The following is a 112,093-nucleotide window of genomic DNA, read 5'->3' on the forward strand; positions in this document are numbered from 1 at the left end:
GATCGTCCGCAATACCGCGCTGGCGATCCTCGCGCTGGTGGCGCTGCGGCTCGTCGCGGCCGCCTTCACGCCGATCACCTTCGACGAAGCCTATTACTGGATGTGGTCGAAGAACCTCGCCGGGGGCTATTACGACCACCCGCCAATGGTCGCCTATGTGATCCGCGCCGGCACCTTGATCGCCGGGGACACCGAGCTCGGCGTCCGCCTCGTCTCGATCCTGCTCGCACTGCCGATGAGCTATGCGGTCTATCGCTCAGCCGCAATCCTGTTCGGGGGCGCGCGCGTGGCTGCGACCAGCGCCATCCTGCTCAACGTGACACTGCTGGCCTCCGTCGGCACGCTGATCGTCACGCCCGATGCGCCGCTGCTGGTCGCCTCCAGCTTCGTGCTGTTCTTCCTCGCCAAGGTGCTGGAGACCGGCCGCGGCGCCTGGTGGCTTGCGGTCGGGGTGGCGGTCGGCGCGGCGCTGCTGTCGAAATACACCGCGATGTTCTTCGGGCCGGCGATCCTGATCTGGCTTGCGTCCGTACCGAAACTCAGGCGCTGGTTTCTCTCGCCCTGGCCCTATCTCGGCGGCCTCGTTGCCCTGGCGCTGTTCTCGCCGGTGATCCTTTGGAATGCGGACCATCAATGGGTCTCGTTCGCAAAGCAGCTCGGCCGCGCCAAGATCGAGGACTTCCGCCCCGTCTTCATCGCCGAGCTGATCCCGACCCAGATCGCGTTCGCAACGCCGCTGGTCTTCATCCTCGGCGCGATGGGCCTGCACGCGCTGACCTGGCAGCGCGCCGGCGCCCTGGCCTCGCGCGTGCTGATCGAGACGATGTTCTGGACCATCGTCGCCTATTTCGTCTGGCATTCGCTGCATGCCCGCGTCGAAGCCAACTGGTTCGCGCCGGTCTATCCGCCCTTCGTCGTCGCCGCGGCCGCCGCTGCCAACCTAGCGCAGTGGAAGCCGCGCCAGCGGCGCCTCGTCGACTTCTGCCTGCGCTGGGCCGCGCCCGTCGGCATCGTGATGTTTGCAGCGTTGATCGTTCAGGCCAATACCGGCTGGCTGTCGGGCTATCGTCGCGATGCCACCGTGCGCAGCGTCGGTGTCGGCTGGCGCGAGCTCGCCGTGGGAATCGAAGCGGTGCGCGTGCGCAGTGGTGCGGCTTGTGTGCTCGCACAGGACTACGGCACCACGAGCTGGCTCGCATTCTATCTGCCGCGCGGCACCTGCGTCGCCCAGCAAACCCAGCGCATCCGCTGGGTCAACATGCCCGAGCCAGATTCCAAGCTGCTCGCCGGCAAGCTGCTCTATGTCGACGAGTTGCGCGCAGACGGCCATCCCGCCCTCGATGCTCTGTTTGCGCAGGTGACGCAGATTGCGCAATTGCAGCGCAAGCGCGGCCCGCTCGTGGTCGAGACCTACGGCATCGATCTGCTGGAAGGCGCCAAGGGCGAGGTGCTGGACCGCTCGCCGCCGCCGGAAGCGCGGTAGCCGGCCTCACACTCCGCCGTCGTCCCCGCGAAAGGCGGGGACGACGGCGGAGTGTTGGGCCGATAGCAATGGCTACTCAGTCCATCATCTCGGCCTTGGCAGCATCTTGGTCCGGCCCATCATGGTCGCGCCAGAACCAGACGGTCACGACACCGGAGCGCCCGCGGACCTTTGCGGGCAACGGACCCGTCAGAACGCCGTCGGGCGCGCCCTGGAAGTCGGCCGCATCCAGCAGCGTATCGCTCAACGCGAGCCGCGCATCGTTCTGGGTCGCAATCTCCATCAGCCGGCTTGCGACGTTGACGGTGTCGCCCGTCGCCGTGATGTGCTGATGGCTTTCGCCGAGCCGGGAGGCGACGATTGGGCCGCAATGCGCGCCGATCTTGAAGCCGAGCTGACCCGCGATCGCCGGCGGCAGCGAGGCGATCCAGCGTGCGAGGCCGCGATGCAGATCGATCGCGCATTTCAGCGCGCGCGCCGCGTCGTCGGGCATCGCGCGCGGCAACCCGAACAGGATCATGGCGCCGTCGCCGAGAAAGCCGGTGATCATGCCGCCGCAATCGATCGCGGCTTTGTCGATCAGTGCATGAAACGCCTTCAGAAGATCCCTGAGTTCGTCCGGATCAATCCGCTCGCTCAGACCGGTGAAGCCGGAGAGATCGACAAAGACCACGGCTGCATCCTGCCGGACGGGCTTTGACAGGAAGTTCGGATCCCGCGCCAGCCATTCCTGCACCGCCGGAGCCTGGAATTGCGCAAGCGACCTGCTCTTGGCGGCGAAATATTGCGTGCGGCGGCCTCCCGCCCACAGCTGCACGCCGGCAAAGACCGCAACCGGCGGCACTGCGGCGGCGAGGGTGGTCGCGGCGTTGAGCCAGACGCCATGCGTGAACGCGAACAAATTGAGCCCGGCCCAGGCGATCATCACCGCGGCCGCCGCCATGATGCCGAGCGCGCTACGCCGCCAGGCGAGCAGGCCGACCAGCAGCATCGGCAGCAGGATCGCAGTGAGTGCGTCGGCAATACGGACCCTGCGGTCGCGCACGATGGCGTCGCCGGCGACGAGATGCGTGATCGCGGTCGAGACCACCTCGACGCCGGGCATCAGCGAATCGAACGGCGTCGGATAGAAGTCGCCGCCGCCGGCGACCGAGGCGCCGATCACGACGATCCGGTTCTCGATCGCCGCGCGATCGAGCGTGCCGTCGAAGATGCTCTGTGCGCTGACGGTGCGGATCGTGCGGCGCGGGCCGTAATAGGTGATCGGCAATGCCAAATCGCCGTCGGTCGGCACCGCGCGATCGCCGAGCATGAGACGGTCCGGCGCGACCGTCAGCGGCTTATCGAGCGCGCGGGCCGCGACGCGCAAGGGGAACGACAGCTCGACCTTGTCGTGCGTCCGGAACAGCATCGGCACCGAGAGCGGTGAGCCCGATTGTCCTGTCGCGACGTTGACGACGCCGACCTCGGCGTGTTCGGCGAATGCGGGCAACGGCTGCAGGAAGCGTTCGGCCTGCGGCAGAACGGCGAGGGGACCTTCGCTGCTGGGTGCCACGGTTTCGCTGGCGGAGGGGAAAATCGCCGCGGCGGCGAGCACCATGGGACCGGTGGCGAGGGTGTTGGCCAGCGTGGCATCGCCGATCGCAGCGCTGCGGTCGACGAGCAGGAGATCGATCGCGACGACCTTCGGCTTGAACTGCACGATCATGTCGACGACGCGGGCGAGATCGGCGCGCGGCAGCGGATAGCTGCCGCCGCGCTTCACCACGGTGTCGTCGATCGCGACGATGGTGACGAGATCCGGCGGACGCTGCACGCCGCGGACCTGCGTCCGCCAGTCCGTCAGCGTGGCTTCGAGGCGGTCGAGAAAGCGCAGATGACCGTTGGCGTGCGCGGCGTAGATGCCCGCGCCCCACAGCGCGGTGAGGACGAGTGCCACCAGGATCTGAACGCGTCTGGTCATTACGTACTGCAATCTTCTTTGTCGCCCGGGCCTTGCTGCGCGGGTCTCAATTGTCGGAGCCTTATTGACCCAGTCTTGCCATGAGCGCGTCGACGCGCGGCTGGCCCCATGTCTTGACGGTCAACGGGCCGGTTGGCTCGACGTCGACGCCTTCGCCGGGTCCAAGCACGACACCGCGTCCCGGAGCCCTGCGGGTCACGCCGACCCGGCCGTCGGCGACGAACACGGAGGTCTTGGCGTCAGCGACATCGACCGCCCATTTCGTGCCGCGCACGGCGGCAATCGCTTGCGGCGTCAGCACCTTGAAGGGATTGCCCCGCGGCTTCCTGGGCACCTCGACCAGCAGGGCTTTGCTGCTCAACTCCACGGAGTCTATATGTCCGTCGCGGTTGGCGTCCTTAAGTTCAAATTTGGCGCCATTTTCCGCAACGATGGTGATGCCGTTGCCGCAGCGCCAGGTCTGCGTCCCGGCAGCCGACGGTGACGCCGTGCAGCCCGCATTGGCCGCAGGCTGTGCAGTCGCAGATCCAATCAACAGAAACGACCCTGCCAGGGCGAAAAACCCTGCGCGCGCGATCCCTCTCATGCCAGCCTCCGTTTGCGTGCTCGGCACAGTTCAAGGCGGGATGATACGGTACCGTATCATGCGCAGAGGCTGCTGAAAAGTGCCGAGCTGGCAGCTATTTTCTCGTGGCGGCGATGTCCAGAACAGACGCGATCAACTTTCAGTCACGGCGCCGTGCCGCGTGAGGCCGCGCGGCGTGTGATGCGCATGCGCTGTTGCCGCGCGGCCGGAGGACGAGCAGTCCACCAGCCTCGCGCAACGCTTGCGCGTTACGTTCGGGGCAGTTGAGGACCACGAAAATGACGTTGTTGAGTGCGTCATGGATGTGGCCGGAGACGTCCGCAGAGCGTGCCGAACCGGCCGAGAATTATAGTTAACAAACGCGACTAAGTCCGTAGTTCTGCGGACTTTTTTCTCAAAACGGGACAGCGTTAACGAGTTGCCCCACATACGCCCGAACTTAATCCGCATTTAACTAAAAGTCGCCTTAATGACGCTCCGACCCTCTGCGAGATGCTGTTCCCGGATCGTGACCAGCGGCGCTTCGAAGGGGGACTGAGTGACACCGTCCTGGACGCAAGGCGAATGAGTACGAGTATCGCTGCGCAGAGTAACGCGGCACGGAAGTCCAAGAATTTCTCAAAGAAATCTTCGCGGAAATCTTCCCGGAAAATGACCACGACCAATTGGCTCGGCGCCGCGGCGATCGGCTGCGCCGTGATGGGCGCCGGCTGGACCATCCACTGCAACATCTTCGGCGCGAGCGTCTATCCGACCGTCGGCAGCATTGGCTACGACGAGCCCGTGATCAAGCGTGCGCCCAGGGTGGTGCTGCGCGAGGCCAGCGAGGCCATCAACGAGACCTTTGCGCTGCTGCCCGACCGGCTCCAGGTCGCAGCTCCGATCTCCCGCGAGATGTTCAACGAGCGCTTTGCCGCTGCTGCCACGCAGGGCGTGCCATCGAATGCGGCGAGCGCCGCGCCCGCAACCCAGGTTGCCGCCGCAAAGGAGACCTCGAAGGACGCCCCGAAGCAGAGCGTGATCGCGAAGGTCGCGGACGCGCTGAAGCCGGCGGCCAAAACCGCTGACAAGGCTGCGGACAAGGCCAAGCGTGCGCCCGAGGGTCAGATGCAGCTCGCCTCGGCCGACCCGGCCGAGATCGTACCGGCGCCCGAGGCAAAGCCGAAGTCTTTCGCCGATCGCGCCAAGGCCGCGGTGATGTCGATCACCGCTCCGCGCCAGTCGATGGTCGAAAAGCTCTGGGGCAAACGCGAGCCGTCCGGCGCGCTGCTCGCCTACGCCTCGGCCGATGCCAGCGTGACCGCGTCCATCGCGCCGAAGGAGCAGAACCCGATGCTCGGCGGCGCGCCGCCCTATGAGCGCGACACCGCGGTCTACGACATCACCGCCAAGGCGGTGTATCTGCCCGACGGCACCAGGCTCGAGGCGCATTCGGGCCTCGGCTCCAATCTCGACGATCCGCGCTCCTCGAAAATCCGCATGCGCGGCGTGACGCCGCCGCACATCTACACGCTGAAGCCGCGCGAGGCGCTGTTCCACGGCGTGCCGGCGCTGCGCCTGACCCCGATCGGCGGCGAGAGCGCGATCCACGGCCGCGACGGCCTGCTTGCGCACACCTTCATGCTCGGGCCGAACGGCGATTCCAACGGCTGCGTGTCGTTTAGGGATTATTACGCATTCCTGGACGCCTACCGCAACAAGGGCATTCGCAAGCTCGCGGTGCTGGCGCGGGTGGAGTGAGGCGCAGCGCGCGTCGCATCGGGCTCCCCCTTTCTGCTTCCGGCATGGCCCGGGTAGACCGCCGTCGATCCGAAATGGATTGAGACGGTCGCTGCGCGGTCCTCGGGCGTCGGTCCGGGGTCAAGAGCCATGTCGATTCACGGCGGGTTTCAGGCGCTTGTGGAAGAATGCGAGAATCTCGTCCCGGGCAGCAAGCGTTGGCTGCCCTATCTCATCGACGAGATGGACCGTGACGACACTGTGGGGTGTCTTGACGAACTGCTCGAAGAACGGCGGTTTGGGTCCGGTATTCGCGGCCGTGTCGGGCAGAACGCGGCCGATGAAGCGGTCGCCGAGCGCAGCCTGGTAGGCGGCAAACCGTTCGGCCCGGCAGAACGAATCCCCCGCGAACCGGTAGGCAAGGACCGTCAGATCTTCTCGCTCCAGCCTTGAACGGATTTGCGCCAGTTCGTCAACGGAACTCTCGATGCCGCCGGGATTGTCCAGCGGGAGCGACGGTTGGGACACGACGGGAGCCAGCAGCACCGGATCCAGCATCATGTTGAGCGCGAAATTGCCCGTAAAGCACATACCGATCGCGCCGACGCCCGGCCCTCCGCTTTCGTCATGTGCGAGCCTGGCGAGCGCGCGCAACCAGTTCGACACGGGGCTCGACGATCCGCCGCCAAGCGCGCGGAATTCGGCGCTGACGCACGCGCGCCGGAAAACGCCGGCCGCGGTCTCCGCGTCGGGAACATCGCCATCCCTGCCAAACAGCGAAGGCATGTAGACCCGGAAGCCCGCATCGCGAACCCAGCGCGCGAAACGCGCGACGTGGGGGCTGATGCCCGGCATCTCGGTCATGACGACGACGGCCGGTCCGTCTCCTGCAACGTAGACCGGCTTTGTCGTCCCTTCCAAAGTGAGGACCCGCTGGTTGAAATCGGACAGGTCGTCAGGCTTCAGCAGCACATCGCTCATGTTGTCCTCCGGAAAAGATTGGACAAACGGTATGTCCCGGGCTTTTACTCCGACAAGTGTCAAAAATGACATTAATCGGGTCTATTTTGCCATGCCGCTCGTCGACGTTCTCGTCCTGGAAGGTGCCTCGGCGGCCAGCGTCGCCGTCACGTTCGAATTGATCGGGGTAGCCAACGGCATTCGTGCAAAGGCCGGACGACCACCTTGCTTCGACGTCAGAATTTCCGGCTCCGGGGCAAGATGGGCTGCGAGGCTCGCAAGGTTTTCCGCGAAGCGTGTCGCCGGCAGACCTGCGGACGTGGTGATCGTCCCCGGACTGGCCTGGATCGATGAGCAACGCGTTCGTGACGGATTGCAGCGGCGGGACGCCGAAGCGGCCAGGAAGGCTCTGCGAGTGGCCTATCGATCCGGCGCCGAAATCGCCAGCTCCTGTTCAGCCGTATTTCTGGTCGCCAGCGCCGGGCTGCTCGATGCCCGCCGCGCGACCACGACCTGGTGGCTCGCACCGCTGTTCCGGAATCTGTTTCCAAAGGTGGTGCTCGACGCGGAATCAATGGTGCTGACCGACGGGCGCGTAACAACCGCCGGCGCGGCGATGGCCCAGCTGGACCTCATGCTCTCGATCATTGCGCGCCATGCCGGACCCGACCTCGCGGACAGCTGCGCACGGTTTCTGTTGCTGGACCAGCGGCAGTCGCAGTCCCGCTACATGGCGCTATCCTTTCTTGCTGCTGCAGACGAACGGGTTTCTCGCGCCGAGCGCTGGGCCCGCGCGCGACTGCATCGGAGCTTTTCGATCTCCGAGCTCGCGAAGGCCGTGGGACTGGGGGCGCGCACATTTGCGCGCCGGTGCGAGCGCGCCACCGGGCTCTCGCCGGTGAGGTTTGTCCAGAAGTTGCGCGTGGACAAGGCGATGGAGCTGCTGGAGACGACACGGCTTGGCTTCGAAGAGATCGCGGAGAGGGTCGGGTATGCCGATCCCTCTACGCTTCGCAAGCTCCTGCATCGTGAGAATACGGCTGGTGCGCGGGCTGCGCGCGCCAGCCGCAGGCAAGAGAGTGGCGCGGTGGCCTCGAGGCCCACAGGGGCAAGGTCACCTGCACGGCGCCGGCGGCGTGCGGCCGACGCCGGCGGGAAGGGCGCGAGGACAGCTTGAGGTGCACGGCCTCCCTCGTCCGATGAGGGGGCGCAGCATCGCGCCTCTCCGTCATTTCAGTGCATCGCCGCGCGCGATGATGGCGAAGCGGTCGGACAGCTCGGCGAGCGCAACCTCGTGGATGGTCCGGGCGTCCAGCGTGCCGCCGCGGCCGTCCGGCAGGTCGCGCGTGGCGCAGGCGTCGGCGTCGATCGTCGTGCGAAAACCGAGGTCGAGCGCGGCTCGCGCTGTGGAGCTGACGCACATGTGCGTCATGAAGCCGGCCAGTACGATGTTCTTTCTGTCGGTTGCGGCGAGGCGCGCCCGCAAGTCAGTGCCGGCGAACGCATTCGGCAACTCCTTCTCGATCACCAGCTCGCCGGCACGGGGGCTCAGCTCGGCGACGATGGCGCCGCGCTCAGTGCCGCGATCGAACAGGCTGCCGGCCTTGCCGCGATGGGCGATATGGAAGATCGCGGCTCCGCTCTCGCGAGCCCGCGCCAGGAGCGCCGCCGCCCGCGCGATCGCAGGTCCTGCTTCGGGCAAGGCGAGCGGACCTTCGAGATATTCGTTCTGGATATCGATCAGCACCAGCGCGGCGTCGGCAAGACGCGGCGGGTTGAGATCGGCGCCGGCGAGTTGCAGCAGGGTCTTTGCGGTCGTCATGGTCTTGGGAATCTCCGGGGCAAGAGGCCGAGCAAGCATAGCTCCGGGCAGGGCTGCCGATATGCAGGGATATTGCAGTGGGTGGCTGCGATATTGCAGGCTGCTCCGCGCCGGTATAGCCTCGCGCAATGAACTGGGACGATCTGCGCATCATCGCTGCCGTCAGGGACGAGGGCACCTACGCGGGCGCGAGCGCACGGCTGCGCATCGACGAGACGACGGTCGGGCGCAGGCTGTCGCGCATCGAGCGTGCGCTCGGTTTGCGTTTGTTCGAGGCCGCTGACGGCGTCCGTAGGCCGACGAGGAGTTGCGAGGCGGTGCTGGCGCATGTCGAGGCGATGGCCGCACATGCCGCCGAGATCGGTCGGCTCAGTGAGAGCCTGGAAGGTCCGGTGGGGCGCCTGCGCATCGCCTCCACCAACACGGTCGCCGAGGAGGTGCTGTCGCCGCGCGCGAGCAACTTCCTGCGTACCAATCCCGGCCTGACGCTGCAATTCCTCACCTCGAGCGAGAACGTCAAATTCTCGCGCTGGGAGGCCGATCTCGCCATCCGCCTGCGCAAACCCGACAAGGGCGACTTCGCGATCTCGAGGCTCGGCGATATCCGGATCTACTATTTCGAGCCGGTTGCGACCGAGGGCGAGCCGATGCTGTGCGCCTATCCGGACGAGCTCGGGACCATTCCCGAGATGCAATTCCTGCGCACGAAGAAGGCCCGCGCGCGCTGCGTCACCGACAACGTTCGTGTCATTCGTAATCTGATCCGCGGGCATCAGGCCGCCGGTGTGTTGCCGGAGTATGTTTGCGCGGACCTGCTCGGCGATCGCCGCCTGCGCCCCACGCTGCTGCCGAAACGGCGCGACGTATGGCTGCTCGTGCAAAACCATCTCAAGCGCGACGCCGCAACGCGTGTGACCATCGACTGGGTGAGGGCGTGTTTCCAGGAGATGTCGCGCAGTTGAGGCGATGTCTCGGTGTGACGATCGCGCCACGGCGCGCAAGGTGCGACGAAAAATCTTGAACCTGCCTCTTGCAACCCGAACGTGCCTGGTCTATTAGCGCCGTCCTTCGCTAGGCCATGGGTTCGGGCTCTCTGAGATCCCGACTGGCGCGGGCCGGTCTCCGGTTTCGTGTTCCGCCGAATGAAGAGAAACGCAGGATGTAGCTCATGGAGAGCGTCGGGTTGAACACCCGAAGGCATCGGTTCGATTCCGGTCTCTTGCTCCACGAAGGATAGCTCAGTTGGGTAGAGCAGGTGACGTTAATCATCGGGTCGCGGGTTCGAATCCCGCTCCAGCGCTCCGTTTCAGCCTGAAAAGCTGATACCTCTGAAGGGGACCGGACGCGCGCTTCAGTCGCAGTCCGGCCGTTTTGCCGCAAGGCTTTCCGTCCGAACCTAGACACTGTGAGACCGGCTTTGCGCCGCGGGTAGATACCGCTTGCGCTGATGCCGGGTGGCTCCGCACGGCCGCGCGACAGGCGTCGCGCGATCGCGCGCGTGCGCCCGTCGTCACGCAAGCTCAAGCCCCGGCCCGCCGATGTCATGGGAAGCGTCGTCCGCGTCCTCACGTCCTTTGCAAGTGCAACCCGCTATCCGGCCGTGCTCGGCCGGAGGCAACATGATGGAGGCGTGCCATGACTTTGAACAAGGGCTGGCATTTGCTGATGCTGAACGTGACGGTGAAGGATGGCGAGCGTGCGTTGCTGACGCGCAACGGGCAGCTCGTGCGCGTGCTCGCGCCCGGCAAGCACCGGCTGTTCGATCCCCTGCACGAGCTGAAGGCCGAGGTGCTCGATGTGGTCCGCAGCGAATTTTCTGCGGAGCGCTACGCGGTGCTGAAGGCCGCGCGGCCCGATCTTGCCGCCGAGCTGTTCGAGGCGGTCGAGACCAGGGCGGACGAGATCGCCATCGTCAGCCTCGACGGCCGGCCCGTGCATCTGATGACGCCCTGGCAGGTGCGCGTCTACTGGAAGGTCGCGACCCGCATCGATGTCGAGCGCATCGATGTGTCCGCTGATCCCAAGGTCAGCGCGCGACATCTGGCCATGATCGAGCGCAACCGTTCGGCCGTGACGTCGGAGACGGTGGTCGAGAACCACGAGGCGGGCCTGCTCTATGTCGAGGGCCGGCTCGTGGAGCGGCTCGCGCCCGGCCGGCACGCCTTCTGGACCGTCGGCCGCAAGATCGAGGTGAAGCGCCTCGACCTGCGGCCCCAGGCGGTCGAGATCACCGCGCAGGAGATGCTGACCAAGGATCGCATCGCGCTGCGGGTGACGCTGACGGCGTTCCGCAGGATCGTCGATCCCGAGCGCACGGTTGCGACGGTGCCCGACGTGGATGCGTGGCTGTACCGCCTGGTGCAGTTCGCGATCCGCGAGGCGGTCGCGGGCCGGACGCTGGACGAGGTGCTGTCTGCGAAGGCGGCGCTGGATGCGGAGCTGCGCGACTATGTGCGCGCACGCGTTGCGGAGTCCGGCGTCGAAGTGACCGAGCTCGGCGTCAAGGACGTGATCCTGCCCGGCGAGATCCGGGAGCTGGTGAACAAGGTGGTGGAGGCGGAGCGGGTCGCGAAGGCGAACCTGATCCGCCGGCAGGAGGAGACCGCGGCGACGCGTTCGCTCCTGAACACCGCCCGCCTGATGGAGGAGAACCCCCTGCTGCTGCGGCTCAAGGAGCTGGAGTCGCTGGAGCGGCTGGTCGAGAAGGTCGGCCGCATCGACCTCCATGCCGGCGACGGCCAGGGCCTCGACGCCCTCCTGACCCGGCTCGTGCGCCTGAAGGCGCCCGAGAGCGCATGAACAGAAGGGCCGCCCACGGGCGGCCCTTCACATCTGCATCGCCGTTGCCCTGCGGTGAACGCGATCCGCGCGGCGCGCGACCAATTCGCAAGTTCGCTGGGGATTGCACGCGCTCACAGGTTGCGTAATCTCGGCACGACTACGGGTCCTATCAGGGAAGGCGCATGACTGTTCTTCAGCAAACCATCCGACCCTCGGCGCGACCCAGCGACTGGAAGGCGATCGTCGTCCTCATCCTCCTGATCCCGGTACTGTGGTCGCCGCCGTTCCTGGTTCGCTTCTTCCTGTACCAGCCGTTCAACATCCCGTCCGGGTCGATGACGCCGGCGCTGGTGGTCGGCGACTACGTCCTCGCCGCCAAATATGCCTATGGCTATGGCCGCTATTCCTTCCCCTACGCGCCGTCCTTGATCTCGAGCCGCTTCCTTGCCGCCGCCCCCGAATACGGCGACATCGTCGTGTTTCGCACGCCGAAGGACACTTCGGTCGATTACGTCAAGCGCGTGGTCGGCCTGCCCGGCGACCGCGTCCAGATGCGGGGAGGGCAGCTCTTCCTCAACGACCGCCCGGTGACGCGCGTGGCGTTGAAGGAGGTGTTTTCCGACTCCGCCTGCGGGGCTGACGACACCAGGGTCAAGCGCTGGCGCGAGACGCTGCCGAGCGGCGCGTCCTATGTGACCTACGACTGCGTCGACAACGGCTACCTCGACAACACCAACGTCTTCACGGTGCCGCCGGGCCACTTCTTCGTGCTCGGCGACAACCGCGACAACTCCACCGACAGCCGCATGCTGTCGACGTTCGGCTTCGTGCCGATGGACAATCTGGTCGGCAAGGTGACGCGGATCTTCTGGTCGCTCGACGAAGAGGGCGAGCCGCGTTTCGAGCGATTGGGGAAGGTGGAGTAGGGCGCCCGTCTTCCTCCCCCTGTCATTCCGGGGCGCGCAAAGCGCGAGCCCGGAATCCATTGATCCGCATGTTCAGCTTACAATTTGCGGGTACAGGTCGATCCACTGAGGATTCTTCTCCTCAATGAGCCGCACTTTCCACTCTCGCCGCCACTTCTTCAATTCCTTCTCGCGGGTGATCGCGGTGATAGGATCGTCATAGATCTCGAACCAGACAAGCCTGTCGACGGAATACCGTTTGCTGAACCCGGCAACGACCTTGGCTTTATGCTCGTGGATGCGCCGCACGATGTCGTTCGTTACGCCGAGATAGAGCGTGCCGTATTTTTTGCTGGCGAGGAGATAGACGTAATAGGCCATGAGCGCGCTGTGAAATGGATTCCGGGCTCGCGACTTCGTCGCGCCCCGGAATGACCAAATACAACGTTTACGTGTGTCATTCAAAAACAAAAACCCCGGCATCACTGCCGGGGTTTCGTAGTTCTCGAGGTGGTTGGACCTCAGAAGTCCATGCCGCCCATGCCGCCGCCGGGGGGCATCGCCGGGCCGGCGCCGCCCTTCTTGGGCAGCTCGGCGACCATGGCTTCCGTGGTGATCAGGAGCGCGGCCACCGAGGCTGCGTTCTGGATCGCGGTGCGGACCACCTTGGTCGGGTCGATGATGCCCTTCTTGACGAGGTCGGCATATTCGCCGGTCTGGGAGTCGAAGCCGTAATTGTAGGCCTTGTTCTCCAGGATCTTGCCAACGATCACCGAGCCGTCTTCACCGGCGTTGATCGCGATCTGGCGAGCGGGAGCCGACAGCGCCTTGCGCACGATCTCGACGCCGGTCTTCTGGTCGTCGTTCTTGGTGCGCAGGCCCTTGAGCTGCTCGGAGGCACGGAGCAGGGCGACGCCGCCGCCCGGGACGATGCCTTCTTCCACGGCCGCGCGGGTCGCATGCATCGCGTCATCAACGCGATCCTTGCGCTCCTTCACCTCGACCTCGGTCGCGCCGCCGACGCGGATCACCGCGACGCCGCCCGCGAGCTTGGCGAGACGCTCCTGGAGCTTCTCACGGTCGTAGTCCGAGGTGGTCTCCTCGATCTGCGCCTTGATCTGGGCCACGCGCGCCTCGATGTCGGCCTTCTTGCCGGCGCCGTTGACGATCGTGGTGTTCTCCTTGTCGATCATCACCTTCTTGGCGCGACCGAGCATGTTGAGCGTGACGTTCTCGAGCTTGATGCCGAGATCTTCCGAAATCGCCTGGCCGCCGGTCAGGATCGCGATGTCCTGCAGCATGGCCTTGCGGCGATCGCCGAAGCCCGGAGCCTTGACGGCCGCGACCTTCAGGCCGCCGCGCAGGCGGTTCACGACGAGGGTCGCGAGGGCTTCGCCTTCGACGTCCTCGGCGACGATGACCAGCGGCTTGCCGGTCTGCACCACGGCCTCGAGCAGCGGCAGCAGCTCGTTCAGCGAGGAGAGCTTCTTCTCGTTGATGAGGATGTAGGCGTCGTCCATCTCAACGCGCATCTTGTCGGCGTTGGTGACGAAGTAGGGCGAGATGTAGCCGCGGTCGAACTGCATGCCTTCGACGACGTCGAGCTCGGTCTCGAGCGACTTGGCTTCCTCGACGGTGATGACACCCTCGTTGCCGACCTTCTTCATGGCGTCGGAGAGGAATTTGCCGATCTCCTGGTCGCCGTTGGCCGAGATGGTGCCGACCTGGGCGATCTCCTCGTTCGAGGTGACCTTCTTGGAGTTCTTCTGCAGGTCTGCAACGACGGCCTCGACCGCGAGGTCGATACCGCGCTTGAGGTCCATCGGGTTCATGCCGGCGGCAACGGACTTCGCGCCTTCCTTCACGATCGCCTGGGCGAGCACGGTGGCGGTGGTGGTGCCGTCGCCGGCCGCGTCAGCGGACTTGGAGGCGACTTCGCGCACCATCTGGGCGCCCATGTTCTCGAACTTGTCCTCGAGCTCGATCTCCTTGGCGACGGTGACGCCGTCCTTGGTGATGCGGGGAGCGCCGAACGACTTGTCGAGCACGACGTTGCGGCCCTTCGGACCGAGCGTGACCTTCACCGCGTTGGCGAGAACGTCGACGCCGCGCAGCATCTTGTCGCGCGCTTCAACCGAGAATTTGACTTCTTTGGCTGCCATCTGGAATTTTCCTTGAGGTGTTTGACGGGAGGGAGAGAGGGGCTCTTAGGCCGCCTTCTTCTTGGAAGCGGGGACGTCGAGGACGCCCATGATGTCGCTTTCCTTCATGATCAAGAGATCGACGCCGTCGATCTTGACCTCGGTGCCGGACCACTTGCCGAACAGCACGCGGTCGCCGACCTTGAGGTCGATCGGGATCAGCTTGCCGGCCTCGTCGCGGCCACCCGGGCCGACGGCGACGACTTCGCCCTGGGAGGGCTTTTCCTTGGCAGTGTCGGGAATGATGATGCCGCCAGCGGTCTTCTCTTCTGCGTCGATGCGCTTGACCACGACGCGGTCGTGAAGCGGACGGAATTTCATGCAGTCCTCCTAAGCATTTGCACGAGTTGATGATTTTGGATTGTTAGCAATCGATGCCCGCGAGTGCTAGCACGGGCGAGGTTGAAATAGGACAGGAATTTTGCGGGGGCAAGGGCTTCTAGCAGAAAAATCGGTACCCGAAAGCGGGGACTGCCGGAATCTCTTTTCCATCGTTAACCAGCCTTGGAGGCCTCTTCGAGGCCCGTGGGAGGCCGTATTAGCACGGAGCCGTGTCTGCTGCTAACGCATTGAATTTCAACAGCTTGTTAAACTTTTGGGCTTGAGATGGGTTGTCAGTTTGCGTCACATTTCTCTCATGTGAGCGCATCTCCACCGGGTGGCTCGTAAGCAGCGTACCGGAAAGCCGCCCCCTGAAGGCGCTCCTGCAAAGGAGGTTGGCATGGGACTGCGCGTTGGGGGCGTTTCCGAGGACTTCCGGAAACAGATGCTGGGCTACGGGCTGACGACGGCACAAATTCTGTACCGGATGCCGGATCATCCCTCGCTGCTTCAGACCTACGTCTGGCAGAACTACGACATGTTTCCGAAATTTCCGGCGCTCACGGATTTCCTGGCGTTCTGGCAGGAGAAGCTCGATGGCCCCCTCCATTCGGTCACCGTGGCGCATTCCAAGCTGATCAAGCCGGCCGAGCTGCGCGCCGTCGATGGCGTGTTTCGGCTGCATTGAGCAGAGATCAGACGCCGCCGCTGCAATAGCGTGTCCACATCGCGCGATAAGCGTCGTCCACCGCTCGCGCATATGAGACAGGGTTGCCGGCGGCCGCAGCGCCGATCTGTCCGGGCAATTCGCGGCGCAATTGATCGAGGTCGCTGATCCGCGCCGCGCGGGCAGCTGCGATCTCGACATATGCCTCCTCGCTATCGGCGACCCAGTCCGGCAGGCCAAGCGCGGTGAGGATGGCGCCGGCGGCACGGCTGGGCAGGCTGTTCCCGAGCTTCGCCACCACGGGCACGCCCATCTGCAGGGCCTCCCATGTGCTGACGCCGCCGTTCTGTGGGAACGGGTCGAGTGCAATATCGATACGATTGAACGATGCCAGATGCTCGTCCCGCAAGGTGGCTCCGAGCAGATCGACGCGTTCGGCCGGCAATCGGCAAGCCGCAAATCGCGCCAGCAGCTTGTCGCGGACCAGTTGATCGTCCAGCGCAACATCCTTGATCAGCAGTCGCGAGCCCGGCACCCGTTCGAGGATCCTGGACCAGACTGCCGCGGCCTGGTCCGAGATCTTGCTGATGCGGTTGAAGACACCGAACGTGACGAAGCCATTCGAGAGAGCCGGCGCCTCCGCCCGCGCAATTCCGGCCGGTAGAGGCGTCAGCGTCACGAAGCACGGCAGGTCGACGACGGCCTCCGCAAACAGCTGCCGAACCGCGACAGGAATCGCGACCGGGTCCGAGAACAGATAATCGATCGTCGGCAGCCCGGTGCCGGTGCCGTGACCCCAGCCATGGGCCTGGATCGGGGCCGGCTTGCGCGCAAATACGCCGAGGCGGTTTCCTTTGGTGTGGCCGGACAGATCAATCAGGATATCGACGCCATCGGCGCGGATCTCGGCGGCGAGGCGATCGTCGGTCCATTGCGAGGCGTCACGCCAGCGATCGGCGATCCCTTGGAATTCGTTTGTCGTCCCGTCCACTTTCGACGAACACGAGTAGCACACGATTTCGAACTGGGTCCGGTCATGGTGTTGCAGGACCGGCTTGAAAATGAAAGCGGCCGAATGCGCGTTGAAGTCCGACGAGACATAGCCAATCACCAGACGGCGATCCGGATCGCGGCTGTTGTCATGCGGTGCCGCCACTTCGGAAGCGATTTTCGTCCCGATCCGCTCCCACCACACGCGACGCGCCTGCTGATGCCGTTCAACGCTGGCGTCAGCTACAAAATCGAGCGTGAATATCTTGCTGGAGATCGCGCTCTGGAGGTCAGGCCGGATGTCGAGGGCTCTATCGAAACTGGCGAGGGCTTCGTCGACCCGGCCAAGTCCGGCGAGACAAAGGCCCAGCACCAAGTGTGCTTGATCGGAATCGGGCGCGATCGCGAGGGCCCTCTCGCAATCGGGCAATGCTTGGGCAATCTGCTGGGTCTGGAGCAGGACATTGGCGCGCCAGAGCCACCCATTCACGTCGTCGGGTGCCAGCGCGATTGCCCGATTGCAATCCGCCATGGCTTCGTCAAATCGCTGCAGCTCCCGTAGTGCAACGGCGCGGTTCGCCAGCGCCGCGGCATGGTCAGGCTTGATCGAGAGCGCGCGGTTCAGGCTTGCGAGAGCCTCGTCATAGTTGCGCAGACGGCAGAGCGCAGACCCCCGGCCGTTGTGGGCTTCGGCCAGGTTTCCGTCGATTGCGAGCGCCCGATCGTAGCTCTCGAGCGCTTCCAGGTGCAGATCAAGGGCCGCGCTCGCGTTACCGAGATTGGACAGGGCCAGGGCGTAGTTGGGTCGCAAGGCAAGGGCTTTTCGATAGCTCTCGCGGGCCTCATCGTGACGTTTTAGCCCGTTCAGCGCGACGCCCAGGCTCATGTGAGCTTCGGCAGATCGCGGATCCACGGCAGCCGCTCGACTCAGCAGGATTTCGGCCTGCTGATAGTTCCTGGCATCAGACTCCAGAACGCCGAGCATATGCAGCGCGATGAATTGGTTGGGCGCGATCTGCAGGAGTTGGCGATAGCCAGCCTTGGCCTCGGAGAGGCGCCCCTTCTTGTGCAACTCGAGCGCTTGCCCGAGCAATGGCAGCACGTCGGCCTTTTGCCGTTTCTGAAGCCGGGCATTCTGAAATGCACGCTGGCCGACGCTGTTGCTCATGAATCAATTCCCCCAGATCTCCTGGCGAGATTAATTCAGTGAGAGAGCGAAGACGAGACGATGGCCGCTCGCCACGACAGCTTGGGACAAGCTACGACCGATCGGGTGATCGCGTGACTGGCCCAAGCTCCGCAATTGCTGCCTCGCCCAGGACTGGATAAGCTGCCCTTCGGGTCATACCCGTGCGACGGGTGCGGCTCAAATCAGGGAGGCAGACAATGGCCAAGCAAAAGGCATTAAGACCCGCAATGAAGACCGCAGTGAAGAAGCGGAGCGGGGCCAAGGCAGCGGCGCGATCCTCGGCACGAAAGGCAGTGAAGGCGAAGGCGCGCACCGTCGCTCCGAAGAAGCCCGTGCGGCCGAAGCAGCGCATCGCCATCAGCCATCACCGCGAGGAAGACTTCAAGGCCGACGGCCTGCGCGCCTACGCCAAGTACCGCGACCTCGGCATCGCCGATGCGACCCATGGCCTGGCGCAGGCGCATGTGATCCGCCTGCAAGGCCCCTGCAATCCGGCCGAGGTTTCCAAGCTCCATTATCACGACGTCGAATTCCAGATGGTCTACGTGCTCAAGGGCTGGGTGAAGACCTATATGGACGGGCAGGGCGAGACCTTGATGAAGCAAGGCAGCGCCTGGACCCAGCCGCCGAAGATCAAGCACATGATCCTGGACTATTCGGACGACGTCGAACTGCTCGAGGTGATCCTGCCGGCCGAGTTCAAGACGGTGGAGTTGAAGGCGTAAGCGCTCGCCTCTTGATCGCTAAAATGCGCTCGATCCGCGAAACCGGGCGGTCAGCAATCGGGATGATTTCAGCCGCCCCGCAAGCTTGGTGCTAACCAGTCGAACATACCTCTCGCGTCAACTCAAGGCTGTGAAAACGCGAGAATGCTTTCATGGCGACCAACACTTTTGGCCGGCGCGGCACCGTAGCGCCAGCTCCAAGAGCATCGTTTCAACCCGTCGCCGCGCCGATCGCCCCAGCGGTCATGCGCGACCGGGATCAGCCCTTGTCCGGTGAGGGGACGCTTTTTGCCGACAACAAGCTTCTGGCCGATATTCCTTTCCTCACCATTGGCCTGATTTTCGGCCTGCTCCTGATCTTCGCTCTGCAACGCAGTCTGGCCATCGACATTGCGCGGGACGGTGCCCTCGATGTCCGCTCGCTGATCGCTCAGGGCGCGTCCGGCTACGATCTCGTGGTTGGAAGGGGAGAGTGGTGGCGGATCGGCCTTGCGCCGCTTCTGCATGGCAGCGGGTGGCACCTCGTAAGCAACTGCGTCGCGCTGTTCATCGTCGGCGTCAGGCTGGAGTCTCTGATCGGCCGTGGCTGGTTTGCGCTGATCTTCGTTGCCAGTGCACTGGCCGGGGAGGTCGGCTCGCTGCTCGGCAACGGCCCCGGTACGGTGGGCGTCGGTGCGTCCGGCGCGATTACCGGGCTCATCGCCGCGCTGTTCGTCGCGAGCTTCGATCCTGAAGCGGACGCCGAGCAAACCATATCGAGACTGAAGACGTCGCTCTTCTTCGGTGTTCCCGCACTGCTGCCGCTTGCCTTTGGAGCTTCGGGCAATGTCAACTATTATGCCCATGCAGGCGGTGCGGTGGCCGGCGCCGCGCTTGCGATCACGCCGTGGCTCGCCTTCTGGTCCTATGACAGCCTGCCGCGGAGCGCGAGCATGACGTTGCTTGCAGGATCCCTCGGATCTCTGATCTGCGCCGGCTTCGCCGCCGCTCACTATTCGTCTTACATGGCGGATGCCGTGCACTATATCCGCGCGTCGGAAGTGCCGGCGAAGGCTGACGAGATGGTCAGCCGGTCGTTCGATCTCGTCACCCGCTACCCGAAAGACGCGCGGGCTCATGTGTACCGTGCGGTCTTCTTCCTGGAACGAGCGAACCTCGGTGCTGCCGAAACGGAAGCGCGAACCGCCATGTCGCTCGCAGCTTCGGATGTGGCGGGCGGGCCGGCGCGCTCCGGGGCGCAGGGCTTGATGGCGGTGTTGCTGTGGGCGCAGGGACGAACCAGCGAGGCGAAGGCCATGGCAGCCGAGCCGTGCCGTGCCAAGATGCCTGAGGTGCGTCGTATCTTGCAGAAGCAGAAATTGTGCAGTTGAGGCGGAGATTCTCTCCGCCGTCATTGCGAGGAGCCCTTGCGACGACTTGTCGCCTTCGCCCGGATGACGCAGACCAACTATCGCCCAAGATAGCCCAGTTCCTCACTCATGATCTTGCGAGCATATTCGCTGAAGGCATCGATCAGGCGGCTGCGCGCGGCATAAGGCGGGTAGAGCAGTGCGATCGTCACGGGGACGGCGGGGCTGAAGGGGCGTGTGATCAGTGCCGCGCCCGCGCTTTCGTCGTACGCGGCAACCGGGTTGATGATGCTGATGCCGAGACCGGCCGCGACCAGAGCACAGACCGATGCGCCGAGATCCGTCTCCGCAACAATGCGGCGCGTGACGCCCGCCTGCGCGAAGATCGTATCGATGCGATCGTGGAGCGGACTCCCCGTGGCGAAGGAGATGAACGCCTCATCGGAAAAATCGGCGGGACGCAGCGTTTTCTTTTGCGCAAGACGATGCCCCTTCGGCATGATTGCGACGCATTTCGTCTTGAGCACAGGCTCGACATTCACTCCCGCAACCTCGCCGTAGAGCATGGCGAGCCCCGTATCGCAAAGCCCGGAGCTGACCCAATCGTGCACGGCGCTCGCCGTGCCGGATCGGATCGAGATCATCACGTGCGGATAGTCGATCTTGAAGCGCGCCGCGATGTGCGTCAGCAGACCGCCGGCCAGGCGCGGCATCGCCGCAACGCTGAGCCGCCCCATGCCGAATGAACGGATGCTGGCTGCGCTGGCCTCGAGGCCAGCCAGGCCGATGAAAGTCTTCTCGACCTCCTGGAAGAAGCGCGATCCGTCCACGGTCGGGCGGAGGCGGCCGCCACTGCGGTCGAACAGCGGGAGTTGCGTGATCGCTTCCAACTGTCCGATCAGGCGGCTGATCTGGGGCTGCGAGGTGTGCATACGCTGGGCAGCCTGCGTCATCGATCCCGTCTGGAACACGGCGCGAAAGGCCTCCACGTGCTTCAGGCCCATGCGTCTGGCGGCCATATCAAATCCGTATAGGAGAGTGTGAAACTGGAATTTCCATCAGATCGAGCTTTTGGACGATAGTCCAGAGCATGAAGCCGTTCGCGGGGAGCTCTCCCGTGGCTCACGCCGCGGGCGGGCAATTGCGACGAGAGGGGGACGACATGAAAGCGACGATCATCAAGGCACTGGCCACGGCGACAGCCGCTGTATGTCTTCTTTCGAACCCGGCCATGGCGCAGGGTGCGAGCAGGCTGGACAAGATCCGCGAGAGCGGTTCGATTTCATTGGGGTATCCCGAGACCTCGGTGCCCTTCGCCTATCTCGACGACAACCAGAAGCCGATCGGCTACACCGTGGAAATCTGCGAACATGTGGTGCAGGCGATCAAGACGGCCCTCAAGCTCCCCAAGCTCGAGACACGCTACACGCCCATAACCTCGGCGACGCGTCTTCAGCTGCTCGCCAATGGGACGATCGATCTCGAATGCGGCAACACCACCAATAATCTCGAGCGGCACAAACTCGTCGCCTTTTCTCCCACCATCTTCGTTGCGCAGGTCGTCCTCGTCGCGCGCAAGGATGGCGGGGTCGACGTCAACGACCCGGCTTCGTTTCGCGGCAAGGCCATCGCCGCCCAGGCCGGTGGCCAGACTTTCAAGGTGATTACGCTGATCAACGCCAAGAACAATCTCGGCATCACCGTCGTGCCGGCCAAGGACACGGCCGAGACCTTCCTGATGCTGTCGTCGGGCCGGGCGGCCGGCACCGCCAACGATGACGGTCTTGCCTATGCCACGGTCGCCTCGTCCAGGACTCCGGATGACTTCCTGATCGGCAGCAAGAGTCTCGAGCTGGCGCCTTACGGCATCGTCGAACCCAAGGATGATCCTGCTTTCAAGAAGGTCGTCGACGAGGCCGTGATCGATCTGATGAAGAACGGACGGATTGCGGCGCTCTACGACAAATATTTCAATTCACCGATCCCGCCGCATGGCCTCAACCTGAAATTTCCGATGAGCGCGGCCCTCAAGCGGGCGCTGGCGAACCCCACCGATTCCGGCGACCCAGCGGTCTACGAATAATGCGAAAGCGCTCTAGGAAGTCCGTCATGGCACATCAAAACGAAACGAACTCGGCGGCCGTTGAGTTGCCGCCCATCGACCTGCGCAGCGATACGGTCACCAAGCCGACCGAGGCGATGTACGCCCGCATGGCCTCGGCGCCGCTGGGCGATGACGGGCTGGACGGCGACCCCACGGCGCGGGAGTTGGAGGCCGTTGCGGCTGCGGCCTTGGGCAAGGAGGCCGGCCTGTTCGTGCCGAGCTGCACCATGGCCAATCTCCTGGCGACGCTCGCGCAGTCGGAGCGCAGCGAACAGGTCGTGCTGGAATCGGCTGCTCATATGTACGTGTCTGAACGAGGCGCGGCGACGTTTACGGGGCTGTTCCACCTTCCTGTCGCCGGGACCGCCGGCGCGATGGACCTGAATTTGCTTGAGGACGCCCTGCAGGGCGAGGGGCTCAAGCTCAAGACCGCCCTTGTCGCGATGGAAACCTCGCACAACAATGCGAGCGGCGCCGTGCTGCCGCTGGAGCACATGCAGGCCGTACACGCCATGGCCTCATCCCGCGGCGTCCCGGTGCATCTCGACGGAGCGAGGATCTTCAACGCCGCAACGGCACTTGGCATGGCGCCGGATCAGGTCGCGAGGCATTGCGACACGGTCGCCCTGTGTCTGTCGAAGGGCCTCAGTGCGCCGGCCGGCGCCGTGCTCGCCGGGCCGCGCGCCGTGATCGACAGGAGCCGCAGGTTTCGCCGCATGTTGGGAGGCTCGCAGCGCCAGATCGGCGTCCTGGCTGCAGCCGGCCTGGAGGCCGTTCAGGTCATGGGTCAGCGTCTGGCGGAGGATCACCGGCGAGCGCGAGCCCTGAGTGATGCGTTGAACAAGATGCATCCGGAGGTCAGTGCGACGATCCCGCAGACGAATATCGTGCAGGTCGATGTCTCTCTCTCCGGGCGTGACGGCGCCGTTTGGTCTGCGGCTCTGGAGAAGGCGGGCGTGAAGGCGAGACCTTGGGGCAAGCAGCGATTGCGCTGTGTGACCCACCGTCATATCGACGATGCGGATATTGATCGCGCCGTCATGGCATTTCGCGTCGTGGCGGAAACTCTCGCTTAGAAAAGGCCTATGTCAGCACCCCCACCACCGCCCCCATCAGACACGTGGTCAGCGTCCCCGACACGATCGACTTCAGCCCCAGCGCGTTGATCTCCTCGCGCCGCTCCGGTGCCATCACGCCCAGGCCGCCGATCATGATGCCGAGGCTGGCGAAATTGGCGAAGCCGCACATCGCGTAGAGCATGATCAGGCGCGAGCGCGGATCGAGCGCGTCGGGTGGCAGCTTCGAGAAGTCGACATAGGCGATCAGTTCATTGAGCACGGTCTTGGTGCCCATCAGGCTGCCGGCGGTGATTGCCTGATCCCATGGCAGCCCCATCAACCAGCATATTGGTGCCATGACGAGGCCAAGCAGGCGCTGCAGCGAGATCGCGGCGCCGCCGATGTTTGGCAAGAGGCCGAGGATGGCATTGACGAGATAGACTAGCGCCACCAGCACCAGGAGCATGGCGACGATATTGAGCAACAGTTCGAGGCCGGCGGTGGTGCCCTTGACGATGGCGTCCATCGTGCCGGACACGTTCATCTCCGGGTCCTCCAGCGCGCCGCCGGTGCGCTTGTCGGAGATCTCCGGCACCATGATCAGGCTGACGAGGATCGCGGCCGGCGCGCCCAGCACGGAGGCGATCACGAAATGCGCGGCCGCGTCGGGGATGAGCGGGGCCAGCAACGTCGCGTAGAGCACCAGCACCGTGCCGGCGATGCCGGCCATGCCGCCGGTCATCACCAGGAACAATTCGCTGCGTGTCATCTGAGCCAGATACGGCCGCACGAACAGCGGCGCCTCGACCATGCCGAGGAAAATGTTGGCGGCCGTCGAGAGCCCGACGGCGCCGCCGACGCCGAGCGTGCGCTCCAGCAGCCAGGCCATGCCGCGCACGATCGGTGGCAGCACGTGCCAATAGAACAGCAGCGTCGTCAGCACGCTCATGACCAGCACGATCGGCAATGCCTGGAACGCCAGGATGAAGTCCGCACCGGGCACCTTCAGGTCGAAGGGCAGGGGGCCGCCGCCGATATAGCCGAACACGAAGGCGGAGCCGGCGCGGGAGGCCGCCGAGATCGCGCCGACCGCGTCGTTGATGGTTCCGAAGGCATGGGCGACGACCGGCAGCTTCAGCAGCACGACCGCGGTGACGAAGGTCGCGGCGAGGCCGATCGCCGCCTGGCGCAGCGACACCGCGCGGCGATTCTCCGCCAGCGCGAAGGCGATCAGCAGCAATGCGAAAATGCCGAGTGCCGATTGCAGCCGAAGCATGATGTCCCCAAACCTTCAATGATTATGGCCGCGTATGCATTGCAAAGGCAATGCCGACCGGCCACGGAAGCGGCTCGTTGTTGACAAGCGGGTAAGCCTCAGCCACCCGGAGGCCCATCAAGATCAGGGCCGGACAGTCCGAGGTGACCGAAGAGGCGATGCCAGAGCAGCCAATATCCGAAAATCCGCCGGTCAGCGCCGGCGCGCTGCTCGGCCACCGCGCCTTCCTGTTCTTCCTGCTCTCGCGCAGCCTGTCGCGCTTTTCCAGCCAGATCGCGGCGGTCGCGATCGGCTGGCAGATCTACGATCTCACCGGCTCGGCGTTCGACCTCGGCATGGTCGGCCTCGTCCAGTTCCTGCCCACCGCGCTTCTGGTGTTCGTCGCCGGCCACGCCGCCGACCGCTTCGAGCGCAAGCGCGTGGTCCAGCTCTGCCAGCTCGTGGAGGCCGCGACCGCGCTCTATCTGGCAACCATCACTTATGTCGGCGCAGTCAGCGAAGTGCAGATCTTCATCGCGACCTTCCTGCTCGGCATTGCCGGCGCGTTCGAGAGCCCGACCACGGCGGCGCTGCTGCCGCTGATCGCGCCCCAGGGCTCGCTCCAGCGCGCCACCGCCGTCTCCAGCGGCGCGGCGCAGGTCGCAACCATCACGGGGCCGGCGCTCGGCGGCTTCGCCTATGCGGTCGCCCCGCATCTCGCCTATGCCGTCATGGTGCTGTTCTGGATCTTCGGGATGATCCTGACCGGCTTCATCCGGCCGCGCCCGCAGGCGATCGCGAAGGAGGGGACGGGCTCGGACAACGTCTTCGCCGGCGTCCGCTTCATTCGCAGAAATCCGGCAATCCTCGGCACCATCTCGCTCGATCTGTTCGCGGTGCTGTTCGGCGGCGTCACTGCGCTGTTGCCGATCTATGCCCGCGACATCCTCCAGACCGGTCCGGTCGGGCTCGGCGTGCTCCGTGCCGCGCCGGCGGTCGGTGCGCTCCTGATGACCATGGTGCTGGCGCGCCACGCCATCTCCCGGCATGTGGGCCTGCGCATGTTCCAGGCCGTGATCGTGTTCGGCCTCGCCACCATCGTGTTCGCGCTGTCGCCGTGGATGTGGCTGTCGGTGCTGTCGCTCGCCGTGCTCGGTGCGGCCGATACGATCAGCGTCGTGATCCGCTTCTCGCTGGTGCAGCTGTCCACTCCCGACGAGATGCGCGGCCGGGTCGGCGCAGTCAACTTCCTCTTCATCAACGCCTCGAACCAGCTCGGCCAGTTCGAGAGCGGGGTGGCGGCGGCGCTGCTCGGCGCCATGCCGGCCGCCGTGCTCGGCGGCGTCGCCACCGTCGCAGTGGCGCTGCTCTGGATGAAGCTGTTCCCGAGCCTGCGGAAGGTGGAGAGCCTGGAGTAGGGGAAGCCTCTTGTCCCGGACAAGCCGCAACGCATCAGCGTTGCGGCGCAGAGCCCGGACCCAGAAGGCCAAGCACGAGATCGCAGAGGCATGGGCCCCGGCTCAGCAGCGCGTCATTGCATGCCGCGCTGCGTCCGGGGCACGAGAGCGGTGACTATCCCCGCCCCACGAACGGCATCTTGGTCGCCATCACCGTCATGGTCAGCACGTTGGCGTCGAGCGGCAGGCTGGCCATGTAGGCCACGGCATCGCCGACCGCTTTCGCATCCATGCGCGGCTCGTGCTTGGTGGTGCCGTCGGGCTGCAGCACGCCGGGGCCGTTGACCATGCGGTCGGTCATCGGGGTCGCCGCATTGCCGATGTCGACCTGGCCGACTGCGATGTCGTACATGCGGCCGTCGAGATTGCTGGCCTTGGTCAGGCCCGTGATGGCGTGCTTGGTCGAGGTATAGGCGGCCGAGAACGGCCGCGGCGCATGTGCCGAGATCGAGCCGTTGTTGATGATGCGGCCGCCGCGCGGGGTCTGCTCCTTCATGATGCGGAAGGCGTGCTGAGTGCACAGGAACGGGCCGGTGAGATTGGTGTTCACCACCGCCTGCCACTGCTCGAGGCTGAGGTCCTCGAAGTTCACGGCCGGCGCGCCCATGCCGGCATTGTTGAAGAGCACGTCGAGGCGGCCATAGGTCTCCTTCACCTTGGCAAACAGCGCGGCGATGGACTCCGGTTTGGTCATGTCGGCGGTGACGCAGAGGCTTTTTCCCGCGGGACCGAGCTTCGCCGTCTCCTCGAGCATGTCGAGCCGGCGGCCGGTGAGCACCACGGTGAAGCCGGCGTTCATCAGCGCCAGCGACGCCGCGCGCCCGACACCGGTGCCGGCGCCCGTCACCACTGCGATCTTTTTCGCTTCACTCATCGTTTCCTGCCTTTTCTCTTGAGCTGTCAGGTTTTGGGTTCTTTTTCGTTCTTGTAGGGCGGGCGCGGAATGTTCTGGTGGGCGGCGCGCAAGGCCGCCGACCAGCGCGAGCGCAAATCGTGGAAATAGGGCTCGCCCGCCTCGATGCGGTGGTTGAGATCGGCTTCGCAGGCCTCGTTGCGCACCACCAGCACGTCGATCGGCAGGCCGACGCCGAGATTGGATCGCATCGTCGAGTCCATCGAGATCAGGCCGGTCTTCAGCGCCTCGTAGAGTTCGACGTCGTAATGCATGGCGCGGTCGAGCACCGGCTTGCCGTATTTGTGCTCGCCGATCTGCAGGTAGGGCGTGTCGGTGGTGCACTCGATGAAATTGCCGGCGGTGTAGACCATGAACAGACGCATGCGCGCGCCCTTGATCTGGCCGCCGAACAGGAAGGAGACGTCGAAGGACACGTCCTCCGATTTCAGCGCCGGCCCTTCGGTGGCATGCACCGCCCGGATCGCCCGGCCGATGCGCTGGGCGGCCTGGAACATGGTCGGCGCGTTCATCAGCGTCTCGATCTCGCCCGTATTGGGGTCTTCGAGGCCTTCGGTCAGGGTGGAGAGCACCGACTGGCTGATCGCGAGGTTGCCGGCGCTGGCGATTGCCATGATGCGGTCGCCGGGCTTGGAGAAGATGTGCAGCTTGCGGAAGGTCGAGACGTTGTCGAGGCCGGCATTGGTGCGAGTGTCCGCGATCATCACCAGACCGTCCCGAACCAGGATTCCGCAGCAATAGGTCATTTCCAGTCCCCGAACGCATTTGCGCGGAATTACTAGCCAATTTCAGGAGCCGCTCCAACCCCCTGATTCCGGCCGTCATTCCGGGGCGCGCGCCAGCGCGAACCCGGAATCCATGCATCCACTAACCTTGCCGCCTGATCGATTCCGGGCTCGCGCTGCGCGCGCCCCGGAATGACAGTCAGACTTGCCGCTCAGTCCGCCGCATCGACCAGAAACGCCTCATCGACCGGCACGCCGAGCGCCGTGACCAGCCGGTTCGTCTCGGCGGCCATGCCGACGATGGCGAGCAGCTCGCCATATTCGGTCTCGGTCATGCCCTTGGCCCGTGCCGCGGCCGTGTGCGAATGGATGCAATAGCTGCAGCCATGCGCGATCGAAACCGCGACATAGAGCATTTCCTTGGTCTTGGGATCGAGCGCACCCGGAGCCATCACCTCCTTGATGCTCTCCCAGGTCCGCCGCAGCGTCTTCGGATCATGCGCCAGGGCGCGCCAGAAATTGTTGACGAAATCCGATTTCCGCACCTTGCGGATATCGTCGAAAACGGCGCGCGCCTCGCTGGAGAGCTCATCATCCGAAAGCAGTTTCACAGTCGCCATGGGCTACCTCGCGGGTCCGATCTGATCCCGCAATTGTAGCACGGCGTTCGGCCGGCAGCGCCTAGCTCTGCCGCTGGGATTGCGATTGCGACTGCCCGCCGCGGCCGGCCTGCTCGACCTTCACGGCCACCGCCAGCGTTTCCGTGCCGCCGCCATAGCGCGTGCCACGCACCGGGGCCGCGCCGAGATAATCGAGCCCGATCGCAACGCGGACATGGGCGTCGGTGGCGCAGATGCTGTTGGCGGGATCGAAGCCGACCCAGCCGAGATCGGGCACGTAAGCCTCCGCCCAGGCGTGGCCGGCGTCCTGATGCACCGTGTCGTCTGCACGCAGGAAATGTCCGGAGACGAAGCGCGCCGGCACGCCGCCGGCGCGGGCGCAGGCGATGAAGATGTGCGCGTAGTCCTGGCAGACCCCGCGCTTGAGCGCGAATGCCTCCGCCGCGGACGTGCCACTGTTGGTGGGGTCCTCGTCGAACGTCATGTGATCGGCAATCTGCGTCATCAGCGTGTGCAGGAAGCCCAACGTGTCGCTCTCGGCCTCGCTCCGCAACTGGCGCGCAACCGCCGTCATCGCCGGATTGACGGAGGTGAGGTCGGTGGAGCGCAGGAACATGCCGGCCGGGAAGCGCTCGTCGGTGCCGCGCAGCACGCCGCCGGTATCGTGGGTCTCGATCAGCCCCTCGGCGATGATCTGGATGTCGCCGACGGGTCCGCAGGACAGCACGTGGGTGACGTTGCCGAACGCGTCCTCATGCATGTCGAGCTTGGTATCGGTGGAGACGTCGATCTGCCATTCCGCGACGTACTGCCCGTCATGGCTGCCCGGCGTCATGCGCAGGATCTGGATCACGCTGGTGGCCGGCGGCTCGTAGCGATAGGTCGTGGTGTGCAGGATTCGCAGGCGCATGGTGGACCGTTGTTCTGGCGTCGTCATTCCGGGGCGGTCCGTAGGACCGAGCCCGGAATCTCGATGTTCCGGGTCTGGTCCTTCGGACCATCCCGGAACGACGGCGCGGGTCAGATCAAATACTGCTTCGTGATGATTTCGCCCAGCCTGGAATTGTCCGTGATGAATTCCTGAATGAATTCATGCACGCCATGCTGGAAAATGTCGTTCATGTTGCTGTGTTCCAGCCGGTTGCGGATGCCGCGGGCGTGGCGCTGGGCCGGGCCCTGGCGGCCATAGGCGACGCCGATCTGGTCGAGGTTGCGCACGAGGTTGCCGTAGCAGCTGGCGAGCGAGCGCGGCAGCGTGTCGTTGAGGATCAGGAGATCCGCGATCAGCCACGGTTTCAGCGTCTCGCGATAGACCCAGTGATAGGCGGTCAGCGCCGAGACCGAGCGTAGGATCGAGCTCCACTGATAGAAATCGAGCGGACCGCCGACATGCTCCTCCTCGGGCAACAGCACATGATATTTCACGTCGAGAATGCGCGCGGTGTTGTCGGCGCGTTCCAGGTGCACACCCATCCGCGAGAACCAATAGGCGTCGTTGCGCAGCATGGTCCGGTAGGCCGAGCCGTCGAAGCGGAGCGAGGTCTCCTGCACGAAGCGGAGGAATTTGGCGAGGTCCTCGCGCGTCGAGGTGCCTTTGCTCCAGACCGCCTGAAGCTCGATCCAGGCCGAGTTGATGGTGTCCCACATTTCGCTGGTCAATGCGGTGCGCACCGAGCGCGAGTTCAGCCGCGCCGCCTCGATGCAATTCCGGATCGAGGAGGGATTGTTCGGCGAGAACGAGAGATACTCGACGACGTTGTGCTCGTTGGCTTCCTCATAGGCCTGATAGAAGCTGGCGGCGACGCCGGCGGTGAGCAGCGCCGAATCCCATTCGTTGGTCTTGCCGATATAGGCGGCGGGAAGCGCGGTGACGCGCAGCGTCGCATCGATGGTGCGCGCGAGATATTCGGCCCGTTCGACATAGCGGGCGAGCCAGTAGAGGTTTTCGGCGGTACGCGACAGCATCTCTCTACTCGTCCAAAATCCAGGTGTCTTTGGTGCCGCCGCCCTGGCTCGAGTTCACCACCAGGGAGCCTTCCTTGAGCGCGACGCGGGTGAGCCCGCCGGGCACGATGGTGGTGCTCTTGCTGCCCGTGAGCACGAAGGGGCGAAGATCGACATGGCGCGGGGCGAGACCGGATGCGGTGCAGGTCGGGCAGGTCGAGAGCGCCAGCGTCGGCTGCGCGATGAAGCCTTCCGGCTCGCGCTTGAGCTTGTCGCGGAATGCTTCGATCGTCGCTTTGGTCGCAGCGGGTCCGATCAGCATCCCGTAGCCGCCGGAGCCATGCACTTCCTTGACGACGAGCTCGCTCAGATTGTCCAGCACATAGGCGAGGTCCTTGGGCTCGCGGCAGCGCCAGGTCGGCACGTTCTTCAGGATCGGCTCCTCGCCGAGATAGAATTTCACGATATCAGGCATGTAGGAGTAGATCGCCTTGTCGTCGGCGATGCCGGTGCCGACGGCGTTGGCGAGCGTGATGTTGCCGGCGGCGTAGGCCGACATCAGGCCCGGCACGCCAAGCACGGAGTCGGGGCGGAAGGTGAGCGGATCGAGGAAATCGTCGTCGACACGGCGATAGATCACGTCGACCCGCTTCAGCCCTTCCGTCGTCCGCATGAACACTTCGTTGTTCTTGACGACGAGGTCGCGGCCTTCGACCAGCTCGATACCGAGCTTGTCGGCCAGGAACGAGTGCTCGTAATAGGCGGAGTTGTAGACGCCGGGCGTGAGCAGGGCGACGGTCGGCTCGCCGGATGCGCTTTGCGGCGCGACCGAGCGCAGCGCCGCGAGCAGCTCGTCCGGATAGCGTTCGACCGGCGTCACCTTGTGGCGGGCGAACAGATCCGGAAACAGCCGCATCATGATCTCGCGGTTTTCCAGCATGTAGGACACGCCCGACGGCGTGCGGGCATTGTCCTCCAGCACGATGAAGTCCTCGGCGTCGACCCGGACGATGTCGATGCCGGCAATGTGCACGTAGACGTCGTGCGGCACCTGCTGGCCGTTCATCTCGGGCCGGAACACCGGGTTCTGGAAGATCAGGTCGTCGGGCACGATTTCGGCGCGGAGGATGTCGCGGCCGTGATAGATGTCGCGCAGGAACATGTTGAGCGCGCGCACGCGCTGCTTCAGGCCCTTCTCAAGCCGCGCCCATTCCTTGCCGGACATGATCCGCGGGATCACGTCGAAGGGGATCAGGCGTTCGGTGGATTCGGCCTCGCCGTAGACCGCGAAGGTGATGCCGATGCGGCGGAACAGCAGCTCGGCCTCCTGGCGCCGATATTCGAGCGCCTCGGGCGGCGTCTCCTTGAGCCAGCGCGCCAGCTCCTGATAGGCGGGGCGAAGGTCCCCGCCGGGAATATTCATTTCGTCAAACGCGACTGCCATAGATCCCGACTGTTCTACCCCAGGCGTTGCACCATTGGTCAGGTCGCTTAGGCCTTGCTGAAGACCGCAACGTCCTGTGGCCACGCCGTGAGAGTGCATGACTTCCGTAGGTGGTAGCAAGGGGCGGGCCAGCGCGATAAGCATGGAGAAGGGGCATTTGCCGGGGACGGTCGGCGACCTGCCTGAAAAAATGGCTGAGGACTGCTTATTTCAGAAGCAAAACCGCGTGACTTCAACGCGTTACCTCGGCAAAGTCGGCGGCACAGGTGAGGGACTTAAGGCATGAGCGACATCGTCACGGCGGGCATTCTGGTCATTGGGGACGAAATCCTGTCCGGCCGGACCAAGGACAAGAATATCGGCTTCATCGCCGAATACCTGACCAATATCGGCATCGACCTGAAGGAGGTCCGGGTCGTCTCCGACGACGAGGCCGACATCATCGCCGCCCTGGACGCGCTGCGCCATCGCTACGCCTACGTCTTCACAACGGGCGGCATCGGCCCGACCCATGACGACATCACCGCCGACGCCGTCGCCAAGGCGTTCGGCGTCGGCATCGATCATCACCCGGAGGTCGTCGCCCGCTTCCGCGAGCGCTGGAGCGAGCAGGACCTTAACGAGGCCCGCCTGCGCATGGCCCGCATCCCCGATGGCGCCGAGCTGATCCAGAGCGCAACCATCCTCGCTCCCGGCTTCAAGATCGGCAATGTCATCGTGATGGCCGGCGTGCCTTCGATCATGCAGGCGATGATGGACATCGTCGCGCCCAAGCTGAAGTCGGGCGTGCGCATGCTGTCCGACTCGGTCCGCGCCAATGCGAGGGAAGGCGACATCGGCAGCCCCTTGCGGGCGATCGCCGCCGCCCATCCGGACACCATCATCGGCAGCTATCCCTTCATGGACGAGGACCAGAAGCCCAACACCAATCTGGTGGTGCGCTCGCGCGATCCGGAGAAGCTGGCGGCGGCGATGGCCGCAGTGAAGGAAATGCTGGCGGGATTGAACATCAACCGCTAGCAGTGACTTTGCCGGCGGACGAAGCAGGAGACGACGATGGCTGGTGAAGCACCGGAACCGAGTGCGCAGGAGCGGGCCGGCAGGCCCTTTCCGGTCTCGTGGGACCAGTTCCACCGGGATTGCCGGGCGCTGACCTGGCGGCTCAACGAGGTCGGCCCGTTCCATGCGGTGATCGCGATCACCCGCGGCGGCCTGGTGCCTGCCGCGATCGTCGCGCGCGAGCTCGGCCTGCGCATCGTCGACACGGTCTGCATCGCCAGCTACGACCACGACAAGCAGGGCGAGCTCCAGGTCCTCAAAGGCATTTCCGAAGCGGCGATGAAGATGGGCGGCGGCACCGGCAAGGGACTGCTGATCGTCGACGACCTCGTCGACACCGGCAAGACCGGCAAGCTGGTGCGTGAGATGCTGCCGGACGCGCATTTCGCCACCGTCTATGCCAAGCCGCAGGGACGCCCGCTGGTCGACACCTTCATCACGGAAGTCTCGCAGGACACCTGGATCTTCTTCCCCTGGGACACCGCGCTGTCCTACCACCCGCCGCTCCGTGACGGGGCGGCGTGACCATCCCCGTCATTGCGAGCGAAGCGAAGCAATCCAGAAATGCATCCGCGGAAGCAGTCTGGATTGCTTCGTCGCCAGCGCAAAATTGCTTCGCAATTTTGTCGCGGGCTCCTCGCAATGACGAGTGGAGGCAGCCTTGCCCTTCCAAAACCGCGTCACCCCGCTAGGCGAGATCATCGCCACGCCACATCGCGGCCTCTTCACCGGCAATCGCGGCATCATCCATGATCCCGCGACCAAGACACTGCTGAAGAAGCGCTGGTCGACGCCGGCCTGGATCACGTGCCTGTGCGAATTTCGCGGCTGGCGGCGGCCGGTAATGGCACGGCGGAGCTGGACCGAGTTGTTCTTCCTCGACGAGGCCACCGCCTTCGCCGCAGGCCATCGGCCCTGCTTCTTCTGCCGCCGCGACGACGCCAAGCGATTTCGCGCGGCATGGGAAGCGGGCAATGGCGCGAGCGACATCAGCGCCAAGACGATGGATGCCGTTCTGCATCGGGAGCGTCTCGACCGCGGCCGCAAGCGGTTGCACCCGCTGCCGATGCCGCTGGCAGAGCTGCCCGACGGCGCGATGGTGCAGCAGGGCGAGGAGAGCTTTCTGGTGATGCAGGGAAAGGCGCTGCTGTGGTCGCCGGCAGGCTATAGCGCCGTCGAGCGTCGGCTTGGCGAGGTGGCGCTGCTGACGCCACCCTCGACATTGCGAGCATTAGGCGCCGGCTATTCGCCTGTGCTGCATCCGACGGCGTTGGGCTAGAGCATGATCCGGAAAAGTGTGAAGCGATTTTCCGACAAGATCATGCTCAAACAAAGACCTAAAGCGCGATGACGATTCATCCAAATCTCATCGCGCTTTAGAGCGAGGCCGACGACGACGTCGCGATCACCCCAGCTTCTCGCGCGCCAGCGCAGCGCCGGCGCCGAGCGCCGCCAGCTTCGCTTCAGCGATCTCCCGCCGCATCGGCGCCATGCCGCAATTGGTGGTGGCGATGATGTTGCTCTTGGGCACGAATTTCGACACGGCGTCGATCACCTTCACGACGTCCTCGGCCGTCTCCACCGTGTCGCTGGCGACGTCGATCACGCCGGCTTGCACGATCTTGGTCTTGAGCAGCGCCAGCAACTCGAGCGGTACCTTCGAATTGCGGCACTCGATCGCGACCTGCTGGATCGGGCTCGCGTCGATCGCCGGGAAGATCTGCTCGTACTGTCGCCATTGCGTGCCGAGCGTTTCCTTCCAGTCGGTGTTGGCCTTGATGCCGTAGCCGTAGCAGATATGCACGGCGGTGGCGCAGGTCAGCCCCTGCGCCGCGCGCTCCAGCGCCTTGATGCCCCAGTCGTTGACCTCGTCCATGTAGACGTTGAAGGCCGGCTCGTCGAACTGCACGAGATCGACGCCGTCGGCCTGCAACGCCTTGGCCTCCTCGTTGAGCAGCTCGGCGAAGGCAAAGGCCATCTTCACGCGGTCGCCATAGTAGCGATCGGCGATCGTGTCGATGATGGTCATCGGGCCGGGCAGGGTGAACTTCAGTTGCTTCCTGGTATGCGTGCGCGCCACGCGCGCCTCGAAGGCATGGACGCGGCCCTTGAGGCGGAGCGGGGCGACCACCTGCGGCACCATCGCCTTGTAGCGGTCCTTGCGGATGCCCATCTCGACCTTGTGGGCGAAATCGATGCCCTCGATCTTCTCCAGGAAGCCGTGGACGAAATGCTGCCGGGCCTGCTCGCCCTCGGTGACGATGTCGATGCCGGCGTCCTCCTGGATCTTCAGCCAGATCAAGGTCGCATCGCGCTTGGCCCGGAGAAGCTCGTCACCCTCTGATTTCCAGGGCGCCCAGAGCACGTTGGGCTCGGCCAGCCATTCCGGTTTCGGCAGAGAGCCGGCGATCGTGGTTGGAAACAGCATGGTGAGCCCTCCCGGCAGGTTGAGTTGCGCCCCTTCCTGCCATGTCCTAACGTCGAGGTACAGAACAACAAAAGTCGTCTTGAAACCCGCGACGCCGGACCGGAAACGCCATGATCGAATTCTTTTTCGACTGTTCCAGCCCCTGGACCTATCTCGCCTTCCACAACATCCAGCCGCTCGCGAAGGAGCTCGGCGCGGAGATCATCTGGCGGCCGATTCTGGTCGGCGGCATCTTCAACACGGTCAATCCGAGCGTCTATGCGCAGCGGGAGAAACCGGTGCCGCTGAAGGCGCGCTACATGAAGAAGGACCTGGAGGACTGGGCGCGCTCGGCCGGCCTTGCGATCAAGATGCCGCCGACGGTGTTTCCGGTGAACAGCGTCAAGGCGATGCGCGGCTGCATCTGGCTCGGTCAGGACATGGTGCCGTTCGCCACTGCCGTGTTCGAGACCTATTGGGGCGCGGACAAGGATATCTCGCAGGACGCGGTGCTCGCCGAGATCTGCAAGAAGATAGGTATCGACGAGCAGAGATTCTTCGCCGGCATCTCGGAACAGAGCATCAAGGATCAGCTCAAGGCCAATACCGAGGAAGTCGTGGCGCGCGGCGGCTTCGGCTCGCCGACGATCTTCGTCGGCAAGACCGACATGTATTTCGGCAACGACCGCCTGCCGCTGATCCGCGAGGCGCTTGAGCGCCGCAAGGCGAGCGCAGCCTGATGGTGCGCGCCGTCGTCTGCCGCGAACTCGGCGCGCCCGAGCGTTTGCTGCTGGAAGAGTTTCCGTCGCGCGCGCTGAAGCCGGGCGAGGTACGCGTCGCCATCCGCGCCGCCGGGCTGAACTTTCCCGACGTGCTGATGGCCGCCGGCGAATACCAGCTCAAGCCGGAGCTGCCGTTCACGCCCGGCATGGAAGCCGCCGGCGATGTCACCGAGGTGGGCGCGGAGGCAGGTGGTGTTGCCGTCGGCGACAAGGTCATCGTGAAGATGCGTCACGGGGCCTTTACGGATGAAGCGGTGGTGACGCCGTCGCAGCTCACCCCCAAGCCGTCCACCTTCGACTATGCGGAGGCTGCGACCTATCTCGCCGGCCACGGCACGGCTTATCATGCGTTGATCGATCGCGGCCGGATCGCGCCGGGCGAGGTGCTGCTGGTGCATGGCGCGGGCGGCGGCGTCGGCCTTGCGGCCGTCGAGATCGGCAAGATGCTGGGTGCGACGGTGATCGCCACCGCCTCCAGTGACGAGAAGCTGGCCATCGCCAGGGCACGGGGCGCCGATCATCTCGTCCGCTACGACCGCGAGCCGTTTCGCGATGCCGTCAAGCGCATCACCGACGGCCGCGGCGCAGACGTCGTGTTCGATCCCGTCGGTGGCGAGGTCTTCGAGGACTCGATGCGCTGCATCGCCTGGGGCGCGCGGCTGCTGGTGATCGGCTTCACCGGCGGCATCGGCTCGGCCAAGACCAATCTGCTGCTGATCAAGGGCGCGAGCGTGATCGGCGTGCGCGCCGGCGAAGCGGTGCGGAAGAACCCCGCGCTCGGCGAAGAGCGCCTGAAGGCGCTCTTGCAATGGGCGGAGGAGGGCAAGCTGCGCCCCAACGTCTCGCACCGCCTGCCGCTGGCGGATTATGCGAAGGCGATGCGGTTGTTGATCGACCGCAAGGCGATCGGGCGGGTCGCGCTGGTGATGGAGTGACGGTGCCGTAGGGTGGGTTAGCCATACAGATGCGCGAAGCGTATCTGTATGGCGTAACCCACCACTTCTGTTACGGCGGAAATAGAAGGAAATAGAAGAGGTGGGTTACGCCGTGCGAACTGCGCTTCGCGCAGTCGCGAGGCTAACCCACCCTACGAAGCTACTTATACTCCCGCTCCGTCCACCACGGGAAGTAGTCCGGCATATCGCTGGACACCTTGTTCTTGAACTGCGCCGGACGCTTCTCCAGGAACGACACCACGCCTTCCTTCACATCGTCCGAGCGGCCGCGGGCGTAGATGCCGCGGCTGTCGACCTTGTGGGCTTCCATGGGATCATCGGCGCCCATCATGCGCCACATCATCTGGCGGATCAGCGCCACCGACACCGGCGCGGTCTTGGCCGCGAACTCCTTGGCGAGCGCGCGGGCGGTCGGCAGCAGATCGTCGGGGGCGACGACCTTGCTGACGAGGCGTCCCGCAAGCGCCTCCTGCGCCGGGAAGACGCGGCCCGAATAGCACCATTCCAGCGCCTGCGAGATGCCGACGATGCGCGGCAGGAACCAGCTTGAGGCCGCCTCGGGCACGATGCCGCGCTGGGAGAACACGAAGCCGAACCGCGCAGCCTCCGAGGCGATGCGGATATCCATCGCAAGCTGCATGGTGACGCCGATGCCGACGGCCGGGCCGTTCACCGCGGCGATCACGGGCTTGAGGCACTTGAAGATGCGCAAGGTCACCTGGCCGCCGCCGTCGCGCACCTGCGGATCGCTGTAGTCGACCTTGCCGTCGGCGAAGCGCTTCACCGGCCCGCGCCGTGCGTCGCGATCGAACGTGTCGGCGCCGGAGGAGAGGTCGGCGCCTGCGCAAAAACCGCGCCCGGCGCCGGTGACGATGATGGCGCGGACATTGTCGTCCTTATCGGCGGCGTCGAACGCATCGATCAGCTCTGCCTGCATCTGCGCGTTGAAGGCGTTGAGCTTGTCGGGCCGGTTCAGCGTGATGGTGAGGATCTGATCGGCGACCTCGTACTTGATCGTCTCATACGCCATGGGTGTTTCCTTCCTTGTTTCTTTGCCGCTCTCTCTAGCACGTCATTCCGGGGCGCGCGACTTGTCCGCCGAAGCTCGAAGAGCGAAGGCGGAAGCGCGAACTCCGGTGCGCAATTGCGCACCTGAGAATCCATTTCTCCACACTACTTGTGCGGATGAATGGATTCCGGGCTTGCGCCAAGAAGGCGCAACCCGGAATGACGATGGTGGGATTAGTTGGCCGGCGGCTTCGGCCAGGGCCGCTGCGCGCCGCGTAGGCCTTCAAAGGCCTTGGCCATGCCGAGTACGCCGATATCGTCGAAGCGGCGGCCGACGATCTGGACGCCGATGGGAAATCCCTTGGCGTCGAAGCCGCCGTTGACGGAGACGGCCGGGTTCTCCGCCATATTCCACGGCACGGTATAGGCGATGTGCTCGAACGGCTTCATCGGTTCGTTGGTGGGGGAGGCCCACTCCGCCGGATAGTTCACGTTCGGCGCGGTCGGCGAGATCACATAGTCGAGCTCGCAGAACAGTTTTGACGCTGCCGCGCGGATCGCCATGGTCTGGTTGAAGCCGCGGATGACATCGACGCCCGACAGCCTGGCGCCCGACTCGCCCCACTTGAAAATGTAGGGCAGCACCTTTGCCTGCTCGGCCGGCGTCAGCTTCGACAGATCGTCCCACATCCGCGCGCGCCAGAAATTGTCGAGGCCGTCGAGCATCTCGCGGGTGAGGATGCCGTCGACCTCAGTGACGACGCTGCCTGCGGACTCGAACGCCTTGGCCGCCTTCACAGCGACCTCGCGCACCGGCTTCTCCAGCGCCAGGCCGCAGCCGGGATCGAGCATCAAGCCGATGCGCAGCTTTCGCGGAGACTTCTCCAGTCCCTTCCAGTTCAGCGGCTCGGCCGGCAGGCTCATGCCGTCGCGCCGGTCGGGCTTGGCGATCGCGCTCATCATCAGCGCGCAATCATCGACGGTGCGGGTCATGGGGCCTGCGACGCGGCCGACATAGGTGGGATCGATCGGCACGCGGCCGAAGCTCGGCTTCAGGCCGACGAGCCCGCACCAGCCTGCGGGCAGGCGCACTGAGCCACCGATATCGGTGCCGAGATGCAGGGGACCATAGCCGGCCGCGGCAGCGGCGCCTGCGCCGGCGCTGGAGCCGCCGGGATTCTTGCTGAGGTCCCACGGGTTGCGTGCGAGCGCATGGAAGCTGGAGAGCCCCGAGGACAGCATGCCGTAGTCGGGCATGGTGGTCTTGGCGAAGATGATCGCGCCGGCCTCGCGCAACCGCGCGGCGGGTGGCGCATCCTTCTCGGCCGGCACCAGCTTGACGCTGGCCGCGCCCAGCGGCACCGGCACGCCCTTGGTCGCGATGTTGTCCTTCACCGTGACGGGCACGCCGTCGAGCGAGCCGGAGGGCTCGCCGCCGCTCCAGCGCGCGGTCGAGGCCTTTGCGGCCTCGCGCGCGCCGTCGGGGTCGTACGCATAGAGCGCCTTCAGATGCGGTTCCCACGCGGCGACATGCGCGAGCACGTCCTCCAGCACCTCGCTCGGCGAGAACTGCTTGGCCCGATAGCCCGCGATCAGATCGACCGCGGACAGATCGTGCAGCGAGGTGACCGCTTCCTCAGGGCTCTTCTTATGCATTGCTAACCTACCGGCATACGGGTCTCGATGATCCGGGCGAACATGCTGGCGCCGATCGGCAGGATCTTGTCGTCGAGCACGAAGCCGGGATTGTGCACGGGCACCGAGCCGTCATGCCCGACCCAGAAATAGGCGCCGGGAACGGTCTGCAGCATGTCGGCGAAATCCTCGCTGCCCATCTTCGGTTGGGCGCGGGTGATCACGTTGGCGGGATCGACGATCGTGCGCGCGACCTCCTCGACCACCTTGGACTGCTCGACCTGGTTGATCAGGACGCCAAAAGTGTCGCGGATGTCGGCTTCGATCGTGCACTGATACGCGGCCGCGATGCCGGCGCAGATCGTGCGAATGCGTTCGGCGATCAGGGCGCGGACTTCATTGGAGAAGGTGCGGATAGTGCCGCACAGATGCGCATCGCCCGGAATGACGTTATAGGCCGAACCGGCATGGATCTGGGTGATCGAAATGACCGCGGCCTGCAGCGGGTCGACGTTGCGGCTGACGATGGTCTGGATCGCCTGCGCCAGCGTGGTCGCGATGACGACAGCGTCCTTGGAGCGCTCGGGCATCGCGCCATGCGCGCCGTAGCCGGTGATGCGGAGATCGAAGAAGTCGGCGCTGGCCATGGCCGGGCCGGGCAGGATCGCGATCTCACCGTGGTTCAGATCGGGCGCGTTGTGCAGGCCGTAAAGTTCGTCGCAGGGGAACTTCTCGAACAGGCCGTCCTTGATCATCGCGCGGGCGCCGCCGAGGCCCTCCTCGGCCGGCTGGAAGATCAGGTGCACGGTGCCGTCGAAATTCCGGGTCTCGGCGAGATAGCGCGCGGTGCCGAGCAGCATGGTGGTGTGGCCGTCATGGCCGCAGCCGTGGAAGCGGCCCGGGATTTTCGAGCTCCACTTCAGATTGGTGTTCTCTTCCATCGGCAGCGCGTCCATGTCGGCGCGTAGCCCGATGCGCTTGGCGCCCGAGCCCTTGCCCTTGATGACGCCGATCACCCCGGTGCCGCCGAGACCGCGATGCACCTCGATGCCCCAGCTCTTCAGCTTGTCGGCGACGATGCCGGAGGTGCGCACTTCCTCGAATCCGATCTCGGGATGGGCGTGGAGGTCGCGCCTGATAGCGGTGAGTTCGTCGGCATAGCCGTCGATGCGGTCGATCGTGGGCATGAGTCCTGTCCGGTTAGCGTGAAGAAGGATCGAAAACGGGGCCGTTCGGCTTGATGCGGATGCCGGGCCGCAGGCGCGTCCAGGGCAGGGAAGCGGTGTCGGCCGGCATTGCGCCGGGTGCGGCGCAGATCAGCAACTTTTCCGCGATCGGCTCGAAATCGGCGCGGAAGTGCACCGAGCTCTTGTTGACCAGAATCCTTTGCGCGGTCGGCTCGATGCCGACATAACGATACATCGCCTGGTCGGCGAGCTGGGCCTTGTGTGAAGAGACGACGACGCGAACATCGCCGATACGCAGGCAGGCGGAGGGGCCCATCTCCATCTCGCGGCCGCCATAGTAGGGACCGGGCGCGATGAAGCGGCCGTCGGACAGCTTTTCCACCACGAAAGTCTCGCGATAGGGCTCGTCGCCGGGAATGCCGGACTTGCCGCCGAGCGAGAGCGTCACGGTGGCGCCGACGCCGGCGGCATGTGCGGCCCTGGCCGATTCCGGATCGTAGATGGCGCCGGTCGCGGCACTGGCCTTGTTGCGCACCAGAGCGCGCAGCATGCCCGTCGTGTCGGAATCGCCGCCGGCGCCTGGATTGTCCTGGGTGTCGGCGATGATGATCGGCTTGTTCGCGCTCTTCGAAAGTTCCATGGCGTGGCGCACGCCATCGTCGGGCGTCCAGATCTTGCCGTCGAAATCGTCCTCGTGGCTTTCGATCAGCTTCACGATCGCATCGGCCGCGCGATCGGCGTCTCCTTGCGTCTTGCCATAGGCGAACACGCTCGGGCCGCAATCGCGGAAATCGGCGGCCGGGAAGCCGGGCGCGAAAGAGAGCGTCGGAACCGCATCGCCCTCAAACGCGGCGAGCTTTTCGTAAATGCCCTTGGTGGGAAAGTCGTTGGTGCATTGCCAGCTGATCGCGATCAGGAAGGGCAATTGGCGGAACGACTTGGCCAAGCGCTGCTTGGTCTGCAGCAGCAGCGCGAGGTGCTTTGCGCAGGCCCGGCCGGTGTCGGCCATGTCGACATGCGGATAGGTGCGGTAGGCGATCAGCGCGTCCGCATGCTCCATCATCTCGGGGGTGACATTGGCGTGGAGGTCGAGGCTTGCGACCAGCGGAACATCCTTGCCGATGACGCGGCGCACACGCGCCAGGATCTCGCCTTCACCGTCGTCGAGATGCTCGGTCACCATGGCGCCGTGCAGGTCGAGATAGACCGCGTCGATCGGGCCCGCGGCTGCGATGCCGTCGACCATCACCTTTACGATGCGCTCGAATGCATCCTTGGTGACATGCGCCGACGGGCTCGCGCCGCAGGCGATGGTCGGAATGAGTTCCCAGCCGTTCGCCTCCGCGCTGTCGACGAAACCGGCGAGGCCGACATTGATGCGGCGCATCACCTTTAGCACGTCGGCACCTTCAGTCATCGCCGGCCAGCCGCCGCCATGCTGGAAATCGGCGAAGGTCGCCTTGGTCGGAGCGAAGGTATTGGTCTCGTGCAGGAAGCCGCCGACGGCGATACGTGTCATTCAGTTCAGGTCCCAATTGAAAGTGCGCGACGTTAGCCCCGGCCTTGCGAGGAGAGCAAGGCGGGAAGCAATCGCGTTGTGCATAGGGTCAAGACGTTTTGGGAATGCTGTTTCACTGTCATTCCGGGGCGCGCCACTGGGCGCGAGCCCGGAATCCATTGCGCTGCAGAGTCTGCCGTTAGATGGATTCTCAGGTGCGCAATTGCGCACCGTAGCTCATCGCTTCGCGATGCCCCGGAATGACAGCGGAGAGACTACGCGCTGGCCCCCACGCCTTCCGCCACCGGCCGGAAATTCGCAAAGTCCCAGTTGCGTCCCGGCGCCGCATCCAGCAGGGCCTTGGTGTAGGCCTCCTTCGGATGCGTCAGCACTTCGGCGGCCGGTCCCTGCTCGACGACGCGGCCGTGCTGCATCACCACGACCTCGTCGCAGATTTGGGCTGCGACGCGCAGATCGTGGGTGATGAACAGGATGGCGATACCGAGCCGCTTCTGGATCTCGTCGAGCAGCTCCAGCACCTGAGCCTGTACCGAGACGTCGAGCGCGGAGACTGCTTCGTCCGCGACCAGCACGTCGGGATCGAGCGCGAGCGCTCGCGCGATCGCGATGCGCTGGCGCTGGCCGCCGGAGAACTGGTGCGGATAGCGCGACACCGCATCGGCCGGCAGGCCGACGAGCTCGAGCAGCTCGCGGGCCCGCTTCATCGCGTCGGCGTGCGCGACGCCGTAGTTGATCGGGCCCTCCGCGATGCTCTCGCCAACCGTCACGCGCGGGTTCAGCGAGCGGTAGGGATCCTGGAACACGATCTGGATCTTCTGGCGGTGCGGCTGCAGCAGGCGGCGCGAGATGTCGGCGATCTCACGGCCGGCGAGGCGCACGCCGCCGGAGGTCGGATCGATCAGGCGGACGATGCAGCGCGCCACCGTCGACTTGCCCGAACCGCTTTCGCCGACGATGCCGAGAGTACGGCCCTTGCGCAGCGTCAGCGTGACCTTGTCGGCGGCGACGACCTCGCGGCCTTTGCCGAAGAAAGCGCGCTCCTTGTAGACCTTGCTGAGCTCGTTGGCCTCCAGCACCACCGGCTCGCGGGTCTCCTCGCGCGGCTGCCGCGGCACCAGGCTCGGCACCGAGGCGAGCAGGTTGCGGGTATACTCCATGGTCGGGTTGCGCAGCACGGTCTCGAGCGGACCGGTCTCGACCAGGCGGCCCTGCCGCATCACCGCGACGCGATCGGCGATCTCGGCGACCACGCCCATGTCATGGGTGATGAACAGCACGGCGGTGCCGTGATCGCGCTGGAGGTCGCGGATCAGGGTCAGGATCTGCTTCTGCGTGGTGACGTCGAGCGCGGTGGTCGGCTCGTCGGCAATGAGGAGCTTCGGCTCCAGCACCAGCGCCATCGCGATCATGATGCGCTGGCGCTGGCCGCCGGAGAGGCGGTGGGGGTAGGAGGCGAAGATGCGCTCGACCTGGGGCAGGCGGACCTGCTCCATCATGTCGAGAATGCGCTTCTTCCTCGCCTTCGCGTCGAGATTGGTATGGGCGCGCAGCACCTCGTCGATCTGGCGGCCGACCGGCACCACCGGATTGAGCGCGGTCATCGGCTCCTGGAAGATCATCGCCATCTGCGTGGCGCGGAGCTGGCGCAGGCGGCGGTCGGTCGCGGTGAGCAGCTCCTCGCCGACCAGCTTGATGCTGCCGCCGGTGGGAACCAGCGTGCCTTTCGGCAGCAGGCCCATCGTGGTGAGCGAGGTCACCGACTTGCCAGAGCCGCTTTCGCCGACGAGGCACAGCGTCTCCCGCTCGCGCACCTGGATCGAGATGCCGTCGATGATGTTCGCGCCCTTCGGTTTCTTGCCGACGGACACGACGAGGTTGTTGATGTCGAGGATGGTGTTGGTCATGCCGCAGAACTCTCGCTCGTCATTCCGGGGCGCGCGTTAGCGCGAACCCGGAATCCATTGAGCCGCAATCCAAGTGGTGAAATGGATTCCGGGTTCGCGCCAAGGGGCGCGCCCCGGAATGACGGTGCTACTCGCCTCACTTGCCCTCCCGCTGCTTCATGCGCGGATCGAGGGCGTCACGGGCGGCGTCGCCGATCAGGTTGATGCTGAGGATGGCGATCGAGAGCAAAAGGCCCGGCCAGAAGATCAGCGAGGGCTTGATCTGGAAGTACTGGCGGCCCTCGGCCATGATGTTGCCCCAGGTCGGCGTCTCCGGCGAGATGCCGGCGCCGAGGAAGGAGAGGATGGCCTCGGTGAGGATCGCGGAGGCGCAGACATATGTGCCCTGGACGATCAGCGGCGCGATCGTGTTCGGCATCAGATGGCGCCACATGATCTTCGGCAGACTGGAGCCGACCGAGATCGCGGCCTCGACGTAAGGCTCCTCGCGCGCCGACAGCACGACGGAGCGAACCAGTCGCGCCACGCGCGGGATCTCCGGAATGGTGATCGCGATCAGCACGGTCCAGAGGCTGGCGCCGGACAGCGACACCACGGCGATCGCGAGCAGGATGCTCGGCATCGCCATCAGGCCGTCCATGACGCGCATCAGGACGGAATCGACCAGCTTGAAGAAGCCGGAGACGAGGCCGATCGCGAGCCCGATGGCGATCGACAGGATCGCCGAGCCGATGCCGATCAGAAGCGAGATGCGGCCGCCATAGATCACGCGCGACAACAGGTCGCGTCCGTAGGCGTCGGTACCAAGCAGGAATTGTGCGGAAGAGGGCTTGAGCCGCTGCGACGGCGCAAGCTGGATCGGATCATGCGGCGCGATCAGCGGCGCGAGGATCGAGATCACCACGACCAACGTGAGCAGGACCGTCGCGGTCGCGATGATCGGCGTCGAGGTGAGGAAGCCGAATCGCGGCCGCAGCGGCGACGTGATCGGGATGGACGACTGGGGAAGGGTATCGACCGACATGTGTGTTCTTATCCTTGCCTCAGTACCGGATCCGGGGATCGAGCAGGGTGTAGGCGACGTCGATGAGGAGATTGACGACGACATAGATCAGCGACGTCAGCAGGATCATCGCCTGGATCACCGGGTAGTCGCGCGCCAGCACCGCATCCACGGTGAGGCGGCCGATGCCGGGGATGTTGAACACGCTCTCGGTGACGACGACGCCGGAGATCAGCAGCGCAAAGCCGGTGCCGATCACCGTGATCACCGGCACGGCGGCGTTGCGCAGCGCATGCCGCATCATCACGGCAACCTCGTTGATGCCTTTCGCGCGCGCCGTTCGCACGTAATCTTCGCCGAGCACGTCGAGCATCGCCGCGCGCGTCATGCGCGCGATCAGCGCGATGTAGATGAAGGACAGGGCACAGGTCGGCAGGATCATGCGCTCGAAGAACGGCCCGAAGCCGTTGAAGATGCTGCGGAAGCCCTGCACCGGCACCCAGCGCAGGTCGATGGCGAAGACCTGGATCAGGACATAGCCGACCACGAACACCGGCACCGAGAAGCCGAGCACGGACAGGCCCATCACGAAGCGGTCGATCCAGGTGCCGTGCTTCCAGGCCGCGATCACCCCCAGGGGAACGGCGACGATCACGGCGAGGATGATGGTCGACAGCGCGATCGAGATCGACGGCTCGACGCGCTGGCCGATCATCTTCATCACCGGCAGGTTGGAGATCAGCGAGGTCCCGAGGTCGCCGTGCAGCAGCTTGTTCACCCAGGTGATGAACTGCACGATCAGCGGCTCGTTCAAGCCGAGCGAGGTGCGGATGCGCTCGAGCCGTTCCGGCGTCGCATTGTCGCCGGCGAGAATCGCGGCGGGATCGCCGGGCGTCAGCCGCAGCAGCAGGAACACGAACAGCGCGACGACGCCCATCACGGGCACCGCGGCCAGAACGCGGCGAATAAGATAACCCAGCATGCACTATCTCCGGCTGCGGAACTTGTGGGGGCTCGAGGCGCCCGTGAATTCTGTCGTGTCTATCATGCCTATCACTTGGGCTGAAAAGCCCGCCCGGAGATGCCGTCCTCTCGGGGCAAATTGTGTGCCAAGGGCTGCGCTGTAGCAAGAGGCCGGCATGTCCCCGGCGCCGACCAACTCAGGATGCATGTCGCAGTTCACGCTCAACCCCTAGTGAAGGCACGGTCGGCGGCGCATTGAGCCCGCGCCAGCCGTCGATCGTCTGGGCAATCATCTGCGCCGTCGCCGCCGACAGAGTCCAGCCGAGATGGCCGTGGCCGGTGTTGAAGAACACGCCCGGTATCCGCCCGGCGCGCACCACCGGCATCATGTTCGGCATCATCGGCCGCAACCCGGCCCAGGGCACGACGCGCGACGTTTCGACGGCGGGGAAGTTGCTGCGCACCCAGTCGATCAGCGGCTGCACGCGGTCGGCGCGGATGTCGCGATTGAAATCGTTGAACTCGGCGGTGCCGGCGACGCGAAACCGATCCGCCCCGAGCCGGCTGGTGACGATCTTGGCGGCCTCGTCGAGCAGGCTCACGGTCGGGGTGGCGTTGCGGCTCTCGGCGGTGTCGAGCTGCACGGTGATCGAGTAGCCCTTCACCGGATAGACGTTGACGCGCTCGTCGAGCAGCGCAGCGAAATGACGGCTCGCAACGCCCGCACAGACCACGATGCCGTCCGCCTTCAGCATGCCGCGCGGGGACGCGACAGCATCGCTCGCGGCAAGATCGGCCCAGCCGATGGCGAAGCCGCTGCCGGCACGTGCGATCGAGTCGATATTGGCTTCGTGGATGAAGGTCGCGCCGCGCCGCTTGCAGGCTTCGGCCAGCCCGCGGGTGAACTTGTGGATATCGCCGGTCGCATCCGACGGCGTGTAGAAGCCGCCATAATAGTCCTTGCGCAGTGTCGGCTCGATGCTGCGGATTTCCTCCGGCGTCACCGGGCGGCGATCGAGACCGCCTTCCTGCAGCAGCGCGTTGACGCGCAGACCGGATTCGAAACCATTCTTGTCGTGGTAGATGTGAAGGATACCGCGGCGTTCGAGATCGAAGTCGATGCCTTCGCGCGCCGCGATGTCGAACAGATGCCTGCGCGCTTCGATCGCGAGCCGCGTGGTCTCGATGGTGTTGGCGCGGTAGTTGCCGATGTTGGCGACGAACTCGCTCATCCACGAATATTTGTGCCAGTTCGGCCGCGGGTTCATCAGCAGCGGCGCGTCGCGCCGGAACATCCAGCGCAGGCCCTTCAGGATCGTCGCAGCGCTGTTCCAGACTTCGGCATTCGATGCGGAGAGCTGTCCGCCGTTGGCGAAGGACGTCTCCATCGCGGCGTAGCGGTGCTTGTCGAGCACCGTCACCTCAAAGCCGCGTTCGAGCAGGGCATAGGCAGTCGTCACGCCGGTGATGCCGGCGCCGATGATGGCGATATGGGTCATGGCAGGTTTCGGGGCTCCCGTGAGTTAGGATAGGCCGACCGCCGGCCAAAGGCCGTTGGCGGCGCCCCATCTGTCACGGTTACCTGAGAGCTTGATCCGCTGCGGATCTCGCAACGGACTATCCCCTTCGGTGGACGTCACGATTGCCTGAAATCGCGCCGCCTCTCTCCAGATCGTCCTGACGATACAGTCCTTTTGCCTGAGAGTTTCCGGGGCGGTTGCTCCGTCGGCGTCGCAACGAAGGCCGAAAGCCTTCGTCGCGATCTCTCCCGCATCGTCGCGTGGACAAGCCGAGCAGTACGATACGCCTCATTTTTGGACAAGGCTAAATTTAGACCGCGGCTGCCAACGTATTGTGCAGTGCGAAGTTGATTCAATTTATTCCAGCGTCGCCAGCAATCCCGCCATCAAGCGCGCACGCTCGACCAGGCTATCGACCTCGATGAACTCCTCCAGCGTGTGGCCATTGCCGCCGCGCACGCCCAAGCCGTCGAGCGTCGGGATTCCCATCGCGCCGGTGAAGTTGCCGTCGGAGCCGCCGCCGGAGCTTGCATGCGGTAATTCCGCGCCGAGAGATTTGGCGATGCCGCGCGCCTTTTCATACAGCGCCATGGTGCCGGCATCCGGCTCCCAGACCGGCCGCGTCACGCCGCGCGTGACCTTGAAGGCGACGTCGTTGTTGGTGCCCGACAGCGCCAGCATCTTCTCGACGCCGCGGTCGAGATCGGCCTGACGCTTGGCCATGGAGAGCGCTTCGCCTGTCGCGGTCGTGGCGACGCAATTGACCCATTGGCCGCCATGGACGACGCCGACCGAGAAGGTGCAATCCTCCGTCGTCATCGCGTCGATCGCGAGGATCTGCCGCGCCATTTCGCGGATCGCCGAACGTCCTGCCGACAGCGTCGCGCCGGCGTGGCTCGGTCGGCCCGTCGCTTCGAGATTGAATCGTGCGATGGCGTAACGTCCGGTGGTGACGCCGTTGTCGGCGCGGCCGGGCTCCGGCACCAGCACGTATTTGTTGCGCGCGGCTTCCGCCTCGATGAGGTCGCGCGTGGAGGGGGTGCCGACTTCCTCATCCGGCGTGAACAGCACGGTGATCGGCAGCGGCGTCGTGAACGACGCCCGCGCCAGCTGCCGGATCGCCTCCAGCGAGAGATAATTGCCGCCCTTCATGTCGTAGATGCCGGGGCCGTAGCATTTGTTGCCCTCGCGCCGCCATTTCAGCTTCTCGATGGTGCCGACCGGGTGGACGGTATCCATGTGTCCGGCGATCAGGATTCCCGGCTCGCCCTGCTTCGGATGGGGAAAGCGCGCGCGGATGACGCCGCCAAAGCCTTGGCGGCCGGCGATGCGCTCGATCGTCGCACCCATGATCGCCATATCCCGCCCTGCGATATCGAGCATGCGGTCCACGGCGCTTGCGTCCCAGGTCGGGCTCTCGCATTCGACCCAGCCGCGCAGGCCCTCGAGCATCGCCTCGGAATCAAAGGGAAGATTGGCAGGATTCATCTGAATGTCTCTCAAGCTTGGAAAGATGGAACGCGCATTGCATTGGCGCGGGCAGGACAAGCGGAGGGTGTTGTAGAGCCAAATCGATCCTTGTGGAGCCCGTGCGCGCGCCGCAAGGGCTTGCGACGAAACCGGATTGACGCGCTCGGCACTGTCTGCAAGTCTCGAAAAGATAAAGGCATTGCATGAGGTTAGTTCGCCCAACGAACGAACCGCATGCTCAATCAATAACCTGCCTTTGAACAGTTTCACGTCAGGAGAACTTTCTATGTTCCACTTCATGCGCCGGGGGCCTCGCGCGTTCGCCTCCAAACTTGCGCTGTCGGTCGTCGCGCTTTCGACCGCGCTGGCCTCGCCAGTGCTTGCGGCCGGCAAGACCCTCACGGCGGTGATGCACTCGGATTTGCGCATCATCGACCCGATCTTCACCACGGCCTACATCACGCGTGACCATGGCTACATGGTTTACGACACGCTGGTCGCCCCGGATTCGAAATTCAAGATCCAGCCGCAGATGGCGGACTGGAAGATCTCCGACGACAAGCTCACCTACACCTTCACCCTGCGCGACGGCCTGAAGTGGCATGATGGTACGCCGGTGACGGCGGAGGACTGCGTCGCTTCGCTGAAGCGCTGGGCCGCGGTCGACGGCATGGGCCAGAAGCTCATGGACTTCACCGCGAGCATCGAGGCGACCGACGCCAAGACCATCACGCTGAAGCTGAAGGAGCCCTACGGCCTGGTGCTCGACTCGATCGGCAAGCCGTCCTCGCGCGTCGCCTTCATGATGCCGAAGCGTCTCGCCGAGACGCCGGCCGATAAGCAGATCCCGGAGCAGATCGGCTCGGGTCCCTTCAAGTTCGTGCAGGGCGAATTCCAGCCGGGCGTGAAGGCGGTCTATGTCAAGAACACCGACTACGTGCCGCGCAAGGAGCCGGCGAGCTGGACCTCCGGCGGCAAGGTGGTGAAGGTGGACCGCGTCGAGTGGATCACCATGCCGGACTCGCAGACCGCGGTGAACGCGCTGCAGTCGGGCGACATCGATTTCATGGAAAACCTGCCGTATGACATGCTGCCGGTGCTGGAAGCGAACAAGGAGCTCACGATCGAGGTCCTGAACAAGTTCGGCTATCAGACGCTCGGCCGGATGAACTTCCTTCATCCGCCGTTCGACAACGTGAAGGTGCGACGTGCTGCCTTGCTGGCCATGAACCAGAAGGACGTGCTCGACGCGCTGGTCGGCAATGCCAAGTATCAGAAGATCTGCGGCGCGTTCTTCATTTGCGATACGCCGTTCGCGACCGAGGTTGGCGCCGACACGCTGGTGAAGGGCAACGGCATGGCGGAAGCCAAGAAGGCGCTGGCCGAGTCCGGTTATGACGGCACGCCGATCGTGATCATGGCCCCCGGCGATGTCACGACGCTGAAGGCGCAGCCGATCGTTGCGGCCCAGCTGCTGCGCGAGGCTGGCTTCAAGGTCGACCTGCAGGCGACCGACTGGCAGACCGTGGTGAGCCGCCGCGCCAGCCAGAAGCCGCCGAAGGAGGGCGGCTGGAACATGTTCTTCACCAACTGGGTCGCGCCCGACGTGTCCAACCCGATCGCCAACCTTTCGATCGGCGGCCAGGGCAAGAAGGGCGGCTGGTTCGGCTGGGCCGATGCTCCCAAGATCGAGCAGCTCAAGGACGCGTTCGTCCGCGCGTCCTCGGTCGACGAGCAGAAGAAGATCGCAGCCGACATCCAGAAGGAAGCCTACGAGCAGGTGATCTACATCCCGCTCGGGCAGTACCTCCTGCCGAGCGGCTGGCGCAAATCGCTCTCCGGCGTGCTCGACGGCCCCGCCACGCCGCTGTTCTGGAACGTCGACAAGTCGGAGTAAGCGGGGGCATCCTTCGCGACCTTCGTCCGGACAACAATGCGGCGCCGCTGATATCAGCGGCGCCGCTGCCTTTTCTTGGCCTGGTGTCTTGGCTTGGCGTCGGCAGAGGAGGCGCGGGCGCTTTTAACCCTTCCAATGTCCAATCATTGCTATTTGTTTCCATCTTGAAATAGATGTCTCGTCCTCACGCATCTTTTTTCCTTCCTCAATCTGATTCCCGTGCCGATCGATTTTGCATTCCAGGCGATGGCCGAACGGTCCGATCGCGCACCGGCGCGTTGGCGACGGCCTTTCCTGCGGTGGCTCGATGGTGTCGAGGCGGGCTGGGCCGTGCCGCTTCTGATCGCCTGCTTCGTTGCGATCTGGACGCTCTATCTGGCGATTGCCTATGCCGGCGGTGGCCTGCACCCTGATACGCTCGAGGCCTGGACGCTCGGGCGGGATTTTGCCTGGGGCTATGCCAAGCATCCACCGCTGATGGGGTGGGTTGCGGCGGCGTGGACCTCGGTCTTTCCGCCCAGCGACTGGTCGCTGCAATTGATGGCGATGGCCAATGCCGGGCTTGCGCTGTTCTTCGTCGATCTGATCTCGCGGCAGTTCGTCACCGGGCACAAGCGTATCCTGGTGCTGCTGCTCCTGATGCTGACGCCCGCGTATCAATTCCACGCCCAGCGCTTCAACGCCAATGCCGTGCTGCTCGCGACCTGGCCGCTTGCGACCTGGTGCTTCCTGCGCGCATTCGAGACCCGCGGTTCGCTGTGGGCGATTGCGGTGGGATGCACGACGGCGCTGGCGATGGTCGGCAAATATTACTCGATCTTCCTCGTCGCGAGCTTCGCCTTTGCTGCGCTGGCGCATCCGGCGCGGCGCGCCTATTTCACCTCCGCCTCGCCCTGGATCTCCGTCGGGACCGGGCTGGTGGCGCTGTCGCCGCACGTCCACTGGCTGGCGACGACAGGCGCGTCGTCCTTCAGCTATGCGCTGGCCCACGCCAATGGCAGTGCTGCGAGCTCGCTCGGTGAGGCCAGGAATTTTCTGTTGGGGCTGGTGGCGGCCATGGGTGTGTCGGCCGTGCTGTGGGTGTTGATCGCCGGCACGCGGCTGAAGCAGCTTCCGGCCGACTTCGCGGCCATGAGCCCGGGCCTGCGGCTCCTGTTCTACGTTGCGATAGGCACGATCGTGCTGCCGGTGCTGACGTCGCTCGCGATGGGAACGGACCTGCCGTCCTTGTGGGCGTTGCAGGGGCTGTTCCTGTTCGTCATTCTCGTGGTCTGTGGCGCGCGCTACCCGATCGAGCGCTTCCACACCGTCAACGTCACGGCGATCGTGGCCGGCGCTGCGCTCGCAGCCGTCCTGGTCGCGGCGCCGATCCATGCCCTGTATCGCAACGATCGTGGTTACGAGGAGGGACGGAATCTCTACGCGCAGGCGGCCCGCGAATTGACGCGCCAGTGGCGGGAGCTGACCGGCGAGCCCCTGAGTGCCGTGAGTGGTGATGGTTCGCTGGCTTTCGCCACCGCGTTTTACAGCCCGGACCATCCGAACAATGCGAGGCCCTTCGAGTACGAAGCTACGTGGGGCTTGCCGCGCAAGACGTTGCCCGACCGCGACTGGGCGGCACTCTGTTTCCGCGACCAGGAGTCTTGCATCCGATGGATGGGGTGGGTGTCTCCCCGCGTCGGACATCTCGTCAGGCGCGAGTTTACCGTGCGGGCGTCGCTGTGGGGCCGGCCGGGTCTTGCGCGGGAGGTGGTCGTGCTGATGGCGCTGCCGCAGGGAAGTCCAGTGCCGGCCAGCGCTGCGGATGATTTCAGCGCCAGCCGGCGAGGAAGCGAATAGGCGTCGTGTTCAGCAGTGGCTGTCGCGCACCTGCTCGAGCCCCTCGCTCGCAAGAGGCGTGGTGAGCGTGACCTGCTCCGCGCGCGGTTCGGGACGTTCGGTCTTCTGCCGTTCTACCTTGGCTTTGTCTTCGCGATGTTCCAGTTCCATTGCAGCACCTCGGAATTGCTGCAGGACAACATCGAGGCCGCCGGGTGGTTCCTCAGATGGGACGATGATGCGGCCTGAACAGCCGCCCCTTTTCCACCACCAGCACGATCGCGAGCGCGGCGAGGGTCGACAGGAAGAAGCCGATCGAGAAGGGCAGCAGCGTGCCGTCGAAGCTCTGTCCGATCGCCATGCCGACCACGATCCCGATCAGTGTCGTGATCGAGCCGTAAAGCGACGAGGCGGTGCCGGCGATGTGTCCCTGCGGCTCCATGGCGAGCGCGGTGAAATTGGCGACCATCATGCCGAAGGAGAACATCATCAGGGCGGAGAGCAGCATGAAGAGCGAGAGCGGCAACATGCCGAGGCTTTCCGTCAGCAGCATGACGCCGGCCACCACGGTGTAGAGCATCAGCGCCCCGTGCGAGATCACGCGCATGCCGAGCCGGCCGACCAGCCTCGCATTGAGGAAGCCGGCAATGGCAACGCCGGCCGCGACCGCCGCGAAAGCGAGCGGAAAGTAATGGCCGAGGCGATAGATGCCGGTGAAGATCTGCTGGGCGCAGAAGACGTAGGCGAACAGTGCGCCCATTACGCCACCGGCGGCCGTGGCATAGCCGATGGTCTGGCGATGGGTCACGGTCTGCCGGAACGCCGACAGCACGTCGGCGGGCGCCAGCGACCTGCGTTCCGACTCGGGAAGCGTCTCGGGCAGCCGCAGCACGCACCATGCGAGCGCGAGCAGGCCGTAGAGCGTCAGCACCACGAAGATGCCGCGCCACGCCGTCACCAGCAGCACCGCCTGTCCGAATGAGGGGGCGACCACCGGCACCGCGATGAACACCATCATGGCCAGCGACATCACGCTCGCCATGCGGCGGCCGACATAGCAGTCGCGCACGATCGAGGTCGCGATCACGCGCGTCGCCGAGGTGCCGAGCCCCTGGAGCGCACGCGCCAGCAGCAGCGTCTCGAACGAGGGCGCCGCGACCGCCAGCACGCTCGCCACCGCATAGACCGCCATGCCGCCGAGCAGCACCGGCCGGCGGCCGAAGCGGTCCGACAGCGGGCCCATGACGAACTGGCCGGCGCCGAAGCCGATCAGGAAGGTCGACAGCACCAGTTGAAGATGGTTCTCGACGGGAATCTTGAAGGCGGCGCCGATATTGGGCAGCGCCGGCAGCATCATGTCCATCGCGAGCGGATTGAGCGCCATGATGGACGCAATCACGATGACGAATTCCGGAAAACCCATCGGGCGGTGTCCCGAGGACACCCAATCGTCGGCATTGACGTCAGACAAGAAGCTTACCCCTGCAATCGAGCGACTTATCTAGCCTTGATGTTGCGTTGCACAACCCATGTTTCGGGATGGCTGGCAGGCTGAGCAGGGGCGGACAAGAATTGGTGAGGGGACCGCCCCCCGCGCGAGCCGACCGCGGGTCCTGCTATGGCCCGGAAACCAGTGATTCACCATCCTTCCCCAAAAGATCGGCGGCCGGCGGGGCAGGTCGTTCCGGCGGGATGAAATGGAAACGCCTCCTGTCCACTGTGGCGGCCGACCGATGAGGCGCCGCGTTGGGGCCGAGAGAACCAAGCCAAACAAGGTATCCGATTGTGTCTGATGTCACCGGTACGGCACGATGGCTGGAGCCCCCGGCCGACATGGCTTCGAGGCGAAACATCTGGCTTGCCTGCCTGATCGCACTGACCGGGCTCTTGGTGTTCGGCAATCTCGCCAGCGACGCCGTGCTCGATGTGAGATATGGCTGGGACACCCGCGTCAATTGCGCGGCGGTGGATGCCTATGCCGGCGGACTCGATCCCTACTTCGTCAAGAACCTGAAGGGCACCGAGCTCTCTTACCCCTATCTGCCGGTGACGCTGGAGGCCTTCCGTCCCTTCTGCGCGGGCGGCAAACTGGTCGCTCATTACAAAGCCATCTTTCCCGTCCTCGCCGTGCTCTGTGGCCTCCTCTTGCCCGGTCTTGGCCGAACGCGCACGAGCGCTCGCGACGTTGCGCTCAGGGTGCTCTGCGCGCTCGGCGCCTTCGTCGGTTTCGAATGGGTGCAGGCGTCGGGCAACTTCGCGATCCTGAGCGGCGTGCTGACCGCGATCGCGCTGAGGCTCCTGCTTGCTCCGCCCGCATCCGGTCCGTCGGAGGACCGCAGCTTTCCGTCGCGCCTCGCCGGCGCCACGCTGCTCGGCCTCGTGATGTCGTTCAAGCTGGTGTTCTTTCCCGTGCTGGCCGCGCTCTATTTCCTGCCGCTGCCGCGCGGCCGCAAGCTAACGCTGATCGCGGTGGCGGCGTTCAGCTTCGCCTTGCCGATCCTGATGTCGCGGCTGGCGTACCCCGATCTGTTCGCGAGCTGGCAGCTTGCGATGGCCGGAAAGATTCCCGACCAGCACCTCGTCGAGCTCTTCGAGAGCAATCCGTCACTGCTGCTGCTGGCGCGGGATCTGATGGGCCATGTGGGCCTGATCGATAGCAAGCCGGCGATCTTCGCAACCTATGCATTCGCCGCGACCGCACTGGTGCTGGTGCCGTTCGCCCTGTCCGTCCTGCGCTTGATCGGGAGCCGGCCGGCGCACGAAGGAGGTTCGCTTCTTGCGCGACTGGATCGCTGGCTGATGGATCACCCCCGTGCAGCGATGCGCATCACGGTGCTGGCCATGTTTGCGCTCTATCTCAGCTCGCCGCGCCTCAAGGAATATGCCTTCTTCGAGCTCGCGCTCTATGCCGCGATCCTGCTGGTCGATCTTCCGGCTACGGCACTCGCCGCCGCGCTCACCGTCGGTCTCCTGATGCCCTCATTGCTCTCCGTTGTGGGGACTTCCCTCGGGGACAGTTTTATCCTGCTCTTCAGCGCGCTGATGTTCTTCTGGGTCCTGCTGCTCGATTTTCGCGCGGAGCCCAAGCGCCTCGAGCGTGGATGATTCATGCGGTAGCCAGCTCCTCGGCTTGGCTGCGCGACGCTCATGTTGGCATTCCGCGCGAATGCGTTCGAGCGTGCCGGGAAAAGGAAATGGTGCGGGCAGCCGGGGTCGAACCGGCACAGCGCTTGCGCACCGAGGGATTTTAAGTCCCTTGCGTCTACCAATTCCGCCATGCCCGCTTGATCCAACGAGATCAAACACTTAAGTCCATCGCGGCCGTCTGGAATTGGCGCGTTGCGTAGCCGGAGGGACCGTTCTTCCTTAAGCGAGCCGGGCGCACAAGGCAAAGCCTCAATCCGGACATCTGTTGTTGCTTTAGGCATTCTCAATCCACGGGGGCTATTCATCCGGCATGGCTGCTTCGTCTTTCTCTCCGCTGCGCGGCTTTGGCGCGCTCCTTGCGCTGCTTGCGGCTGGCGTCGCGCTGTCCGGCTGCGCCGGCATGAGCGAGACGGTCGCGCCGGCCTTTGCCGATCCCGCCAAATACGAATTGTACGACTGCAAGCAGCTGGAGGCTGAGCGCAAGGCGCTCGCCAAGCGCACCGACGATTTGCGGATGCTGATGGAGAAGGCCGAGACCGGGGCGGGTGGCGCGGTCGTGTCCGAGCTCGCTTATCGCAACGACTATGTCGCGGTGCGCGGACAGGCGCAATTGGCCGAGGAGGCCTGGCGCCGCAACAAGTGCCGGGAAACGCCGCCCGAGGCGACAGCTCCCACGGCCGCGACTAAACCCGCATCGAAATCCGGGAGAGCGGCCCACTGAGCCTACGCGCCGGCGGCGCTTCGCATCACGGCCGCCAGCCGTAGATCCAGTCCTGGCGCGCCAGCATGCGCTCCGGGCCGAGCGCACGGATCGCAAGATCGCGTGCGAATGCGAGCGCCCCGCCGAGATGATAGATGCGGCCCTGCTGCCGCGCGGTCCGCTGCACCCGCAATACCCGCCCCTGGCGTGCGCGGCCGTATTGCGTCAGCGCGGCGGCGATGCCGCTGGTGCTCTCGGCGGCCTCGAGGCTCAAATGCCGGGCGAGCACGGCGGCATCCTCGATCGCCATGCCGGCGCCTTGAGCTGCAAAAGGCAGCATCGCATGCACGGCATCGCCGAGCAGCGCCACCGGACCTTTGCTCCAGGGGCAACCGTCGGGCACGCCGAACAGCGCCCATTTCCGCCAGCTGTCGACCGGGGCGAGCATCATCCGCGCCGGCGGCGGCCAGCGCGGGGCGGCAAAGGCGTCCATCACCTCGCGCGGATCGCCGGGCGTGCTCCAGCCCGGCCGGTTCCAGGTGCCGGGCAGCACCGCGACCACGTTGATCTGGCGTCCGCCCGCAATGGGATAGGCGACCAGGTGGGCGTTCGGCCCCATCCAGAGCTGCACCCGGCGCGCGGCGTAGTCCTTCGGCAGTTGCGTGGCATCGAGCGTGCCGCGCCAGGCGATCAGCCCGGAGAAGCGCGGCTGCACCTCGGGAAACAGATGCTGGCGTACCGTCGACCAGATGCCGTCGGCGCCGATCAGGGCGCTGGCGAGATCGCTGCGGCGGATCGTGCCGCTGCGATGGACCACCGTCAGTCCCTTGGCGTGGGGCGCGACGTCCTCGAAGGTTGCACCCAGCTTCAGGTCGATATCGGGATGATCGGCAACAGCGCCGGCGAGTGCCGATTGCAGGTCGGCGCGATGCACCACCCAATAGGGGGCGCCGGCCCGCGCGGAAGCCGCTTCACCGAGCGGCATGCGCAGCAGCTCGCCGCCGGCGCGCGCGCTCATGATCGAGACCGCCTCCGGGGTCACCGCGCGCAACTTGAGGCGCTCGGTCAGGCCGAGCTCGACCAGCACGCGGCTCGCATTGGGGGAGAGCTGCAGGCCGGCGCCGACTTCCTCGAGACGCTCGGCCTTTTCCAGCACGACGATGCGGAAGCCGCGGGCCGCGAGCGCAAGCGCGGCCGTCAGGCCACCTATGCCGGCACCAGCGATGACAATCGTTCGGGAGAGCGCCACCCCTGACCGAAGGAAGCGGTCAGGCCACCTTGTCCTTCAGCACGCATTCCGGCGGGCGGGCTTCGCCCGGCTTCAGGTCGGCCGCGAAGCGGTACAGCGTCGAGCAGTAGGGGCAGATGATCTCGTTGTCGTTGCCGAGGTCGAGGAAGACGTGCGGATGATCGAACGGAGGGTTGGCGCCCACGCACATGAACTCTTGCGAGCCGATCTCGATGACGGGAACACCGGCATCGTTATGGAAGTGCGGGACGACATGGTCGGACATCGTAACTCATCCTGGAGTGGCAATGGCGGCAGACACAATCAACGACTGACGCGGCATCTTTGAGGCGCCGCGGACCATAAAGGCGGGTGCAGATGATTGCTAGTCCAGCGGAACCGAAAGCTCCGCAATCGCCCCATGCTCATTTGCTCATGCAAATTCGACACAATCTTGAGGCCTGAGAGAAGCCCTTCTTTCGTCGGGGACGTTGTGTCGCAATTTTGGCACACTATCTCTGGGGACGCATGCAATTTGCGACAAAAGACGAATCGTCAGGCTCGATCGATCCGAGGAACTGTCCAGGCTTTTCCACATGAAGTGGCTGCGAATCACCACAGCGCTGACCGGTATCGCGGCCTGCGGCTTCATGCTGGCGCAGGTCGCGCCGCACGCCCGAGAGGCCGGCGCGATCCTCGCTGCCCAGGATGATCCGGCTGCGCTCTCCGAGCTGAGGCTCGATGCGGTGCTGCGGCAGAACGACCGCCTGGTTCAGGACAACATCGAGGCTGCGCTTGCATCGGGCGATGCCGATCTCGCCGACAGTTTCGTTGCGCTGGCGCGTGATCGTAACATCGCGCTCCCCGACGACCTCCTGAGCCGCGTCAGCGATGCGGTGAAATTGGAGAGTTCCACATCGCATTTCGCCAAACGGTTCGCCACCGGTCTCGTCACCGGCAACGCGGACGATGTCGCGAGCCTGTCGGGAACGGTGGCGGGTGATCTGTTCGTGTTCGGCGACATCAGGGACGTGGTGCGCGAGGGCAAGCATCTTGCCATGGGCGAGGACACCGACCGCCTCGTGCTCTCCCTTGCGGCAGCCGGCCTTGCGGTGACGGCGGCAACCTACGTGTCCGTCGGCGGTGCGGCGCCGGTGCGCGCCGGACTGACGCTGGTGAAGGATGCGCGGAAGGTCGGACGGCTCGGCGAGGGGCTTGCCGCATGGGCCAGCCGGTCCGCCCGCGAGGTCGTGGATACGCCGGTGCTCCGGAACGCGGTCGCCAAGGGGTCCGTGTTCCGCCCGGGCGAGACCGTCAGCGCGATCAAGGCCGCCTTCCGGGCCGAGAAGGCCGGTGCGCTGGTCCGGCTCGGCAAGGACGTCACGCGCGTCGCCGAGAAGACCGGCACGCGCGGCGCGATGGATACACTGCGGATCGCCGAGGGCCCGAAGGACGTCGCGCGCGCGGCGCGGCTTGCTGAAGCGCAGGGCGGCAAGACCCGCGCGATCATGAAGCTGCTCGGCCGGGGCGCACTGCTGCTCGTCGGCGGCGCGTTCGATCTGGCGCTCTGGCTGCTCAGTGCGGCACTGACGCTGTTCGGCCTTCTCTCCTCCATCAAGGCGACGACCGAGCGCCTGACGCAGGCCTGGTGCGATCGTAAGAGAGCGCGGCGGCTCCACCGCGCGCAGATCGCAGCCGAAGCCGCTCTGGCAAGTGCGACTCTCAAGGCCTAAAGCGCGACGGAATTGGGGTAAATCGTCGGCGTACTCCGGGTTATTGTTTGAGCATGATCTCCGCGCAGGCGCGGTCCGCGTTTGTCGCGAGGAAAAACCGCTGCACACTTTTCCGGATCATGCTCTAAGATCAGGCTCTCCCAAAAGCATGATCCGGAAAAGTGCGCGGCGGTTTTCCGGAAAGATCATGCTTAAACAACAACCTAAAGGGCGATGACGATTCATCCCAATCGCATCGCGCTTTGGAGACCTCTGGAACTGATGATGCCGAGCTTTCACAACGGCGCCGTTGAAATTGCCTATCTCGACGAAGGCGAGGGCGATCCGATCATCTTGGTGCACGGCTTTGCCTCCAGCAAGAACGTGAACTGGGTCTATCCGACCTGGGTTTCGGAACTGCGCAAGAACGGCCGCCGCGTGATTGCGCTCGACAATCGCGGCCACGGCGAAAGCGCAAAGCTCTACGAGCCCGCACAGTACTCGATCCCGACCATGGCCGGCGACGTGCTCGCGCTGATGGATCACCTCGCCATCCCGCGGGCCGACATCATGGGCTATTCGATGGGGGGACGGATGGCGGCATGGCTCTCCCTCAACGAGCCGCAGCGTTTGCGCTCGGCGATCCTCGGCGGCATCGGCATCGGCGGCCTGATCGAGGGCACCGGGCCCGGCGAGAACGTCGCCAAGGCGCTGGAGGCGCCCTCGCTGGATGACGTCACCGATCCCGTGGGGCGCACCTTCCGTGCGTTCGCCGACCAGACCCGCTCCGATCACCGCGCGCTTGCCGCCTGCCTCCGCGGCACGCGCGACCTCATGACCAGGCAGGAAGCCGCGCGCATCGAGGTGCCGGTGCTGATCGCAGTCGGCTCCACCGACGACGTCGCAGGAAGTGCCAGCGCGCTCGGCGCGATCATCCCCGGCTCGGAAGTGCTGGACATTCCGGGCCGCGACCACATGCGCGCGGTTGGGGACAAGGTCTACAAGACCGGCGTGCTCGACTTCCTCTCCCGCCGCGGCTGAGGCGATCTTGGCTGAGACGATCGGGTCGTTGCCCAATTTATCCTGAAATGTCCCATCACAAGGCAGAGCTATCCACTTCCTTCGGGCGACCGTCAACGCCTTCATGCGCAGATATCTGGAGTCCGCTAGGGGCGCTGATGAGACGAGACGTCGGCTCGAAGCTGGTAGGATAGGAACGTCGGCAAAGGGCCACATTCGGACATGTGCGTCGTTAGGCTGACGAAGGTCCTTCAACAATCTTCCAATACGAGTCCTTGCGGATCACCTCGTCCGCGCGAAAAGTGTAAAAGTCACATCCTCGGACCTCGATCTTTTTTCCTTCGCCTGTAGTGCCCGTTAGCGTCCATTTTGAAATTCCCGTGTTTGCCATCGTATCCACAAAATGCTCGGCGTCGCCGTAGTGAACATCCGGTAAGCCTTCAAAGCGCGTCGCGAGCCCGTCTCGTACGTTGCGTTTGCCCTCGAAGCGGGAGCCCCAAGGCTTGCTTCCCCTCGGCATCTCCAAGACACAATCGTCAGCAAAGAACTCCATGATGGAATCCAAGTCGTGCGCGTTGAACGCTTCACACAGCGCCGTCAATTTCGATCGAATGTCCATCCTTCCCTCCATCGAGTTCTCGGAAGGGATACAATAACACAAGGGCACACAGGTGAGTTGAAGGGCCGATTAGACGTCTGGTCGATGTCGCCTTCGGGTCAAAACGTGAAGAACTCAGGTTGAGCAAATCTGGTCCGCTCTGGCTCAACGAGCGGACTTCCGACCGGCAAGGCGCAACTTCGCAGATGGGCCACAAGCGGACTACGTGAGAACGTAGAGCCGAGCTGTCAGGTCTACCTTATCTGCTCACGTGACGGACAAGCAGAACCACAACGCACATCGCCGCTATTGAAATAGCGAAAGATAGAGGCACTACGGGAAATGTACGCGACGAACTTTCGCTCACAAACAGGTGCTGCAACGTAATCGCTGTCAACTTCCAAACAAAGAACCAAAGTATCCCAAGGCCAGCGGCAGCGATCGATGTAGAACCAACACCACCCTCTCTGTGAGCGGACGAAGCAAGCTCGACCGAGGCCGATGCTTGCTCGCTGGTTGAGCTGTTGGCTGATATGGGCGCTCGCAGCAGCAAGAACGCCAATACGGTGAAGAGGGCGATGATACTAACTGCGAGGGTTAGAAGCGCCAAACCCAATTTGTGATCCTCCCTCGCTCGTCCGACTTAGCTTGACTCACCTTCGGTTGCGCGAAGCCAGCACGTCAATCGATCCTGCCTCAGATGATCAATTTTCGATGAACAGTTCGTCCGCTTGGGGTCACAAGCGGACAAATCGGCGGACATCGCGGAAGGCCGGCAAAAGGCCAAGAGGGGGCTTCGCCTACCAATCCCTAGGACCTTTTGCTCAGTTTCTTGGCGGCTAGATTTCGGTGACGACCGCTACTTCACACCGCCTTGTCGCTGAACGCGGCGGGAAGCGTGGTGAGGAATGATATGACGCGCTGTGTGCGCAGGGGCGGGCGGCGGCCCGAGGTGCGCAGCATCCATAGGGGTTCCCCAGGCGCGCGCCAGGGCGCCAGCACTTCGACCAACCGGCCGGTGCGAAGGTCTTCGTTGACGAGCCACGCTGGCCCCCAGCCGACCCCGAACCCATTCGCGATCAAACCGAGCGAAGCATGCGCGTCGTCGCAAATGTGCTTGGGCTTGGGCGTGACGCGAATGGGTCCTTTGCCGCGCGGGTCGGCGAAGCGCCAGGTCAGGATCTGACCGCTCGCGGGATTCCGGAAGCCGACGTGGTCGTGCGCGGAGAGCTCGTAGGGAGTCGCCGGCGCGCCGCGCGCGTTCAGATAGGCAGGCGAGGCGCAAGCGATCCAGGAGAACGTGCAAAGCCGCCGCGCCTGATGGCCGGGCGCGCGGTCGAGGGGCCCCGAGCGGATCGCGACGTCGACGCCTTCCGCCGCGAGATCGAGAATCTCGTTGCGGAATTTGACCTCGATCTCGATTTCCGGCCGTTCCCGCAGGAACGCGGGCAGTCGCGGCAGGATGCAGGCGCGCGCGAACGAGGCGGGGGCGGTCACGCGCACCCGTCCGCCATCGTCGCGCGCGACTTCGCCGAGCGCGGATTGGACACGGGCGAGACTTTCGACCAACGCGCGTCCCGCCGTCATCAGCCTGTCGCCCTCTTCGGTCAGCGCCAACGAATGGGTGGAGCGATGCAAAAGCCGCAACCCGTGAGCCTTTTCGAAGCGGGCGACCGCCTTGGACATCGCCGAGGTGGTCGTCCCCGCCCGCCGCGCGGCTTCGGCGAAGGAGCCCGCCTCGACGACGCGGACGAAGGCGAGGAGACGCGAGAGGTCCGGAGGTAAAGTCGTTGTGGACATACAGTCCACATAGTTATGGCTGGACGGTCACTACAAGAGCCATTCCCGAACGGCTAATCAGGGAGCGTCGGCGCGCATTCTGCGGCGCTGGAAATGCGGGAAGTCCCATGAACCTCATCGAAATCACCCTGCAAGCCCTTGACGCCGCCGAGCGCGCGATTCCATCCGGCCAGCCGATTTATATGCTCAATCTGCTGCGCTACCGCGCGCATGCGCGTTACGAGGACGGATTCGACGCCGCGCCCTGCTCGGGCCGCGAAGCCTTTCATGAACGCTACAGGCCGGCATTCCGGCGTCTCGCGGCCGGTAAGCCGCTCGTGCGGATGTTTTCCGTGCCGGTCCTTGCGAGCCTCGTCGGCTCGCCAGGCGAACGCTGGGACGAAGCGGCGATCAATGAATACGGCGATTTCGCCACCTTCCGCTCGATCGTCGACACCGAGACCTACCGTCGCGAAGCCGCCCCGCATCGGCACGCGGCGCTCGAGGATTTCCGGCTGTTCGCGCTCGCCAAGGCGATGTGAAATTACGAAATTGCGGTCATCTCGAAAGACGAGGCGCTTGCTCAGGCCGTCCGAAAAGTCATACGCGATAGCCCTGCGCAAGCGGGAGAGGGGGCGTATCTCGTTGTCGCGATCAAAGTTCATCCAGCTTTGGCATCATCGCCCCACCGCCGCGCCAGCGCCATCAGTACCACGAACGTCGCAACCCACACCATCCGCGCGCCGTAGCGGTCGTGAGGCCCTGAGATCACGCCGCAGATGAAGGCGTTGCCGAGCAAGGCCAGCGTCACTGTCGCCGCCAGCAGCGTCAGATCGTCGAGCCGGCGCTTCGCCAGCGCATGCGCGAGCAACCAAACCAGCGCCAGCATCGAGGCCAGCGCGACGGGGACGTGCAGCCAATTGACGTAAACGAAATCGATGTCCCAGTGCTGCTGCCGCGCCGCCCGCATCGGCGCGACCTGCGCGGGGATGTAGCGCTCGATGATGCCGTAGGTGTGCGGGATCCAGCCATTGGTGCCTTCGCCGGTCGCCACATGCAGCAATTGCTGTCCCATCGCCCGCAGCGCCGCGCCGGCCTGCCAGGCCGGATAGTCCTTGAGCGAATGCACGACGATGTAGCCCATCTCCTCATTGAGCCCATCGAAGCGGCCGAGCGTGTTGAACATGCTCTTGCCCCACAGGAATTCGTCGGCGCTCGCCGGCAGCTCGTTGCGATAGGGACAGAGCTTGTAGCGTTCGCGCGGGCAATGGTCGTTGAGATAGCGCGCAACGATGCCGTCCTGCATCATGCGGCCAAAGGCGACGCCGTAACCGCCGGGCGTCCAGGCCAGCTTGCCGGACAGAGCATAATTCGCCGACACCAGCATCAGGCCGCCGGCGACGATGGTGAGGCTGGCCTGCGCCAATCCGGCGAGCGGAAGGCGCTCCTTGAGAAACGGCCGCACCATCCAGCCGGCGACGCACAGCCCCAGCAGCACGCCGAGCGTGGCGCTGTGGGTCGCGGCGGCAAAGGCGGTGAACACGAACAGCGAGATCTTCTCGATCGTCGAGGTGCGGCTTGCGCCGACCACCAGCAGGAACAGCGACAGCACCGAGAGCCCGGCAAAGATGTCGGTGAGCAGCATGCTCGCAAGCCAGGGCAGGGCGGTCGACAGGATCAGGCCGAGGCCGATCGCGACGAAGCGGAAGGTCTGCATCATCGAGAGCACGCGAAGGGTGAGCTGCAGCAGCCACAGCGTCGCCAGCGACTGGGCGGCGAGATTGATCCAGAAGCCGAAACTCTCGCCATAATGCAGATAGAGGCCGAACACCGTGGAGCGGCTGGGGACGAGGTAGCCCTCGTACCAGCGCGCCAGATACCCGCCGGTATCCCATTGCAGCAGCGGATAGCCGTTCCAGAACGCCGGCGCGATCATCAGGAGGGGCAGGGCCACCGCCGCAAGCCGCAGCCAAAACGTATCAGCGGCGCGCGCGCGCAATTGATCGGTGGTGATGCTCAAATCGGCTCCCGTCTCGCTCGGACATGACCGCAATAACGGCTCGGAGAGAATTCACCAATAGTTTGACGCCGCCCGGCTTGAATTTGGTAAAACTCTGACCACTTTGAGCCGACCTTGCCGCTTGGGGCGTCAGAAGAAACTGTTGTGTTTCAAGGCCTTGGCATGCTCCGTGGGGCAGGGTGCTGTTCACTCTCAGGCAAGCCCGTCAGGACTTTGTCGCCTAGACTGTGCTATACAGCCAGCAAAAGACGTCCATTCGAGAGAGCAATCCCAAGAGAAAATCCATGGCAGTGCATCAGGTCAATCCGGGAGGAAAGCTCGCATCGCTCGATCCGATCTGGGACCGGATCCGCGGCGAAGCCGAGGACATCGTCCGTCGCGAGCCGGAGCTTGCGACCTTCATCTATTCGGCGGTGCTGCATCACGGCCGACTGGAAGATTCGGTGGTTCACCGCGTCGCCGACCGGCTCGATCACTCCGCGCTTTCGGGCGATCTCGTGCGCCAGGCTTATATTGAGGCGCTGCGCGACGACCCTGATATCGGCAACGCCTTCCGCGCCGATCTCGTTGCCGTCTACGACCGCGATCCCGCGACCTCGCGCTTCATCGATCCCTTGCTCTACTTCAAGGGGTTTCACGCCATCCAGACCCATCGCCTCGCGCACTGGCTCTATCTGAAGGGCCGCAAGGATTTCGCGTATTACCTTCAGAGCCGGTCGTCGGCGGTGTTCCAGACCGACATCAATCCCGCCGCGCGCATCGGCCGCGGCATCTTCCTCGACCACGCCACCGGCTTCGTCTGCGGCGAGACGGCGGTGATCGAAGACGACGTCTCGATCCTGCACGGCGTCACGCTCGGCGGCACCGGCAAGGAGAACGAGGATCGCCATCCGAAGATCCGCCATGGCGTGCTGATCGGCGCCGGGGCGAAGATCCTCGGCAATATCGAGATCGGCCATTGCGCACGCATCGCCGCCGGCTCGGTCGTGGTCAAGCCGGTGCCGCACAACGTCACCGTCGCGGGCGTGCCCGCCAAGATCGTCGGCGAAGCCGGCTGCGCCGAGCCGTCGCGCACCATGGACCAGATGATCAACGCCATGGGGCTTTGAAACCTGGATCGATGCTAAAGAGGGCCGGATTTTCCGGCTCTTCCGTCCCCAAATTCTTTGGCAATTCATGCTGGCGGTTCGTCGCATCTCGTCCTAAAACCCGCCGACCATTTTCGATCGGAGACTTGCCGTGGACGTCAAAGAAGTCAGAAAGTTAGATGCGTATCTGAAGCGCGTATTCGGCAATCCCAAGATCCGCGTCGTGCCGCGGCCGAAGAAGGACGATTCCGCCGAAGTCTATATCGGCGAGGAGTTCATCGGCGTGCTGTTCGTCGACGACGAGGACGACGATCGCTCGTTCCAGTTCCAGATGGCGATCCTCGAGGACGACCTCGTCGATCAGGAGTAGTTGTTGTTACGCCGTCATCGCGAGCGAAGACGAGCCTTCGCCATGCGCGGCGTTCGTGTCCCGGACGCACTGCAACGCCCCATAGCGCGTCGAAGACGCGCGCAAACGCGCTTACGGCGTTGCAGTGCAGAGCCGGGACCCAAAGCCGCACGGCATATTTCTGCAATATGGGCCCCGGCTCAGCAGCGCGCCGTCGAAGAGCGCTTCGTAAACATCGATTTCTCCACTAACTGTCGTTAGCTGCAGTGTGTCCATCGAGCGACAGCGACGCTGCACGTCAGGAGCGCCGCCACGGACAAACTAATTCGGTGAATCGCTAGCTAGACTGGTTTTCGTGCTCCCGCGGCCCTGCCCACGGACGACCCAGGCTATTAGAGATACGCCGTATAAGAGCTGATCCAGACCAGGATCGACATGAGCAGGCCAATGACGCCGGCATTCTCCGCAAATACGGTGGCGGTGCCGGGCATCCCGAGCCTGAGCTGGCTGCGGTCGAAGTCCTTCGGAATGGAAATAACCGCCGGATAGGTCTTGGCGCCGCGGATCGAGCTTACCCGTGCCAGCATTCCTGAGACGGCGATCTGGCCTTCACCCACACCCTGCGGGATAGTCGCAATCGTCGCGTCATGGATACGGCCGGGGTCATCGTCGAACACGAGCTTGACCCGTGCGCCGGGCTTGATGGTTTGGAATCCGTTCGGCGAAAACATGCCGACGATGACGATTTCGTCGGCGACGATGAACGACATTACCGAACGGGCCTGCACGGCGCGGTCGCCAACTGTCAAGGCCATCACCGTAACGGCGCCGTCAGCGACCGCGCGGATGGTCGTCTGCTCCAGCTCCCACCTGGCATTGTCGAGCTGGGCCTGAATCTGCGCAACGGTGGTGTTGACGCCACCGATCTGCGAATCCATGGCGAGCTTGGCGTTGAGTTGCGCCGCCTTGGCGGCCTGCAGCTGAAATTGCACCGTCTCTTGCTGGACCTGCGTGTCCTGCAACCGGAATTCGCTTTGCGCTCCTTCGCCGGTCATCTGCTCATAATCGGCGAGCCGCTTGTTGTGATAGGCCAGCTGCTTGGCCAGTCCGTCGGCATTGGCGCTCGCCTGCTCGTAGGTGGCCTTGAGCTGCAGCACCTGCTGCTTGGCGCCGGCCAGCGACGCCTCGAGCTGGTCTACCTTATACTGAAACGGTGCGGGATCGATGCGGAACAGGACCGCGCCGGCTTTCACCGGTTGGTTTGGCTTGACCGGTATATCGATCACTTGGCCGGAAACATTCGGCGCAACCTCTATGACGGGCGATCCAACGACAAAGCTTCCCGATGGCGTCAGGTAGTTGAACATCGCCAAGAACACCGCGAGGATAAACGCGCCGATCAGCACCGCCACGGTGCCGGAGCCCCAACCCCACCGGACCAGCTTGAGCCTGGAGAAGACGAGCCACACCAGGACCAGGTAGAGGGTGAGGATGATAAGCATGGCCGTCTCCGGTGCAGAAGCCCTTGCAGGCGCCTGCTCAGTCGCTTCAATAGCAAGGCGGATAGGGGTAATAGCCGCAGGCCGGGCGGCCGTAGCCGTACGCATAGGGCGCGGCGTATGCAGCCGCTCCGAGTGCGCCGGCATACATCGCTCCGCGGAACGCAGAGCGGCGCGCAACGCCGGCAAACGACAGCGGCGTAAACGGCCGGCCGATGATGTCGATGAAGACGGCAGCCCCGCCATCCGCTCCGGTGAGATCGCCTTCGAGGGTCTGAACACTGAAGGTCAGCTTGTCGCCCTCGAGCTTCGGGTTCTTCAGCACCACCACGGCGTCCTTCACCGAGCCATCCTTGCTGAGGACGGACACGGTGGCGTTCGGTGGATTCTTGGCGAAGCTGTCGTCACCCGATCCCCATTCCGCGATGACGTCGGCGGTCGGCTGATGGCCGGCTGCTCTCACCGGACGATCGGCAAAGATGATGGCGCTCGGCGTTACGCCGATCAGTGTCAGGATGTCCCCTTGCAGCGTTGCGCCGCGGGAATTCAAAACGAACAGGGAGGGCACGATGTCCGGCTTGGCCGCAGCGGTGGGTGTGCCGATCGTTTTCATGGATGGCTGCGCGGGGGCGGTTTGCGCAACGGCTGTCTCCATGCCCAGCGCCATCGTTGCTGCCAGCAGGCCGGCGATCTGAACCATTCTTACGCTCATCATGTCTGCGTCTCCTGTTGGGAATTTGGCTTCAGTCCTCTCGCAACTTGCTTTCGTGGAAGGTCACAGGCGGCGAGCACAACGAGGTGCAATAGCCGCTGATATGAGTCGCCGGGTCACGTCCGTGGTAGCGCTTCACATGGACAGGCAGCCCCGTAGGGCCGCCTGCAGTTCGCGTCGTCGCCGATAATGCTTATTGCCTTTCCCGCATTGTCTTCGCGACCGTCTCCTTGTCTGCGGGTGACATCTCGTTCGGCCCGAGCTTCACCGTCAGCTTGCTGATCTTGCCGGTGAAGCGGAACGGCACCTGGTAGTCCTGCTCGTCCACCGACGTGCCGGTGTCGAGGCCGACATTGAAGTACTCGTCCCACGCATTGGTGATGGGCAGACTGCGCGGCATGGGACGGCTGTCCACGGCCTTGCCGTCCAGCTTCAGGACACCGGTGCCGCCCTTGCCGAGGCCCGGACCGTCATATTTCCAGTCGAACTCCAGCGTGTGCTTGCCCGGCACGAGAGCATCCTTGCCCTGCCACTTGACGCGCTCCAAGCCAACCAGATTCCAGGTGAACACGGGCCGGCCCTTCAGCAGATAGAAGCCATAGCCGGCGAACCGGCCGCCGTCGGTGACCAGCATGCCCTCACCGCCGCCTTGGGGAATGTCCACCTCGGCCGTGATCGTGTACGACCGGTTCAATAGGCTGGGCGCGGCACCGGTCACAGGGAACGGCACGTTGGAGAGCTCGCCGGTATAGGTGAAGACGGTCCGGTCAGGGGCGTAGCTCGGCTTTGCCGAGATGAATCGACCGAGAATGGAGTCGTCGAGTGGGAAGACCTGGTATTTGGTCGCCTCCAGCGTGAAAAGCTGCTGCATGTCACGCAATTTGTCCGGCATCTTGGCGCCGAGGTCGTTGGCCTGCGTCCAGTCGTCTTTGAGATTGTACAGCTCCCATGTGAAGCCGTTCATGACATCGGCGGGTGGCTTTTCCAATGTGATGATCCAGGGCGCGAGCGGCGGAGGGGTCGATGCGATCCAGCCGTCGTGATAGATGGCGCGCTTGCCGAACATCTCGAAGTACTGCGTCGTGCGTGTCGAGGGCGCATTGGCATTCGCCTTGTCCCACGAGTACGCCATGCTCACGCCTTCAATCGGCTTCTGGGCGACGCCATTGATCATCACCGGCTCCGGCAGGCCAGCCGCTTCGAGGATCGTCGGCACGACGTCGATCACATGGTGGAACTGGTGGCGGATGCCGCCGGCGTCCTTGATGTGAGAAGGCCAGGCCATAGCCATGCCGTTGCGCGTGCCACCGAAATAGGATGCGACCTGCTTGGTCCACTTATACGGCGTGTCCCAGGCCCAGGCCCAGCCCACCGCGTAGTGCGGATAAGTCTGATCGGAGCCCCAGGCGTCGTAGAACTTCATGTTCATTTCGACGGTCGGGTGCACGGCATTCGCAACGGCGAACTCGTTGAACAGGCCATGGAGCGTGCCTTCCGGGCTCGCGCCGTTGTCGCCGCTGACGTAGATAACGAGCGTATTGTCGAGTTTGCCGGTGTCCGCGACGGCCTGGATCACGCGACCGATCTCGTGGTCGGTATAGGCGAGGTACGCCGCATAGACGTCGGCCTGCCGGATGTAGAGCTTCTTTGCCTCGGGCGACAGCGTGTCCCACTTCGGAATGCTGTCCGGCCAGGCCGTGAGCTGGGCGCTCTGCGGAATCACGCCGAGCTTTTTCTGATTGGCGAAGATTTGCTCGCGCAGCTCGTTCCAGCCCTTGTCGAACAAATGCAAGTCGCTGATCTTCTTGATCCACTCGGGCGTCGGATGGTGCGGCGAGTGCGTGCCGCCGGGCGCATAGTAGATCATGAAGGGACGGTCGGGCTGGACGTCGTTCAGCATCTTGATGCGCCCGATCGCCTCGTCGGCCATGGCAGTGATCAGGTTCCAGCCGGGATTGCCCATAAAGGGCTGGATCGGAGTGGTGTTGCGGAACAGGTTGCCCGGCTGCCACTGGTTGGTGTCGTCGCCCGCAAAACCATAATAGTAGTCGAAGCCCTTGATGGGGCCGGTCGGCCAGTTGTGGAAGGGGCCAGCCTGGCTCGCCTCCCACTGCGGCAAATTGTGATCCTTGCCGTACCACGACGTGTCATAGCCGTTCTGCCGGAGGATCTCGCCGATGGCGACGGCGTCGCGCGGGATAACGCTGTTGTAGCCCGGGTAGCCGGTCGCCTGATCGACGACAACGCCGGTGGCCACCGAGTGATGGTTGCGGCCGGTGAGCAGCGCGGCCCGCGTCGGCGAACAGAGCGCCGTGGTGTGGAACGCGGTGTAGCGCAGGCCAGTCTCGGCGATGCGGTCCAGCGCCGGCGTCGGGATGACGCCGCCGAAGGTGGACGGCGCGGCAAAGCCCACGTCATCGGTCATGATCAACAGAATGTTCGGCGCGCCCTTCGGCGGCACGACGCGCGCCGGCCAGTACGGCTTCGATTGCACGGCGTTGGGACTGATCTCGCCCTTGAACGGCGGCGGCGGATTCGGCAGGTACCTGCCGTCGATCGTAGTGGTCGCGCCGGGTGAGCCCGGCGTGCCGGCGACTTGCTGGGCTTGGGCGTCGAGGGCTGGCAATGGTATCAGCAAGAGAGCAGCAAGCAGACTGCGCGAGGTGAATCGGTGATGCAGATTCCAGACGCTCATGGCTAACTCCTGAAACTGAAATGATGCGTTTGGCTGGGCGGAAAATCCTCTCCTTGTCGGAAAGTCGTGACCCCTGCCTGAACCAGGGGTGATCTAGCTAGTTCGAAGACGGTACGCGGCTGCACTCTTACCAGCTCGCGTTCATAGCTATCGCAAAACGAATGCTGGAGCCGGGACGAGCTCCCAAAAAAGAGCATTCAGATCGCGCGCGACTGTCGGGTGAGTGTTGATCCAAGTCAATGAAATCCGAATGACACCGGAGACGTCGCGACGTCTGCCGCTTCGACAAGGAGGAAATATCTCGCAGCACTCTTTGTGACTCGCGGGTCTCTAGTGGTTGGCGGGGCACGATAAGATTGAGCAAGGTGATGGCAGCACTGCAGATTTGGCAGCGTTCAATATCCGCCGGTGGTTAGGTTCATACGTAGCATTTTGCGAAAGGCACTATCCCCCATACCGGAATCCGTTCGGTCAACGGTGCTGTCGGTATTTCCACGGGCGCTCGAAGCAGCGTCGCACCTGAGTGACTCTAACGCAACAGCAGAGCTAAATCCGACGAGGTCGCGACCTCAGGGCGAGACATTGAAACGCAGATCGATACATTTTCATTCATCGATAAATTGTAATTTGAAGGATACGCAGATGACGCGGTGCATATCCGAACCAAAATCTCATCATCGGCTTACTGGCGCAACAATCGGCTTGGCAGTGGCATTGGCCGGACTCCTGTCCAGCGCTGCATATGCCGATGAGGACGGTGTTTCGTACTGGCTTCCGGGACGGTTCAGCAGCCTTGCGGCAGTCCCTGGCGTCCCCGGCTGGTCAATGGCCGAGGTCTATTATCACACCAGCGTGTCGGCCTTCGGTCGCGTCGCCGCGGCAAGAGAAATTCGCGTCGGCCGAATCCCGGCCAACATCAACGTCGATTTGAATCTGCATTTGAATGCGCAGGGAGATCTTGTCCTGCTCAATCCAACCTACACGTTCGCAACGCCGGTGCTCGGCGGACAATTGGCCATCGGCATCACCGGCGTGTTTGGCCGATCTGCCGCGACGCTCGACGGAACGCTAACGGCGGCGGTCGGGCCGCTCTTCGTAACGCGCACGGGCACTCTCTCCGATTCAATTACCTCGGTGGGCGACCTCTATCCGCAAGCGACGCTGAAGTGGAACGCCGGCGTTCACAATTTCATGACCTATCTGACCGGCGACATTCCGGTTGGCGCCTACTCGCCAACCCGTCTTGCCAACCTTGGAATCGGTCACGGCGCAATCGACGGCGGCGGCGGGTACACCTATTTCAATCCGCAGTTGGGTCATGAATTCTCGGCGGTCGCCGGCTTCACCTACAATTTCAAGAATCCTGACACGCAATACCAGAGCGGCATCGATTTCCACATTGATTGGGGTGCTTCGCAGTTTCTCTCGAAGCAGCTCTTTGTCGGGCTGGTCGGCTACTACTATCAACAGATCACGGACGATTTTGGTCAGAATCCAATTCTGGGCGGTTTCCGGTCGCGCGTGGTGGGAGTCGGCCCTCAGGTCGGATATCTGTTTCCGGTTGGAGACTGGCAGGGATATTTGAACTTGAAGGGCTATGGCGAGTTCGCTGCAGAAAATCGGCCGGCCGGCTGGAATACCTGGCTGACTTTCTCGCTGTCGCCGATGGCACCCACCAGCACCGTGGCGCCGACGCGACGGATCGTGACGAAGTAATTAAAGCTCTTGAGCAAGACCAAGCTCCCGTCATCTCATGCGTTTGTGGATACAAACGGTCTGCCGGTCCGACTTGCCCTGACGCCCGGCGAAGCTCATGACAACGGCTTGCCGGAAAGCTCATGTCTCACCTCAGGGCTGGATCGCTGCTGCTTGCCGACTGCGGCTATGACGCGGATTGGATTAGAGAGCTTGCCATGAGAAAAGGTGCATGGGCCAATATCCCGCCCAAGAGCAATCGCAATAACCATCGATTTGGATGCCAGCGTTTTTTGAAATTGCCCGCCTGACCGAAGAGTCGGGTCTGTCGAAGACGATCGCCGCGCTTCAGTTCGCGTTCTGGGGGCCGCTGACAGGCTACGACTCGGCCGCAAACTACGAACAGTTTCTTAGCCGCGCGGCTTGCTCGCGCCAATTGCCGGAAGTTCTGGTTGCCCGGCGTGGCACGACGTATCTTGGCTCGGTCAATCTGCTCGCCAGCGAGATGACGACACGCCCTGCGCTGTCGCCGTGGATGGCACAGCTGTTTGTGCCCGCCACAGAGCGCAGTCGAGGCATTGGAAACGCGCTCATCGATGCCGCCGTAGCGCGCACTGCGGAGTTGGGCTATCGACGGCTGTATCTCTACACGTCGGGTACCTTGCCGGGCTATTATGCTTCCCGCGGTTGGCAGCCGATCGAGGAGCTTGAATATCTCGGCAAGACGCGGGTCATCATGGCGTACGAGCTGCCCCTGCTCTGAGAGCAACGCACCATCAATCAATGTCCCATCGTGCCATTCTGCCCCTGTTTTGCCCGACGAGTCAAATTCAATTCGAAAAATACGAAGTCGCGGAAGGCGGATTAAGTTTTCGCGAGGCACGAGATGTGCCGCCGCATCATTCAAACCGGTCACCGCATGTCAGACCAGGCTTCTAAAAATACGAAGTCGTGCCAAGCGCTTGGCTACTGTGCATGGGGTTGTTTTCGAAGTTTTTGTTTTTGGAAGGCCTAGGCCACGCGGCCGCGCTCAGCCCCGCGGCCCGCGCAGCTGCGCCGTCAGCTTCTCCATCGCATCCGCCACGTCGCGCCATTGTGAGAGCCAGCTCCGTGGAAAGCGGAAGGTGAGGTCGGCGCCGCCGACGCGGCGCTCGGCGAGGCACATGCCCGGGGTGGCCGCATCGCGCGTGCAGCGCGCCGTCAGCGCGGGGCTTGCAGCGGAATAGAGGTCCTCGCTGCCGTAAGGCGTGTCGGTGCGGAACATCCGCATCGTCAGGCCGTCCACAGGCATCGCGGCGGCCTGGTCGAGATAGCGCGGATAGATCGTGGCGGTTCGCTGCTCGGGCGAGAGCGCATCGTGATGGGCCGCGATCGACAGGAAGATGCGGTCGATCGATTGCACTGCCGCTTCCACCGTGTCGGCGGTGACGTGCTTCGGCGCGCCGGGCGGCTCCAGCGAGGGATAGAGGAAGTCGAGATCGATGCGTTCCTGCGGCCCCGAGTGCCGCTGGATCTTCATCCGGATCGCGGTCACCGGCAGGTTGAACAGCGTGCCGCCGACGCTCACCGGCAGCTTGTCCGGGGCGTTCGCGCCCCGGCTGCCCCAGGTCGGCCACAACAGATAGGCGACGAGCGCGACTGCACACGCCGCAGCAGCGCCGCCGAGCACGATCGGGACGACATGCGCCCGGGTGCGCGTGCGGGGGGACCTGAGGGAAGCTGCCGAGAACACCGTCATGGATTGCGCAAGTCGAGCCGGAGGTCGGCCGATGGCCGACGAATCAGCGGCGAATATGCCATGCGACGGCGCTTTCGCGCAGCGTTCCCGGCTGCGGCCAACGGGACGGCCCCTGCGCGGAGCGGCCGGCCGCGTTAACCTTCCCTTAAGGATAATGTAGCGTTAACCGGCACTCTTTGTCACAGATAGGCTCCGGCGTTGCGTAAATGCGGACTGTTCCGATGACACCTGAAGCTCTCAATACCTTCTTCTCGATCTGCATCGGTTTCGCGCTCGCAGGCGCGCTCGTGAACGGATACCAGGCGCTCGCGCAGCGGCCCGCCGGCTTCGGCCTGTTGCAGGACGGCGTGGCGCCGAAAACCTTTGCGGCGGTTCCGTTCCTGGTGTTCGCCGCGCCCTTCATCATCATGCGCAACACGCTGCGCGGCATGCGAGTGGAAAGCCGCCGCGCCGAGTTCGTGATGATGGCAACCCTCATCGCCGGGTTCTGGAGCATGATGAGCGGCACCTTCTTTCTGATGACGCTGCGCGCCGCCGGCCTTCTGGTCTGACATCCCGCGCTTTTCCGCGCGGCCGGCCCTTTGCCTCCAGGCTGCCGTTTGGCTATGCCAGGGGTCAACGCGACAGGAGACCTCCATGGCCATCTACGAGCTCGACGGGCAGGCGCCCGACCTTCCCGCCGACGGCAATTATTTCATCGCCGAGACCGCCACCGTGATCGGCCGCGTGCGCCTGAAGCCGGGCGCGAGCGTCTGGTTCGGCGCGGTGCTGCGCGGCGACAATGAGTGGATCGAGATCGGCGAGGGCGCCAACGTGCAGGACGGCTCGACCTGCCACACCGATCTCGGCTTTCCGCTTGTCATTGGCAGGAACTGCACCGTCGGCCACAACGTCATCCTGCACGGCTGCACCATCGAGGAGGGCGCGCTGATCGGCATGGGCTCGATCGTGATGAACGGCGCGAAGATCGGCCGCAACAGCATCGTCGGCGCCGGCTCCGTCATCACCGAGGGCAAGGAATTTCCAGAACGTTCTCTGATCATCGGCTCACCGGCGCGCGTGATCCGCACGCTCGACGACACCCAGGTGCAGCGGATGGGGAGTGCGGCGAAGTTCTACGTCGCCAACGGCCCGCGCTTCAAGAAAGGCTTGAGGCGGATCGGCTGATCAGCGTCCCCGGGATTTGCGCGCTTCGATCGCGCCTGCCACCTTCTCGTGACCGGCGGCCCAGAGTGCATGTTCGTCGCTGCCGTTGAGGTAAGGATTGGCCTCGGCTGGACTGTTGTCGCGCGCGGCGCGTTCGCCCTCTGCAACGGGATCGCGATCGGTCATCGTGATTTGCCTCCCTCAGCTTTCAAGCTGATGTGACGGCATTTGTTCCGGAACAGCTCTTGATGGCGGCCGTTGACCGGCAAAGGAGGATTTCCGATGGCCAGATCGTCCGCAACCGCGTCAATCAAGACCACGATCATGATCCTCACACTCGCGGCGATGCCGGCCGTCTCGTTTGCGCAAGCGACCGGCGGCTCTGCCGGTTCGAGCGGAAGCTCGGTTGGATCGACCGGAGGTTCGGCGGGATCGACCGGAAGTGTTCGCAACTCGCCCGTTCCGCCGCCCGGGACCAACAGCCTCGGTACGGCTCAATCATCCGGCCCGGGATCCGGAGTCACCACCGGCACCGGCATAGGTGCGGAGGCTGATGCCACCGTTAACACCGAGAACCGGCAGCTCGACCGGAAGATGAAGAGCATCTGCCGCGGCTGCTGACGCTCGCGCGGAAGTGAGACAGTGTGGCTGTCCCGAGTTTCCAACTGACGTTAGCTTGGTCCTTGCTTTGAAGCGTGGAGCGTGTCCACGCGGAGGATCGAGTGATGTTACGCAAGATGATCATGACGGCGCTGGCTGTGACGGCGGTCGGGCTGTCGGCGCCACAAGTGGCCGAGGCGCGTGGCGGTTTCGGACACGGTGGAGGCTTCCATGGTGGTGGTTTCCATGGTGGCGGTTTCCATGGCGGGGGCGGCTGGGGACACCGGCATTGGCATGGCGGCGGCTTCTGGCCAGGCGTCGCAATCGGCGCGGGTCTCGTCGGTGCCGGCTACTACGGCGGCTATTACGGCTACGGGTACCCCTACTACGGCGATCCCTACTATTATGGTACCGGCTACGACGATGGGGGGTACGGCGGCTGCTACGTCGTCCGCAAGCGCGTGATGACGCCGTCGGGATGGCGGTACCGCCGGGTCGACGTCTGCGAGTGAGGACGTCTGCGAGTGAGGCGGAATGCCTGTCAAAAAACAAGGCCGTTGACGCAGTATACCGCCAACGACCTTGCCAGCCCCGGATATTGAAATCGGCTCACGCCATCCGGTGACGGCGAGCATCGCGCGGAATCATACGGGCGAATGTGATCCAGTTCACAAGTGACGCAAATAAAGTTCCCGTCGCGCCGTCATCAGCTCAGCCGCGCGAGCGCTTGCGTGCGCTGGCCTGGACGCGGTGCCGCGCCGGTTTCCTGCGGGTAACCGACGGCGTTTCGACCTCGGTCGCCCTTGCACTGGCAAAGGACTGCCGCAGGCCGTCGATGGACTCGTTCAGGGTTGCGACCTGCTCGGACAGGCGCTTGGTGTCGGCTTGTTGCGCCGCCATCAGCCGCTTCATCGTCTGGAGCTGGTCCTGCATCACCTGAAGCTGGTCGATCGATTCCTGCTGGGTTGCCTCGAGCCCCTTGGTCTTCTCGACCAGCTGCTCGGACGCCTGGGCGGTGCGGGCCTGGAGCTGCCGCGATGCCACCACCCGGTCGGTCTCGGGGGCGGCTCCGGTATAGGCACGCCAGATCGCGATTGAAGTCACTCCCGCGATCAGGAGCAAGAGAGCTGCAGCGGTCAGCGCGATGGGCTGGGCGCCCAGGCGAAGGAGGGGGTTGGGCGGTGTGTCCTGGGCGAGATCGATCATCGCTGACAAAACCCAAATAGAAACTTGGTGAGTGGCGAAGACCGGCAACCCAGAGGGGTCACCGGGGCGTCCCGAAAACGTTACGTTTCGGCAAGGAATGGGACCAAAAAGAGGCTGAGAGCCAAAAAACCAGTGATCAGCGGGCCTTGCGGGTTCCGAGAGCCCCCGTAAGGAGCCGGATCAAGGCTGAAACTGCGAAAACGGCCCTGAATAGCTCTTCGCACGCGGTGCCGCGTAGGGGCCGAGCCGCGACGTCTTCAGCCCCAGCCGCACCAGTGATTCCGCCAGCGTCACCGCAGCAGTGACGCCGTCGATGACAGGCAAGCCGTGCGTTTCGGCGAGCTCGCTGGCGAGATCGGCCATGCCGGCGCAGCCGAGCACGATGGCTTCCGCGCGGTCGTCGCGGATCGCGGCGGTGATCTCCGCCGAGATTTTGCCGAGCGCATCGGCATTGCGCTCCTCGAGTGCGAGCACCGGCACTTCGGCGGCGCGGACGCGGGCGCAGCGCTCGGCGAGTCCGTATTTCCGCAAGTTATGCTCGATCGGCACGATGGAGACGCCGAGCGTCGTCACCACGGCGAAGCGCGCGGCGATCAGGCTCGCCATGTGGAAGCCGGCCTCGCCGATGCCGATCACCGGCGCCTTGGCGGCGGCGCGCGCGGCATCGAGGCCGGTGTCGTCGAAGCAGGCGATGATGTGCGCATCCGCGCCATTGCGATCGGCCTCGCGGATGCAGCCGAGCATGCCGGGGACGGCGAAGGCTTCGTCGTAAAATCCCTCGATGGAGACCGGACCCATCGCGGGCTGGCGGGCGTCGATCAATGTGTCCGGCAGGGCGACGCTGCGCGCCGCAGCGGCGATCTTCGCCGTCATCGACGCCGTGGTGTTGGGATTGACGACGTGAAGCCGCATCAAATCAGACAAGCCCTTTGCCGGCGTCCGAGCCCTTGGCCACCTGCCGCTTGTTGAGCACGTGGATGGCGCCGAGTGCAAGCGTGATCACCGTGAACGAGACCGCCGAGATCACGGTGCCGAGCGCATAGATATCGGGGTTGGTCACGGTGGTGGTGAGGCCCTGGAGATCGAGCGGCAACGTATTGACCGCGCCGATCGCCTGGCTGGAGCGCGCCAGCTCGTCCCAGGACAGCGTGAAGCCGAACAGGCCGATACCGATCACCGAGGGCAGGATGATCGGCAGCACGACGTGACGGAAGGTTTGCCACGGCGTTGCACCGAGATCGCGCGCGGCTTCCTCGAGGCGCGGGTCGAAACGGTTGAAGATCGCGAACATGATCAAAAGCCCGAAGGGCAGCGTCCAGGTCAGGTGTGCGCCGAGCCCGGAGGTGAGCAGGCCCATCGAGGTCTCGAAATTCTCGCTCCAATGCGCCTTGATCAGATCGTCGATAATGCGGAATTCGAGCGAGATGCCGAGCGAGGTGATGATCGAGGGCACGATCAGGCTCGCGATTGCCGAGTAGAACAGGATGCTCTGTGCTTTGAATTTTCGGCGGAAGGCCATGCCGGCGGCGACCGACAGCACGACGGTGACGATCATCACGATCACGCCGAGCAGCAGCGAACGGCGGAAGGCCGCGCCGAGATCGACGATGCCGGTGCCCTGGAACAGTTTTGCGATCCAGAAGGTCGACACGCCGTTCATCGGGAAGGTGAGGCCGCCCTGCGGCCCCTGGAACGACAGCACGTAGATCGCGATCATCGGGCCGTAGAGGAACAGCACATAGGCCGCGAAGAAGATCGCGAGCACGTAGAAAGAGCGCGGACGTCCTTCCTTCATGCGCTAGAGCTCCTTCTTGATGTCGACGATACGCGACATCATGGTGATGATCAGGAAGGTGATCGCGAGCAGGATCACGGCGTTCGCCGCTGCGGCCGGGAATTGCAACGCGTTGACCCGCGTCTCGATGATCTTGCCGGCGGCCGCGATCTGCTGGCCGCCCATCACGCCGATGGTGATGAAGTCGCCCATCACGATGGTGATGACGAAGATCGAGCCGATCACGATGCCGGGCTTGGCGAGCGGGATGATGACGTTGACGAGGGTCTGGAAGCCGGTGGCGCCGGCATCATAGGCCGCCTCGATCAGCGACTTGTCGATGCGGATCATCGAGTTGAAGATCGGCACCACCATGAAGAAGGTGAAGAGGTGGACCAGCGCCAGCACCACGGAGAATTCCGAGAACAGCATCCATTCCACGGGATGATTGATCAGCCCCGTCTTCATCAGGCCGGAGTTCACGAGGCCGTTGCGCCCGAGCAATGGGATCCAGGCGATCATGCGGATCACGTTGGAGGTCCAGAACGGGATCGTGCAGAGCAGCGACAAACCCATCTGCCAGGTCTTGGACTTGACGTGGAAGGCGAGGAAATAGGCGACCCAGAAGCCGATGAAGAGCGTGATGGCCCAGACCATGAAGCACAGCTTCAGCGTCTTCAGGTAGGTCTTGGCGATCGTGCAGAGTTCGGGAAGCTGCGCGATGCAGCCCTCGAACGTGTCGGTGTAGCCGCGGCCGGAGAGAGCCGGCAGCAGCTGATATTCGTTGTAGTCCCAGAACGAGACGATGACGACGAAGACGAGCGGAATGAGGAAGAAGGCGAGGAACACCAGCATCATCGGCCCGGCCTGGAGCCAGGAGACGAAGGACGGCGACAGGCGCGCCGCCCTTTTGCGGCGCGCCGTCTCCGATCCCCGGACGAGGTCCGGGGATGCTTGATGCAGGATGTCCTCGGAGGTGTCCATCACGTCACGCTGCGATGAACTCGTTCCACTTGCGGACCATGTAGTCGTTCTCGTCCATCACCGCGTTCCAGCACGCGACGCCGCCCATGCGGTCCTCGTAGGAGCCGCCGTCGCGCACCGCGCCGGCCTTCTCGAGCAGCGAGCCGTCGGGAGCCTTGATGTCCTTCTCGGCCGGCTTGCCTTCCATCCAGTAGGCCCACTCGTAGGGCTCCATGTGCGCCTTCGCGGTGGCGAGCACGGCGGAGTAATAGCCCTGGCGGTTGAGATAGGCGCCGGCATAGCCGGACAGGAACCAGTTCACGAACTCATAGGCCCATTCGAGCTTGGCACCCGACACACCCTTGGAGACGCAGAAGCCCGAGGCCCAGGAGCGGTAGCCTTCCTTCAGCGGCTGGAACGTGCAGGGAATGCCCATCGAGCGCACCTTCGTCACCGCCGGCGACCACATCGACTGGATCACGGTCTCGCCCGACGCCATCAGGTTGACGCTCTCGTTGAAGTCCTTCCAGAAGGCGCGGAACTGGCCGGCCTTCTTGGCCTCGGTCATCACCTTCATGGTGAGATCGATCTCTTCCTTGGTCATGTTGCCCTTGTCGGCATATTTGTACTTGCCGGAGGCCTCCACGACCATCGCAGCGTCCATGATGCCGATCGAGGGGATGTTGAGGATCGAGGCCTTGCCCTTGAACTCGGGATTGAGCAGCTCGGCCCAGGTGCTGATCGGACGCTTGATCAGGTCGGGGCGGATGCCGAGCGTGTCGGCGTTGTAGACGGTCGGGATCAGCGTGACGAATTCGGTCGCCGACGTCGCGAACTTCTTGGAGTCCTTGCCTTCGAGATAGAGCACCTTCCAGGGTGCGGTGCCCTGGCCGCCGATCTTCTTGCCGCCGGGCGTCTCGCCCTTGGTGAAGACGGGCGTGATGTTGTCGAACTCTTTGATCTTCTTGGCGTCGAGCGCAAGGATGTTGCCGGACGGTACCAGCTTCTTCAGCGAGAAATATTCGGTGTCCAGCACGTCGAAGGAGTTCGGCTGGGTCATCACGCGCTTGGTGACGTCGTCGGTGGTCGCGGTGATGTATTCGATCTTGATGCCGGTATCCTTCAGGCACTGCTTGGAGATGTCGTCGCCCTCGTTCACGGCGGTGCCGAGATAGCGCAGCACCTTCGCATCGGCCGACTTCACGTAGGGAAAGCCGGTGATCGCGCCGGAGCCGGCGGCGAGGCCCGCGAGACCCGCGGTGCCCTTGAGTAGCGTGCGGCGGCTGACGCCGGTCGTCCTGGTGGTCTCGCTCATGTCAGTCACTCCTCTGTTGCGCATTCCAGGTGATCGATCGGCGCTATTGCAGGCGTTGCGCCTTGGCGGGATCCCAGGTCGCCAGCACGCGATCGCCCGGACGGAACGGGTGGACGTCGAAGGCGGCTTCGGGAACATGGGAGAACAGGGCGGTGCCGTCGTCGAGCGTGAGCGAGACGGCGATGTAGGAGCCCTGGTACTCGGTCTGGGTCAGCAGCGCCGGCGCGCCGAACGCGCCGTCGGCGAACGGCACGATGCCGAGCTGATCGGCGCGTACGGCGATGAGCTTGCCGGCGTCGCTGAGCACGTTGTGGCCGCCGATGAAGCGCGCCACGAATTCGGTGCGGGGATGGTGGAAGATCTCGCGCGCCGTGCCCTGCTGCTCGATCCGGCCGTGGTTCATCACCACGATGTGGTCGGCGAGCGCCATCGCCTCTTCCTGGCCGTGGGTGACCTGGATGAAGCTGATGCCGAGCTCGCGCTGCAGCCGCTTCAGCTCGCCGCGCATCTTGACGCGCAGGAACGGATCGAGTGCCGAGAGCGGCTCGTCGAGCAGGAGGATCTGCGGCTCGGTGATCAGCGCGCGGGCGAGCGCGACGCGCTGCTGCTGGCCGCCGGAGAGCTGGGCCGGGAGACGGCCTGCATATTGGCTCATCGCGACCAGCTCGAGCAATTCGCCGGCGCGCTTGTGCCGCGTCGGCTTGTCGATGCCGCGCATCTTCAAGGCGAAGGCCACATTGTCGAGCACGGAGAGGTGCGGAAACAGCGCATAGGACTGGAACATCATCGCCGTGCCGCGCTCGGCCGGCGGCAGGTCGGTGACGTTCTGCGCGCCGAGGACGATGTCGCCCTCGCTGACCGCCTCGTGGCCCGCGATCATCCGCAAGGTCGAGGTCTTGCCGCATCCGGAGGGGCCGAGCAGGCAGCAATAGGTGCCGGCCGGGATCTTCAGATTGACGGCGTCGACCGCCAGCGTGGTGTCGTAGCGCTTGGTGACGGCGACCAGTTCGAGAGCGGCGGGAATGGCCATGGCGTGTCCGAGGAGGGGCGATGCGTCCCGCGTCTCTCCGCAAGGTCCGTGCCAACAGCGGCTGGCCGGCCGAATTTCCAAAACTGTGCAGCTGAGTCAGATCGTTAGGTCAATTCCGGTCGAGTTTGGCCGGCCGCCACCCGCGCAGTCATCTGCACACAAAGCGGGCGCAGATTGTATAAAGTTTCGCCTGTGATTGGATACAGCTCGTCGACTAACATTCGAGGCCGAACGTCCGTCGATCGAGCCCTCACACCCATGGCCGCCAAGACCCGCCAAAAATCCGATGCGCCCGATGCGAGCGATCGCGTCAGCCGTATCCGGGAGGGCGTGACCGCCGCGATCCTCGAGCATCGCCTGCTGCCGGGCACGAAGCTCGGCGAGGACGAGATCGGCGAGATCTACGGCGCGAGCCGTACGCTGGTGCGCACCGCGCTGCAGCAGCTCGCGCATGAGGGCATCGTCAACATCGAGAAGAACCGCGGCGCCTTCGTCGCGCGCCCGACGCCCGCCGATGCCCGCGAAGTGTTCGAGGCGCGGCGCCTGATCGAGCCCACCATCGTGGACCACGCGATCGACGCGGTCTCACCGGCCTGGCTCGATCGCCTCGGCCAGCATCTTGCCGAGGAGCGCGAAGCGGAATTGCGCGGCGATGCGCGCGCCTCTGTGCGGCTCTCCGGCGAGTTTCATCGTCTCGTCGCCGAGATGAGCGGCCACAGCATCTATCTCGGCTTCCTCAAGGAGCTGATCGCGCGCTCCTCCCTCATCATCCTGCTCTACCGCCGCCACGACACGCCGGCCTGCGGCACCGATCATCACGCGGGAATCGTCGAGGCGATCCGCAAGCGCGACAAGGCGCGCGCGGGGGCCTTGATGCTGTCGCACCTGAACGAGATCGAGGCGGAGCTATTCCTGAAGGATCCCGCCGCCGACGAGCTGCGGCTTGCGGATGTGCTCGGCGCCTGACCGGTACTGCGAGGCGTTGCGGCCGGGCCAGCGGGGCCGCATCAGCGATCGAGTTCGCTTTCGGCGGCAAGCTGCCCGTCAGGCGTGATCTCGTATTCGCCGTCCTGCTTGGTCATCCATCCTGACCTGACCATCTCTCGTGCAAGCTGTATCGAGCAGATCGGATGATTGCCTCCCGGGTAATACAGCCTGTCATTGCGGACGAGCAGGTGCCCGTACAATTGAGCCTGGCGCAGCGCCCTGCGCATTCCGGGTGATGGATTTTTCATGCCTGTTCAAGCGCGAGCACGATGAAGGTTCCTATTGAATGCGGTGACCTTCAATGGCTTTTCCGCGCAGAGTGAGGCGGACATCCCCAAAAAAGTTGCGGCCAGCCATTGGGGGATGGCTGGCCGCGCGCGAACCGGTCTGGGACGGGGAGGGGTGGGGATGTGACCGGGTCGCGTAACTCGTCGTCTCGTTCCTACTGATCTTTCGCGCTGGCGGTGGAGACCGCCGGCTTGGTATCGCCCAGCGAGACCCAGACGCTGGGATCGCTCTGCGACTGGCGCTTGACGAAGCGGTAGCCGGTCTCCGTCCAGGCGACGACGTTCTCGTTCTGATTGTCGAGAACGAACTCACCCTTGTCGGTCTTCACCGTCAGCACCGCGTGGCCTTCGCCCTTCTTGTCGCGCACCACGGTGATGAGCAGGGCCTGGCGCGGCCAGCCGGCATCCATCAGCATCTTGCGCTTCAACAGCACGTAGTCTTCACAGTCGCCGTAGCCGTCCGACGGCAGCGACCACTTCTCGATCACGCCCCAGTGCTCCTGGTCGGTCAAAGGCTTGACGGTCTCGTTGACCCAGCGATTGACCTTGACGAGGTCGCGCCATGCGGCCTGCGACATCACGATGTCGCGCGGCTGCATCGGTGCGCCCTGGCACTGGGCAGCATTGTCCGCGCAGAACTCGACCCAGCCGATCGGCGCACGCGTGGTGTCGCCGAGGCTCGCGTAGAGCAGACGGCCTTCGCCGGCCTGCGCTGCCGCGCTGATCCCGAAGAGCATGGCGAACAGCGCCAGCCTCTTCCCCTGTCCCCTGAACTCAAACATTGCGGCCCCCGTTTCTTGTTGGGACCACATTTCGCACGGAGCTTTTGAGTTGCCGCTAAGTCAGCCAAGTCAAGTCGAGACGAATACAAGTAAAAGGCGCGGCGAATTCGATCTATACTTGAAGCGAATTCGAATAAAATTCGATATGACTGCAATTGATTCAAATTTTATCGATTAACGCGGAAACGCTGGCAGAAGCGTTGTTTGCGCGCAGCTGCAACCCACGCGTTAACCGCGGGCGGCTCGCCGCGGGACATGAAAAAGGCGGCGTCCGCATCGCGGAGGCCGCCTTCGAGCCTCGAAATATCGAGGTTTTCGCGCCCTTGCGCTTTACCGCGCGGTAACGCTCTCTTCGAGTGTCTCGATCGGCTGCGCGTGGACGAACTCCAGCGCGAAGCCGTCCTCGAGGTTTCGGACCACGCGGCCCTGGACCCGGCCGAGCAGAACGGTCGATTTCAGCGGCGGGCGGTTCTCGGCGGCGATCGCGGCGCCCGACAGCGAGAGGTCGATGATGCGGCAGGTCATCTTGGTGCCATCCTCGAGCGTCAGCACCGCGATCGGGTTGCGCGGCACGATACGGTCGTGGCGGCGGTCCTCCGGCAGATTGAGGATGTCGCGATTGGCGAGCCAGGTCAGCTGGGCCGCGAGCTTGTCGCGTTTCCTCGGCGTCGCCCCGATCGTCATGGCGAAGCCGTTGTCGATGATACGGGTGATCTTGCCCTCGACGCGGCCGATATGGTCGAGATAGGCGACCACGCGGTCGCCGACATTGCCGATGCCGGGGGCGAGCAAAGCGAGGCCGCCCGGCGACATGTTGATCACCTGGCAGGGGAATTCCCGGCGGTCCGGCAGCATGTAGCGGCCGAGCAGGTGCACCTTCACCCGCTGGAAGCGCCTGCGCTCCTCGGCGGCCGGAAGAAATTTTTTGTTCGCCAACGCCATTTTCAACACCCGACCCCCCGCCCGGGCGGAGTCCGGCACGACCCTAAGGTGCATAGGGTTAATGCCGCGTTAGGATTGGAGATGTCGGCAACGAACGGAAACAATGCGCTCGAAATGCCACAGCAAGGGCGGGCAGGCCCATGGCACAGGTTATGGCAGGCCGAGACCGGGCGACTGTGGCAGTCCCGATGACGCCCTGGCCGCGAAGGGCACACAAGCAGCGTCCCGAACCTGCGCGTTCCTCACGTCTTGCGGCGGGTCCAGCTGTCCTGGGGCTCGTCGGCCCATGCGGTGCCAAGACCAAGCATCGTGATCCAGGTTTCGGCCAGCTTGCCGCCCTCGATACGATAGCTCTGCATTCCGGCGCGGCTGCGCTTCTGGCCGGTCGCGGGATCGGGCCATACGAATGCAAATCGGAACCACGCGCGGTCGATCGCGAAGGAATGATCATACACCACGACGCGGATTCCGGGCCGGTCCCGATGCACGCTCTGCAATTCCACAGCATACTCGTCCCGGCCGACGGTCCGGTCGCCTCTCTCATCGTGACGGATGTATTGCGATCCCACGCAGTCCGGGATCAGGTCAAATCGGCCCTCGTGCCAAACCTGCTCCCAACGATCGAACAGAGCGCGTATGCTATCAGTCATGGGGTCCCCGAAATGAACTCGGTGCGACACTGCGCGCTTCGCTGCAAATTTCTTGCCGAACTGCAGGTTTGCAGCGATTTGCGGGAGAGCCGGCTGATAGTCACGTAGCTTCGACGTGATCCTTGTAGCTCGGATGGAGCGACAGCGTAATCCGGGGGCGCTGTCCCCGCATTCCGCGTTGCTCCATGCGGGCTACGAGGCTGTCCGCTTGGCACGACCGCGTATCTCACATACGCTTCGCCTCAGCCCGCACCACCAATCATAACAGACGGGCAGCGAGGACACACTCATGGAGCAAATCCGCGTCTGCACCCACGCAGGGCCGGGCTCGGAGCCCGTCATCCGCACCGTGCCATGGCCGAAGATCGGCCGCAAAGCCGCGCTGATCAAGGTCGGCGCCTGCGGGGTCTGCGGTACTGATCTGCATATTCTGAAAGGTCATTGGCCGAAGCCGCTGCCCTGGCCGTTCACGCTTGGTCACGAGCTCGGCGGCGTCATCGTCGAATGCGGCGACGAGTTCACCGAGGATTTCATGAGCAAGCCGCTGACGGTCGGCTCGAAGGTGATGATCCCGCCGCTGATGCCGTGCGGACGCTGCTACTACTGCATCCATTATCCTGAGACCGCGAACAAATGCCTGACGCCGGTCTACTACGGCCGCTATCTCGGGTTCGACAAGGCGCCGCACCTGTGGGGCGGATGGGCCGAGTATGTCTATGTCGATCTCGACATGCTGCCGGGCACCAAGATCTACAAGCTGCCCGATGACATGTCGCTGCGGCTGGGGGCGCTGTCCGAGCCGCTGACGTCCTGCATCCGCGCCTTCAATCGCGCGACCCGCGCCGGCGGCTTCAGCTGGGGCGACACCGTGGTGATCCAGGGCTCCGGCCCGATCGGCATTCTCGCGGTCGCCGCCGCGAGGGAGATGGGGGCAGGGCGCGTCGTCTGCGTCGGCGCGCCGGAGGAGCCGCGGCTCAAGCTGGCGCGCGAATTCGGCGCGGAGGCGACGGTGAACATCGAGGAGCTGAAGTTACCGCAGGATCGCATCGACCGCGTGCGGAAAATCGTCGGCGGCTTCGGCGCCGATCTCGTGATGGATTGCTCGGGCCATCCCTCGGCCGGCCCCGAGGGCATCGAGATGCTGCGCGATGGCGGCACCTATGTCGAGATGGGCCAGTTCACCGACGCCGGCTCGATCGACACCTCCTGGCACCGCATCTGCACCAAGGATCTCAACGTGCTGGGATCCTGGGGCTTCACCGGCAACGATCTGCCGCTCGGCGTCGACATGCTCTACCGCACGCGTGACAAATATCCTTGGGCGAAGATGCAGACGATCTATCCGTTCACCGAAGCGGGCGTCGCACAGGCGGTGAAGGACGCGATGGCAATGAAGACGGTGAAGTCGACCATCGTGCCGTGGCCGGAGCTGGTGGAATAGACAATGCCGTCCGCGCCTCACGATATTTTGCGAGTTTTGTAGCCCGGATGGAGCGAAGCGCAATCCGGGATTCTCGCCCGCGATCCCCGTATTCCGCTACGCTCCATACGGGCTACGAGTCGGAGTTTGGATCAATGACGAAATGACAGACCGGCAGACACCTAGCCAGCACGCCCGCTCCCCCTTCCAGGCCATCCGCGCGATCGACTACACCGTCATCTTCGTGCGCGACATGGCCGCGATGCGCCGCTTCTACGAGGACGTGCTCGCCTTTCCGCTCTTTCGCGAGCTGTCGCCGAACTGGATCGAGTATGGCCTCGGCAGCAACACGCTGGCGCTGGCAAGGCCAAGCCGCACCGCCGGCGATGCACCGACGCCGCCGGGCAGCGCCTCGCTGCAGTTGGCGTTCAAGGTCTCGGCCGCCGAGGTCGATCAATGCGCCGATGAGTTGCTGCGGCAAGGCGTGGCGCTGCTGTCGCCGCCGACGAGCCAGTCCTTCGGCCACCGCACGTTGTTCTTCCGCGATCCTGACGGCAATCTGCTGGAGATCTACGCGGAGATCTGAGAAATCCTATTTGACGTATCCGGACAGCATGGCGTGCGCCCAGTCCGGGCGGTTGTTGGCGAGCGCACGTGCCGAGGCGGCCTCCCAGTCGTATTCGAGGGCCAGGAGTTCGACCTGCCAGCCCCTTTTTCCCTTCGTGAGGATCGCGTAGCGGGCGTGAGGCGAGCGGTGTTCCAGTTTCGCCGCAAAGGGAATGTCCGCGAAGACCGGGCATCCGACGCTCCCGGGATTGAGGACCAGACACTCGCGCGGCCCGTGAACGACGGCCTGTCGGTGGCTATGGCCACACAGCACCACGCGCGCCGCCGGCTCGCTCGCAAGGCGTGCCTCCAGCACGTCGCGGCGTGCCGGCACGAAGCGGCCGTCGTCGAGCGATTCCTCGAGCAGGCACGTCGTATCGTTCTCGGGCGTGCCATGGCAGGCCAGGATGCCGTCGTCCAGTCGCAGCTGGGAGGGCAGGCTGTGGAGGGCGCGCCGCTGCTCCGCAGTCAACGCGTTGCGCGCAAACAGACCTGCCGGCGAGAGCTTGTCGTCTGGAAATTCCTCAATCCAGCGATCATGATTTCCGCGCACGGTCGGCAATGACAGCGACTGGAGTGCTTCGAAAGTTTCCCTTGGCCACAACGGGCTGGTGACGCAATCGCCGAGGTTGACCGTACGATCGACGCCCCGTGTCTTGATGTCGGCCAGTACCGCCTCCAGCGCAACAAGGTTGCCGTGGATATCGGAAATGACTGCCAGTCGCATCGTTGTTCCCCGTATACTCAGACCTGAACGTGGCTCGGCTGCCGGCCGACTCCTTCGCTCGGAGGAGGTTAATCGAGGCGGTCGCAAAAATCCCCTGCAACCTTCAGGCGCGGTTCTCTCCCGAAAGCCATGCATCAAAGGCATGGTGATTTCCGGGCGCTTGGCGTAAAGAGCGCCCAGATCAAATCAGCGTGCGGCCGGGCCGTTTGCCGCGCACGCAGCTCAGGTCCGCAGGATCACTGTTCCGCGCCTGAAATAACCAAGGTTCTCCATCCCGTGTCTTTTCCGGCCCTGACCCCGCCGCTCGCCCGCGCTTTGGCCGAGCGGAACTATGATTCATTGACCCCTGTCCAGCTCGCGGTGCTCGCCCATGAGGCCGCCGGCCGCGACCTCCTGGTGTCGGCCCAGACCGGCTCCGGCAAGACCGTCGCTTACGGATTGGCCATCGCCAAGAATCTTCTCGATGATGCCGAGCAGTTCGGAGCTGCGGCAGCGCCGCTCGCCTTGATCGTGGCGCCGACCCGCGAGCTCGCGCTTCAGGTTCAGCGCGAGCTGGCCTGGCTCTACGGGCATGCGGGCGGGCGCGTCGTCTCCTGCGTTGGCGGCATGGATCCGCGCCGCGAGCAGCGCGAGCTGGCCGCCGGCGCCCACATCGTCGTCGGCACGCCCGGACGGCTCTGCGATCATTTGCGCCGCGGCCGTCTCGACATCTCCGAATTGACCGCCGTCGTGCTCGACGAGGCCGACGAGATGCTCAATCTCGGCTTTCGCGAGGACATGGAATTCATCCTCGAGACCACGCCGGAGACGCGCCGCACTTTGCTGTTCTCGGCGACCTTTCCGCGCGGCATCGTCGCGCTGGCGCGGCAGTATCAGCGCGACGCGTACCGGATCGAGGTCGCCGGTGACGAAGGCGGCCACGCCGATATCGAATACCGCGCGATCCGCATCGCGCCCGCCGACGTCGAGCATGCCGTCGTCAACGTGCTGCGCTTCTACGAGGCGCCGAGCGCGCTGGTGTTTTGCAGCACGCGCGATGCCGTCAGGCACTTGCAGGCCGCGCTCCTGGAACGCGGTTTCTCTGTGGTCGCGCTATCGGGCGAGTTGACGCAGAACGAGCGCACCCTGGCGCTGCAATCGCTGCGGGACGGACGCGCCCGCGTCTGCGTCGCGACCGACGTCGCCGCCCGCGGCATCGATCTGCCGAGCCTCGACCTCGTCATTCATGCCGATTTGCCCAACGACGCCGAGGTCATGCAGCATCGCTCGGGCCGCACCGGGCGCGCGGGCCGCAAGGGGACGAGCGTCCTGCTGGTGCCGCCCGCACGTCGGCGGCGTGCCGAGCTGCTGCTCAATCTTTCGGGCATCGACGCGGTCTGGGGCACCGCACCGCAGGCGGATGAAATCCGCAAGCTCGATCACGAGCGCATGAAGGACGTGCTGTTCACCGAGGAGACGACGGCCGACGATCTGGTGCTGGCGCAGGCGCTCTTGGCCGAGCGCTCGCCCGAGGATATCGCCGCGGCGCTGGCGCGGCTCTATCGCGCGCGGCTGCCCTCGCCCGAGGACATCATCGATCCGGGCGAGCGGACCGGCCGGCCGCGCGACGAGCGCGGCCGCGACAGGTATGAAGGTGGCGACGACCGACCGGCCAAGCCCCGATCGAAGTCGGGGAAAGCGTCGTCCAAGCACGGCATGGCGGACGCGAGCGTCTGGTTCCGCGCCGCGATCGGGCGGCGCAAGAATGCGGAGGCGCGCTGGCTGCTGCCGATGATCTGCCGCCGCGGCGGCATCGACAAGCGCGACATCGGCGCCATCAAGATCATGGACACCACCACCGAGTTCGAGATTTCCGAGCGGGTCGCGGAGTCGTTCGCCGCCAAGATCAAGCGTCCGGACAAGGAAGACAGCATTCGGATCGAGCCGATGACGGATGCGCCCCGCCGGCCGGAAGCGTCGGAGGAGCGCCCTCGCGCGCCCCGGCGCGAGGCCGGCGATCACCGTGAACAGCGGGACGATCGCCCGCGCGAGGCAAGTGGATTCAAGCCACGCAGCAAACCTCACGGCGAGCACGCGCCGAAATTCGGCGATGCTCCTTCTTTCGGAAAGAAGAAGCACAAGAGCAGGCCGGCCCACGCAGAGCCGTCGGTCACGCCCTGGCCGGCGAAGGGCGCGTCGGGAAAAAAGGCAAAGAAGAAACGGCGGGGTTGATCGGTCGCCGATCAACCCCGCCGGCAATGACGCCGCCGGATTGCACCGGCGCCATCATCTGAAGAGTCAGGCGAGCTCAGCGGCCACCGCCGCCACCACCGCCACCTCCGCCGCCACCACCACCACCGGCATCACGCATCGACGAGCTGTAGCGGGGATCGGTCTGCTTCATGTAGGTGGGCGAGGTGTCGCGATGGATTACGGTGGTCGGTTTTCTGCCGACGTTCGGCGTCTCGATCAGGACGCCGCAGCCTTCGAAAAAGGCGGTGTCGCAGCCATAGGTGCGGTACTGCGCCGCGTTGGCGCCGGTCGCGGTGAACGCGGCCGTCGCAACGCATGCAAGAAGAGCAACTTTCGACAATGTGAGTTTCATGGACATTCTCCAGCCTCGGTTCGGCGAGACCGGAACGGCTCGCACATCGCTTCGACGGAGGCTGATCCAAGTCGGTTCGAGACGGCGGTTTCACGCCCGCGTGAGCCGGGGCAGTCGGGGAGGGACGTTACGCCGCAGCGAGGTCGCGCAGCATATAGGTCGCGCCTTTGCCGTAGGAGGCGAGCTTCGCGCGCAGTTCCGCATCCGCGGTGACGGCTCGAAAGCCAAGATGTTCCCACAGCGGCCACGTGGCGTAGACCGAGACCAGTGCGAGCACCGTGATGCCGGATGAGCGCGCGAGCTGTTCGATGTCAGCGATATATGCGCGCAGAACGCCGCCTCGAAAATCGGGCAATATGGCGACGTCGTGGACGTAGAGGCAATCCGCATCGTCAGGCAGTCGTGCGAGCAAGTCGCCGAGCGGCGGGATCCGGTGCTGCTTCCAGGGATGCGAAAGCCCGTAGCCGGCGATCTCGTCGTCGCCGGCAAGCACGCGGCATCCATCGGGATAGAGCCGCATCTTCTCGGCGAACACCTCCAGGCTTTCGGGAAGATCGGGATGAATCCGTGCCGCGATCGCGCCGATCGCGGGCAGGTCGAATGCGTGCGCGGGACGCCAATGCGGCTTGCTCATCTCGATCCGTGGTTCCGTTTCACATCATCCAGTTTATTCCGCTGCGTCGAGGCGCGCAGCGAAAAATATCTTTGCCGCCATCCCAGGAATACAATGCTTTGCGCGGCGTCCTACCCATGCAAGCCAATTGCATGACAGGAGAACCCATGACGTCCTCGATCCGCCTCGTGCTCACGGTCGCGCTCTCGCTCGCGATCGTTCCCGCCGCCTTCGCCGCGCAGCCGACCAAGACCGGCAAGACCGACAAGGGCAACGTGCTCACCGATGCCAAGGGCATGACGCTCTACACCTTCGACAAGGACATGGACGGCAAGTCCGCCTGCAACGGTCCATGCGCGACGAACTGGCCGGTGCTGAAAGCCGAGGCGAGCGACACCGCCGGCGACGGCTACACCATCATCACGCGCGACGACGGCTCCAAGCAATGGGCCTACAAGGGCAAGCCGCTCTACACCTTCGCCAAGGACCAGAAGCCCGGCGACATCACCGGCGACGGTTTTCTGAACGGCGCCTGGCATCTGGCGATGCCGTAACGGCGCATCGTGCGCCGGCCGTTGAATGCCGACAGCCGGCGCACGGCCGTGCCGTCATCTCGGATATTCCACCTGCATCGCGACGAAGTCGGCCGTGCGCGCCCCGTAGCGTGCATCGATGGCGTCCAGCGCCCGGTCCAGCGCTCGCGCCGGCGGCAGGTCGACGGCGGCCGGCGGCGTCAGCTTTGCCGGCCAGCCGGCCGCGACCTCGTCCGGCAGGATGCGAAGACCGCCGCGGCTGGTCTTCGCCTCTGCCGTGGCCGCGAAGGTGAGGGCACGCGAGCGATAGGTGCGCGACCACGCATCGGCGACCAGCGCAAGCGGCACCTCGTCGACATCAGGCATCAGCGCGATGCCGAGTTGCTCGCGGTTCCAGAATGCAAGCGTGTTGGCGATCGCGGTCAGCGCAAAGGGGCGCGTGAACCGGAACGCCTCGCTGCGGTGGCGCGCATCCCATTCCGCAAGTCCGATCTCCTGGGCGACCGCCTCCGCCTTGGCACGTCCGGCGATGGCCTCGAGCAGGGTCAGGGCCATCGGCATCGATGCGGTGATGCCGGTCGTCGTCGCAACGCCGCGGTCGACCACCAGCCGGCGATCCGCGACATAGCGGATCGCAGAATGCTTTTGCAGGTCGCGCACCGAATACCAGTGCGTGGTCGCCCGCCGGCCGTCGAGCAGTCCGGCGTTGGCAACGACCTTCGCGCCGACGCAGACGCCAACGATGATCGCACCCTTGCTGGCCTGGCTCTTGATCCACTGTAACGCCACGGCATCGTCTTCGCGGCTCATCGCGGGCACGATCACGTAATCGGCGCCGTCGGGATAGGCCGCATCGAACTCGGCGATGGTCGCGTGCGGCTGCACTTTCAGCGCGGGATAGAGCGTGACGGGTCCGGGCTGCGTCGCCAATGTGAGGACGTCGGCGACGTCAGCGCGCGAGAGGATGCCGTATGGCATCAGATAGTCGGTCGTCTCGCTCATGTCGTTGATGCCGACGATGGCGATCAGGGGACGCTTGCGCTTCGGCGGCTTCAGCGCCGCAAGGGTCGCATCGGTCTCGTCCTTGGATATCGCAGGCGCGGTTCCCGGAGCCGGCGCGCCAGGCAGCAGGAACAACCAGGTTGCGCCGATGACCGCCAGCAACGCCACGCAGCCGACGCCACTCAACGCCAGAATGCGCCATGTCATGATGAGGTCACCCGATCCTCGTTGCTTCACGCGAGGCGGAAGCTAACTGCTCGCAACGACATCAGGAATGACGCAGATCCGGCAAAAACGGCCATCCGCATGCGTGTTGATATGTCCCGCGGCGAGCTCGTCTCGCGCGATGCTGTGCGTCGGGCGGGAGACTATCTCAGCCCCTCATACACCATCAGCCCGCGTGCGATCTGCAATTTCCGGATCGCGCGCGGCAGCAGCTTCTCCGGCTGGTGCAGGTAGCGCCAGGAGGTGAGGGTGAAGCTGCCGAGCGCGCCGCATTCGTCGTCGAACGGCGCGAGCACGCCGGTCACGCTCACCGGCGTGTGCGGGCGGGCGTTGAAGGGCAGCAGCAACAGCTCGAGATAGGCCTTGCTGCCGTCCTCGCGCGCGGCGGTGACGCCGGCGATCGCGCCGAGCGCCTCGTCGGCGACGATGGTCGTGATCTCCTCGATCTCGCTCCGGCTCGCATCATCGAACAGGGCCGCAAAGCTCTGGTCCTTGAGGTCACGCCCTGCCAGCGCGCAGACGCGCGTGCCGGCGACGCGGAACGGGAAGCCGAGATGGGGCTCGCAGGACAGCACGAAGATGTCGCCGAGCAGGCCGCGGACCGCGGCCGGATCGATGTCGGCCCTGTCAGGGGCCCGTGCAGTGCCGCGCTTCTTGTCCCAATAGGCGAAGAACGCGCGGCTCGACGGATGTTTCATGACTGAACGCTCGCCCGGGGGGCAACCTCGAAGGGACAGATCTGTCCCGCTTCAGTGCACCCGCGATCCCTTCTGTTGTTGTGCAGGAGGGGATTTGCAGCGTCCATGCCGCAGCGGCGTTTTCGGGCCTGTTGAGGCGGTCTTTGCGTCATTAACGTTAAATTAACTATGCGCTTTGTGTCGGCCGCGCGCCTGCTATGGTGACCGCGGTCGCAAGCCTCGCCGCTTTCTCCAGGTTCTCGGCGGGGCCTGTACTTAGGGGCGTCAAACAGTTTGGTCACGAGTCGCGGGGAGGGGAGGGGATACGCCTTATCTCTCCGGCAACCGGAAGACCGGCACGGACAGGCAGGGCTTTCCCAGAGCCCTGCCTTTTCCTTTTTTCGGCCATCAGCGCTCGACGCAGCGCAGCACTCCCCTGGCGATGCGAAGCATCGTCCTTCAGTGATGCGCTGCAGAGCCGGGGTCCAGTACCCCTGTCCGGGTGTCAAATTCGACTCCGCGCGATTTCCTTTTGTGCACTTGCGCAGGGACGGTAAAGGCGACTATCTCCAGTCTAGTCGCTCCGATCGCGCCCGAAAGCGAAGCTGCCTTGGATTCCCCGCAAGATTCGTCACCGAACGTGCCGGCCGTCGTTGAGGAGGCTCCGCGCGAGCCGATCCTGACGCTGCCCGTGGCGCTGACCGCCTACATCCTGCTTTTGGCGGTGATCCATCTGCGGGTGCTGCTGCCGCCGGAGCTCGAGAACTGGACCATCGACGTCTTCGGCTTCATCCCAAAGCGCTACGATGCCTCGCTGCTCAATCTGCAGATCCCGGGCGGGGCGGGCGCGAAAGTCTGGACTTTCGTCACCTATTCGCTGCTGCACGCCAATCTCACCCATCTCGGCTTCAACGTGCTGTGGCTGTTGCCGTTCGGCAGTGCGCTGGCGCGGCGGTTCGGCGCGGTCAGGTTCTTCGTCTTCCTGGCGGTCACGGCGGCGGCCGGCGCGCTCGCCCATCTCATCACCCATGAGCACGCGGTGGCGCCGATGATCGGCGCTTCGGCCTCGGTGTCGGGCGCGATGGCCGCCGCGATCCGCTTTGCCTTCGTCCGCGGCAGCTTCCTGTCGTTCAGCCGATCGGATGCCGATACCGCCGCGAAGGTTCCCGCGCTGCCGCTGTCGCGTGCGCTGCGCGACGGGCGGGTGGTCGGCTTCCTCGCCGTGTGGTTCGGCGTCAACATCATCTTCGGCGTCGGCGCGATCGGCATCGATGCCGAGACCACCAGCGTCGCATGGCAGGCGCATATCGGCGGCTTCTTCGCCGGCCTGTTGCTGTTCGCGCTGTTCGATCCGGTGCCGCGCGTGCGAAGCGATGCTGCGGATGCGTCATCACGGGACGCTTCCGACCGCGTTTGAAGCTGTGCTTGCGGCGCGGCCCGAATTCATCCATCATTCCCTGGAAGAATGTTCCGAAGCGACAAGCCCATAGAGGCAACGCTTCGACAAGCGCGCGAGCGTGAAACCCGCGCCAAAACTGTTAGTTGAAGACTCGCGAACAAGTTCGGACCGCCACAAGGCGGACGACTCCGATTCAGGGAGGCGACAATGACGGTACGTTCCATTCTGGACACCAAGGGCCACCAGATCATGAGCGTCGAGCCGGGCGCCAAGCTGGCTGCCGCGATCGAGCTGCTCGGTGAGAAGAAGATCGGCGCGGTGCTGGTGATGAACCAGAATCGGCTGGAAGGCATCCTGTCGGAGCGCGACATCGTCCGCGTGCTCGGCGAGCGCGGCGCCGGCGTCTTGGAGGAGCCGGTCTCGGAGGTCATGACCCGCAAGGTCGTTACTTGCAAGGAGACCGACACGGTCGCCGAACTCATGGAGACGATGACAACAGGCAAGTTTCGCCATCTGCCCGTGATCGACAACGGCAAGGTGGTCGGCCTGATCTCGATCGGCGACGTCGTCAAGCGCCGGGTCCAGGAATACGAGTTGGAGCAGGAAGCCCTGCGCGACTACATCAAGACCGCCTGACCGGCCTTACTCCGCGGCTTTGGGCGCGGCACCCTCGGGCGGCGGCGCCAGCACGTGGATCGCTTCCTGGATCGAGTCCAGCGCACGCTCTGCGGCGCGTGCGCCGTGCGCGATCAGATCCTCGGCGCGGTGGAAGTCGAACCAGCCGAACTGCCCGACCCGGGGCGTGATCAGCATGTCGGGCGGATCGCCGGCGAGGCGGGCGCGGGTGATGCGGTCCTGCATGATGTTGAACGCATCGACCATCACCGAGGAGATGCCGGGGCGTCCACCGCCGCCGAAGAACTCTCGTTTCATGGTCTTCTCGGGCGAGAAGAGCCGCGGGAAGCGCCGCTTGGCGGTCGCCTCCTCGGCCACCGGCGCGACCGGTGTGGGCATCGCGCCGTGCGAATAAATGGTCGTGGAATGGGTGAAGATGTCGCTGGAAAGGTTTGCCGCGATGACGATTTCGGCGCCGAGCGCGCGCGCGGCCGAGACCGGCACCGGATTGACCAGCGCGCCGTCGACCAGCCAGCGGTCGCCGATCAGCACGGGCGAGAAGATGCCGGGCAGGGCATAGGAGGCGCGCATCGCGTCGACAACGCGGCCGCGGGTCAGCCAGATCTCATGGCCGGTGCGGACTTCGGTCGCGACGGTCGCGAACTTGACTGGCAGGTCTTCGATCAGGGTCTGGCCGATCGCCTCTTCCAGCCGGGTTGCCAGCTTCTCGCCGCCGATCAGGCCCGAGCCGTTGAGGCGGATGTCGAGATAGCCGAGGATGTTGCGCATGCCTTGCAGGCTGCGGCCCCATTCTTCGAACGTGTCGAGCTGGCCGGTCGCATAGGCCCCGCCGACCACGGCGCCAATTGACGTTCCGACCACGACGTCGGGCACGATGCCGTTGCTGAGCAAGGTCCTCAGGATGCCGATATGGGCAAAGCCGCGCGCCGCGCCGCCGCCGAGCGCAAGGCCAATGACCGGCCGGCGGATGCTGCCGAGACCAACCTTCTCGCCGTTCGAGCCGTTCGCGCTCCGACCTTTCAAGATGTCCAGCACCGAAACTCTCCTACGCCGGGCCAGCCCCAACCAACCACCAGACTAGGGACCGTTCCTGAGCTCCGCCATCTCAGGGGCGAAGCATGGTTTATGCCGCTTTGGGAAGCGCACAGGGCAGGAGTATGGCGATGGACGGTTGCTCTGGGAATAATCACGCAGGCGTCAATCCGGTTCCAGGGAAGGAGGGGCCGTAAGCGAGGCCTATTTCTTGGGGGTTTTAGAGGCTTGAATTTGCCGCGTTTTCGGTGAAAAGCAGGGAACATGACACGCGGGGGTGACGGCATCATCGGATGGCGGCGCAGCGGCAGGCTGCTGCCGGCGCTGATCCTTGCCGCGTGCCTCGTGATCTCGGGCCAAAATGCTGCGCAGGCGCAGCTTTTCTCCGATCGCCCGCCGCCGGTGCCGCCGGCATCGGTGCCCGACCCCGGCAACGCCATCAATCTGGCACCACCCTCCGGGCTGGGCGCAGGACCCCCAAGCCTGCCGCCGACGCTGCTGCAGCCCGCTACGCCCAGCATGCCGCCGCCTGCAGTCACGACCGTGCCGCTGGCCGCCCCGCTGAATGCGGCCGTGCCCGGACAGGGCGTGCTCTCGCTGACGGCGAAATACGGCAAGGACTCAGCCCCGATCACCAGCGGCCTGGTCTGGCGCGTGTTCGCCGACCGTCCCGACGAGAACGGCACCTTCAAGCTGATCCGCGAAGATCGCAGTGCCACCCCCAACATCGTGCTGCCGCCAGGCAACTATGTCGTCCACGTCGCCTTCGGCCTCGTCAGCGCGGTGCGCACCGTCAGCCTGAAGGCCGAGACCGACCGCGAATCCTTCGTGCTGCCGGCCGGCGGGCTGCGCATCGAAGGCCGCGTCGGCACCAGCCGCATTCCGCAGAACCAGATCTCGTTCGCGATCTACAAGGGCAGCCAGTTCGAATCCGGCGAGCGCGCCTCGCTGGTGCCCAATGTCGCCGCCGGCGACGTCGTGCTGATCCCGGAGGGCACCTACTACATCGTCTCCAACTATGGCGACGCCAATTCGGTGGTGCGCTCGGACATCCGCGTCCAGGCCGGCAAGCTCACCGATGTCACCATCACCCACCGCGCCGCCGTCATCACGCTCAAGCTGGTCAGCGACAGGGGCGGCGAGGCGCTCGCCAACACCGCCTGGTCGGTGCTGACCCCGGGCGGCGACGTCATCAAGGAATCGATCGGCGCCTTCCCGCGCGTCGTGCTGTCCGAGGGCGAATACCGCGCCATCGCCAAGAACGAGGGCAAGGTCTACGAGCGCGGTTTCAACGTCGTCAACGGCGTCGATGGCGAAGTCGAAGTGGTAGCGCGCTAGGGCTCGGGCGGCGGTGCCGCCCGCAGCGAGACGCTCGGCACAACAATTCTCATCGCGCGCACGGGTGTGCATCTCCTAATACCGCTGCCTTCGGCGTGGGTCCTGCCAAGCAATTGCTCTTCGCCTCCGCCACCTGTGTTCTGTCTTGAATACTGGCAGCGCCACCGGATGCCTCTTGTGGGCTCATTCCAGAGGCGGCACGCCTGCCCCCACGACCGGTGGAAGATACGGATTTCCGATGATCAATCTTATTCTCTTTCCATCCTGCTGCGCTATATGTCGGGCGTCCGTCTAACGGGGGAGGCCGGAGCAGGCGCATGCCTTGCGAGACCGGCATGGAGCAGGGGACCAGGCTCGTCGGCATGTTCGAAGTGATCCTCACCAGGCGCAAGCGGTTTGGCTGGCGGTGGCAGGTGTGCGACCAGTCCGGCAAGATATTTGCCGACGGCTTCGAGCGCACGCGTCCGTCCGCCAAATATCAGGGCGAGCGCGCGTTGTTCTTCCTGTTGTCCCAGGCCCCTTTGCGCAACCGTTCTGCGGCGTCGAGCGAGGACTAGCGGCGCGCTGCCTCGCAGCCCGGATGGAGCGCACGCTCGATCCGGGCGACAGGCTTCCTCTCAGACATCGACGACCAGCTTGCCCTTCGCTGCGTGATCGCGGATCAGCGCATAGGCCTCGCCCACATCCTCCAATGTGAAGCGCCTGCCATCGAGCATCGGCACGAGCTTGCCGGCCTCGACCAGGCGCGTCGCCTCCATCATGATCTCTCCATGATGCGCGCGGCCTTCGCCGGACAGCAGCGGTAGCAGCGTGAACACGCCGGAATAGGTGGCGGCGCGGAACGACAGCGGCGCAAGCGCGTGCGTGCCCCAGCCGAGCGCACTCACCACATGGCCGAAGCGGCGCGCCGCCTCAAAGGAGGCGTCGAGCACCTTGCCGCCGACCGTGTCGTAGACGATGTCGAAGCCGCGGCCGCCGGTATGCTGCGAAACGTAGGCTTCGACCGGGGTGCTGCGGTCGATGAACACCGCGCCAAGACCTTCGATGGTGGCGCGCTGCGCCACCGAGCCGGTAGCGAACACGTTCGCTCCAAAGGCGCGCGCGATCTGGATCGCGACATGACCGACGCCGCCGGCGCCGCCATGGATCAACACTTTCTGGCCGGCCTTGAGCGAGGCGCGGTCGATCAGGCCTTCCCACGCCGTGGTGAATATCAGGGGCAGAGCAGCCGCTTCCCGCATGCTGAGATTGGCGGGCTTTGGCGCCAGCAGATCGGCATCGACCGCGGCGAATTCGGCCAGCGAGCCCTGTACGCCGCCGACGCCTCCGGTCATGCCATAGACTTCGTCGCCCGGCTTGAACCGCGTCACCTCGTGCCCAGCCTGCTCGATCACGCCGGCGAGATCGATCCCGGGAATTGCAGGCAGCGGATGGCGCGCATGCGCCGCCGCGCCGGCATGGATCTTGGTGTCGAGCGGATTGATCCCGCTCGTGCGCACCCGCACGAGCACCTCGTGCGGGCCGATCTCGGGCGTGGAGATGCTTGAGAGCCGCAGCGGCGCGTTGTGGGTCTCCAGGATCGCTGCGCGCATCGTCGATTGTCTCGTCATGGCCGTCTCGCTCCGTTGTCGGCCTTCAATATGCCCATGAAATTTTGCATGAGAAGGAACAACGCTGTACGATGGTCATACAATTTTGTTTGGCCGGATTCTCATGGACTGGAGCGATCTGCGTATCTTCCTGGCGATTGCGCGCGAAGGCACGCTCGGCGCTGCCGCGCGAAAAATCGGCCGGACCCAGCCGACCATGGGCCGGCGGCTTCGCGCGCTCGAACAGGCGTTGGGACAGACGCTGTTCCAGCGCACCGCCGACGGCTTTGTCCTCACCGACGAGGGCACCGCCGTGTTGCGCTACGCCGAGAGGATCGAGGAGGAGGCGCTCGCGCTGGAGCGGCACGCCTCCGGCGCTGAGACGCAGCTCGATGGCCTTTTGCGCCTGTCGTCGTCGGACTGGTTCGGGACGGTGATGCTGTCGCCGGTGATTGCCGCCTTCGGCAAGCGCCATCCGAGGGTGACCGTCGAGCTCCTGACCGATGCGCGCCTCTACAGCCTGCCGCGCCGCGAGGCCGATCTCGTCTTCCGCATCAAGCCGTTCAGCGAGCCCGAAGTCATTTCCAGGAAGCTGCTGCACATTCCCTACGCGCTCTATGGCAGGAAGGGCAGCAAGCCGCCGCGCGCGGGCGACGGCCGCGGGGTCCGCGTCGTGACCATGAACGTCGAATTCTCCGACATGCCCGATGCGGTCTGGCTGAAGCGTACGCTGCCCCATGCGGAGGTCGCCTCGCGCAGCAACAACAGGCAGGCGCAGGCCGAGCTCTGTGCGAGCGGCGGGGGATTGGCCGTGCTGCCGCGCCCGCTCGGCGACCGCGACCGAAGGCTGGTCGCGCTCGACATCGGTACGTCGCCGCCCGGCCGCGATACCTTCGTCGGCTATCACCGCGACCTCAAGCGCCTGGCTCGGCTCCGCGCGCTGCTGGATCTGGTGATTGAGAGGTTGGCATGACGGTCTGTAGGGTGGGCAAAGGCGCGCGCACTTGCGCGCCGTGCCCACCACCTCTCGACCATCGCATTCGGCAAGGGTGGGCACGCTTCCGCCTTCGCTCTTCGAGCTACGGCGGACAAGTCGCTTTGCCACCCTGAACATCAATCCCTTGCGTTGCCCGTCGGGCAAAACACCCAAACCGCCGGTCAACCCGCGCCGCCAAAAATATTCCACTTTACCGAAATTCGGAAACGGCGTATGTGTCCCGCAACCCGGCCCAAGGAAAAGGGGCGTATCGCGATCGTCACGAACGCGGGCTGGGCGGCGGTGGACGCAGGTTACATCGGCGCGAAGGGCATCGCAGGGCGGGCAACCGTGAGCGAAGACCTTGCGCCAACGACAGGTGTGATCGGCGTACGGCGAAATCGTGTGGTCCTGGCGCCCGGGGTCTGTGCGCCAAGTCTTGTGGTGATGTGTGCTGTCCGACCGGACAGGCGCATCAGCCATCCGCGAGGCGACGGGGGCAATAGTGCATCGCTCCCCGGGGAGAGCACGACATAAGCCGTAAAACCACTGCGCAGGGAAGGCCGGGATGTCTCCGGTTGCCCTGTTACCCGCTGTGCATTGTAGCGCACGCAGATTGCGTTGGGCATGGCGGTCCATGGGAGTCAGCCGGCTCCCGGCCTTTCCTGCGCCCTCTTTCAGTCGAGGGCGAGATGACGGAAGCAAAGCTCGGGCGAAATGAGCCGCGAGAATGCGCAGGTGTGTCTGCGAGGCGTCGGATGGGTAGAGCCCTTGCGAAACCCATCATGTTTCAACACGGAGAAAGCGTTGATGGGTTTCGCTTCGCTCTACCCATCCTACGAATTAAATGAGCGGCGCCGTCACCCCACACTCCGTCATTGCGAGCGCAGCGAAGCAATCTAGACTGCCTCTGTGGAAAGATTCCGGATTGCTTCGCTGCGCTCGCAACGACGATGTGGAGAGAGGCGTGCGCGAAAACTCCGGACGCGTGCTCCGGACGCTGCGCAGCACGAAGTGATGCGCTGCAGAGCCGGGGCCCATGCAGCAGCGAGCGACGTAGCCTGCTGGGTCCCGGCTCTGCGCCGCAACGCTTGCGCGTTGCAGCGCGTCCGGGACAGGAGAGCATCGCCTTTGCACGACCGTCATAGTCTCTAACGCCTACTAACCAACAGCTGACTTAAAACTGTCATAATCGCTGAATGGAACCCGCGCCTGCGCGCTTTTTACATGTCGTTAAGCGCGCCTGCATTGGATGCGCCGGGAAAGTGCGTTGGGGACTGCAATGACTGCCGCAAGGAAGATGCCGGGAAAACCGGCCACCGAAATGTTTGACGACATCCCGGTGCTTCAGCGCAAATGGCGTGCGGCGTTGAAGCCGGGCGAGCGGCTGCCGCGCTACGAAGACGTGATGCTCGGCAGCCTCGGACGGCTCGCCGACCACATCGCGCTCTTGAAGAACGACGGTCTGCTCGAGCTGTCGCGCAGCGGCCGTTACGTGCAGAAATGGCTCGGCGAGGAGCGCTGGGACATTCCCGTCGCCGAGCTGTCGCCAGACTGCGCCACGGCGCTGTCGGAAGCGGCGGCGAGCGCGCTTGCGACCGGACGGCCGCATCAGGCGAGCGCGCATTGCGTCCGCGACGGCATGGTCAGGACCTACGACGTGCTGGCGCTGCCGACGTCCTCGCGCTGGGGCGCGACGCTGGTTGGCGCCTATGTCAACGAGCGCGGCGCGCAATACAATCTCCTCGACGCCATCTTTTCCGCGACCGACGATGCGGTGATCGCGCTGGCGACGCTGCGCGATGCCTCGGGCAAGCCGTTCGATCTCCAGATCGTGCACCACAACAAGAGCGCGGGCGTGCTGCTGAAAGCCGCCGGCGCCAGCCTGTTGTGGCGCCGGATCGGCGAGGGCGGCACGCTGCTCGCATCGCCCGACATCATGGAATTCCTGCTCAGGACCGTCTCCGGCGGCCGCGGCGAGCAGCTCGAGATCGAGCATGAGGACCGCCATCTCCGCCTCAGCGCCACCGCCTTCGCCGACGTGGTCTCGATGACGATCTCCGACGTCACCGCCTTGAAGCGGCGCGATGCCTCGTTCCGCCTGCTGTTCGACAACAACCCGATGCCGATGTGGGTGTTCGACGCAGAGACCAAGGAGTTTCTCAGCGTCAACGACGCCGCGGTCCAGCATTACGGCTACAGCCGCGCCACCTTCCTGCGCATGACGCTGCACGAGATCTGGCCGGCGGACGAGTGGGACAGCCACGCCGAGGCGCTGGAGCGCGTCGGCGACGCCTATCACTCCTCGCGCAACTGGCGGCACTTGCGCGCCGACGGCAGCGAGATCGAGGTGCTCACCTTCGGCCGCCGCGTCGCCTTCGACGATCGCGACGGTTACCTGGTGGCGGTGGTCGACATCACCGAGCGCCGCAAGGCCGAGGCCCGCATCGCCCATATGGCACACCATGACGGGCTCACCGACCTGCCGAACCGCGAGCACTTCCAGGAGCGCCTGAAGCAGGCGCTGGGCCAGGCCGGGGGAAAACGGGTCGGCGTGCTCTACATCGATCTCGACCTGTTCAAGAACATCAACGATTCCTTCGGTCATCCGGTGGGCGACCGCCTGCTGAAGCAGGTCGCCGAGCGCCTGACCACCGCGGTCCGCGGCGCCAATCTCGCGGCGCGGCTTGGTGGTGACGAGTTCGCCGTCATCTTGGCCGCCGACGTCTCGCCGAACGAGGCCAGCGCCTGCGCGTCCCTGCTGATCGACATGGTGAAGGCCCCTTACGATCTCGACGGACAGGAGATGGTGATCGGCGCCAGCATCGGCATCGCGCTGTCGCCGGGCGACGGCACGACGCCGGAAGAGTTGATGCGCAATGCCGACATGGCGCTGTACCGGGCGAAGTCCGAGGGCGGTGGCGTGCACCACTTCTTCGAGCGTGAGATGGACCTCCAGGCGCAGAGGCGCCGTGACATGGAGCTCGATCTGCGCCGCGCATTCGCCAATGGCGAGTTCGAGCTGCACTATCAGCCGCTGGTGTCGATCGCCTCCGACCGCATCTCCGGCTTCGAGTCGCTGCTGCGCTGGCGTCATCCGGACAAGGGCATGATCTCGCCGGCGGAGTTCATCCCTGTTGCCGAGGACATCGGCCTCATCATCCAGCTCGGCGAGTGGGTGCTGCGCGAAGCCTGCGCCGAGGCGGTCAAATGGCCCGTCGACGTCAAGGTCGCGGTCAATCTGTCGCCGGCGCAATTCCGCAGCCGCAACCTGGTTCAGGTCGTGATTTCGGCGCTGGCGCAGTCCGGCCTGTCGCCGAAGCGGCTCGAGCTCGAGATCACCGAGTCGATCTTTCTGGCCGAGACCGATGCCAATCTCGCCATCCTGCACCAGTTGCGCGAGCTCGGCGTCGGCATTTCCATGGACGATTTCGGCACCGGCTATTCCAGCCTGAGCTATCTCCGCAGCTTTCCCTTCGACAAGATCAAGATCGACCGCTCCTTCGTCAAGGATCTGGCGCAGCGGCCCGACTGCGGCGCGATCGTGCGCGCGATCTCCGGGCTCGGCCGAAGCCTCAACATCATCACGACCGCGGAGGGCGTGGAGACCGAGGATCAGCTCGACTGGCTGCGCGCCGAAGGCTGCAACGAGGTGCAAGGATTTCTGTTCAGCGCCGCGCGGCCGGCGGCCGAGATCGGAAAGCTCCTCGCCGATTTCGGTCAGCGCACCTCACGGGCGGCGTAGTGCGGGCGGGTAGCAGTCGTAGACCAGCGCCTTGAATGCGGGTGTGATGCGGCTGCGCTCGTTCTGGGTCTGTTGCATCATGAGGTAGACCATGTCGAGCTTGGGGTCGACGCCGAAATAGGTGCCGCTCCCTGAGTCCCATTTCAATTCGCCGAGCGAGCCCGGCGGCGGCGGTTTGGCGTTGCCGGGATCGGTCCGCACCGCAAGGCCGTAGCCATAGCCGAAGCCGTCGCCCGGAAAATAGAAGAAGTCGCGTCCGACGCCGGAGCCCGGCCCGATGTGATCGGTCGTCATGGCCTTGAACGCAGCCGGGCTGAGATAGCGCCTGCCCGCGAGCTCGCCGCCGTTGAGCAGCATCTGCGAGAAGCGCTGATAGTCGGTGATGGTCGAGAGCAGGCCGCCGCCGCCGGACTGCCATTCGGGATGATCGAGGCGCTCGCGCTCGCCGGCGAGCAGGATGAAATCGTTCGGCAGCGGTCGCGCCATCCGCGCCAGCTCGTCCTCCGTCGCGAGCGCGAATTTGGTGCTGTGCATGCCGAGCGGGTCGAAGATGCGCTGTTTCAGGAACTGATACAGCGTCTGGCCCGAGATGATCTCGATGATGCTGCCGAGCACGTCGGTGGAATGGCCGTAACGCCACAGCGTTCCCGGCTGCCGCGCCAGCGGCAGCCTGGCGATGCGATCGGCGAATTCCCTGTTGTTGAATTGGCCTTCGAAGATGTCGGCGGCCTTGTAGGCCTGCTCGACCCATTTGCCGCCGATGTAATCGTAGCTGATGCCAGAGGTGTGCCGCAGCAGATCCTCGATGTTGACAGGACGGACCGGTGGCACGAGGTCAAGCTCCAGCTTGCCGACCTCGAGGCCCACCTTGGTCCTCGCAAACAGGGGGATGTATTTCGACACGGGGTCGGTCAGCGCAAGCTTGCGCTCGTCGATCAGCATCATCGCGCCGAGGCACGTGATCGGCTTGGTCATGGAGTGGATGGCGAAGATCGTGTCCGGCGTCATGGCGAGACCGGTCGTGGTGTCGCGCACGCCGAAGCTCTTCAGGTAGACCGGCTTGCCGTGCTGCTGGACCAGGATCACCGCGCCCGGCAGCCGGCCGCTTCCCACCTCGTCGTCGAAATACGCCGTGATGCGGTCGAGCCCCTCGGAAGAGGGAGCGGGAATATCGGCAGCCCGGCTTCGTGCCATCGAGCCGGCGAGCATCGCGGCCCCGACAAGAAATTCACGCCGTCGCATCTGGGCTTCCTCCCTCGCCGGGATCAAAGCCGCACAACGTTCGGGGCGTCAACAAGCCTTCGATTAAAAGCGCGTCACAATTTCCGAAAGGCACGGTCGCGGACGGTCCTCGCTCGGTTTGGTCGGCGTGCCGATATGGACGAAGCCGGCGAGCTTCTCGTCCGGCTTGAGGCCGAGGCCATCAAGCACGTCGCGGTCGAAGGCAAACCAGCCGGTCAGCCAGCAGGCGCCGTAGCCGAGCGCGGTGGCGGCCGTGACGATGTTCATGGCGCTGGCGCCCGCCGACAATTCCTGCTCGAACGCCGGCACCTTCGGATGCGGCCTGGTGAAGCTGACGATGCCGATCACCAACGGCGCGTCCATCAGGCGCTTGCGCTCGACCTCGACGTCGGCCGCCGGCGCACCCGGATTCTTCCGAGCGAAGACCCTCGCGATGACCTCGCCGGCGCGCTGGCGGCCGTCACCCTCGAAGATGATGAAGCGCCAGGGCGCGAGCTTGCCGTGATCGGGCACGCGCGCGCCGATGGTGAGGATCGTCTCGAGCTCGGCAGCCGAGGGGCCGGGTCCGGTCATCTCGCGCGGCTTGACCGAGCGGCGGGTCTTCAGGAGTTCAATGGCGTCGGGCACTGGCAGGTCCTTGTGGCTTGCTGTTCTCGCCCGGAGATAGGCCCCGTGGGGTGTGAAGGGAAGGCATTTTAGAGGAAATCTTGAAGAGGTCCGTCCGGGGGAGGCGAGCGGACCAGACGAGCCTTCAGCTTCCGCTCAGAACTCGACGGCCATGCCGGCGCGGCCGACATGCTCGCTGCCGCCGCCGTTGGAATAGCCGCCGAACACCATGGTCGGCACGGCCCAGTTCAGGCGATGTGAGACGCCGATGCCGACACCGGACTGGCCGCGATAATAGCCGGTGTTCACCGCGACCGTCGTTCTGCCCGGCGCCGAAGGCATCAGCACCGGCGCTGAGGATACGGCGGCGACGATGCCGCGTCGGGCCTCCTGCTGGTTGGCGGCGATCTCGCTCTGCAGCGTGCCGATCTGCGACTGGAAGCCGGCCGCCGTCGACTGCAATTGCCCGACATTGACGGCGTCGGTCTGGTTGACGCCGGCTGCGACATTGGTCAGCCGCCGCTCGTTGCCCGCCGAACCGAACGAGACGGTATTGGCAACAGTGTTGGTCGAGCCGGAACCGATCGCAACCGAATTGGCCGCCGTGGCGGATGCATTGGTGCCGAGCGCAGCGGCATTGGAGCCGGTGGCGACCGCGCCGTCGCCGAAAGCTGCGCCGCCGTTGCTGGCGGTGGCCGCGGCGCCGACCGCGACCGAGCCGGTTGCCACCGCACCCGTGCCGATCGCGATCGCGTTGACGCCGGTCGAGGCGGAGTTCAGACCGATTGCGATCGATCCGGATTGGGTCGCCTGCGAATTGCCGCCGATGGCGATCGCATCGGCGCCTGACGCGCTCGCGGTCGCGGCGGCGCTATTGACCTTGACGTACTGGCTGGCGGCCGACAGGCCGCTCAAGGTCGCGTTCAGCGATGCGATGCTGGAGTTCGTGGCGGCGAGCGCGCTGTTCACCGCCGAGAAGGCGCCGGCGACGCTGTCGTAGGTCGTGCCCTGGATGGTATAGCTCGGCGCGACGAGCTGGCCGGAGCCGTCGAGCGTGGTGCCGAACGCGGCGGCGGCGACGCGCTGGTTGGCCGTGTAGAGCTGGCCGCCGTTGACGGCGTCCGTCGAGCCGGAGGCGATGGTGCCGCCGGCGAGGTTGACGAGCTTCCGCTCGGCGCCGACCTTGCCAATCGACACCGTGTTTTCAATGTCGGCTATGGAGCCGGTGCCCAAGGCCACCGAATTCGTAGCCGAGGCGTTCGCGTAGGCGCCGAGTGCGACGGAACTGCTGCCGGTGGCGTAGCTCAAATACCCGAACGCGGCGGCTCGGTCTTGGCTCGCAACGGCCTCCGAACCGAATGCGCTCGCCTGATCACCGCCTGCATAGGCTTCGCGGCCGAAAGCCGAGGCCTGCGAACCGTAGGCGCGGGCCCAGTACCCCACGGCCGTGGCACTGTTTCCCGTTGCATAGCTGTTTGTGCCGATCGCGGTCGCTTCCGCAGTATCGGCGCGGGCCCAGGCGCCGCAGGCGAGCGAGCCGGTGCCGGTCGCGTACTCGGAGACGTGAGCCCCGCAGACATATTGGGCATGGACTGGGCTTGCGATCGCGACAAACGCGATGGCAAGGCTGGCCGTCAAAAGGGCATGTCGGCCAGATCGAAGTGTCTCGGTTACGTCCCGCATGGGAGACCGATTGCGCAAAGAGGCGCAGCGTCGGTATCCCCATTTCATGGGGCATATTTCCGGCAGCCGATCAGCTACCGTGATCGGGGAGATTGTGTTGCAGACGCGCAATGGCTGCTCGTCTGCGGTAGGCCGGCGAACAGGGAGGCCGCGGGCGCGAAGCGCCCGGGACATTCCTTGCGAGACTGTTCCTCTATTGCGCCGAAGGCGCGGAGGTGGCCGAGCGTGCCTAGACGGGCCGCGTGCTCGGTGATCGCAGCGGGCTAGGCAATGCCACGCGCCCGCTTCACGTCGGGCGGGGTTGCCTCGTCGACCAGTGCGGCGATCGCCTCGGCCGTCGTCATCACCTTCTGGCCGTCGCTGCCGAGCCGGCGAACCGAGACCGAATGCGTCTCGGCCTCCTTCTTGCCGACCACGAGCAGTGCCGGGATCTTGGCCAGCGAGTGCTCGCGGACCTTGTAGTTGATCTTTTCGTTGCGCAGGTCGATCTCGACCCGAAGCCCGGCGCGCCGCGCCTGCTCCAGCACCACCTTGGCGTACTCGTCGCCTTCCGAGGTGATGGTCGTGACCACCGCCTGCACCGGCGAGAGCCAGAGCGGGAAGTTGCCGGCATAGTGCTCGATCAGGATGCCGATATAGCGCTCCATCGAGCCGCAGATCGCGCGATGCACCATGACAGGCGGCTTCTTGCCGCCGTCATGGTCGATGTAGAACGCGCCGAACCGCTCCGGCAGGTTGAAGTCGACCTGCGTGGTGCCGCACTGCCAGTCGCGGCCGATGGCGTCGCGCAGCACATATTCGAACTTCGGCCCGTAGAACGCGCCTTCGCCGGGATTGATCTCGGTCTTGATGTGATTGTTCTGCGACTGGATTTCGCGCAGCACGGTCGCCATCACGCGTTCGGCGTGATCCCACATCGCATCGGTGCCGACGCGCTTGTCGGGGCGGGTCGACAGCTTCACCGTGAGGTCGCCAGTGAAGCCGAAATCCGCGTAGGTCGACAGGATGAGATCGTTGATCTTCAGGCACTCTTCGGCGAGCTGGTCCTCGGTGCAGAAGATGTGCGCGTCGTCCTGGGTGAAGCCGCGCACGCGCATCAGGCCGTGCATGGCGCCCGACGGCTCGTAGCGATGTACCACGCCGAACTCGGCGAGGCGCAAGGGCAGGTCGCGGTAGCTCTTCAGGCCGTGCTTGAAGATCTGGACGTGGCCCGGGCAGTTCATCGGCTTCAGCGCAAACCAGCGCTTGTCCTCGGCCTCGTCGCCGGCCGACTGCGCCGCGAACATGTTCTCGCGGTACCAGCCCCAATGGCCCGAGGTCTCCCACAAGACCTTGTCGAGGATCTGCGGCGCGTTGACCTCGTTGTAGTCGCCGGTCAGGCGGCGGCGCATATAGGCGATCAGCTGCTGGAAGATGGTCCAGCCCTTCGGGTGCCAGAACACGACGCCCGGACCTTCCTCCTGGAAGTGGAAGAGGTCGAGCTCGCGCCCGAGCTTGCGATGGTCGCGCTTCTCGGCTTCCTCGATCTGCTTCAGATAGGTGTCGAGGTCCTCCTGCTTGGCGAAGGCCGTGCCGTAGATGCGGGTCAGCATCGGGTTGTTGCTGTCGCCGCGCCAATAGGCGCCGGCCACCTTCATCAGCTTGAAGGCATTGCCGACCTTGCCGGTCGAGGTCATGTGCGGGCCGCGGCAGAGGTCGAACCAGTCGCCCTGATAGTAGATCTTGATCGGCTCGGTGCCGGGAATGGCGTCGACCAGCTCGACCTTGAACGCCTCGCCCTTGTCGCGGAACACCTGCTTGGTCTTCTCGCGATCCCAGACTTCCTTGGTGAAGGGTTTGTCGCGCGCGATGATCTCGCGCATCTTCTTCTCGATCGCGGCAAAGTCTTCCGGCGTGAACGGCTCGTTGCGGAAGAAGTCGTAGTAGAAGCCGTTCTCGATCACCGGACCGATGGTGACCTGGGTGCCCGGCCACAGCGTCTGCACGGCTTCGGCCAGCACGTGCGCGCAGTCGTGGCGGATCAATTCCAGCGCGCGCGGGTCGTCGCGATTGACCAGCTCGATCTTGGCGTCGTCCTCGATGGGGTCATTGAGATCGGCGAGCGCGCCGTCGAGCGCCATCGCAACCGTGCGCTTGGCCAGCGACGGCGAGATGCCCTTGGCGATGTCGAGGCCGGTGATGCCCTTGTCGAACTGGCGCTGGGCGCCGTCGGGGAAGGTGAGGGTGACTTTGGGAGCGGGGGTCACGGGCTTCAGATTGGAGAGGCTGTACTGGAAGCCGGACTCGGATTTGGGCTGGTCGGTCATTGCTTTCTCCTGAGGCTCACTCCTGCGAACGAGCGCAGGTAAGCGGGAACGAGCGATATATCAGGCGATTCGGCCTGTGCAATCCGGCAATTCCAAGAAAGTGGCGCGCAAAAGCCGGGGCAGTGCGCCAACTATTTGACGTTGTGCCCTTTAACTCGCCACATGCGGCCGCTACATGCGTTTGCATGGAAAATGCCCCCGCCGCCGGCCGTTTCGCGCCAACCGCGCTGATGCTCGGCAATCTCGTCACTGGCTGCTCGGTGCTGGCGCCGGCCGGCATGCTGCCGGAACTATCGGCGGGGCTTGGGATAAGCGTCCACGCGGCCGGGCTCCTGATCACTTTCGGCGCGGTGACGCTGTGCATCGGCTCGCCGCTGACGGCGTGGCTGACCAGCCGCATCGAGCGACGGAATCTGCTCACCACGACGCTCGCGGTGCTCGCGCTCGGCAATCTCGCCTCGGCGTTTGCGCCCGACTACGCCAGCCTCTTGATCATTCGCCTCGTGATGCTCGCAGTCGGCGCGCTCTATACGCCGCAGGCCGCCGGCACGGCGGCGCTGATCGTGCCGGCGGAGCGGCGCGGCAGCACGATCGCCTATATCTTCCTCGGCTGGTCGCTGGCTGCCGCGGTCGGCCTGCCGCTGATCACCTTCATCGCCAGCCGCTATGGCTGGCGCGCGGCCTATGGCGGGATAGGCGCGCTCGGCTGCATCAGCTTCCTGCTGTTGCTGCTGCGCCTGCCGGCGGGCCTGAAGGGCGCGCCGGTGGATCTGAAGACATGGGCCGCCGTCGGCCGGAGCAGGACGATCCTGCTGCTGCTTGCGATCACGATGCTGCAAATGTCGGGGCAGTTCGTCGTGTTCACCTACATGGGCCCGCTGCTCAACAAGCTCACCGGCGCCGGTCCCGATGCGATCGGCATGGTGTTCGCGCTTTATGGCGTCTGCGGCTTCCTTGGCGTTGTCATCGCGACCCGCATCGTCGACACCTCGGGGCCCTATCGCACCTCGTTGCTGTTCACCTGCCTGCTGCTTGCCGGGATGACCGGCTGGGCGCTCGGCGCAGGCTCGCTCGTCTCGATGGCGGGCGCGGTCGCGATCTGGGGCCTCGGCTTTGCCTCGACCAACTCGATGCAGCAGGTGCGGCTGGTCACGGCCGCGCCGCCGCTGGCATCGGCGACCGT

Annotated in this window: 103 protein-coding genes, 3 tRNA genes, 1 pseudogene and 2 riboswitches (2 of these 109 cut by a window edge); of the genes and pseudogenes, 47 read left to right on the plus strand and 60 right to left on the minus strand. The window is 64.7% G+C overall.

Going from position 1 to position 112,093, the window contains the following annotated elements:
- Positions 1 to 1,483, plus strand: partial view of a glycosyltransferase family 39 protein gene (locus JQ566_RS09540; protein WP_212371981.1) — the 3' portion only. The gene continues 20 nt to the left of window position 1, outside the view; 1,483 of the gene's 1,503 nt are visible here — the last part of the coding sequence; the start codon falls outside the window, past its left edge; the stop codon is at positions 1,481 to 1,483.
- A gap of 76 nt (positions 1,484 to 1,559) precedes the next feature.
- Here JQ566_RS09540 and JQ566_RS09545 read toward each other — a convergent pair whose 3' ends face one another.
- Positions 1,560 to 3,446 carry a CHASE2 domain-containing protein gene (locus tag JQ566_RS09545; protein WP_212371982.1) on the minus strand — a complete coding sequence of 629 codons (1,887 nt, stop codon included), beginning with the start codon at positions 3,444 to 3,446 and terminating at the stop codon, positions 1,560 to 1,562.
- A 61-nt stretch (positions 3,447 to 3,507) separates the two neighbouring features.
- Positions 3,508 to 4,032 (minus strand): FecR domain-containing protein, encoded by a 525-nt coding sequence (locus tag JQ566_RS09550; protein WP_212371983.1) that lies wholly within the window; start codon positions 4,030 to 4,032, stop codon positions 3,508 to 3,510.
- 651 nt (positions 4,033 to 4,683) lie between these two features.
- Between JQ566_RS09550 and JQ566_RS09555 the strand changes: the two genes are divergently transcribed.
- Complete coding sequence (locus JQ566_RS09555; protein ID WP_212371984.1) at positions 4,684 to 5,772, plus strand: DUF2778 domain-containing protein; 1,089 nt, start codon at positions 4,684 to 4,686, stop codon at positions 5,770 to 5,772.
- 120 nt (positions 5,773 to 5,892) lie between these two features.
- Here JQ566_RS09555 and JQ566_RS09560 read toward each other — a convergent pair whose 3' ends face one another.
- Positions 5,893 to 6,732 (minus strand): dienelactone hydrolase family protein, encoded by an 840-nt coding sequence (locus JQ566_RS09560; RefSeq protein WP_212371985.1) that lies wholly within the window; start codon positions 6,730 to 6,732, stop codon positions 5,893 to 5,895.
- A gap of 31 nt (positions 6,733 to 6,763) precedes the next feature.
- Between JQ566_RS09560 and JQ566_RS09565 the strand changes: the two genes are divergently transcribed.
- Positions 6,764 to 7,888, plus strand: coding sequence for a GlxA family transcriptional regulator (locus JQ566_RS09565; protein ID WP_212371986.1), 1,125 nt, complete (start codon positions 6,764 to 6,766; stop codon positions 7,886 to 7,888).
- Positions 7,889 to 7,939: 51 nt separating this feature from the next.
- Here the strand turns inward: JQ566_RS09565 and JQ566_RS09570 are convergent, their stop codons facing one another.
- Entirely contained in the window at positions 7,940 to 8,533 is a 594-nt protein-coding gene (locus JQ566_RS09570; protein ID WP_212371987.1) for a cysteine hydrolase family protein, read from the minus strand.
- Positions 8,534 to 8,661: 128 nt separating this feature from the next.
- Between JQ566_RS09570 and JQ566_RS09575 the strand changes: the two genes are divergently transcribed.
- The 5 genes from JQ566_RS09575 (at position 8,662) to lepB (ending at position 12,240) form a co-directional block, all read left to right on the plus strand.
- Complete coding sequence (locus JQ566_RS09575) at positions 8,662 to 9,495, plus strand: LysR family transcriptional regulator (RefSeq protein WP_212371988.1); 834 nt, start codon at positions 8,662 to 8,664, stop codon at positions 9,493 to 9,495.
- Positions 9,496 to 9,687: 192 nt separating this feature from the next.
- Positions 9,688 to 9,760: transfer RNA gene (locus JQ566_RS09580), tRNA-Phe, on the plus strand.
- Positions 9,761 to 9,764: 4 nt separating this feature from the next.
- Positions 9,765 to 9,829, plus strand: a tRNA-OTHER gene (locus JQ566_RS09585).
- 339 nt (positions 9,830 to 10,168) lie between these two features.
- Entirely contained in the window at positions 10,169 to 11,332 is a 1,164-nt protein-coding gene (locus JQ566_RS09590) for a slipin family protein (RefSeq protein WP_212371989.1), read from the plus strand.
- 164 nt (positions 11,333 to 11,496) lie between these two features.
- Positions 11,497 to 12,240: a signal peptidase I gene (gene lepB, locus JQ566_RS09595; protein WP_212371990.1), complete on the plus strand. Its 744-nt coding sequence runs from the start codon at positions 11,497 to 11,499 to the stop codon at positions 12,238 to 12,240.
- A 72-nt stretch (positions 12,241 to 12,312) separates the two neighbouring features.
- Here the strand turns inward: lepB and JQ566_RS09600 are convergent, their stop codons facing one another.
- The 3 genes from JQ566_RS09600 to JQ566_RS09610 all read right to left on the minus strand — a co-directional run bounded on the left by JQ566_RS09600 (position 12,313) and on the right by JQ566_RS09610 (position 14,741).
- Positions 12,313 to 12,600: a GIY-YIG nuclease family protein gene (locus JQ566_RS09600; RefSeq protein ID WP_212371991.1), complete on the minus strand. Its 288-nt coding sequence runs from the start codon at positions 12,598 to 12,600 to the stop codon at positions 12,313 to 12,315.
- A 140-nt stretch (positions 12,601 to 12,740) separates the two neighbouring features.
- Entirely contained in the window at positions 12,741 to 14,381 is a 1,641-nt protein-coding gene (gene groL, locus JQ566_RS09605) for a chaperonin GroEL (RefSeq protein WP_130369319.1), read from the minus strand.
- Between the two features lie 45 nt (positions 14,382 to 14,426).
- Entirely contained in the window at positions 14,427 to 14,741 is a 315-nt protein-coding gene (locus JQ566_RS09610) for a co-chaperone GroES (protein WP_014494241.1), read from the minus strand.
- Positions 14,742 to 15,141: 400 nt separating this feature from the next.
- On the opposite strand from JQ566_RS09610, the gene JQ566_RS09615 reads away from it, so the two are divergent.
- A complete protein-coding gene (locus JQ566_RS09615) occupies positions 15,142 to 15,429 on the plus strand; it encodes an usg protein (protein ID WP_027560138.1) in 288 nt (95 codons plus the stop codon).
- Between the two features lie 7 nt (positions 15,430 to 15,436).
- On the opposite strand, the gene JQ566_RS09620 is transcribed toward JQ566_RS09615, so the two are convergent.
- On the minus strand, positions 15,437 to 17,566 hold the full coding sequence (locus JQ566_RS09620; protein WP_212371992.1) for an O-linked N-acetylglucosamine transferase, SPINDLY family protein: 2,130 nt from the start codon (positions 17,564 to 17,566) through the stop codon (positions 15,437 to 15,439).
- Between the two features lie 218 nt (positions 17,567 to 17,784).
- Here JQ566_RS09620 and JQ566_RS09625 point away from each other — a divergent pair, with 218 nt between their 5' ends.
- Both JQ566_RS09625 and JQ566_RS09630 read left to right on the plus strand, forming a co-directional pair.
- Positions 17,785 to 18,312 (plus strand): cupin domain-containing protein, encoded by a 528-nt coding sequence (locus tag JQ566_RS09625; protein WP_212371993.1) that lies wholly within the window; start codon positions 17,785 to 17,787, stop codon positions 18,310 to 18,312.
- 152 nt (positions 18,313 to 18,464) lie between these two features.
- Complete coding sequence (locus JQ566_RS09630; protein ID WP_249139338.1) at positions 18,465 to 19,682, plus strand: rhomboid family intramembrane serine protease; 1,218 nt, start codon at positions 18,465 to 18,467, stop codon at positions 19,680 to 19,682.
- 77 nt (positions 19,683 to 19,759) lie between these two features.
- On the opposite strand, the gene JQ566_RS09635 is transcribed toward JQ566_RS09630, so the two are convergent.
- On the minus strand, positions 19,760 to 20,680 hold the full coding sequence (locus JQ566_RS09635; protein ID WP_212371994.1) for a LysR substrate-binding domain-containing protein: 921 nt from the start codon (positions 20,678 to 20,680) through the stop codon (positions 19,760 to 19,762).
- Between the two features lie 143 nt (positions 20,681 to 20,823).
- On the opposite strand from JQ566_RS09635, the gene JQ566_RS09640 reads away from it, so the two are divergent.
- On the plus strand, positions 20,824 to 21,744 hold the full coding sequence (locus JQ566_RS09640; protein WP_212371995.1) for an amino acid ABC transporter substrate-binding protein: 921 nt from the start codon (positions 20,824 to 20,826) through the stop codon (positions 21,742 to 21,744).
- Between the two features lie 26 nt (positions 21,745 to 21,770).
- On the plus strand, positions 21,771 to 22,841 hold the full coding sequence (locus JQ566_RS09645) for a GntG family PLP-dependent aldolase (RefSeq protein WP_212371996.1): 1,071 nt from the start codon (positions 21,771 to 21,773) through the stop codon (positions 22,839 to 22,841).
- A 7-nt stretch (positions 22,842 to 22,848) separates the two neighbouring features.
- Here the strand turns inward: JQ566_RS09645 and JQ566_RS09650 are convergent, their stop codons facing one another.
- Positions 22,849 to 24,099, minus strand: coding sequence for a NupC/NupG family nucleoside CNT transporter (locus JQ566_RS09650; protein ID WP_212371997.1), 1,251 nt, complete (start codon positions 24,097 to 24,099; stop codon positions 22,849 to 22,851).
- Between the two features lie 158 nt (positions 24,100 to 24,257).
- Here JQ566_RS09650 and JQ566_RS09655 point away from each other — a divergent pair, with 158 nt between their 5' ends.
- Positions 24,258 to 25,496 (plus strand): MFS transporter, encoded by a 1,239-nt coding sequence (locus JQ566_RS09655; protein WP_212371998.1) that lies wholly within the window; start codon positions 24,258 to 24,260, stop codon positions 25,494 to 25,496.
- A gap of 154 nt (positions 25,497 to 25,650) precedes the next feature.
- Here the strand turns inward: JQ566_RS09655 and JQ566_RS09660 are convergent, their stop codons facing one another.
- The 6 genes from JQ566_RS09660 to JQ566_RS09685 form a co-directional block, all read right to left on the minus strand.
- Positions 25,651 to 26,409: an SDR family oxidoreductase gene (locus tag JQ566_RS09660; RefSeq protein WP_212371999.1), complete on the minus strand. Its 759-nt coding sequence runs from the start codon at positions 26,407 to 26,409 to the stop codon at positions 25,651 to 25,653.
- Positions 26,410 to 26,435: 26 nt separating this feature from the next.
- Positions 26,436 to 27,194 (minus strand): proteasome-type protease, encoded by a 759-nt coding sequence (locus JQ566_RS09665; protein ID WP_212372000.1) that lies wholly within the window; start codon positions 27,192 to 27,194, stop codon positions 26,436 to 26,438.
- A gap of 191 nt (positions 27,195 to 27,385) precedes the next feature.
- Positions 27,386 to 27,793, minus strand: coding sequence for a carboxymuconolactone decarboxylase family protein (locus JQ566_RS09670; RefSeq protein ID WP_212372001.1), 408 nt, complete (start codon positions 27,791 to 27,793; stop codon positions 27,386 to 27,388).
- 61 nt (positions 27,794 to 27,854) lie between these two features.
- Positions 27,855 to 28,703 carry a transglutaminase family protein gene (locus JQ566_RS09675; protein ID WP_212372138.1) on the minus strand — a complete coding sequence of 283 codons (849 nt, stop codon included), beginning with the start codon at positions 28,701 to 28,703 and terminating at the stop codon, positions 27,855 to 27,857.
- 110 nt (positions 28,704 to 28,813) lie between these two features.
- On the minus strand, positions 28,814 to 29,758 hold the full coding sequence (locus tag JQ566_RS09680) for an alpha-E domain-containing protein (RefSeq protein ID WP_027575996.1): 945 nt from the start codon (positions 29,756 to 29,758) through the stop codon (positions 28,814 to 28,816).
- Between the two features lie 4 nt (positions 29,759 to 29,762).
- Positions 29,763 to 31,181: a circularly permuted type 2 ATP-grasp protein gene (locus JQ566_RS09685; RefSeq protein WP_212372002.1), complete on the minus strand. Its 1,419-nt coding sequence runs from the start codon at positions 31,179 to 31,181 to the stop codon at positions 29,763 to 29,765.
- A 282-nt stretch (positions 31,182 to 31,463) separates the two neighbouring features.
- On the opposite strand from JQ566_RS09685, the gene JQ566_RS09690 reads away from it, so the two are divergent.
- The 3 genes from JQ566_RS09690 to JQ566_RS09700 all read left to right on the plus strand — a co-directional run bounded on the left by JQ566_RS09690 (position 31,464) and on the right by JQ566_RS09700 (position 33,519).
- A complete protein-coding gene (locus tag JQ566_RS09690; RefSeq protein ID WP_212372003.1) occupies positions 31,464 to 32,201 on the plus strand; it encodes a competence/damage-inducible protein A in 738 nt (245 codons plus the stop codon).
- A 36-nt stretch (positions 32,202 to 32,237) separates the two neighbouring features.
- Positions 32,238 to 32,765: a xanthine phosphoribosyltransferase gene (gene gpt, locus JQ566_RS09695; RefSeq protein WP_212372004.1), complete on the plus strand. Its 528-nt coding sequence runs from the start codon at positions 32,238 to 32,240 to the stop codon at positions 32,763 to 32,765.
- Between the two features lie 136 nt (positions 32,766 to 32,901).
- Complete coding sequence (locus JQ566_RS09700; protein WP_212372005.1) at positions 32,902 to 33,519, plus strand: hypothetical protein; 618 nt, start codon at positions 32,902 to 32,904, stop codon at positions 33,517 to 33,519.
- A 126-nt stretch (positions 33,520 to 33,645) separates the two neighbouring features.
- On the opposite strand, the gene JQ566_RS09705 is transcribed toward JQ566_RS09700, so the two are convergent.
- Positions 33,646 to 34,668, minus strand: coding sequence for a methionine synthase (locus JQ566_RS09705; RefSeq protein ID WP_212372006.1), 1,023 nt, complete (start codon positions 34,666 to 34,668; stop codon positions 33,646 to 33,648).
- 110 nt (positions 34,669 to 34,778) lie between these two features.
- Between JQ566_RS09705 and JQ566_RS09710 the strand changes: the two genes are divergently transcribed.
- Positions 34,779 to 35,387 (plus strand): 2-hydroxychromene-2-carboxylate isomerase, encoded by a 609-nt coding sequence (locus JQ566_RS09710; protein WP_212372007.1) that lies wholly within the window; start codon positions 34,779 to 34,781, stop codon positions 35,385 to 35,387.
- Positions 35,387 to 36,364 (plus strand): NADPH:quinone oxidoreductase family protein, encoded by a 978-nt coding sequence (locus JQ566_RS09715; protein ID WP_212372008.1) that lies wholly within the window; start codon positions 35,387 to 35,389, stop codon positions 36,362 to 36,364. The genes JQ566_RS09710 and JQ566_RS09715 overlap by 1 nt, the downstream gene beginning before the upstream one ends.
- Before the next feature lie 160 nt (positions 36,365 to 36,524).
- Here the strand turns inward: JQ566_RS09715 and JQ566_RS09720 are convergent, their stop codons facing one another.
- The 9 genes from JQ566_RS09720 to JQ566_RS09760 form a co-directional block, all read right to left on the minus strand.
- Complete coding sequence (locus JQ566_RS09720) at positions 36,525 to 37,415, minus strand: crotonase/enoyl-CoA hydratase family protein (protein WP_212372009.1); 891 nt, start codon at positions 37,413 to 37,415, stop codon at positions 36,525 to 36,527.
- 212 nt (positions 37,416 to 37,627) lie between these two features.
- The gene (locus JQ566_RS09725) at positions 37,628 to 39,049 is read right to left on the minus strand and encodes an amidase (protein WP_212372010.1); all 1,422 of its coding nucleotides are present in this window, start codon (positions 39,047 to 39,049) and stop codon (positions 37,628 to 37,630) included.
- A gap of 2 nt (positions 39,050 to 39,051) precedes the next feature.
- Complete coding sequence (locus JQ566_RS09730) at positions 39,052 to 40,215, minus strand: M20 aminoacylase family protein (protein ID WP_212372011.1); 1,164 nt, start codon at positions 40,213 to 40,215, stop codon at positions 39,052 to 39,054.
- Positions 40,216 to 40,228: 13 nt separating this feature from the next.
- Positions 40,229 to 41,734, minus strand: a complete 1,506-nt coding sequence (locus JQ566_RS09735) for a M81 family metallopeptidase (protein WP_212372012.1) — start codon at positions 41,732 to 41,734, stop codon at positions 40,229 to 40,231.
- 254 nt (positions 41,735 to 41,988) lie between these two features.
- Positions 41,989 to 43,638, minus strand: coding sequence for an ABC transporter ATP-binding protein (locus JQ566_RS09740; protein ID WP_212372013.1), 1,650 nt, complete (start codon positions 43,636 to 43,638; stop codon positions 41,989 to 41,991).
- A gap of 136 nt (positions 43,639 to 43,774) precedes the next feature.
- Entirely contained in the window at positions 43,775 to 44,662 is an 888-nt protein-coding gene (locus JQ566_RS09745; protein ID WP_212372014.1) for an ABC transporter permease, read from the minus strand.
- Positions 44,663 to 44,681: 19 nt separating this feature from the next.
- The gene (locus JQ566_RS09750; RefSeq protein ID WP_212372015.1) at positions 44,682 to 45,623 is read right to left on the minus strand and encodes an ABC transporter permease; all 942 of its coding nucleotides are present in this window, start codon (positions 45,621 to 45,623) and stop codon (positions 44,682 to 44,684) included.
- Positions 45,624 to 45,801: 178 nt separating this feature from the next.
- Positions 45,802 to 47,103 carry a D-amino acid dehydrogenase gene (locus JQ566_RS09755; protein ID WP_212372016.1) on the minus strand — a complete coding sequence of 434 codons (1,302 nt, stop codon included), beginning with the start codon at positions 47,101 to 47,103 and terminating at the stop codon, positions 45,802 to 45,804.
- A gap of 68 nt (positions 47,104 to 47,171) precedes the next feature.
- Positions 47,172 to 47,277: riboswitch (glycine riboswitch) on the minus strand.
- Positions 47,278 to 47,280: 3 nt separating this feature from the next.
- Positions 47,281 to 47,385, minus strand: a riboswitch (glycine riboswitch).
- A 96-nt stretch (positions 47,386 to 47,481) separates the two neighbouring features.
- A complete protein-coding gene (locus JQ566_RS09760; protein ID WP_212372017.1) occupies positions 47,482 to 48,612 on the minus strand; it encodes a M20/M25/M40 family metallo-hydrolase in 1,131 nt (376 codons plus the stop codon).
- A gap of 268 nt (positions 48,613 to 48,880) precedes the next feature.
- Here JQ566_RS09760 and JQ566_RS09765 point away from each other — a divergent pair, with 268 nt between their 5' ends.
- Positions 48,881 to 50,491 carry an ABC transporter substrate-binding protein gene (locus tag JQ566_RS09765; RefSeq protein WP_212372018.1) on the plus strand — a complete coding sequence of 537 codons (1,611 nt, stop codon included), beginning with the start codon at positions 48,881 to 48,883 and terminating at the stop codon, positions 50,489 to 50,491.
- Between the two features lie 246 nt (positions 50,492 to 50,737).
- On the plus strand, positions 50,738 to 52,330 hold the full coding sequence (locus tag JQ566_RS09770) for a glycosyltransferase family 39 protein (protein ID WP_212372139.1): 1,593 nt from the start codon (positions 50,738 to 50,740) through the stop codon (positions 52,328 to 52,330).
- A 9-nt stretch (positions 52,331 to 52,339) separates the two neighbouring features.
- Here JQ566_RS09770 and JQ566_RS09775 read toward each other — a convergent pair whose 3' ends face one another.
- Positions 52,340 to 52,480 carry a hypothetical protein gene (locus JQ566_RS09775; RefSeq protein WP_212372019.1) on the minus strand — a complete coding sequence of 47 codons (141 nt, stop codon included), beginning with the start codon at positions 52,478 to 52,480 and terminating at the stop codon, positions 52,340 to 52,342.
- Between the two features lie 52 nt (positions 52,481 to 52,532).
- Positions 52,533 to 53,780 (minus strand): multidrug effflux MFS transporter, encoded by a 1,248-nt coding sequence (locus JQ566_RS09780; RefSeq protein ID WP_212372020.1) that lies wholly within the window; start codon positions 53,778 to 53,780, stop codon positions 52,533 to 52,535.
- Between the two features lie 362 nt (positions 53,781 to 54,142).
- On the opposite strand from JQ566_RS09780, the gene JQ566_RS09785 reads away from it, so the two are divergent.
- On the plus strand, positions 54,143 to 55,414 hold the full coding sequence (locus JQ566_RS09785) for a hypothetical protein (RefSeq protein ID WP_212372021.1): 1,272 nt from the start codon (positions 54,143 to 54,145) through the stop codon (positions 55,412 to 55,414).
- Positions 55,415 to 55,504: 90 nt separating this feature from the next.
- On the opposite strand, the gene JQ566_RS09790 is transcribed toward JQ566_RS09785, so the two are convergent.
- Positions 55,505 to 55,593 (minus strand) — tRNA-Leu (locus JQ566_RS09790).
- Positions 55,594 to 55,766: 173 nt separating this feature from the next.
- Between JQ566_RS09790 and JQ566_RS09795 the strand changes: the two genes are divergently transcribed.
- Positions 55,767 to 56,177 (plus strand): twin-arginine translocation pathway signal, encoded by a 411-nt coding sequence (locus JQ566_RS09795; RefSeq protein WP_212372022.1) that lies wholly within the window; start codon positions 55,767 to 55,769, stop codon positions 56,175 to 56,177.
- A 25-nt stretch (positions 56,178 to 56,202) separates the two neighbouring features.
- Here JQ566_RS09795 and JQ566_RS09800 read toward each other — a convergent pair whose 3' ends face one another.
- On the minus strand, positions 56,203 to 57,405 hold the full coding sequence (locus tag JQ566_RS09800; protein WP_212372023.1) for an FAD-dependent monooxygenase: 1,203 nt from the start codon (positions 57,403 to 57,405) through the stop codon (positions 56,203 to 56,205).
- 19 nt (positions 57,406 to 57,424) lie between these two features.
- Complete coding sequence (locus JQ566_RS09805; protein WP_008562814.1) at positions 57,425 to 57,670, minus strand: zinc-finger domain-containing protein; 246 nt, start codon at positions 57,668 to 57,670, stop codon at positions 57,425 to 57,427.
- Between the two features lie 310 nt (positions 57,671 to 57,980).
- Between JQ566_RS09805 and JQ566_RS09810 the strand changes: the two genes are divergently transcribed.
- Both JQ566_RS09810 and JQ566_RS09815 read left to right on the plus strand, forming a co-directional pair.
- Positions 57,981 to 59,117: a hypothetical protein gene (locus JQ566_RS09810; protein ID WP_212372024.1), complete on the plus strand. Its 1,137-nt coding sequence runs from the start codon at positions 57,981 to 57,983 to the stop codon at positions 59,115 to 59,117.
- Between the two features lie 264 nt (positions 59,118 to 59,381).
- A complete protein-coding gene (locus JQ566_RS09815) occupies positions 59,382 to 60,137 on the plus strand; it encodes an alpha/beta fold hydrolase (protein ID WP_212372140.1) in 756 nt (251 codons plus the stop codon).
- A 211-nt stretch (positions 60,138 to 60,348) separates the two neighbouring features.
- Here JQ566_RS09815 and JQ566_RS09820 read toward each other — a convergent pair whose 3' ends face one another.
- Together JQ566_RS09820 and JQ566_RS09825 are read right to left on the minus strand one after the other, a co-directional pair.
- Entirely contained in the window at positions 60,349 to 60,735 is a 387-nt protein-coding gene (locus JQ566_RS09820) for a nuclear transport factor 2 family protein (protein ID WP_036035076.1), read from the minus strand.
- A gap of 843 nt (positions 60,736 to 61,578) precedes the next feature.
- Positions 61,579 to 62,514: a LysR family transcriptional regulator gene (locus JQ566_RS09825; protein WP_212372025.1), complete on the minus strand. Its 936-nt coding sequence runs from the start codon at positions 62,512 to 62,514 to the stop codon at positions 61,579 to 61,581.
- 107 nt (positions 62,515 to 62,621) lie between these two features.
- On the opposite strand from JQ566_RS09825, the gene JQ566_RS09830 reads away from it, so the two are divergent.
- A complete protein-coding gene (locus JQ566_RS09830; RefSeq protein ID WP_212372026.1) occupies positions 62,622 to 63,035 on the plus strand; it encodes a hypothetical protein in 414 nt (137 codons plus the stop codon).
- A 119-nt stretch (positions 63,036 to 63,154) separates the two neighbouring features.
- Here JQ566_RS09830 and JQ566_RS09835 read toward each other — a convergent pair whose 3' ends face one another.
- Positions 63,155 to 64,513, minus strand: coding sequence for a hypothetical protein (locus JQ566_RS09835; protein ID WP_212372027.1), 1,359 nt, complete (start codon positions 64,511 to 64,513; stop codon positions 63,155 to 63,157).
- A gap of 284 nt (positions 64,514 to 64,797) precedes the next feature.
- Here JQ566_RS09835 and cysE point away from each other — a divergent pair, with 284 nt between their 5' ends.
- Both cysE and JQ566_RS09845 read left to right on the plus strand, forming a co-directional pair.
- Positions 64,798 to 65,622, plus strand: coding sequence for a serine O-acetyltransferase (cysE, locus tag JQ566_RS09840; protein WP_212372028.1), 825 nt, complete (start codon positions 64,798 to 64,800; stop codon positions 65,620 to 65,622).
- A gap of 130 nt (positions 65,623 to 65,752) precedes the next feature.
- Positions 65,753 to 65,971, plus strand: a complete 219-nt coding sequence (locus JQ566_RS09845; RefSeq protein WP_007602550.1) for a DUF3126 family protein — start codon at positions 65,753 to 65,755, stop codon at positions 65,969 to 65,971.
- Between the two features lie 371 nt (positions 65,972 to 66,342).
- Here the strand turns inward: JQ566_RS09845 and JQ566_RS09850 are convergent, their stop codons facing one another.
- The 3 genes from JQ566_RS09850 to JQ566_RS09860 form a co-directional block, all read right to left on the minus strand.
- On the minus strand, positions 66,343 to 67,452 hold the full coding sequence (locus tag JQ566_RS09850; protein WP_212372029.1) for an HlyD family secretion protein: 1,110 nt from the start codon (positions 67,450 to 67,452) through the stop codon (positions 66,343 to 66,345).
- A 46-nt stretch (positions 67,453 to 67,498) separates the two neighbouring features.
- Positions 67,499 to 68,161, minus strand: coding sequence for a hypothetical protein (locus tag JQ566_RS09855; protein ID WP_434057813.1), 663 nt, complete (start codon positions 68,159 to 68,161; stop codon positions 67,499 to 67,501).
- A gap of 193 nt (positions 68,162 to 68,354) precedes the next feature.
- Positions 68,355 to 70,856 carry an arylsulfatase gene (locus JQ566_RS09860; protein WP_212372030.1) on the minus strand — a complete coding sequence of 834 codons (2,502 nt, stop codon included), beginning with the start codon at positions 70,854 to 70,856 and terminating at the stop codon, positions 68,355 to 68,357.
- A 642-nt stretch (positions 70,857 to 71,498) separates the two neighbouring features.
- On the opposite strand from JQ566_RS09860, the gene JQ566_RS09865 reads away from it, so the two are divergent.
- The 3 genes and pseudogenes from JQ566_RS09865 to JQ566_RS09875 all read left to right on the plus strand — a co-directional run bounded on the left by JQ566_RS09865 (position 71,499) and on the right by JQ566_RS09875 (position 73,314).
- Positions 71,499 to 72,572: a SphA family protein gene (locus JQ566_RS09865; RefSeq protein WP_212372031.1), complete on the plus strand. Its 1,074-nt coding sequence runs from the start codon at positions 71,499 to 71,501 to the stop codon at positions 72,570 to 72,572.
- A 36-nt stretch (positions 72,573 to 72,608) separates the two neighbouring features.
- Positions 72,609 to 72,820, plus strand: a pseudogene (locus JQ566_RS09870) (transposase); the annotation flags it as partial.
- Between the two features lie 11 nt (positions 72,821 to 72,831).
- The gene (locus tag JQ566_RS09875; protein ID WP_212372032.1) at positions 72,832 to 73,314 is read left to right on the plus strand and encodes a GNAT family N-acetyltransferase; all 483 of its coding nucleotides are present in this window, start codon (positions 72,832 to 72,834) and stop codon (positions 73,312 to 73,314) included.
- A gap of 267 nt (positions 73,315 to 73,581) precedes the next feature.
- Here the strand turns inward: JQ566_RS09875 and JQ566_RS09880 are convergent, their stop codons facing one another.
- Positions 73,582 to 74,289: a hypothetical protein gene (locus JQ566_RS09880; RefSeq protein WP_212372033.1), complete on the minus strand. Its 708-nt coding sequence runs from the start codon at positions 74,287 to 74,289 to the stop codon at positions 73,582 to 73,584.
- Positions 74,290 to 74,510: 221 nt separating this feature from the next.
- Between JQ566_RS09880 and JQ566_RS09885 the strand changes: the two genes are divergently transcribed.
- Positions 74,511 to 74,840, plus strand: coding sequence for a DUF6949 family protein (locus JQ566_RS09885; RefSeq protein ID WP_100231359.1), 330 nt, complete (start codon positions 74,511 to 74,513; stop codon positions 74,838 to 74,840).
- A gap of 85 nt (positions 74,841 to 74,925) precedes the next feature.
- Positions 74,926 to 75,456 carry a gamma carbonic anhydrase family protein gene (locus JQ566_RS09890; RefSeq protein WP_212372034.1) on the plus strand — a complete coding sequence of 177 codons (531 nt, stop codon included), beginning with the start codon at positions 74,926 to 74,928 and terminating at the stop codon, positions 75,454 to 75,456.
- On the opposite strand, the gene JQ566_RS09895 is transcribed toward JQ566_RS09890, so the two are convergent.
- A complete protein-coding gene (locus tag JQ566_RS09895; RefSeq protein ID WP_212372035.1) occupies positions 75,457 to 75,621 on the minus strand; it encodes a hypothetical protein in 165 nt (54 codons plus the stop codon).
- Positions 75,622 to 75,717: 96 nt separating this feature from the next.
- Here JQ566_RS09895 and JQ566_RS09900 point away from each other — a divergent pair, with 96 nt between their 5' ends.
- Positions 75,718 to 76,056: a hypothetical protein gene (locus JQ566_RS09900; RefSeq protein WP_212372036.1), complete on the plus strand. Its 339-nt coding sequence runs from the start codon at positions 75,718 to 75,720 to the stop codon at positions 76,054 to 76,056.
- 104 nt (positions 76,057 to 76,160) lie between these two features.
- Positions 76,161 to 76,547, plus strand: coding sequence for a hypothetical protein (locus tag JQ566_RS09905; protein WP_212372037.1), 387 nt, complete (start codon positions 76,161 to 76,163; stop codon positions 76,545 to 76,547).
- 199 nt (positions 76,548 to 76,746) lie between these two features.
- Here JQ566_RS09905 and JQ566_RS09910 read toward each other — a convergent pair whose 3' ends face one another.
- From JQ566_RS09910 to JQ566_RS09935, 6 genes are all read right to left on the minus strand, one after another.
- Positions 76,747 to 77,241, minus strand: coding sequence for a hypothetical protein (locus JQ566_RS09910; RefSeq protein ID WP_212372038.1), 495 nt, complete (start codon positions 77,239 to 77,241; stop codon positions 76,747 to 76,749).
- 180 nt (positions 77,242 to 77,421) lie between these two features.
- Complete coding sequence (locus tag JQ566_RS09915) at positions 77,422 to 78,153, minus strand: aspartate/glutamate racemase family protein (protein ID WP_212372142.1); 732 nt, start codon at positions 78,151 to 78,153, stop codon at positions 77,422 to 77,424.
- A 4-nt stretch (positions 78,154 to 78,157) separates the two neighbouring features.
- Entirely contained in the window at positions 78,158 to 79,036 is an 879-nt protein-coding gene (locus JQ566_RS09920; RefSeq protein WP_212372039.1) for an ABC transporter permease, read from the minus strand.
- A gap of 3 nt (positions 79,037 to 79,039) precedes the next feature.
- The gene (locus JQ566_RS09925) at positions 79,040 to 79,999 is read right to left on the minus strand and encodes an ABC transporter permease (RefSeq protein ID WP_212372143.1); all 960 of its coding nucleotides are present in this window, start codon (positions 79,997 to 79,999) and stop codon (positions 79,040 to 79,042) included.
- 4 nt (positions 80,000 to 80,003) lie between these two features.
- On the minus strand, positions 80,004 to 81,293 hold the full coding sequence (locus JQ566_RS09930; RefSeq protein WP_212372040.1) for an ABC transporter substrate-binding protein: 1,290 nt from the start codon (positions 81,291 to 81,293) through the stop codon (positions 80,004 to 80,006).
- A 43-nt stretch (positions 81,294 to 81,336) separates the two neighbouring features.
- Positions 81,337 to 82,323 carry an ABC transporter ATP-binding protein gene (locus JQ566_RS09935; RefSeq protein WP_212372041.1) on the minus strand — a complete coding sequence of 329 codons (987 nt, stop codon included), beginning with the start codon at positions 82,321 to 82,323 and terminating at the stop codon, positions 81,337 to 81,339.
- A gap of 258 nt (positions 82,324 to 82,581) precedes the next feature.
- Here JQ566_RS09935 and JQ566_RS09940 point away from each other — a divergent pair, with 258 nt between their 5' ends.
- Positions 82,582 to 83,289: a GntR family transcriptional regulator gene (locus JQ566_RS09940; RefSeq protein ID WP_212372042.1), complete on the plus strand. Its 708-nt coding sequence runs from the start codon at positions 82,582 to 82,584 to the stop codon at positions 83,287 to 83,289.
- A 41-nt stretch (positions 83,290 to 83,330) separates the two neighbouring features.
- On the opposite strand, the gene JQ566_RS09945 is transcribed toward JQ566_RS09940, so the two are convergent.
- The 4 genes from JQ566_RS09945 to JQ566_RS09960 form a co-directional block, all read right to left on the minus strand.
- Positions 83,331 to 83,558 (minus strand): hypothetical protein, encoded by a 228-nt coding sequence (locus tag JQ566_RS09945; protein ID WP_212372043.1) that lies wholly within the window; start codon positions 83,556 to 83,558, stop codon positions 83,331 to 83,333.
- A 194-nt stretch (positions 83,559 to 83,752) separates the two neighbouring features.
- Entirely contained in the window at positions 83,753 to 84,379 is a 627-nt protein-coding gene (locus tag JQ566_RS09950) for a transglutaminase-like cysteine peptidase (protein ID WP_212372044.1), read from the minus strand.
- A 330-nt stretch (positions 84,380 to 84,709) separates the two neighbouring features.
- Positions 84,710 to 85,321 (minus strand): PilZ domain-containing protein, encoded by a 612-nt coding sequence (locus JQ566_RS09955; protein WP_008140941.1) that lies wholly within the window; start codon positions 85,319 to 85,321, stop codon positions 84,710 to 84,712.
- Between the two features lie 242 nt (positions 85,322 to 85,563).
- Positions 85,564 to 85,971, minus strand: a complete 408-nt coding sequence (locus JQ566_RS09960) for an ester cyclase (RefSeq protein WP_212372045.1) — start codon at positions 85,969 to 85,971, stop codon at positions 85,564 to 85,566.
- Between the two features lie 289 nt (positions 85,972 to 86,260).
- On the opposite strand from JQ566_RS09960, the gene JQ566_RS09965 reads away from it, so the two are divergent.
- Together JQ566_RS09965 and JQ566_RS09970 are read left to right on the plus strand one after the other, a co-directional pair.
- Positions 86,261 to 87,412 (plus strand): zinc-binding dehydrogenase, encoded by a 1,152-nt coding sequence (locus JQ566_RS09965; RefSeq protein WP_212372046.1) that lies wholly within the window; start codon positions 86,261 to 86,263, stop codon positions 87,410 to 87,412.
- A gap of 142 nt (positions 87,413 to 87,554) precedes the next feature.
- Complete coding sequence (locus JQ566_RS09970) at positions 87,555 to 87,977, plus strand: VOC family protein (protein ID WP_212372047.1); 423 nt, start codon at positions 87,555 to 87,557, stop codon at positions 87,975 to 87,977.
- Between the two features lie 6 nt (positions 87,978 to 87,983).
- Here the strand turns inward: JQ566_RS09970 and JQ566_RS09975 are convergent, their stop codons facing one another.
- A complete protein-coding gene (locus JQ566_RS09975) occupies positions 87,984 to 88,724 on the minus strand; it encodes a metallophosphoesterase family protein (protein ID WP_212372048.1) in 741 nt (246 codons plus the stop codon).
- A gap of 276 nt (positions 88,725 to 89,000) precedes the next feature.
- On the opposite strand from JQ566_RS09975, the gene JQ566_RS09980 reads away from it, so the two are divergent.
- Positions 89,001 to 90,935, plus strand: coding sequence for a DEAD/DEAH box helicase (locus JQ566_RS09980; protein ID WP_212372049.1), 1,935 nt, complete (start codon positions 89,001 to 89,003; stop codon positions 90,933 to 90,935).
- Positions 90,936 to 91,011: 76 nt separating this feature from the next.
- On the opposite strand, the gene JQ566_RS09985 is transcribed toward JQ566_RS09980, so the two are convergent.
- Both JQ566_RS09985 and JQ566_RS09990 read right to left on the minus strand, forming a co-directional pair.
- Positions 91,012 to 91,308, minus strand: coding sequence for a hypothetical protein (locus JQ566_RS09985; protein ID WP_212372050.1), 297 nt, complete (start codon positions 91,306 to 91,308; stop codon positions 91,012 to 91,014).
- A gap of 127 nt (positions 91,309 to 91,435) precedes the next feature.
- Positions 91,436 to 91,942, minus strand: a complete 507-nt coding sequence (locus JQ566_RS09990; RefSeq protein ID WP_212372051.1) for a GNAT family N-acetyltransferase — start codon at positions 91,940 to 91,942, stop codon at positions 91,436 to 91,438.
- Positions 91,943 to 92,088: 146 nt separating this feature from the next.
- On the opposite strand from JQ566_RS09990, the gene JQ566_RS09995 reads away from it, so the two are divergent.
- Positions 92,089 to 92,475: a COG4315 family predicted lipoprotein gene (locus tag JQ566_RS09995; RefSeq protein WP_212372052.1), complete on the plus strand. Its 387-nt coding sequence runs from the start codon at positions 92,089 to 92,091 to the stop codon at positions 92,473 to 92,475.
- A gap of 54 nt (positions 92,476 to 92,529) precedes the next feature.
- On the opposite strand, the gene JQ566_RS10000 is transcribed toward JQ566_RS09995, so the two are convergent.
- On the minus strand, positions 92,530 to 93,663 hold the full coding sequence (locus JQ566_RS10000; protein WP_212372053.1) for a DJ-1/PfpI family protein: 1,134 nt from the start codon (positions 93,661 to 93,663) through the stop codon (positions 92,530 to 92,532).
- Between the two features lie 161 nt (positions 93,664 to 93,824).
- The gene (locus JQ566_RS10005; protein ID WP_212372054.1) at positions 93,825 to 94,379 is read right to left on the minus strand and encodes a PAS domain-containing protein; all 555 of its coding nucleotides are present in this window, start codon (positions 94,377 to 94,379) and stop codon (positions 93,825 to 93,827) included.
- Positions 94,380 to 94,998: 619 nt separating this feature from the next.
- Between JQ566_RS10005 and JQ566_RS10010 the strand changes: the two genes are divergently transcribed.
- Entirely contained in the window at positions 94,999 to 95,775 is a 777-nt protein-coding gene (locus JQ566_RS10010; RefSeq protein ID WP_349643313.1) for a rhomboid family intramembrane serine protease, read from the plus strand.
- Positions 95,776 to 95,964: 189 nt separating this feature from the next.
- Positions 95,965 to 96,393: a CBS domain-containing protein gene (locus JQ566_RS10015; RefSeq protein WP_212372056.1), complete on the plus strand. Its 429-nt coding sequence runs from the start codon at positions 95,965 to 95,967 to the stop codon at positions 96,391 to 96,393.
- Positions 96,394 to 96,399: 6 nt separating this feature from the next.
- Here JQ566_RS10015 and JQ566_RS10020 read toward each other — a convergent pair whose 3' ends face one another.
- Positions 96,400 to 97,428, minus strand: a complete 1,029-nt coding sequence (locus tag JQ566_RS10020; protein WP_212372057.1) for a patatin-like phospholipase family protein — start codon at positions 97,426 to 97,428, stop codon at positions 96,400 to 96,402.
- A 261-nt stretch (positions 97,429 to 97,689) separates the two neighbouring features.
- Between JQ566_RS10020 and JQ566_RS10025 the strand changes: the two genes are divergently transcribed.
- Both JQ566_RS10025 and JQ566_RS10030 read left to right on the plus strand, forming a co-directional pair.
- Positions 97,690 to 98,763 carry a hypothetical protein gene (locus JQ566_RS10025; protein WP_212372058.1) on the plus strand — a complete coding sequence of 358 codons (1,074 nt, stop codon included), beginning with the start codon at positions 97,690 to 97,692 and terminating at the stop codon, positions 98,761 to 98,763.
- A gap of 317 nt (positions 98,764 to 99,080) precedes the next feature.
- The gene (locus JQ566_RS10030; RefSeq protein WP_249139340.1) at positions 99,081 to 99,320 is read left to right on the plus strand and encodes a hypothetical protein; all 240 of its coding nucleotides are present in this window, start codon (positions 99,081 to 99,083) and stop codon (positions 99,318 to 99,320) included.
- 60 nt (positions 99,321 to 99,380) lie between these two features.
- Here JQ566_RS10030 and JQ566_RS10035 read toward each other — a convergent pair whose 3' ends face one another.
- Entirely contained in the window at positions 99,381 to 100,373 is a 993-nt protein-coding gene (locus tag JQ566_RS10035) for a zinc-dependent alcohol dehydrogenase family protein (RefSeq protein ID WP_212372059.1), read from the minus strand.
- A gap of 103 nt (positions 100,374 to 100,476) precedes the next feature.
- On the opposite strand from JQ566_RS10035, the gene JQ566_RS10040 reads away from it, so the two are divergent.
- Entirely contained in the window at positions 100,477 to 101,325 is an 849-nt protein-coding gene (locus tag JQ566_RS10040; protein WP_212372060.1) for a LysR family transcriptional regulator, read from the plus strand.
- A gap of 1,285 nt (positions 101,326 to 102,610) precedes the next feature.
- Entirely contained in the window at positions 102,611 to 105,073 is a 2,463-nt protein-coding gene (locus tag JQ566_RS10045; RefSeq protein ID WP_212372061.1) for a putative bifunctional diguanylate cyclase/phosphodiesterase, read from the plus strand.
- Here the strand turns inward: JQ566_RS10045 and JQ566_RS10050 are convergent.
- From JQ566_RS10050 to thrS, 4 genes are all read right to left on the minus strand, one after another.
- The gene (locus JQ566_RS10050; protein WP_212372062.1) at positions 105,059 to 106,315 is read right to left on the minus strand and encodes a serine hydrolase domain-containing protein; all 1,257 of its coding nucleotides are present in this window, start codon (positions 106,313 to 106,315) and stop codon (positions 105,059 to 105,061) included. The two genes, JQ566_RS10045 and JQ566_RS10050, sit on opposite strands and share 15 nt — an antisense overlap.
- 63 nt (positions 106,316 to 106,378) lie before the next feature.
- Positions 106,379 to 106,942: a nitroreductase family protein gene (locus JQ566_RS10055; protein ID WP_212372063.1), complete on the minus strand. Its 564-nt coding sequence runs from the start codon at positions 106,940 to 106,942 to the stop codon at positions 106,379 to 106,381.
- A 135-nt stretch (positions 106,943 to 107,077) separates the two neighbouring features.
- Positions 107,078 to 108,559, minus strand: a complete 1,482-nt coding sequence (locus JQ566_RS10060; RefSeq protein WP_212372064.1) for a YadA family autotransporter adhesin — start codon at positions 108,557 to 108,559, stop codon at positions 107,078 to 107,080.
- A 308-nt stretch (positions 108,560 to 108,867) separates the two neighbouring features.
- Positions 108,868 to 110,910: a threonine--tRNA ligase gene (thrS, locus tag JQ566_RS10065; protein ID WP_212372065.1), complete on the minus strand. Its 2,043-nt coding sequence runs from the start codon at positions 110,908 to 110,910 to the stop codon at positions 108,868 to 108,870.
- Between the two features lie 185 nt (positions 110,911 to 111,095).
- Here thrS and JQ566_RS10070 point away from each other — a divergent pair, with 185 nt between their 5' ends.
- A protein-coding gene (locus JQ566_RS10070) for an MFS transporter (protein ID WP_212372066.1) crosses the window boundary here: on the plus strand, positions 111,096 to 112,093 show its 5' portion. The gene runs 178 nt beyond the window's last position; 998 of the gene's 1,176 nt are visible here — the first part of the coding sequence; it begins with the start codon at positions 111,096 to 111,098; its stop codon lies off the right edge, out of view.

The sequence above is a fragment of the Bradyrhizobium sp. SZCCT0231 genome (assembly GCF_018130245.1).
Taxonomy (GTDB): Bacteria; Pseudomonadota; Alphaproteobacteria; order Rhizobiales; family Xanthobacteraceae; genus Bradyrhizobium; species Bradyrhizobium japonicum_F.

Bases quoted from the DNA above. Each gene is read 5' to 3' on its own strand.
- JQ566_RS09545 (WP_212371982.1), bottom strand. From the start codon at position 3,446: ATGACCAGACGCGTTCAGATCCTGGTGGCACTCGTCCTCACCGCGCTG.
- JQ566_RS09550 (WP_212371983.1), bottom strand. From the start codon at position 4,032: ATGAGAGGGATCGCGCGCGCAGGGTTTTTCGCCCTGGCAGGGTCGTTT.
- JQ566_RS09555 (WP_212371984.1), top strand. From the start codon at position 4,684: ATGACCACGACCAATTGGCTCGGCGCCGCGGCGATCGGCTGCGCCGTG.
- JQ566_RS09560 (WP_212371985.1), bottom strand. From the start codon at position 6,732: ATGAGCGATGTGCTGCTGAAGCCTGACGACCTGTCCGATTTCAACCAG.
- JQ566_RS09565 (WP_212371986.1), top strand. From the start codon at position 6,764: ATGTCCCGGGCTTTTACTCCGACAAGTGTCAAAAATGACATTAATCGG.
- JQ566_RS09570 (WP_212371987.1), bottom strand. From the start codon at position 8,533: ATGACGACCGCAAAGACCCTGCTGCAACTCGCCGGCGCCGATCTCAAC.
- JQ566_RS09575 (WP_212371988.1), top strand. From the start codon at position 8,662: ATGAACTGGGACGATCTGCGCATCATCGCTGCCGTCAGGGACGAGGGC.
- JQ566_RS09590 (WP_212371989.1), top strand. From the start codon at position 10,169: ATGACTTTGAACAAGGGCTGGCATTTGCTGATGCTGAACGTGACGGTG.
- lepB (WP_212371990.1), top strand. From the start codon at position 11,497: ATGACTGTTCTTCAGCAAACCATCCGACCCTCGGCGCGACCCAGCGAC.
- JQ566_RS09600 (WP_212371991.1), bottom strand. From the start codon at position 12,600: ATGGCCTATTACGTCTATCTCCTCGCCAGCAAAAAATACGGCACGCTC.
- groL (WP_130369319.1), bottom strand. From the start codon at position 14,381: ATGGCAGCCAAAGAAGTCAAATTCTCGGTTGAAGCGCGCGACAAGATG.
- JQ566_RS09610 (WP_014494241.1), bottom strand. From the start codon at position 14,741: ATGAAATTCCGTCCGCTTCACGACCGCGTCGTGGTCAAGCGCATCGAC.
- JQ566_RS09615 (WP_027560138.1), top strand. From the start codon at position 15,142: ATGGGACTGCGCGTTGGGGGCGTTTCCGAGGACTTCCGGAAACAGATG.
- JQ566_RS09620 (WP_212371992.1), bottom strand. From the start codon at position 17,566: ATGAGCAACAGCGTCGGCCAGCGTGCATTTCAGAATGCCCGGCTTCAG.
- JQ566_RS09625 (WP_212371993.1), top strand. From the start codon at position 17,785: ATGGCCAAGCAAAAGGCATTAAGACCCGCAATGAAGACCGCAGTGAAG.
- JQ566_RS09630 (WP_249139338.1), top strand. From the start codon at position 18,465: ATGGCGACCAACACTTTTGGCCGGCGCGGCACCGTAGCGCCAGCTCCA.
- JQ566_RS09635 (WP_212371994.1), bottom strand. From the start codon at position 20,680: ATGGCCGCCAGACGCATGGGCCTGAAGCACGTGGAGGCCTTTCGCGCC.
- JQ566_RS09640 (WP_212371995.1), top strand. From the start codon at position 20,824: ATGAAAGCGACGATCATCAAGGCACTGGCCACGGCGACAGCCGCTGTA.
- JQ566_RS09645 (WP_212371996.1), top strand. From the start codon at position 21,771: ATGGCACATCAAAACGAAACGAACTCGGCGGCCGTTGAGTTGCCGCCC.
- JQ566_RS09650 (WP_212371997.1), bottom strand. From the start codon at position 24,099: ATGCTTCGGCTGCAATCGGCACTCGGCATTTTCGCATTGCTGCTGATC.
- JQ566_RS09655 (WP_212371998.1), top strand. From the start codon at position 24,258: ATGCCAGAGCAGCCAATATCCGAAAATCCGCCGGTCAGCGCCGGCGCG.
- JQ566_RS09660 (WP_212371999.1), bottom strand. From the start codon at position 26,409: ATGAGTGAAGCGAAAAAGATCGCAGTGGTGACGGGCGCCGGCACCGGT.
- JQ566_RS09665 (WP_212372000.1), bottom strand. From the start codon at position 27,194: ATGACCTATTGCTGCGGAATCCTGGTTCGGGACGGTCTGGTGATGATC.
- JQ566_RS09670 (WP_212372001.1), bottom strand. From the start codon at position 27,793: ATGGCGACTGTGAAACTGCTTTCGGATGATGAGCTCTCCAGCGAGGCG.
- JQ566_RS09675 (WP_212372138.1), bottom strand. From the start codon at position 28,703: ATGCGCCTGCGAATCCTGCACACCACGACCTATCGCTACGAGCCGCCG.
- JQ566_RS09680 (WP_027575996.1), bottom strand. From the start codon at position 29,758: ATGCTGTCGCGTACCGCCGAAAACCTCTACTGGCTCGCCCGCTATGTC.
- JQ566_RS09685 (WP_212372002.1), bottom strand. From the start codon at position 31,181: ATGGCAGTCGCGTTTGACGAAATGAATATTCCCGGCGGGGACCTTCGC.
- JQ566_RS09690 (WP_212372003.1), top strand. From the start codon at position 31,464: ATGAGCGACATCGTCACGGCGGGCATTCTGGTCATTGGGGACGAAATC.
- gpt (WP_212372004.1), top strand. From the start codon at position 32,238: ATGGCTGGTGAAGCACCGGAACCGAGTGCGCAGGAGCGGGCCGGCAGG.
- JQ566_RS09705 (WP_212372006.1), bottom strand. From the start codon at position 34,668: ATGCTGTTTCCAACCACGATCGCCGGCTCTCTGCCGAAACCGGAATGG.
- JQ566_RS09710 (WP_212372007.1), top strand. From the start codon at position 34,779: ATGATCGAATTCTTTTTCGACTGTTCCAGCCCCTGGACCTATCTCGCC.
- JQ566_RS09715 (WP_212372008.1), top strand. From the start codon at position 35,387: ATGGTGCGCGCCGTCGTCTGCCGCGAACTCGGCGCGCCCGAGCGTTTG.
- JQ566_RS09720 (WP_212372009.1), bottom strand. From the start codon at position 37,415: ATGGCGTATGAGACGATCAAGTACGAGGTCGCCGATCAGATCCTCACC.
- JQ566_RS09725 (WP_212372010.1), bottom strand. From the start codon at position 39,049: ATGCATAAGAAGAGCCCTGAGGAAGCGGTCACCTCGCTGCACGATCTG.
- JQ566_RS09730 (WP_212372011.1), bottom strand. From the start codon at position 40,215: ATGCCCACGATCGACCGCATCGACGGCTATGCCGACGAACTCACCGCT.
- JQ566_RS09735 (WP_212372012.1), bottom strand. From the start codon at position 41,734: ATGACACGTATCGCCGTCGGCGGCTTCCTGCACGAGACCAATACCTTC.
- JQ566_RS09740 (WP_212372013.1), bottom strand. From the start codon at position 43,638: ATGACCAACACCATCCTCGACATCAACAACCTCGTCGTGTCCGTCGGC.
- JQ566_RS09745 (WP_212372014.1), bottom strand. From the start codon at position 44,662: ATGTCGGTCGATACCCTTCCCCAGTCGTCCATCCCGATCACGTCGCCG.
- JQ566_RS09750 (WP_212372015.1), bottom strand. From the start codon at position 45,623: ATGCTGGGTTATCTTATTCGCCGCGTTCTGGCCGCGGTGCCCGTGATG.
- JQ566_RS09755 (WP_212372016.1), bottom strand. From the start codon at position 47,103: ATGACCCATATCGCCATCATCGGCGCCGGCATCACCGGCGTGACGACT.
- JQ566_RS09760 (WP_212372017.1), bottom strand. From the start codon at position 48,612: ATGAATCCTGCCAATCTTCCCTTTGATTCCGAGGCGATGCTCGAGGGC.
- JQ566_RS09765 (WP_212372018.1), top strand. From the start codon at position 48,881: ATGTTCCACTTCATGCGCCGGGGGCCTCGCGCGTTCGCCTCCAAACTT.
- JQ566_RS09770 (WP_212372139.1), top strand. From the start codon at position 50,738: ATGGCCGAACGGTCCGATCGCGCACCGGCGCGTTGGCGACGGCCTTTC.
- JQ566_RS09775 (WP_212372019.1), bottom strand. From the start codon at position 52,480: ATGGAACTGGAACATCGCGAAGACAAAGCCAAGGTAGAACGGCAGAAG.
- JQ566_RS09785 (WP_212372021.1), top strand. From the start codon at position 54,143: ATGGCTTCGAGGCGAAACATCTGGCTTGCCTGCCTGATCGCACTGACC.
- JQ566_RS09795 (WP_212372022.1), top strand. From the start codon at position 55,767: ATGGCTGCTTCGTCTTTCTCTCCGCTGCGCGGCTTTGGCGCGCTCCTT.
- JQ566_RS09805 (WP_008562814.1), bottom strand. From the start codon at position 57,670: ATGTCCGACCATGTCGTCCCGCACTTCCATAACGATGCCGGTGTTCCC.
- JQ566_RS09810 (WP_212372024.1), top strand. From the start codon at position 57,981: ATGAAGTGGCTGCGAATCACCACAGCGCTGACCGGTATCGCGGCCTGC.
- JQ566_RS09815 (WP_212372140.1), top strand. From the start codon at position 59,382: ATGCCGAGCTTTCACAACGGCGCCGTTGAAATTGCCTATCTCGACGAA.
- JQ566_RS09820 (WP_036035076.1), bottom strand. From the start codon at position 60,735: ATGGACATTCGATCGAAATTGACGGCGCTGTGTGAAGCGTTCAACGCG.
- JQ566_RS09825 (WP_212372025.1), bottom strand. From the start codon at position 62,514: ATGTCCACAACGACTTTACCTCCGGACCTCTCGCGTCTCCTCGCCTTC.
- JQ566_RS09830 (WP_212372026.1), top strand. From the start codon at position 62,622: ATGAACCTCATCGAAATCACCCTGCAAGCCCTTGACGCCGCCGAGCGC.
- cysE (WP_212372028.1), top strand. From the start codon at position 64,798: ATGGCAGTGCATCAGGTCAATCCGGGAGGAAAGCTCGCATCGCTCGAT.
- JQ566_RS09850 (WP_212372029.1), bottom strand. From the start codon at position 67,452: ATGCTTATCATCCTCACCCTCTACCTGGTCCTGGTGTGGCTCGTCTTC.
- JQ566_RS09855 (WP_434057813.1), bottom strand. From the start codon at position 68,161: ATGAGCGTAAGAATGGTTCAGATCGCCGGCCTGCTGGCAGCAACGATG.
- JQ566_RS09860 (WP_212372030.1), bottom strand. From the start codon at position 70,856: ATGAGCGTCTGGAATCTGCATCACCGATTCACCTCGCGCAGTCTGCTT.
- JQ566_RS09865 (WP_212372031.1), top strand. From the start codon at position 71,499: ATGACGCGGTGCATATCCGAACCAAAATCTCATCATCGGCTTACTGGC.
- JQ566_RS09875 (WP_212372032.1), top strand. From the start codon at position 72,832: ATGCCAGCGTTTTTTGAAATTGCCCGCCTGACCGAAGAGTCGGGTCTG.
- JQ566_RS09880 (WP_212372033.1), bottom strand. From the start codon at position 74,289: ATGACGGTGTTCTCGGCAGCTTCCCTCAGGTCCCCCCGCACGCGCACC.
- JQ566_RS09885 (WP_100231359.1), top strand. From the start codon at position 74,511: ATGACACCTGAAGCTCTCAATACCTTCTTCTCGATCTGCATCGGTTTC.
- JQ566_RS09890 (WP_212372034.1), top strand. From the start codon at position 74,926: ATGGCCATCTACGAGCTCGACGGGCAGGCGCCCGACCTTCCCGCCGAC.
- JQ566_RS09895 (WP_212372035.1), bottom strand. From the start codon at position 75,621: ATGACCGATCGCGATCCCGTTGCAGAGGGCGAACGCGCCGCGCGCGAC.
- JQ566_RS09900 (WP_212372036.1), top strand. From the start codon at position 75,718: ATGGCCAGATCGTCCGCAACCGCGTCAATCAAGACCACGATCATGATC.
- JQ566_RS09905 (WP_212372037.1), top strand. From the start codon at position 76,161: ATGTTACGCAAGATGATCATGACGGCGCTGGCTGTGACGGCGGTCGGG.
- JQ566_RS09910 (WP_212372038.1), bottom strand. From the start codon at position 77,241: ATGATCGATCTCGCCCAGGACACACCGCCCAACCCCCTCCTTCGCCTG.
- JQ566_RS09915 (WP_212372142.1), bottom strand. From the start codon at position 78,153: ATGCGGCTTCACGTCGTCAATCCCAACACCACGGCGTCGATGACGGCG.
- JQ566_RS09920 (WP_212372039.1), bottom strand. From the start codon at position 79,036: ATGAAGGAAGGACGTCCGCGCTCTTTCTACGTGCTCGCGATCTTCTTC.
- JQ566_RS09925 (WP_212372143.1), bottom strand. From the start codon at position 79,999: ATGGACACCTCCGAGGACATCCTGCATCAAGCATCCCCGGACCTCGTC.
- JQ566_RS09930 (WP_212372040.1), bottom strand. From the start codon at position 81,293: ATGAGCGAGACCACCAGGACGACCGGCGTCAGCCGCCGCACGCTACTC.
- JQ566_RS09935 (WP_212372041.1), bottom strand. From the start codon at position 82,323: ATGGCCATTCCCGCCGCTCTCGAACTGGTCGCCGTCACCAAGCGCTAC.
- JQ566_RS09940 (WP_212372042.1), top strand. From the start codon at position 82,582: ATGGCCGCCAAGACCCGCCAAAAATCCGATGCGCCCGATGCGAGCGAT.
- JQ566_RS09945 (WP_212372043.1), bottom strand. From the start codon at position 83,558: ATGAAAAATCCATCACCCGGAATGCGCAGGGCGCTGCGCCAGGCTCAA.
- JQ566_RS09950 (WP_212372044.1), bottom strand. From the start codon at position 84,379: ATGTTTGAGTTCAGGGGACAGGGGAAGAGGCTGGCGCTGTTCGCCATG.
- JQ566_RS09955 (WP_008140941.1), bottom strand. From the start codon at position 85,321: ATGGCGTTGGCGAACAAAAAATTTCTTCCGGCCGCCGAGGAGCGCAGG.
- JQ566_RS09960 (WP_212372045.1), bottom strand. From the start codon at position 85,971: ATGACTGATAGCATACGCGCTCTGTTCGATCGTTGGGAGCAGGTTTGG.
- JQ566_RS09965 (WP_212372046.1), top strand. From the start codon at position 86,261: ATGGAGCAAATCCGCGTCTGCACCCACGCAGGGCCGGGCTCGGAGCCC.
- JQ566_RS09970 (WP_212372047.1), top strand. From the start codon at position 87,555: ATGACAGACCGGCAGACACCTAGCCAGCACGCCCGCTCCCCCTTCCAG.
- JQ566_RS09975 (WP_212372048.1), bottom strand. From the start codon at position 88,724: ATGCGACTGGCAGTCATTTCCGATATCCACGGCAACCTTGTTGCGCTG.
- JQ566_RS09985 (WP_212372050.1), bottom strand. From the start codon at position 91,308: ATGAAACTCACATTGTCGAAAGTTGCTCTTCTTGCATGCGTTGCGACG.
- JQ566_RS09990 (WP_212372051.1), bottom strand. From the start codon at position 91,942: ATGAGCAAGCCGCATTGGCGTCCCGCGCACGCATTCGACCTGCCCGCG.
- JQ566_RS09995 (WP_212372052.1), top strand. From the start codon at position 92,089: ATGACGTCCTCGATCCGCCTCGTGCTCACGGTCGCGCTCTCGCTCGCG.
- JQ566_RS10000 (WP_212372053.1), bottom strand. From the start codon at position 93,663: ATGACATGGCGCATTCTGGCGTTGAGTGGCGTCGGCTGCGTGGCGTTG.
- JQ566_RS10005 (WP_212372054.1), bottom strand. From the start codon at position 94,379: ATGAAACATCCGTCGAGCCGCGCGTTCTTCGCCTATTGGGACAAGAAG.
- JQ566_RS10015 (WP_212372056.1), top strand. From the start codon at position 95,965: ATGACGGTACGTTCCATTCTGGACACCAAGGGCCACCAGATCATGAGC.
- JQ566_RS10025 (WP_212372058.1), top strand. From the start codon at position 97,690: ATGACACGCGGGGGTGACGGCATCATCGGATGGCGGCGCAGCGGCAGG.
- JQ566_RS10030 (WP_249139340.1), top strand. From the start codon at position 99,081: ATGCCTTGCGAGACCGGCATGGAGCAGGGGACCAGGCTCGTCGGCATG.
- JQ566_RS10035 (WP_212372059.1), bottom strand. From the start codon at position 100,373: ATGACGAGACAATCGACGATGCGCGCAGCGATCCTGGAGACCCACAAC.
- JQ566_RS10040 (WP_212372060.1), top strand. From the start codon at position 100,477: ATGGACTGGAGCGATCTGCGTATCTTCCTGGCGATTGCGCGCGAAGGC.
- JQ566_RS10045 (WP_212372061.1), top strand. From the start codon at position 102,611: ATGACTGCCGCAAGGAAGATGCCGGGAAAACCGGCCACCGAAATGTTT.
- JQ566_RS10050 (WP_212372062.1), bottom strand. From the start codon at position 106,315: ATGCGACGGCGTGAATTTCTTGTCGGGGCCGCGATGCTCGCCGGCTCG.
- thrS (WP_212372065.1), bottom strand. From the start codon at position 110,910: ATGACCGACCAGCCCAAATCCGAGTCCGGCTTCCAGTACAGCCTCTCC.